At 73.8% G+C, this 95,619-nt stretch carries 95 protein-coding genes and 1 pseudogene; 42 read left to right on the forward strand and 54 right to left on the reverse strand.

The genetic code is table 11. The features are described 5' to 3' along the window. Window positions 1–366: 366 nt before the first annotated feature. Window positions 367–615, forward strand: a complete 249-nt coding sequence (locus tag IEZ00_RS27480) for an Rv3202a family protein (protein ID WP_189226245.1) — start codon at window positions 367–369, stop codon at window positions 613–615. Window positions 616–690: 75 nt separating this feature from the next. On the opposite strand, the gene IEZ00_RS27485 is transcribed toward IEZ00_RS27480, so the two are convergent. After that, window positions 691–1,236, reverse strand: coding sequence for a hemerythrin domain-containing protein (locus IEZ00_RS27485; RefSeq protein WP_189226246.1), 546 nt, complete (start codon window positions 1,234–1,236; stop codon window positions 691–693). A gap of 153 nt (window positions 1,237–1,389) precedes the next feature. Here IEZ00_RS27485 and IEZ00_RS27490 point away from each other — a divergent pair, with 153 nt between their 5' ends. Together IEZ00_RS27490 and IEZ00_RS27495 are read left to right on the forward strand one after the other, a co-directional pair. Then, a complete protein-coding gene (locus tag IEZ00_RS27490) occupies window positions 1,390–2,010 on the forward strand; it encodes a DUF47 domain-containing protein (protein WP_189226247.1) in 621 nt (206 codons plus the stop codon). Then, the gene (locus IEZ00_RS27495) at window positions 2,010–2,999 is read left to right on the forward strand and encodes an inorganic phosphate transporter (RefSeq protein ID WP_189226248.1); all 990 of its coding nucleotides are present in this window, start codon (window positions 2,010–2,012) and stop codon (window positions 2,997–2,999) included. The genes IEZ00_RS27490 and IEZ00_RS27495 overlap by 1 nt, the downstream gene beginning before the upstream one ends. Before the next feature lie 12 nt (window positions 3,000–3,011). On the opposite strand, the gene IEZ00_RS27500 is transcribed toward IEZ00_RS27495, so the two are convergent. The 4 genes from IEZ00_RS27500 to IEZ00_RS27515 all read right to left on the reverse strand — a co-directional run bounded on the left by IEZ00_RS27500 (window position 3,012) and on the right by IEZ00_RS27515 (window position 7,330). After that, on the reverse strand, window positions 3,012–4,013 hold the full coding sequence (locus IEZ00_RS27500) for a zinc-binding dehydrogenase (RefSeq protein ID WP_189226249.1): 1,002 nt from the start codon (window positions 4,011–4,013) through the stop codon (window positions 3,012–3,014). Window positions 4,014–4,096: 83 nt separating this feature from the next. Further along, window positions 4,097–5,284, reverse strand: a complete 1,188-nt coding sequence (locus IEZ00_RS27505; protein WP_189226250.1) for a serine hydrolase domain-containing protein — start codon at window positions 5,282–5,284, stop codon at window positions 4,097–4,099. Between the two features lie 142 nt (window positions 5,285–5,426). Next, entirely contained in the window at window positions 5,427–6,086 is a 660-nt protein-coding gene (locus IEZ00_RS27510) for a response regulator transcription factor (RefSeq protein WP_189226251.1), read from the reverse strand. Beyond that, complete coding sequence (locus IEZ00_RS27515; RefSeq protein WP_189226252.1) at window positions 6,074–7,330, reverse strand: sensor histidine kinase; 1,257 nt, start codon at window positions 7,328–7,330, stop codon at window positions 6,074–6,076. Before IEZ00_RS27515 ends, IEZ00_RS27510 begins: the two co-directional genes overlap by 13 nt. A 125-nt stretch (window positions 7,331–7,455) precedes the next feature. On the opposite strand from IEZ00_RS27515, the gene IEZ00_RS27520 reads away from it, so the two are divergent. Next, window positions 7,456–7,671, forward strand: coding sequence for a hypothetical protein (locus IEZ00_RS27520; RefSeq protein ID WP_189226253.1), 216 nt, complete (start codon window positions 7,456–7,458; stop codon window positions 7,669–7,671). A 70-nt stretch (window positions 7,672–7,741) separates the two neighbouring features. Here IEZ00_RS27520 and IEZ00_RS27525 read toward each other — a convergent pair whose 3' ends face one another. From IEZ00_RS27525 to IEZ00_RS27545, 5 genes are all read right to left on the reverse strand, one after another. Continuing rightward, window positions 7,742–8,215, reverse strand: a complete 474-nt coding sequence (locus IEZ00_RS27525) for a carboxymuconolactone decarboxylase family protein (protein ID WP_189226254.1) — start codon at window positions 8,213–8,215, stop codon at window positions 7,742–7,744. 171 nt (window positions 8,216–8,386) lie between these two features. After that, window positions 8,387–9,868: a sialidase family protein gene (locus IEZ00_RS27530; RefSeq protein WP_189226255.1), complete on the reverse strand. Its 1,482-nt coding sequence runs from the start codon at window positions 9,866–9,868 to the stop codon at window positions 8,387–8,389. 9 nt (window positions 9,869–9,877) lie between these two features. After that, entirely contained in the window at window positions 9,878–10,768 is an 891-nt protein-coding gene (locus IEZ00_RS27535; protein ID WP_189226256.1) for a M23 family metallopeptidase, read from the reverse strand. 25 nt (window positions 10,769–10,793) lie between these two features. Further along, the gene (locus tag IEZ00_RS27540; RefSeq protein WP_229796146.1) at window positions 10,794–12,002 is read right to left on the reverse strand and encodes a DUF8814 domain-containing protein; all 1,209 of its coding nucleotides are present in this window, start codon (window positions 12,000–12,002) and stop codon (window positions 10,794–10,796) included. Between the two features lie 85 nt (window positions 12,003–12,087). Further along, window positions 12,088–14,979 (reverse strand): AfsR/SARP family transcriptional regulator, encoded by a 2,892-nt coding sequence (locus IEZ00_RS27545; RefSeq protein WP_189226257.1) that lies wholly within the window; start codon window positions 14,977–14,979, stop codon window positions 12,088–12,090. A 135-nt stretch (window positions 14,980–15,114) separates the two neighbouring features. On the opposite strand from IEZ00_RS27545, the gene IEZ00_RS27550 reads away from it, so the two are divergent. Further along, window positions 15,115–15,777, forward strand: coding sequence for a hypothetical protein (locus IEZ00_RS27550; protein ID WP_189226258.1), 663 nt, complete (start codon window positions 15,115–15,117; stop codon window positions 15,775–15,777). 12 nt (window positions 15,778–15,789) lie between these two features. Next, window positions 15,790–17,325: an alkaline phosphatase D family protein gene (locus tag IEZ00_RS27555; RefSeq protein ID WP_189226259.1), complete on the forward strand. Its 1,536-nt coding sequence runs from the start codon at window positions 15,790–15,792 to the stop codon at window positions 17,323–17,325. 94 nt (window positions 17,326–17,419) lie between these two features. Here the strand turns inward: IEZ00_RS27555 and IEZ00_RS27560 are convergent, their stop codons facing one another. Both IEZ00_RS27560 and IEZ00_RS27565 read right to left on the reverse strand, forming a co-directional pair. Next, entirely contained in the window at window positions 17,420–19,600 is a 2,181-nt protein-coding gene (locus IEZ00_RS27560) for an MMPL family transporter (protein WP_189226260.1), read from the reverse strand. Window positions 19,601–19,606: 6 nt separating this feature from the next. After that, window positions 19,607–20,215: a TetR/AcrR family transcriptional regulator gene (locus IEZ00_RS27565; protein WP_189226261.1), complete on the reverse strand. Its 609-nt coding sequence runs from the start codon at window positions 20,213–20,215 to the stop codon at window positions 19,607–19,609. A gap of 168 nt (window positions 20,216–20,383) precedes the next feature. Between IEZ00_RS27565 and IEZ00_RS27570 the strand changes: the two genes are divergently transcribed. Then, window positions 20,384–20,764, forward strand: a complete 381-nt coding sequence (locus IEZ00_RS27570; protein ID WP_189226262.1) for a hypothetical protein — start codon at window positions 20,384–20,386, stop codon at window positions 20,762–20,764. Continuing rightward, the gene (locus tag IEZ00_RS27575; RefSeq protein WP_189226263.1) at window positions 20,757–21,182 is read left to right on the forward strand and encodes a hypothetical protein; all 426 of its coding nucleotides are present in this window, start codon (window positions 20,757–20,759) and stop codon (window positions 21,180–21,182) included. The genes IEZ00_RS27570 and IEZ00_RS27575 overlap by 8 nt, the downstream gene beginning before the upstream one ends. Window positions 21,183–21,243: 61 nt before the next feature. On the opposite strand, the gene IEZ00_RS27580 is transcribed toward IEZ00_RS27575, so the two are convergent. Continuing rightward, on the reverse strand, window positions 21,244–22,413 hold the full coding sequence (locus IEZ00_RS27580; protein ID WP_189226264.1) for an RtcB family protein: 1,170 nt from the start codon (window positions 22,411–22,413) through the stop codon (window positions 21,244–21,246). Between the two features lie 441 nt (window positions 22,414–22,854). Here IEZ00_RS27580 and IEZ00_RS27585 point away from each other — a divergent pair, with 441 nt between their 5' ends. The 3 genes from IEZ00_RS27585 to IEZ00_RS27595 all read left to right on the forward strand — a co-directional run bounded on the left by IEZ00_RS27585 (window position 22,855) and on the right by IEZ00_RS27595 (window position 25,216). Then, window positions 22,855–23,211, forward strand: coding sequence for a hypothetical protein (locus IEZ00_RS27585; RefSeq protein WP_189226265.1), 357 nt, complete (start codon window positions 22,855–22,857; stop codon window positions 23,209–23,211). Window positions 23,212–23,561: 350 nt separating this feature from the next. Next, entirely contained in the window at window positions 23,562–24,680 is a 1,119-nt protein-coding gene (locus IEZ00_RS27590) for an LLM class flavin-dependent oxidoreductase (protein ID WP_189226266.1), read from the forward strand. Next, window positions 24,677–25,216 (forward strand): GNAT family N-acetyltransferase, encoded by a 540-nt coding sequence (locus IEZ00_RS27595; RefSeq protein ID WP_189226267.1) that lies wholly within the window; start codon window positions 24,677–24,679, stop codon window positions 25,214–25,216. Before IEZ00_RS27590 ends, IEZ00_RS27595 begins: the two co-directional genes overlap by 4 nt. A gap of 89 nt (window positions 25,217–25,305) precedes the next feature. Here the strand turns inward: IEZ00_RS27595 and IEZ00_RS27600 are convergent, their stop codons facing one another. The 8 genes from IEZ00_RS27600 to IEZ00_RS27635 form a co-directional block, all read right to left on the reverse strand. Beyond that, window positions 25,306–26,358 carry an LLM class flavin-dependent oxidoreductase gene (locus IEZ00_RS27600; protein ID WP_189226268.1) on the reverse strand — a complete coding sequence of 351 codons (1,053 nt, stop codon included), beginning with the start codon at window positions 26,356–26,358 and terminating at the stop codon, window positions 25,306–25,308. Window positions 26,359–26,374: 16 nt separating this feature from the next. Further along, window positions 26,375–26,671, reverse strand: a complete 297-nt coding sequence (locus IEZ00_RS27605) for an LLM class flavin-dependent oxidoreductase (protein WP_189226269.1) — start codon at window positions 26,669–26,671, stop codon at window positions 26,375–26,377. A 10-nt stretch (window positions 26,672–26,681) separates the two neighbouring features. Continuing rightward, window positions 26,682–27,233 (reverse strand): NADPH-dependent FMN reductase, encoded by a 552-nt coding sequence (ssuE, locus tag IEZ00_RS27610; protein WP_189226270.1) that lies wholly within the window; start codon window positions 27,231–27,233, stop codon window positions 26,682–26,684. A gap of 17 nt (window positions 27,234–27,250) precedes the next feature. Beyond that, a complete protein-coding gene (locus IEZ00_RS37235) occupies window positions 27,251–27,547 on the reverse strand; it encodes a hypothetical protein (RefSeq protein ID WP_229796147.1) in 297 nt (98 codons plus the stop codon). A gap of 93 nt (window positions 27,548–27,640) precedes the next feature. Then, on the reverse strand, window positions 27,641–28,858 hold the full coding sequence (locus IEZ00_RS27620) for an acyl-CoA dehydrogenase family protein (protein WP_189226271.1): 1,218 nt from the start codon (window positions 28,856–28,858) through the stop codon (window positions 27,641–27,643). After that, window positions 28,855–29,991, reverse strand: coding sequence for a dimethylsulfone monooxygenase SfnG (gene sfnG / locus IEZ00_RS27625; protein ID WP_189226272.1), 1,137 nt, complete (start codon window positions 29,989–29,991; stop codon window positions 28,855–28,857). The genes IEZ00_RS27620 and sfnG overlap by 4 nt, the downstream gene beginning before the upstream one ends. Window positions 29,992–30,271: 280 nt before the next feature. Beyond that, on the reverse strand, window positions 30,272–32,476 hold the full coding sequence (gene helR, locus IEZ00_RS27630) for an RNA polymerase recycling motor ATPase HelR (RefSeq protein WP_189226273.1): 2,205 nt from the start codon (window positions 32,474–32,476) through the stop codon (window positions 30,272–30,274). A gap of 246 nt (window positions 32,477–32,722) precedes the next feature. Continuing rightward, the gene (locus IEZ00_RS27635) at window positions 32,723–33,637 is read right to left on the reverse strand and encodes an RNA polymerase sigma-70 factor (RefSeq protein WP_189226274.1); all 915 of its coding nucleotides are present in this window, start codon (window positions 33,635–33,637) and stop codon (window positions 32,723–32,725) included. A 166-nt stretch (window positions 33,638–33,803) separates the two neighbouring features. On the opposite strand from IEZ00_RS27635, the gene IEZ00_RS27640 reads away from it, so the two are divergent. The 3 genes from IEZ00_RS27640 to IEZ00_RS27650 all read left to right on the forward strand — a co-directional run bounded on the left by IEZ00_RS27640 (window position 33,804) and on the right by IEZ00_RS27650 (window position 36,590). Next, the gene (locus IEZ00_RS27640) at window positions 33,804–34,289 is read left to right on the forward strand and encodes a carboxymuconolactone decarboxylase family protein (protein WP_189226275.1); all 486 of its coding nucleotides are present in this window, start codon (window positions 33,804–33,806) and stop codon (window positions 34,287–34,289) included. A gap of 146 nt (window positions 34,290–34,435) precedes the next feature. Further along, entirely contained in the window at window positions 34,436–35,983 is a 1,548-nt protein-coding gene (locus IEZ00_RS27645) for an FAD-dependent oxidoreductase (RefSeq protein ID WP_189226276.1), read from the forward strand. Window positions 35,984–36,101: 118 nt separating this feature from the next. Then, the gene (locus IEZ00_RS27650) at window positions 36,102–36,590 is read left to right on the forward strand and encodes a hypothetical protein (protein ID WP_189226277.1); all 489 of its coding nucleotides are present in this window, start codon (window positions 36,102–36,104) and stop codon (window positions 36,588–36,590) included. Window positions 36,591–36,600: 10 nt separating this feature from the next. On the opposite strand, the gene IEZ00_RS27655 is transcribed toward IEZ00_RS27650, so the two are convergent. Together IEZ00_RS27655 and IEZ00_RS27660 are read right to left on the reverse strand one after the other, a co-directional pair. Continuing rightward, entirely contained in the window at window positions 36,601–37,740 is a 1,140-nt protein-coding gene (locus IEZ00_RS27655; RefSeq protein ID WP_189226278.1) for a hypothetical protein, read from the reverse strand. Between the two features lie 110 nt (window positions 37,741–37,850). Beyond that, window positions 37,851–38,249, reverse strand: a complete 399-nt coding sequence (locus IEZ00_RS27660; protein ID WP_189226279.1) for a MerR family transcriptional regulator — start codon at window positions 38,247–38,249, stop codon at window positions 37,851–37,853. A 148-nt stretch (window positions 38,250–38,397) separates the two neighbouring features. Here IEZ00_RS27660 and IEZ00_RS27665 point away from each other — a divergent pair, with 148 nt between their 5' ends. The 3 genes from IEZ00_RS27665 to IEZ00_RS27675 are packed head-to-tail and all read left to right on the forward strand — an operon-like array spanning window position 38,398 to window position 41,761. After that, window positions 38,398–39,720 (forward strand): hemolysin family protein, encoded by a 1,323-nt coding sequence (locus IEZ00_RS27665; RefSeq protein WP_229796148.1) that lies wholly within the window; start codon window positions 38,398–38,400, stop codon window positions 39,718–39,720. Continuing rightward, entirely contained in the window at window positions 39,717–40,784 is a 1,068-nt protein-coding gene (locus tag IEZ00_RS27670) for a hemolysin family protein (RefSeq protein ID WP_189226281.1), read from the forward strand. The genes IEZ00_RS27665 and IEZ00_RS27670 overlap by 4 nt, the downstream gene beginning before the upstream one ends. Further along, on the forward strand, window positions 40,784–41,761 hold the full coding sequence (locus IEZ00_RS27675) for a sporulation protein (protein ID WP_189226282.1): 978 nt from the start codon (window positions 40,784–40,786) through the stop codon (window positions 41,759–41,761). Before IEZ00_RS27670 ends, IEZ00_RS27675 begins: the two co-directional genes overlap by 1 nt. Before the next feature lie 46 nt (window positions 41,762–41,807). Here IEZ00_RS27675 and IEZ00_RS27680 read toward each other — a convergent pair whose 3' ends face one another. Both IEZ00_RS27680 and IEZ00_RS27685 read right to left on the reverse strand, forming a co-directional pair. Beyond that, window positions 41,808–43,271: a class I adenylate-forming enzyme family protein gene (locus IEZ00_RS27680; protein ID WP_229796149.1), complete on the reverse strand. Its 1,464-nt coding sequence runs from the start codon at window positions 43,269–43,271 to the stop codon at window positions 41,808–41,810. Then, entirely contained in the window at window positions 43,261–44,814 is a 1,554-nt protein-coding gene (locus IEZ00_RS27685) for an NAD(P)-binding domain-containing protein (protein ID WP_189226283.1), read from the reverse strand. The genes IEZ00_RS27680 and IEZ00_RS27685 overlap by 11 nt, the downstream gene beginning before the upstream one ends. Before the next feature lie 62 nt (window positions 44,815–44,876). Between IEZ00_RS27685 and IEZ00_RS27690 the strand changes: the two genes are divergently transcribed. Beyond that, window positions 44,877–46,424: an aromatic amino acid ammonia-lyase gene (locus IEZ00_RS27690; RefSeq protein WP_229796150.1), complete on the forward strand. Its 1,548-nt coding sequence runs from the start codon at window positions 44,877–44,879 to the stop codon at window positions 46,422–46,424. A 29-nt stretch (window positions 46,425–46,453) separates the two neighbouring features. Here IEZ00_RS27690 and IEZ00_RS27695 read toward each other — a convergent pair whose 3' ends face one another. Next, on the reverse strand, window positions 46,454–47,737 hold the full coding sequence (locus IEZ00_RS27695; RefSeq protein WP_189226284.1) for a sensor histidine kinase: 1,284 nt from the start codon (window positions 47,735–47,737) through the stop codon (window positions 46,454–46,456). Beyond that, a complete protein-coding gene (locus IEZ00_RS27700; RefSeq protein WP_189226396.1) occupies window positions 47,734–48,381 on the reverse strand; it encodes a response regulator transcription factor in 648 nt (215 codons plus the stop codon). Before IEZ00_RS27700 ends, IEZ00_RS27695 begins: the two co-directional genes overlap by 4 nt. 255 nt (window positions 48,382–48,636) lie before the next feature. Here IEZ00_RS27700 and IEZ00_RS27705 point away from each other — a divergent pair, with 255 nt between their 5' ends. Together IEZ00_RS27705 and IEZ00_RS27710 are read left to right on the forward strand one after the other, a co-directional pair. After that, window positions 48,637–48,984, forward strand: a complete 348-nt coding sequence (locus IEZ00_RS27705; protein ID WP_189226285.1) for a YciI family protein — start codon at window positions 48,637–48,639, stop codon at window positions 48,982–48,984. Window positions 48,985–48,989: 5 nt separating this feature from the next. After that, the gene (locus IEZ00_RS27710; RefSeq protein ID WP_189226286.1) at window positions 48,990–50,261 is read left to right on the forward strand and encodes an RNA polymerase sigma factor; all 1,272 of its coding nucleotides are present in this window, start codon (window positions 48,990–48,992) and stop codon (window positions 50,259–50,261) included. 13 nt (window positions 50,262–50,274) lie between these two features. On the opposite strand, the gene IEZ00_RS27715 is transcribed toward IEZ00_RS27710, so the two are convergent. After that, a complete protein-coding gene (locus IEZ00_RS27715; protein WP_229796151.1) occupies window positions 50,275–50,931 on the reverse strand; it encodes a TetR/AcrR family transcriptional regulator in 657 nt (218 codons plus the stop codon). Window positions 50,932–51,072: 141 nt separating this feature from the next. On the opposite strand from IEZ00_RS27715, the gene IEZ00_RS27720 reads away from it, so the two are divergent. Continuing rightward, the gene (locus tag IEZ00_RS27720) at window positions 51,073–52,275 is read left to right on the forward strand and encodes a cytochrome P450 (protein ID WP_189226288.1); all 1,203 of its coding nucleotides are present in this window, start codon (window positions 51,073–51,075) and stop codon (window positions 52,273–52,275) included. A 90-nt stretch (window positions 52,276–52,365) separates the two neighbouring features. Beyond that, window positions 52,366–53,235 carry an aldo/keto reductase family oxidoreductase gene (locus tag IEZ00_RS27725; protein ID WP_189226289.1) on the forward strand — a complete coding sequence of 290 codons (870 nt, stop codon included), beginning with the start codon at window positions 52,366–52,368 and terminating at the stop codon, window positions 53,233–53,235. A 44-nt stretch (window positions 53,236–53,279) separates the two neighbouring features. Here the strand turns inward: IEZ00_RS27725 and IEZ00_RS27730 are convergent, their stop codons facing one another. Beyond that, window positions 53,280–53,951, reverse strand: coding sequence for a GntR family transcriptional regulator (locus tag IEZ00_RS27730; RefSeq protein ID WP_189226290.1), 672 nt, complete (start codon window positions 53,949–53,951; stop codon window positions 53,280–53,282). A gap of 210 nt (window positions 53,952–54,161) precedes the next feature. On the opposite strand from IEZ00_RS27730, the gene IEZ00_RS27735 reads away from it, so the two are divergent. The 7 genes from IEZ00_RS27735 (at window position 54,162) to IEZ00_RS27765 (ending at window position 59,116) form a co-directional block, all read left to right on the forward strand. Beyond that, window positions 54,162–55,721, forward strand: a complete 1,560-nt coding sequence (locus tag IEZ00_RS27735) for a PucR family transcriptional regulator (protein ID WP_189226291.1) — start codon at window positions 54,162–54,164, stop codon at window positions 55,719–55,721. Between the two features lie 72 nt (window positions 55,722–55,793). Beyond that, entirely contained in the window at window positions 55,794–57,053 is a 1,260-nt protein-coding gene (locus tag IEZ00_RS27740) for an NAD(P)/FAD-dependent oxidoreductase (RefSeq protein ID WP_189226292.1), read from the forward strand. Between the two features lie 11 nt (window positions 57,054–57,064). Next, on the forward strand, window positions 57,065–57,247 hold the full coding sequence (locus IEZ00_RS27745) for a hypothetical protein (protein WP_189226293.1): 183 nt from the start codon (window positions 57,065–57,067) through the stop codon (window positions 57,245–57,247). A 103-nt stretch (window positions 57,248–57,350) separates the two neighbouring features. Then, on the forward strand, window positions 57,351–57,809 hold the full coding sequence (locus tag IEZ00_RS27750; protein WP_189226294.1) for a GreA/GreB family elongation factor: 459 nt from the start codon (window positions 57,351–57,353) through the stop codon (window positions 57,807–57,809). Window positions 57,810–57,828: 19 nt separating this feature from the next. Further along, a complete protein-coding gene (locus IEZ00_RS27755; RefSeq protein WP_189226295.1) occupies window positions 57,829–57,993 on the forward strand; it encodes a hypothetical protein in 165 nt (54 codons plus the stop codon). Then, window positions 57,990–58,409, forward strand: coding sequence for a hypothetical protein (locus IEZ00_RS27760; protein WP_372448478.1), 420 nt, complete (start codon window positions 57,990–57,992; stop codon window positions 58,407–58,409). The genes IEZ00_RS27755 and IEZ00_RS27760 overlap by 4 nt, the downstream gene beginning before the upstream one ends. A 140-nt stretch (window positions 58,410–58,549) precedes the next feature. Further along, complete coding sequence (locus IEZ00_RS27765) at window positions 58,550–59,116, forward strand: snapalysin family zinc-dependent metalloprotease (RefSeq protein WP_189226296.1); 567 nt, start codon at window positions 58,550–58,552, stop codon at window positions 59,114–59,116. A 68-nt stretch (window positions 59,117–59,184) separates the two neighbouring features. Here IEZ00_RS27765 and IEZ00_RS27770 read toward each other — a convergent pair whose 3' ends face one another. From IEZ00_RS27770 to IEZ00_RS27790, 5 genes are all read right to left on the reverse strand, one after another. Then, the gene (locus IEZ00_RS27770; protein WP_189226297.1) at window positions 59,185–60,045 is read right to left on the reverse strand and encodes a dioxygenase family protein; all 861 of its coding nucleotides are present in this window, start codon (window positions 60,043–60,045) and stop codon (window positions 59,185–59,187) included. Window positions 60,046–60,078: 33 nt separating this feature from the next. After that, window positions 60,079–60,885, reverse strand: coding sequence for a citryl-CoA lyase (locus IEZ00_RS27775; RefSeq protein WP_189226298.1), 807 nt, complete (start codon window positions 60,883–60,885; stop codon window positions 60,079–60,081). Continuing rightward, window positions 60,878–62,062: a CaiB/BaiF CoA transferase family protein gene (locus IEZ00_RS27780; RefSeq protein ID WP_189226299.1), complete on the reverse strand. Its 1,185-nt coding sequence runs from the start codon at window positions 62,060–62,062 to the stop codon at window positions 60,878–60,880. The genes IEZ00_RS27775 and IEZ00_RS27780 overlap by 8 nt, the downstream gene beginning before the upstream one ends. Window positions 62,063–62,145: 83 nt before the next feature. Then, a complete protein-coding gene (locus IEZ00_RS27785; protein WP_189226300.1) occupies window positions 62,146–63,591 on the reverse strand; it encodes an amidohydrolase family protein in 1,446 nt (481 codons plus the stop codon). A 104-nt stretch (window positions 63,592–63,695) separates the two neighbouring features. Continuing rightward, window positions 63,696–64,505: an IclR family transcriptional regulator domain-containing protein gene (locus IEZ00_RS27790; protein WP_189226301.1), complete on the reverse strand. Its 810-nt coding sequence runs from the start codon at window positions 64,503–64,505 to the stop codon at window positions 63,696–63,698. Between the two features lie 169 nt (window positions 64,506–64,674). Between IEZ00_RS27790 and argG the strand changes: the two genes are divergently transcribed. Together argG and IEZ00_RS27800 are read left to right on the forward strand one after the other, a co-directional pair. Continuing rightward, complete coding sequence (argG, locus tag IEZ00_RS27795) at window positions 64,675–66,123, forward strand: argininosuccinate synthase (protein WP_189226302.1); 1,449 nt, start codon at window positions 64,675–64,677, stop codon at window positions 66,121–66,123. A gap of 179 nt (window positions 66,124–66,302) precedes the next feature. After that, window positions 66,303–67,025: a VOC family protein gene (locus tag IEZ00_RS27800; RefSeq protein ID WP_189226303.1), complete on the forward strand. Its 723-nt coding sequence runs from the start codon at window positions 66,303–66,305 to the stop codon at window positions 67,023–67,025. A gap of 22 nt (window positions 67,026–67,047) precedes the next feature. Here IEZ00_RS27800 and IEZ00_RS27805 read toward each other — a convergent pair whose 3' ends face one another. Further along, the gene (locus tag IEZ00_RS27805) at window positions 67,048–67,857 is read right to left on the reverse strand and encodes an MBL fold metallo-hydrolase (protein WP_189226304.1); all 810 of its coding nucleotides are present in this window, start codon (window positions 67,855–67,857) and stop codon (window positions 67,048–67,050) included. Between the two features lie 165 nt (window positions 67,858–68,022). On the opposite strand from IEZ00_RS27805, the gene IEZ00_RS27810 reads away from it, so the two are divergent. The 4 genes from IEZ00_RS27810 (at window position 68,023) to IEZ00_RS27825 (ending at window position 73,956) form a co-directional block, all read left to right on the forward strand. Next, on the forward strand, window positions 68,023–68,451 hold the full coding sequence (locus IEZ00_RS27810; protein ID WP_189226305.1) for a hypothetical protein: 429 nt from the start codon (window positions 68,023–68,025) through the stop codon (window positions 68,449–68,451). Window positions 68,452–68,632: 181 nt separating this feature from the next. Further along, the gene (locus IEZ00_RS27815) at window positions 68,633–72,073 is read left to right on the forward strand and encodes a hypothetical protein (RefSeq protein WP_189226306.1); all 3,441 of its coding nucleotides are present in this window, start codon (window positions 68,633–68,635) and stop codon (window positions 72,071–72,073) included. A 136-nt stretch (window positions 72,074–72,209) separates the two neighbouring features. Beyond that, window positions 72,210–72,896, forward strand: a complete 687-nt coding sequence (locus IEZ00_RS27820; RefSeq protein ID WP_229796152.1) for an SGNH/GDSL hydrolase family protein — start codon at window positions 72,210–72,212, stop codon at window positions 72,894–72,896. A gap of 127 nt (window positions 72,897–73,023) precedes the next feature. Continuing rightward, complete coding sequence (locus IEZ00_RS27825; protein ID WP_189226308.1) at window positions 73,024–73,956, forward strand: NADP-dependent oxidoreductase; 933 nt, start codon at window positions 73,024–73,026, stop codon at window positions 73,954–73,956. 175 nt (window positions 73,957–74,131) lie between these two features. Here IEZ00_RS27825 and IEZ00_RS27830 read toward each other — a convergent pair whose 3' ends face one another. Next, on the reverse strand, window positions 74,132–74,884 hold the full coding sequence (locus tag IEZ00_RS27830) for a class I SAM-dependent methyltransferase (RefSeq protein WP_189226309.1): 753 nt from the start codon (window positions 74,882–74,884) through the stop codon (window positions 74,132–74,134). 85 nt (window positions 74,885–74,969) lie between these two features. Between IEZ00_RS27830 and lspA the strand changes: the two genes are divergently transcribed. Beyond that, window positions 74,970–75,458 (forward strand): signal peptidase II, encoded by a 489-nt coding sequence (gene lspA / locus IEZ00_RS27835; protein WP_189226310.1) that lies wholly within the window; start codon window positions 74,970–74,972, stop codon window positions 75,456–75,458. Here the strand turns inward: lspA and IEZ00_RS27840 are convergent. The 3 genes from IEZ00_RS27840 to IEZ00_RS27850 all read right to left on the reverse strand — a co-directional run bounded on the left by IEZ00_RS27840 (window position 75,427) and on the right by IEZ00_RS27850 (window position 77,839). Continuing rightward, window positions 75,427–76,155, reverse strand: coding sequence for a uracil-DNA glycosylase (locus IEZ00_RS27840; RefSeq protein ID WP_276530112.1), 729 nt, complete (start codon window positions 76,153–76,155; stop codon window positions 75,427–75,429). The genes lspA and IEZ00_RS27840 overlap by 32 nt on opposite strands. A 48-nt stretch (window positions 76,156–76,203) precedes the next feature. Beyond that, window positions 76,204–77,004, reverse strand: coding sequence for an inositol monophosphatase family protein (locus tag IEZ00_RS27845; RefSeq protein WP_229796153.1), 801 nt, complete (start codon window positions 77,002–77,004; stop codon window positions 76,204–76,206). 73 nt (window positions 77,005–77,077) lie between these two features. Continuing rightward, window positions 77,078–77,839, reverse strand: coding sequence for a class I SAM-dependent methyltransferase (locus IEZ00_RS27850; RefSeq protein ID WP_209617958.1), 762 nt, complete (start codon window positions 77,837–77,839; stop codon window positions 77,078–77,080). 119 nt (window positions 77,840–77,958) lie between these two features. Here IEZ00_RS27850 and IEZ00_RS27855 point away from each other — a divergent pair, with 119 nt between their 5' ends. Both IEZ00_RS27855 and IEZ00_RS27860 read left to right on the forward strand, forming a co-directional pair. Further along, window positions 77,959–78,555: a TetR/AcrR family transcriptional regulator gene (locus tag IEZ00_RS27855; protein WP_189226313.1), complete on the forward strand. Its 597-nt coding sequence runs from the start codon at window positions 77,959–77,961 to the stop codon at window positions 78,553–78,555. An 85-nt stretch (window positions 78,556–78,640) separates the two neighbouring features. Further along, complete coding sequence (locus tag IEZ00_RS27860) at window positions 78,641–79,627, forward strand: pirin family protein (protein ID WP_189226399.1); 987 nt, start codon at window positions 78,641–78,643, stop codon at window positions 79,625–79,627. An 18-nt stretch (window positions 79,628–79,645) separates the two neighbouring features. On the opposite strand, the gene IEZ00_RS27865 is transcribed toward IEZ00_RS27860, so the two are convergent. Then, window positions 79,646–80,041, reverse strand: coding sequence for a bacteriophage spanin2 family protein (locus tag IEZ00_RS27865; RefSeq protein ID WP_189226314.1), 396 nt, complete (start codon window positions 80,039–80,041; stop codon window positions 79,646–79,648). Window positions 80,042–80,266: 225 nt separating this feature from the next. Between IEZ00_RS27865 and IEZ00_RS27870 the strand changes: the two genes are divergently transcribed. After that, window positions 80,267–80,539: a hypothetical protein gene (locus IEZ00_RS27870; RefSeq protein WP_189226315.1), complete on the forward strand. Its 273-nt coding sequence runs from the start codon at window positions 80,267–80,269 to the stop codon at window positions 80,537–80,539. A gap of 20 nt (window positions 80,540–80,559) precedes the next feature. Here the strand turns inward: IEZ00_RS27870 and IEZ00_RS27875 are convergent, their stop codons facing one another. Both IEZ00_RS27875 and IEZ00_RS27880 read right to left on the reverse strand, forming a co-directional pair. Then, the gene (locus IEZ00_RS27875) at window positions 80,560–81,378 is read right to left on the reverse strand and encodes an SAM-dependent methyltransferase (RefSeq protein WP_189226316.1); all 819 of its coding nucleotides are present in this window, start codon (window positions 81,376–81,378) and stop codon (window positions 80,560–80,562) included. A gap of 72 nt (window positions 81,379–81,450) precedes the next feature. Beyond that, window positions 81,451–82,425 carry an aldo/keto reductase gene (locus tag IEZ00_RS27880; protein WP_229796154.1) on the reverse strand — a complete coding sequence of 325 codons (975 nt, stop codon included), beginning with the start codon at window positions 82,423–82,425 and terminating at the stop codon, window positions 81,451–81,453. A gap of 69 nt (window positions 82,426–82,494) precedes the next feature. On the opposite strand from IEZ00_RS27880, the gene pdxR reads away from it, so the two are divergent. Next, on the forward strand, window positions 82,495–83,928 hold the full coding sequence (pdxR, locus tag IEZ00_RS27885) for a MocR-like pyridoxine biosynthesis transcription factor PdxR (protein WP_189226317.1): 1,434 nt from the start codon (window positions 82,495–82,497) through the stop codon (window positions 83,926–83,928). 30 nt (window positions 83,929–83,958) lie between these two features. Here pdxR and IEZ00_RS38205 read toward each other — a convergent pair whose 3' ends face one another. From IEZ00_RS38205 to IEZ00_RS27900, 6 genes and pseudogenes are all read right to left on the reverse strand, one after another. Continuing rightward, window positions 83,959–84,387, reverse strand: coding sequence for a tetratricopeptide repeat protein (locus tag IEZ00_RS38205; protein ID WP_506347077.1), 429 nt, complete (start codon window positions 84,385–84,387; stop codon window positions 83,959–83,961). A gap of 72 nt (window positions 84,388–84,459) precedes the next feature. Beyond that, window positions 84,460–84,564 (reverse strand): annotated as a pseudogene (locus IEZ00_RS38400) (hypothetical protein); the annotation flags it as partial. A 600-nt stretch (window positions 84,565–85,164) separates the two neighbouring features. Then, window positions 85,165–85,695 carry an AfsR/SARP family transcriptional regulator gene (locus IEZ00_RS37250; RefSeq protein ID WP_229796155.1) on the reverse strand — a complete coding sequence of 177 codons (531 nt, stop codon included), beginning with the start codon at window positions 85,693–85,695 and terminating at the stop codon, window positions 85,165–85,167. Window positions 85,696–85,725: 30 nt separating this feature from the next. Further along, window positions 85,726–85,881, reverse strand: a complete 156-nt coding sequence (locus IEZ00_RS37255) for an AfsR/SARP family transcriptional regulator (RefSeq protein WP_229796156.1) — start codon at window positions 85,879–85,881, stop codon at window positions 85,726–85,728. Between the two features lie 169 nt (window positions 85,882–86,050). Further along, window positions 86,051–87,586 carry an FAD-dependent oxidoreductase gene (locus tag IEZ00_RS27895; RefSeq protein ID WP_189226318.1) on the reverse strand — a complete coding sequence of 512 codons (1,536 nt, stop codon included), beginning with the start codon at window positions 87,584–87,586 and terminating at the stop codon, window positions 86,051–86,053. A 6-nt stretch (window positions 87,587–87,592) separates the two neighbouring features. Next, window positions 87,593–88,504 (reverse strand): AurF N-oxygenase family protein, encoded by a 912-nt coding sequence (locus IEZ00_RS27900; RefSeq protein WP_189226319.1) that lies wholly within the window; start codon window positions 88,502–88,504, stop codon window positions 87,593–87,595. A gap of 230 nt (window positions 88,505–88,734) precedes the next feature. Between IEZ00_RS27900 and IEZ00_RS27905 the strand changes: the two genes are divergently transcribed. Beyond that, window positions 88,735–89,877, forward strand: a complete 1,143-nt coding sequence (locus IEZ00_RS27905) for a S1 family peptidase (RefSeq protein ID WP_189226320.1) — start codon at window positions 88,735–88,737, stop codon at window positions 89,875–89,877. Between the two features lie 71 nt (window positions 89,878–89,948). Here IEZ00_RS27905 and IEZ00_RS27910 read toward each other — a convergent pair whose 3' ends face one another. From IEZ00_RS27910 to IEZ00_RS27925, 4 genes are all read right to left on the reverse strand, one after another. After that, on the reverse strand, window positions 89,949–90,317 hold the full coding sequence (locus tag IEZ00_RS27910; RefSeq protein ID WP_189226321.1) for an STAS domain-containing protein: 369 nt from the start codon (window positions 90,315–90,317) through the stop codon (window positions 89,949–89,951). 181 nt (window positions 90,318–90,498) lie between these two features. Then, window positions 90,499–90,660, reverse strand: coding sequence for a hypothetical protein (locus IEZ00_RS27915; RefSeq protein WP_189226322.1), 162 nt, complete (start codon window positions 90,658–90,660; stop codon window positions 90,499–90,501). A gap of 52 nt (window positions 90,661–90,712) precedes the next feature. Further along, the gene (locus IEZ00_RS27920) at window positions 90,713–91,858 is read right to left on the reverse strand and encodes a carboxylate-amine ligase (protein ID WP_189226323.1); all 1,146 of its coding nucleotides are present in this window, start codon (window positions 91,856–91,858) and stop codon (window positions 90,713–90,715) included. 150 nt (window positions 91,859–92,008) lie between these two features. Continuing rightward, a complete protein-coding gene (locus IEZ00_RS27925) occupies window positions 92,009–92,248 on the reverse strand; it encodes a hypothetical protein (RefSeq protein WP_189226324.1) in 240 nt (79 codons plus the stop codon). 220 nt (window positions 92,249–92,468) lie between these two features. Between IEZ00_RS27925 and IEZ00_RS27930 the strand changes: the two genes are divergently transcribed. After that, window positions 92,469–93,827 (forward strand): STAS domain-containing protein, encoded by a 1,359-nt coding sequence (locus tag IEZ00_RS27930; protein WP_189226325.1) that lies wholly within the window; start codon window positions 92,469–92,471, stop codon window positions 93,825–93,827. 58 nt (window positions 93,828–93,885) lie between these two features. Here IEZ00_RS27930 and IEZ00_RS27935 read toward each other — a convergent pair whose 3' ends face one another. Together IEZ00_RS27935 and IEZ00_RS37260 are read right to left on the reverse strand one after the other, a co-directional pair. Further along, complete coding sequence (locus IEZ00_RS27935; RefSeq protein WP_229796157.1) at window positions 93,886–95,064, reverse strand: MDR family MFS transporter; 1,179 nt, start codon at window positions 95,062–95,064, stop codon at window positions 93,886–93,888. Further along, on the reverse strand, window positions 95,061–95,619 hold a 559-nt coding region (locus IEZ00_RS37260), incomplete at its 5' end, for an ABC transporter permease subunit (RefSeq protein ID WP_229796158.1). The genes IEZ00_RS27935 and IEZ00_RS37260, both read right to left, overlap by 4 nt.

The following is a 95,619-nucleotide window of genomic DNA, read 5'->3' on the forward strand; positions in this document are numbered from 1 at the left end:
TCGCATTCAGTTTTGCTTGTGTCCAGAAGCTATCCGAGCGGTATTTCGCGTGTCAAATCCGGTCTGTTTCCAGGTCCAGGGCGCACGAAGCCCGCTTGTTCAGTTCTGGGGGGTTGTTGGGTCACCCACTCTACCACAACCGTGGGAGCTTGGTTCGTGACCTGTGCCGCACTCCGTTCCGGTCTGTCCGGCCCGTTCCGCGCTGGCAGGGAGAAACATACACGACCGCGCGGCGAGAGTGAAATCGAGGGGGTACCTCCGTCCGCGCAGGCACCGCCGGACGTTTGAGGTCCCCGAGTGGCAGGGCACTCGGGGCTGCGGTTCGCTCTGAACCGACAGACCGCACGAGCCAGGAAGGGGATGACGATGACCGCATCGCGCCGCGGCGACGAGCACAGCCCACTGCCGGACGACGCTCCGGAGGCCGACGCCCTGGAACAGCGCGCTCCGGCCACCCCCGTGGACGACATCGCCGATGACGGCGACGAGCGGTCCCCGGCGGACCTCGAAGCCTTCGGCGACGAGGTCACCACGGTCGAGGCCAACCTCGCGGACGTGGCCGAGCAGCACCAGGTCGTGCCGATGGACCTGGACGAGCGCGACGACGCGCTCTGACACAGGCATCGTCCGCCCCGGTCCACCCCGTGGTGGGCGTCCCGGCCCGGTCCGGTCGGACGCCGGGTGATGTCCTCAACGGGTGCGCCCGCTGAGGACATCACCGATCCGGCCTGCGATGACCGTGCCCGAGTGGAGCAGCGGCCTCTCCGGGTGCGACCGGGGCCGCGACGTCCCCTTGGCCGCGACGACCTTGCGCCCCAGCTCGCGCAGGTGCTCCGCCGAGCAGTGCTCGGCGAGCCGGGGCAGCAGGTAGGTCTCCTCCTCCGCGACGTGGTGGCGGATGTCGCGGATCAGCTCGCTCAGCAGCTGGTCGAAGCCGGGGTCGGTGGGTGCCAGGCCCTCCAGCTCCCTCATCACCTGCTCGGCTTCGGCGTGCTCCCGCAGTTCGTGGTCGGCCACCTCGTCGCCGTCGGGCAGCGCCTGCCGCGCCGCCGGGTACATGAACTGCTCCTCGGCCGCCGCGTGGCGGGCCAGCTCGCTGATCGCCCGGTCGGCCAACGCGCGGCGGTGCTGCGGGGTGCCGCGCCCGCTCTCCAGCTCTTGGAACAGCCGCTCGACCGCGCGGTGGTCGGCGGTGATCACGCGGATCAGGTCGGTGTCGTAGTCGTTGGCGGCCACGGGTCCTCCAGACGCTCGGGTGGCCGCGGCGTACCCGTGCCGCGGGTGACCAACCGACGATCACCTGATCGTGTGCCACGCCATCGGTGCAAGGGGCCAGCCCGAATGGGGCCTTTCCGAGTCGGCGGCGCTGACCGGGGGTATCCGCAGCTCATGCGCTTCAGCCGCAAGCCGACGGGCAAGCAGTTCTTCGAGCTGTTCACCGCGATCGGGTCGAACATCGGGCACAGCGTCGAGGTGCTGCGCGAGTTCGTGCGGGCACCCGCCGAGCAGCGCGCGGAGCTGGCCGCCCGGATGCGGGAACTGGAGCACGCGGGCGATGACGCTACCCACGCGATCATCGAGCACCTCGACCGGTCGTTCGTCACGCCGTTCGACCGGGAGGACATCTACCGCCTGGCCGTTCGGCTCGACGACGTGGTGGACCACATGGACGCGGCGGTCGACCTGGCCACCCTCTACCGGGTGCAGGAGCTGCCCGATGGCGTGGAGGCGCTGGTCGGTCTGCTGTGCCAGGCGGCCCAGCTGACCGCCGAGGCGATGCCCCGGCTGGCGTCGCCGCAGAACCTGACCACCTACTGGGTCCGGGTGAACGAGCTGGAGAACGACGCCGACCAGGTGTACCGGAGACTGCTGTCGGCGCTGTTCAACGGCAGTCGGGACGCGCTGGAGGTGCTGAAGCTGAAGGACGTGGTGGACGAGCTGGAGTCGGCCGCCGACGCGTTCGAGCACGTGGCCAACGTGGTGCACTCGATCGCGGTCAAGGAATCCTGATGCTGACCACCGGGCTGGTGCTGGTCGTCGTGCTCGCCCTGGCGTTCGACTTCACCAACGGCTTCCACGACGCGGCCAACGCCATCGCCAGCGCGGTGTCGACCCGAGCGCTGGGCCTGCGGGGCGCGCTGGCGCTGGCCGCGGTGATGAACCTGATCGGGGCGCTGCTGGGCACGGGGGTCGCGGTCACCATCGCCTCCGGCGTCATCGACACCCCGGTCGGCGAGGACGCGCTGCACGTGGTCACCGCGGCGCTGGTGGGCGCGATCACCTGGAACCTGATCACCTGGTACTTCGGTCTGCCGTCGTCGTCATCGCACGCGCTGGTCGGCGGGCTGGTCGGGGCCGCGCTGGCCTCGGCGACCTCCGTGCACTGGGCGGGCGTGCTGGAGAAGGTCGTCGTGCCGATGGTGGCCTCGCCGGTGGTCGGTCTGCTGCTCGGCTACGCGGTGATGACGGCGATCCGGTGGGCGTTCCGCAACACCAACCCGCACCGGGCGGGCCACCTGATGCGGCGGGCCCAGGTGTTCTCCGCGGCGAGCCTGGCACTGGGGCACGGCCTGCAGGACGCCCAGAAGAGCATGGGGGTCATCGTCCTGGCACTGGTGGTGACCGGGCACCAGCAGGACTACCGGGTGCCGCTGTGGGTGGTGGTGGCGTGCGCGCTGGCGTTGGCGGCGGGCACCTACTCGGGTGGCCTGCGGATCATGCGCACGCTGGGCAGGCGCATCTTCCACCTGACCCCGCCGCACGGCTTCGCGGCGGAGCTGTCGGCCTCGTCGGTGCTGTACCTGACCGCCTTCGCGTTCGCCGCCCCGATCTCCACCACGCACGTGATCACCTCGGCGGTGATGGGCGTGGGGGCGACCACGCGCCGCTCCGCCGTGCGCTGGTCGGTGGCGGGTGACATCGCGAAGGGCTGGGTGCTCACCCTGCCGTGCTCGGCCGCCGCGGCCGCCGCCGCGCACGTCGTCGTGTCGCTGCTGTGAGGACCGGGCCGCTCATGGCCGCAGCACCAGGCGGACCGGGTCGCCCTCCTTGCGGATCAGCCGGTCCACGGCCTCCTGCGCCCGCGCCAGCGGCAGCACGTCGGTGACGGAGCGGCTGAAGTCGATCCGCCGGTGGGCGACCAGCGCCACCAGCTCGGTCAAGTGCTGGGGCTCGGAGCCGTAGTGGCCGCGCACCTGCTGCTGGAAGTAGCTGAACGCGGTGCCGTTGGTGATGGTCAGCGGCTGGTTGGTCAGCCCGACCAGCACCAGCCGCCCGCGCGCCGCCAGGCAGGACACCGCCTGCTCGCGCACCGCGGCCACACCCGCGAAGTCGAAGGCCGCGGCCAAGCCCTGCCCGCCGGTGACCTCGCGCACCCGCTGCGGCAGTTCCGCGTCGGCCGGGTCGAGGACCAGGTCGGCGCCGAAGGCCAGGGCGCGCTCCCGCGCGGCGGGCAGCGGGTCGACGGCGACGACGGGGGCCGCGCCCACCAGGCGCAACAGCTGCACGGCGTGCGCGCCCAGGCCGCCCGCGCCCCACACCCCCACCGGCTCGGCCGGGCGGACCTGCCCGGTGGCGGTGATGGCCGCCCACGGTGTGCTGACCGCGTCGGGGATGATCGCGGCCTGCTCGAACGGCAAGTCGTCCGGGATGGGCACGACCGTGTCCGCCGCGGCGAGCGCGTGCTCGGCCCAGCCGCCGTCGTAGTCGACCCCGCGCGTGTAGACCACGCCCTCGCGCTCCTCGCCCGCCTGCAGCAGCACCCGCTGCCCCGTGGCCACGGCGGTCACGTCCGGGCCGAGCGCGTCCACGGTGCCCGCCACCTCGTGACCGAGGGTGACGCTGTCGTCGGCCAGGAACAGCGGCGAGAGGCTGCCGTCGATCAGGTGCACGTCGGACAGGCACACGCCCGCGGCGGCCACCCTGATGCGGACCTGCCCCGGTCCCGGTTCCGGCGTGGGCACCTGGTCCACCACCAGCTCGCGGGTCCTGACGTTCAACCGGGCTGCCAACATGGACGACTCCTCACAGCAGGACTGTCGGCCTCGGACTGTTCCGTCCTACTGACCGGGCGGCGGACCCGCAACAGGAGGTCGGGCTACTCGCACAGCGCGGTGTCCAGCGCCGCCTCGACGCGCTGGTAGGCGGGCAGCGTCGAGGACAGCGCGGTGACCACCACCGTGGCCGCCTTCCCGTCCGGTCCGACGCCGTTGGCGGTGGTGTAACCGGGGGCCAGCCCGCCGTGGGTCCAGGCGAACCCGCCGCAGCTGAGCTTGAAGGTGGCGATGCCCAGCCCGTAGCGCGACTCGCCCACGGTGTCGAAGCCGGGGGCCTCGACCGTGGTCCGCATCTGCCGCAGCAGTTCCGGCGCGAGCAGGGTGCCGTCCAGCAGCGCGGTCATGAAGCGGTTGAGGTCCCTGGGGGTGCCGACCAGCTGGCCTGCGGCCCAGCCTCCCGAGGGGTCGGACTCGGTGACGTCGACCGGCGTGGTGCTGCCCTGCGGGGTGAGGTAGCCGTGCGGGTGCGCGCCCCGGATGCGCTGCTCGCCGACACCGGGCCAGTAGGTCTCGCGCAGTCCGAGGCGGTTGATGATCCGGTTGGTGATCTCCTCGCCGATCGGCCTGCCGGTGACCTTCTGCACGACCAGTCCCGCCAGCACGTAGTTGGTGTTGGCGTAGCTCCACCCCGGTTCGGGTCGCGGCTGCGCCAGCGCCACGTCGACCAGCTCCCTCGGTTCCACGTGGACGTGCAGCGTGGAGACGACGTCCTTGAGCACCGCCTCGTCGTAGTCGGGCAGGCCGCTGGTGTGCTGCAGCAGCTGGCGGACGGTGATCCGGTTGCCGTCGAAGCCGTTGCCGCGCACCACGCCGGGCAGATAGGTCTCCACCGGTGCGTCCAGGTCGATCCTGCCCTCGCCCACCAGTTGCAGCACGACGGTCGCGGTGAACATCTTGGTGTTGCTGGCGATGCGGACCTGGCCGTTGACGGGGACCTCCGCCTTGGTCTTCAGGTCGGCGACTCCCGCGGTGTAGTCGCGGACCCGGCCGTCGCGCTCCCGCACCGAGGCCAGCGCGGCGGGGAACTGGTGGTCGCGGACCAGGCCGTCCAGGCTCCGCTGCACCGCGTCGGGGTGCCGGGCGGATTCGGTGTCGGCGGCGCTCGCCCGGACGGCGGTCACCCCGCCCGCGACGGCGAGCGCGGTCAGCACCGCGATCCAGCCGCGCCCTGCCCGCGCACGGGTGGGGCGGGAGTCGACGGAGGTGGTCTCGACTGGACGAGCGGACATGGGATCTCCCCTGCTGCGCCGGTGTTCCTCGGACGTGGCCAGCATGTCCGAGAACCGGCGCCCCATCGATCCCGTGGCCTGGACAGCGGTGGTACGGCTGGCTGTACCACCACTGTCCGCAAAGGACCGCGGAGCAGGCGGATCAACGCCGCCGACGGGTGTCGTCCAGGTAGCGCAACACGGCGGTGACGCGGCGGTCCGAGCGGTCGGTCGGCGCCAGGTCGAGCTTGGCGAAGATGTTGCGGATGTGCTTGTGCACCGCGCCTTCGGTGACCACCAGCCGGTCGGCGATGGCGGTGTTGCCCAGCCCCTCGGCCATCAGCGCCAGCACGTCGCGCTCCCGCGGGCTGAGGCGCTCCAGCCTGCTGTCGGGGCGCGTGCGGGCCAGCAGCTGGGCGACCACCTCGGGGTCGATGGCGGTGCCGCCCCCGGCCACCCGGTGCAGCGCGTCCAGGAACTCCTGCACCCGCCCGACCCGCTCCTTGAGCAGGTAGCCGAGGCGGGCACCGCCGTGGGAGAGCAGCTCGGTGGCGAAGGCCTGCTCCACGTAGGCCGACAGCACCAGCACCGCCAGGTCGGGGTGCCTGCGGCGGGCCTCGACGGCCGCGGTGATCCCCTCGTCGCTGTGCGTCGGCGGCATCCGCACGTCCACGATGGCGGTGTCCGGCCGGTGCTCGTCGACCGCGGCCAGGAACTCGTCCGGGGTGCCGGTGGTGGCCACGACGTCGAGGGACTCGGCGCGCAGCAGCAGCGCGAGGCCCTCGCGCAGCAGTGGGTCGTCCTCGGCGATCACGATCCGCACGGCAGGCTCACCACCAGCGCCGTCGGTCCGCCGGGCGGGCTGGTGAGGACGAAGGTCCCGTCGTGCGCCTCGACGCGGCGGCGGATGCCCGCCAGGCCGGACCCGGTGCCCTCGTCCGCCCCGCCGCGGCCGTCATCGGTGATCTCGATGCGCAGTCGGTCGTCATGGCGGCGAAGCGTAACGGTGGCCTGTCGGGCGCCGCTGTGCCGGGCGACGTTGGTCAGCGCCTCGGCGACCGCGAAGTAGGCGGTGGCCTCGACCGACGCGGCGCACCGCTCGGGCAGGTCGGCGTCGACCCGGCAGGGCACCGGGCAGTCCGCCGCCAGCGCGGACAGGGCGTCGGAGAGGCTGCGGTCGGCCAGCACCGGCGGCAGGATGCCGCGCACGACCGCGCGCAGCTCGGCCAGCGCCTGCTCGGCGGCGCCCTGGGCGCGGTCGAGGGCGGCCTCGGCCGTGGCGGTGTCGCGGGTCAGCGCGCGGCGGGCCGCGCCGAGCAGCACGGTGACCGCCACCAGCCGGTTCTGCGTCCCGTCGTGCAGCGCCCGCTCGATCCGCCGCAGCTCGGCGGTGTGCGCGTCCAGCGCGGCGGCCCTGGTCGCGGTCAGCTCGGCCACCCGCAGCGCCAGGTCCGCGCCGCGGTCGGGGGGCAGCAGGCGACGCCCCGGCCACGCCTGCAGCCGCGCCATGCCCGGCGTGACCGCGAGGCTGACCACCAGCCACAGCAGACCCAGCAGGGAGGTGGCGAAAGCGCCTGTCCAGTCGTGCACCACCCACAGACCGAGGCCCGCGGTGGTGTCGACGTCGCCTTCGAGCTTCCACCACAGCGGGTAGGACAGGTCCCGCACCGCGTTGAGGGGGAGCGTCAGCGCCGCCAGGCCGAGGAACAGCCCCAGTGTCGAGTGGACCGCCACCCACCCCAGCTCCCGCCGGACCGACGCGTCCCGCAGTGCCTCGCGCAGCCTCGGGGGCACCGGGTCCGGACCGAGGATCTCCGGTCCCCACCGGGACAGCCGGGCGCGTTCCCGGTCCGCCACCACCCGCAGCACGCGCAGGGTGGTGGGCGCGAGCACCACCCCCACGCCCACCAGGCAGGCCACGGCGGTGACGAGCACGAGGAACAGCGCGACCACCGAGAGGATCGCCGTGCCCAACCCGCCGACGAGGTGTTCCAACCCGTCCAGCGCGGTGCGGGCGCGGGCGGCGACGTCCCACCGCCGGGCGGGTTCGGCTCCACTGGTCGACACCGGCCAAGGACACCACTTCGCCGGTCGCGGCGCCAGGGCGGGGTCCGAGGAGTACAGCCTGCTGTACCCGGTCCGGCCGGCTGGCGGGATCGCTGGAGCCGGTGCCCGCTGCGTAGTTTCCGGGTATGACGGACATCCGGTCGAACTCGCCCAACCCCTCCCCCGTCGGCTCCAGCTCGGTGCGCCCGGTGCTCTGGGTGGTCCTGCTGGTCAGCGGGGTGGCCAACATCGTCACCGTCCCCATGGACATCAACGTGGTCGTCGACACCGTGTTGGGTCTGATCACGCTGTCCTCGGGTGCCGCGCTGATCGTCGACCACTACAAGCGGCGACGTCGTTGAGCGGCCGTGGGCGGGGCCGGGCAGTGGTTACCGGCCCCGCCGGGGGCGTCGGGTAGTACTTGCCGGCGGGTCAGGCGAACTGGCCCACCTGGTAGTCGCCCGCGGGCTGGCGGACGATGACGTTGAGCCGGTTGTAGGCGTTGATGAGGGCGATGAGCGACACGAGCGCGCCGAGCTGCTCCTCGTCGTAGTGCTTGGCGGCGTTGGCCCACGCCTCGTCGGTGACGCCGCCCGCGGCGTCGGCGATGCGGGTGCCCTGCTCGGTCAGCTCCAGCGCGGCGCGCTCGGCCTCGGTGAACACCGTGGCCTCCCGCCAGGTGGCGATCAGGTTCAAGCGCAGCTGCGTCTCCCCCGCGTGCGCGGCTTCCTTGGTGTGCATGTCGGTGCAGAAGCCGCAGCCGTTGATCTGGCTGGCGCGGATCTTCACCAGCTCCTGGGTCGCCGGGGGCAGCGTCGAAGTGGTGATGGCCTTGCCCGCCGGGGTGAGGTGCTTGACGAACTTGGCGGCGACGGGGTTGCCGAAGAGGTTCAGACGCGCGTCCATGGTGATCTCCTTGCCGTGTCGGTGCTTCCACAGCGATGACGGGGCGGGAGGAGCGGATGTGACAGCTCGGCTTGTGACGTGCGTCGCACCGGTGACGCGCTCCCCGGCGAGCACGCGGAACGCCCGCCACCTCGGGGGGTGAGGTGACGGGCGTTCCCCTGCGGCAACGGATCAGCCGCAGTGCTCGAACTGGCTCTCGTACGACGACGCGCCCGCGCCGCCGCCCCACTTGACGCACTTGCCCGGCGCGGCGGCGGAGACCGGTCCCGCGAAGTACCCGAACTCGCCCGCGTCGACGCGCCGAGCCGAACCCTGGACCTCCAGGAAGGCCGAGGTTTGCGACGGCGTGCCCAAGGAGGCGGTCTTCGTGGTGGCCACGCAGTTGTTGCCGTTGGCCGCGTTGTAGGACAGGTACACCCGGCCGTCCCGGCCCAGCGGCGCGGAGTCGACCACCGAGTAGCCGCTGCCGCACACCGGCGCGCCGAGGTCGGCTTCGGTCACCACCGACCAGCGGATCGTGGCGTTGGCGTTCATCGCGGGCCCGGCCTCGTACAGCACGCCCGCCGAGGTGCCGGAGAGCTGCACCATGTCGGAGTAGGCCGCGTCCTGGTCCCAGACCACGACGCCGCCTGCCTTGCCGCCCCAGTTGCCCCCCTCGTCGAACGAGGAGCGGATGACCAGCTCCTTGCGGCGGTCGCAGACCGACGGCGCGGCGAACAGGACGCGGTTGTGGCCCGCGCCCCGGTCGGTCGCGCTCATCCGCAGCGTCGAGCCCTGGACCACCGGGGTGACCAGGTCCTCCTCGAAGGCGAACCCGCCGTCGAAGGTCGCGCCGCCGTCGGCGCTGATCGCGTACGCCCGGTTGTTCCGGCCGCCGTTGAGGCACTTGTCGTCGTTGTTGGCGTTGTTGCGGGCCGCTGCGTAGACGCGGCCGTCGGCCAGCTCGACCAGGCTGATCTCCTGCGGGTTCAGGCTCGCCGTGCCCGTGCCGGTGGCCCCGCGCTGCCAGGTGACGCCCTTGTCGTCGCTGTAGATGATCGAGCCGTGGTTCTTGCCGTTCCAGTGGTAGCTCATCCCGGCCACCAGCCTGCCCGCGTGCGCGCCCCTGGTCAGCACCAGCCCGTGGGAAGGGCCGGTGGCCAGCCAGCTCGGCGCGCCGCTGAAGCCCAGCTGCTCGGTCAGCACCCTGGGCGCGGACCAGGTCTGCCCGTTGTCGTCGCTGATCGAGACCCGCGGGATGCGGTTGCAGTCGGGGTTGCGGTCGCACTCCATCACCGACAGCAGCACGATCCGGTCGCTGCCGGGGACGACGATCGGGGTCGGGTTGCCCTTGGTGTCGCCGTGCCCCTCGATGACGACCTTCAGCGCGCCCCAGGTCCGGCCGCCGTCGGTGGAGCGCTTGACCACCAGGTCGATGTCGCCCAGGTCGTTGCAGAAGCTCGCGCCGCCGTTGCGGCCCTCGGCGAAGGCCAGCAGGTCGCCGTTGCCCGCCTTGACCACCGCCGGGATGCGGAAGCAGTCGTAGCCCTCGGTGTTCTCCTTGTAGACCACCGTGTTCGGCACGTCGTTGGCCGCTCGCGCCGGGGTGGGCGACAGCGCCGAGACGGCCGAGGCGGCGGCCAGGACGACCGCCGCTCCGGTCAGCAATCGCATGTCAGCCTCTCAGCCGCAGTGCTCGAACTCGCTGTCGTAGGCGGCGGTGCCGACGGAACCGCCCCACTTGACGCACTTGCCCGCGGCCACCGCGCTCACCGGGCCCGCGTAGTAGGTGAAGTTGCCCTGGTCGGTGATCCGCGCCTGGCCCTGGACTTCCAGGTAGGCCGTCGTCGCGCTGGCCGTGCCGATCGAGGTGCCCTTGATGGTGGCCACGCAGTTCTTGCCGGTGGTGGCGTCGTAGAGCAGGTGCACGGTGCCCGCCGAGCCGGGCAGCTGCGCCGTGTCGATCACGCTGTAGCCATCGCCGCAGACGTCCTCGGCGTCGTGCGGGTTGTCGCTGCCGCCGCCGTCGCAGGTGTTGCGGGAGGTCAGCGTCTGGTTGGGGTAGCCGAACCGGACGCCGTTGAAGTAGGCCGGGCGGAGGTTGCCGGGGTAGGACCCGTCCACGCGCACCTCGTAGTGCAGGTGGGCGCTGATGTTGTTGCCCGGCTTGCTGGTGTGCCCGACCTCGCCGATCTTCTGGCCCTGCGCCACGGTGGCGCCCACCGAGACGGTGCGGACGCGCAGGTGGGCGTAGTAGGTGTACCAGCCGCCGCCGTGGTCGATCTTGATCAGGTTGCCGTAGCGGTTGACCTCGCCCTGGTGGGCGGAGATCACCACGGTGCCCGCGGCGGCGGCCACGACGGTGTCACCCTCGTCCGCGCCCGCGCTGCTGCCCCGGTTGAAGTCGATCTCCCAGCTCTGGTGCGCGTTGCTGTTGTCGTTGTCCCCGTTCCACGACTGGCCGCAGGGAAACGGCAGCTGGAAGCGCGGCTCGGCGGCGGACGCCTGCGCGTTGGAGAGCACCAGCCCGGACAGCGCCGTCACCAGCGCCAGTGCCGCGGTTCTGATTCTCATGTCGGTTCTCCTCTGGGGGCGGAAGTCAGCACTTGGGCGCGACGGGCGCGTCCGAGCCGGTCAGCAGGTAGGTGTCGGAGACGTAGTGGTCCGGTCCGATGCGGTCCCAGATGGTGCTGGTGCCGTACGGGCCGGTGACCTCCTCGCCCTCGACGTAGCACTCGACGATCACCTTGGCCTTGTTGGCGGCCAGGCCCTTGATGGCGGCGGTGGTGCTGGGCGCGGCGCGCAGGTTCAGCGGGCTGCCGCTGGTGTTGACCACGCCGGTCGGACCGGTGCCGGTCCACAGGTAGGACACGTTGATCCAGCCGTTGTCGGACATCTTCAGGCCGTCCCAGAAGGTGCCGTCACCCAGGTCGATGCCCGCCGGGTTGGCGGGCCTGCGGCCGAACTCGTCCTTGCCCCCGTTGTAGCCGTCCTGGTAGGCGGCCTGCGCCTCGGGCTTGCCCTGCGGCAGGTCCTTCCACATCTGGCGGGTGGCCGAGGGGTTCCAGTAGTCGTCCATGGTGTTCCACGGGCCGACGTCCCACACCGGCGCGTACTCGCAGCGGCTGTTGTCGGTGCGGCACAACCGCACGGTGTAGTCACCGGTGTTCTTGGGCGCCAGGCCGCGACGCGAGGGCAGAGCGACGAAGTGGTCCCGGTTGCCGATGACGTGGCCGTTGGCGGTGGTGCGCCCTGCCAGCCCTTCCCTCGTGGCGAACACGCGGTAGGTCAGCGGCGCGGCAGCGGCACCGACCTCGGCGGCCCGCGTGCGCGGCGCGGCGTCGGCGGTGAGGTCGACGCGCTCGACGCTGGGCGCCGCACCGGTGGCGGACAGGGTCACGCGCACCTGCACGGTGGTCACCGAGGCGGGCAGCGCTTCACCGGCGGGCGTCCACTCCGTCCAGTCGCGGTCGGAGGTCTTGCCGCGCACGTCCACCTCGACCGCGGCACCGGCCGGGACGTCGGCCTCGGCGCGGGCGCTGATCCGGTCCACCGGTCGGTCCAGCGACCGCTCGCCGAGCAGCAGGTAGCCCTGACCGGCGCGCTCGGCGCTGCCCAGGGTCAGCTCGCCGTCGCGCACCGCGACACCGACGTCGTCCCCGTCCACCGCGGACAGGTCGGCTGACCAGCTCGGTCCGGACTGCTCGGCCTGCGCGGGCGCCACGGCCGCGGCCAGCGCGGCGGGCACCGACAGGGCGGCGACGCCGAGCGCCACCGCCCGACTGGAGATCTTCGTTCGCCTGGTCACCGCAGAAATCCCCTTCCCCAGTGGCACGGGGTGTCCGTGCCAGGGCAGGACTCAACGGGTCGCGGCTACAAGATCCGTACAAACCTCAGGCGAGCGCGGTGCGCAGCCGCTCCGCCAACGCCCGCTCCTCGCGCGAGGCGGACAGCTCCCGCCACAGCGCCAGCGCCGCCTCGAAGTGCTCGCGCGCCTGCTCCAGCCGCCGCGCCCGCTGGTGCAGCTCCCCCAGCAGCTCGCGGACCACCGCCTCGGAGCGGCGGTCGCGGTTGCGGCGGTGCGCGGCCAGGCAGCCGCCCAGCAGCACCTCGGCGTGCGCCGGGTCGCCACCGCGCAGGTGCACCTCGGCCAGGTCCTGGTGGGCGTAGACGACGCACTTGTGGTCGCCGAGGTCGTCGAAGATCGCCACCGCCTCGTCCAGCCGCTGCCTGGCCTGGTCGAGCTCGCCCCGGCGGCGGGCCAGCTCGGCCAGCCGCTGCCGGGCGTGCGCGGCGCGGTGCCGGTCGTCCACCGCCTCGGCCAGCGCCAGTGCGCCCGCGAACCACCGCTCGGCGTCGCGCAGGTCGCCGCGCTCCATCCGCACCGCGCCCAGCGCCAGCTCCAGCGCCGCCTGGCGCTGCCGGTCACCGCGCCTGGTGAACACCGCCAGCGCCCGGCCGCCGCGGTCCAGTGCGGCGTCGTGCTCGCCGCGGATGCGCAGCACGGTGATCGCGCCGGTCAGCGCGATGGCCGCGCCGTGCTCGTCGCCCGCCCGCTCGAACAGCTCGCGGGAGGCGTCGAACGCGGCCATCGCCTCGGCGTAGGCGTCCTGGTAGACGTGCACCAGGCCCAGGTTGCGCAACAGGATCGCCTCGCCCCGCTCGTCGCCCGCCCGGCGCGCGGCGGCCAGCGCCACCCGGTGCGTGCGCAGCCAGTCCTCGTGCCTGCTGCGCAGGTCGAAGTACGGCGCGAAGGCGGCGGCCAGCCGCCAGGCCAGGTCGTCGTGGCCCCACTCGGCGGCCAGCGCCACCACGGAGACGCCGGTGCCGGTCGTGGTGTCGTACCAGACGTCCGGTTGCGCCACCAGCGACTCCACGGCGGGCGGGCGCCACGCTCCGGCCGTCTCCCAGGACGGCACCAGGCCGAAGTAGTTCGTCGGCAGGCCGTCCGCGGCGGTGACGGCCAGCGCGAGGAAACCCTCCGCCACCCGGCGCACGGCCGCGCGGCGGTCCTGCTGCGGATCGTTCTCGGACTGCTCGCGGGCGTAAACGCGCAGCAGGTCGTGCAGCCGGTACAGGGGCTCGCCCCGGCTGTCCGCGCTGGCCAGCTCGACCAGGTGGGCGTCGACCAGCACGTCGAGCACGTCGTCGGCCTCGGAGCGGTCCAGCAGTGCGGCCACCACCCAGGAGGGGAACTGCCCCCGGCCGAGCAGGCCCAGACCGCGGAAGGCGCGGGCAGCGGTGCCGGACAGCTGGTCGTAGCTCAGCGCGACGCTGGCGCGCACCGCCAGGTCGCCGACGCGCAGCTCGTCGAGCAGCCGCCGCTCGTCGGCCAGCCGCTCGGCGAACCGGCGCAGCGTCCACTGCGGGCGGTGCGCCAGCCTGGCCCCCGCGACCCGGATCGCCAGCGGCAGGTAGCCGCACGACTCCAGGATCGCGGTCGCGCCATCGGGCTCGGCGGCCACCCGCGCGGCACCCGCCACGTCCGACAGCAGGCCCGCGGCCTCGTCCAGGGGAAGCACGTCCAGCTCGACGGTGTGCGTCCCGCCCAGGTCCGGCAGCCGGGTCCGACTGGTCAGCAGCACCGCCGACCCGCCCGCACCGGGCAGCAGCGGCCGCACCCGCGCGGCCTCGCCCGCGTCGTCGAGCACCACCAGAACCCTGGACGCGGCCAGCTTCGACCGCAGCAGCGACGCCCGGTCGGCCACCTCGCGGGGCAGCGCGGTCTCCGGCACGCCCAGCGCGCGCAGCAGCTCCACCAGCACGTCGCCGGGCCGCCGCGGGTGGTCGGTGGTGCCGCCGAGGTCCACGTGCAGCTGGCCGTCGGGGAAATCCGCCCGCACCTCGTGCGCCACCCGCACCACGACCGCCGACTTGCCCACGCCGGGCGGGCCGGAGACGATCGCGACGGTGGGCCGCCCGGCCCGGCCGCGCTCGCGCAGCAGACCGACCAGCCGGTCCACCACGGCCTGCCTGCCGGTGAAGTCGAGCAGGTCCAGCGGCAGCTGGCAGACCGGCTCGTGCTCACCCGCCTCGGCGGTGACCAGCGCCGAGCGCAGCCCGCGCAGCCGGGGGCCCGGCTCCACGTCCAGCTCCTCGCGCAGCACCCGCTCGGCCTCGGCGTAGGCGCCCAGCGCCTCGGCCCGGCGGCCCGCCCCGTCCAGCGCGGTCATCAGCTGCACCCAGCGCTCCTCGCGCAGCGGGTCGTCGTTGAGCAGACCGCGCAGCTCGACCACGGCCTCGCCGTAGCGGCCCAGCTCGATCTGCACGCGGGTGCGCAACTCCTGAGCGGACAGCCGCAGCTCGGCCAGCCGGGCCAGCGGCGCGCTCCAGGCGTGCCCGTGCGGCAGGTCGGCGAGCACGGGGCCGCGCCACAGCGCCTCCGCGCGCGTCAGCTCGACCAGGGCGGCCTCCTGCTCGCCAGCGTCGAGGGCGCGCTGGGCGGCGGCGACGCGGGCCTCGAAGACGACCCGGTCGACCTCATCGGGGGCGGCGTGCAGCAGGTAGCCCGCCGAGCGGGCCTCGATGCGCTCGGCCAGCTCGGCCTCGTGCTCGGCCAGGCCGCGGCGCAGGGCGTGCACGTAGGTGCGGATGTTCGCGGCGGCCGACCTGGGCGGCCCGCCGGGCCAGAGCACGTCGGCGAGGACGTCGGTGGACACGGTCACGCCCGCCTCGAGCACCAGCGCGGCCAGCAGGGCGCGCGGCTTCGCCCCGCCCAGCGCGACGCTGCGGCCCCCGACCACGACTTCGAGCGGTCCGAGCAGGCGAAACTCGACGGCAGACACGCAGCTGGCTCCCCCCAGAGACCTGGCCTTCGGAAACGGGCCGTTCTGGATCGTATGGGCAGGCCAGACCGACGACAATGGCCTCGCGCCGAACGCTTGTACGGCTCGTGTGCGCACCGCCGCGACGCTGCGCCCATGACGTCTTCACGGATCAGGCGGATGGGTGCGGCCGCCGCGGTGCTGATCACCGCGGCGGTGGGATTGGCGGCGGGCGCGACGCCCGCGGTGGCGGCGGCGGCGACCGGCACGGTGGTGACGGCGGGCGATCCCCTGACCGTGCGCCGCGCGCCCACCACCTCGGCGACCGCGATCGGCTCGGTGGCCAACGGGACCTCCGTCGGCATCGACTGCCAGCTCAACGGGGTGTCGGTGGCAGGCCCCCTGGGCACCACGACCATCTGGGACTACGTGCCCGCCCTGGGCGGGTACATCTCCGACGGCTACGTGCGCACCGGCTCCGACGGCCGGGTGGCCCCGGACTGCGGGGTGGGCACCGGCAGCGCGGCCTGCTCGACCGGCGCGTGCGCCGGGGAGGCGCAGTTCCGCTCGAACGGCCCCCGCTTCTCCGTGTACGACCGCGACGCCGACGGCAAGTCCGCGGTGGTGGCCTACTGGCTCAGCAACGGCACCGGCCCGTTGTACGCCTGGAACTCCGGCGGCGATGGCACGGTCGCGGAGAGGACGGTCTCCGCGACCAAGGGCGACTGGATCTCCTACAAGGTCTGCGTCGCGGACTACTCGGCCACCGACCCCACACTCCAGTCCTGCAGCGCCGGGCTGACCGACTACGTCGCCTGAAAGGGAACCGCGATGCCTCCGATGAAACGACGCGCCGTGCTGCTGGGCGGACTGGCCACGGCGGGCGCCGCGGCGCTGCCCTCGTGGGCGCACGCCCGCACCGCCGCCGCCGCGCCCGCGATCCGCGACCCGTTCCAGCTCGGCGTGGCCTCGGGCGACCCGCTGGCCGACAGCGTGGTGCTGTGGACGAGGTTGGCGCCCGCGCCGCTGAACGCCGACGGCTTCGGCGGGATGCCCGACGCCACCTACGACGTGGAGTGGGAGATCGCCACCGACCAGGCGTTCTCCTCGGTGGTCCAGCGCGGCACCACGACCACCACCCGCGCGCTGGGGCACAGCGTGCACGTCGAGCCGGTGGGCCTGGCCTCGGGCCGCGAGTACTTCTACCGCTTCCGCACCGGCGGGCACATCTCCCCCGTGGGCCGCACCCTCACCGCGCCCGCCGCCGGGGCGTCGGTGAGCCAGCTGAAGTACTGCTTCGCCTCCTGCCAGCACTGGGAGGAGGGGTGGTACCACGCGCACCGCGGCATCGCGGCCGACAACCCGGACCTGGTGCTGTTCCTCGGCGACTACATCTACGAGAAGCCCTCCGGCAGGGACGCGGCCGAGAAGGTGCGCGGGGTGTTCTACACCGACGAGACCACCACGCTGGCCGGGTACCGCGCCCGGTACGCCCAGCACCGCACCGACCCCAACCTCCAGGCTTCGCACGCCGCCGCGCCGTGGCTGGTGGTGTTCGACGACCACGAGGTGGAGAACAACTGGAACAGCTCGACCAGCCCGGCGACCGCGGCCCGCAAGGCCGCGGGCTTCCAGGCGTTCTACGAGAACATGCCGGTCCGCTCCACGGTGAAGCCCAGCGGGTCCGCCATCAAGCTGTACCGCAACTTCCTGTGGGGCGACCTGGCCCGGTTCCACATGCTCGACACCCGCCAGTACCGCAGCGTGCAGACCAGCGGCACCACCTGCACGCCCTACCGCGACACCTCGCGCACCATCACCGGCACCGCGCAGGAGCAGTGGCTGCTCAAGAGCTTCGAGTCCCACCCGGCCACCTGGGACTTCCTCGGCCAGCAGGTGTTCTTCGCGCAGCGGGACGGCGACGGCGACAAGGCCACCTGCGAGAGCCCCGACTCCTGGGACGGCTACCAGGCCTCCCGCGACCGCATCGCCAAGGGCTGGGTGGACCGCCGCGTGCCCAACCCGATCGTGCTCACCGGCGACGTGCACCGGCACTGGGCCGCCGACCTGCGCCTGGACTACTACGATCACAGCGACCCGATCATCGGCTCCGAACTGGTGACCACGTCGGTGACCAGCCAGAACGACTCCTCCGCGCCGAGCTCGGCCTGGCGGTCCAACAACCCGCACATCAAGTACGTGCAGAACAAGCGGGGCTACGTCCGGGTGACCGCCACACCGGATCGGCTGACCGCCGACTTCCGGGTGGTGTCCAACGCCCTGGAGATCGATCCCGCCAAGGCGCTGCTCAGCACCGACGCCAGCTACGTCGTCGAAGCGGGCGCCAAGGGCCTGAAGCGGGCCTGATCACCGTACTTCCCCGCCCAGGGGCCCTGGGCGGGGAAGCCACTCCTCGGCACCACGCGAGGCCGTCTGGGGGCGGCCTCGCGTGGTGCCGGGATCACGCCGAGCCGACCTCGGCGCGGGGGCGCTCCCGCGTCGCGGCACCCGGCTGGTCGTCCAGGTCGGTGCCCTCCACGTCGAGCGCGGGCAGCCAGCGCAGCCACTTGGGCAGCCACCACGCCTTCTCGCCCAGCAGCGCCAGCGCCGCGGGCACCAGGACCATGCGGACCACGAAGGCGTCCACGAGGATGCCGACCGCCAGCGCGAAGGCGATGGACTTGATCGGGCCCTCGCCCGCGGGCACGAAGCCCGCGAACACCGAGAACATGATCAGCGCGGCGGCCACGACCACCGGCGCGGCCTGCCGGAAGCCGGTGGTGATCGCGTCGCGGGGCGAGCCGCCCCGGTGGTGCGCCTCGTGCATCCGGGAGACCAGGAAGATCTGGTAGTCCATGGCCAGGCCGAACAGGATGCCGACCATCAGGATCGGGGTGAGGCTGAGCAGCGGGCCGGTGGTGTCGAGGTTGACCGCGTCGGCCAGCCAGCCCCACTGGAACACCGCCACCGTGGCGCCCAGCGACGCGCCGATGGTCAGCAGGAAGCCCAGCACGCCCACCAGCGGCACCAGCAGCGACCGGAACACCAGCACGAGCAGCACCAGCGCCAGGCCGACGACCAGGGCCAGGTAGACCGGCATGGCCTCGTCGAGGGCCACGGCCACGTCGACGCTGACCGCGGTGGTGCCGGTGACGTAGGCGGTCGCGCCGTCGACCTCCGCCAGCCGGTCGCGCAGGGCGGTGACCAGGTGCTCGGTGGCCTCGCTGGTCGGGCCGGACTTCGGGATGACGGTGAGCATGGCGGCGCTGCCGTCGGCGTTGGGCACCGGCGGGGTGACCAGGGCGACGTCCTCGACCCCCCGGACGGACTCGGCGGCCCGCGTCGCGGTCCCCACCGCCTGGCCGCCCTCGAACAGGACCACGAGCGGGCCGTTGAAGCCCTCGCCGAAGCCACGGGCGAGCAGCCGGTCGGCGCGGGCCTGGGTGCTGTCCTCGGCCGGGGTCTGCACCAGGGTGGTCTGCATCGAGGTCACCGGGAGCGCGACCGCGCCCAGCGCCACCACCGACAGCAGCAGGGCCACCACGCGGTTGCGGGTGATCCCGCCGATCCAGCCCTGGTAGAAGCCGCGCTCGTGGGCGTCGGCCCGCTCGGCGGGCGCGGTGCGCTGCTTGCGCGGCAGGGCGCGCTTGCCGAGGTAGCTGAGCACCGCGGGCACCAGGGTGATGGCGACCAGGACGGCGACGACGATGGTCAGCGCAGCGGCCACGCCCATCTGGGTCAGGAACGGGATGCCCACGACGGCCAGCCCGGCCAGCGCGATGACGACCGTCAGGCCCGCGGTGACCACGGCCGAGCCCGCGGTGCCCACGGCGGTGCCGATGGCCTCGCCCACGTCCAGGCCGCGGCGCAGCTCCTGCCGGTAGCGGTTGATGATGAACAGCGCGTAGTCGATGCCCACCGCCAGGCCCAGCATCGCGGCCAGGACGGGGGTGGTGGACTGCAGGTCCATGAAGCCGGTGGCGATGGTGATGCCCAGCGCGCCGATGCCCACGCCGACCGCGGCGGTCAGCAGGTTCATGCCCGCGACGACCAGCGAGCCGTAGGTCAGGGCCAGGATCAGCAGAGCCACCACCACGCCGATGACCTCGGCCGCGCCGCCGATGTGCGGCGGGGCCTGCGCGGCCTCGCCGGTGACCTCGACGGTCAGCCCGCCCGCGCGGGCGTCGGTCACGGCCTCGGTCAGCGCGGTGCGCTGCTCCTCGGTCACCTCACCGGCCTTGGCCTGGTAGGTGACCGTGCTGTAGGCCGTGTCCTGCTGGGGGTTCACGGTCGGGGCCTGCGGGTCGAGCGGGTTGCTCGCCGAGGTCACACCGGGCAGCGCGCCCAGTTCCCGCACCAGCCCGACGATCTTCTGCGCGTTCTCCGGCGCGGTGAGCTGCTGCCCGTCGGGGGCCTTGACCACCACGCGGGCGGTCGCGCCGCCGCCGGAACCGAACTGCTCCTTGATCTTGTCCAGGGCGGTGGTCGACTCCTGGCCGGGGATGGCGAAGGAGTTGGCGGTGGCCCCGGCCAGGGTGGTCGCGCCGATGGCGGTGCCCACCAGCACCACCAGCCACAGCAGGACCACCGCCAGTCTGCGCCGGTGCGCGCCGAATCCGAGTCGGTACAACAGACGTGCCATGCGAGATCAGGCCTCCACCTGGGCGGAACGGGATGCCGACGCGTCCGGACCTCGGTGGCCGAGCGCGTCGAGACAGGTAGTGATGATGTGCGGCCGCCAGCCGGTCCGATCGCCCGCGCGGTTGGCGGCCAGGCTGAGCACGGCCAGGGCGCTGAGGGTGCCGACGACCCGGACCAGGCGCTCGGTGTCGCCGGAGTCGGGGTCGACGTCGAACACCGCGAAGACCAACCGGTCGACGCCGTCCAAGCCGTCGTCGGCGGAGGCGTCGACATCGGTGCCCAGGGTGTTGATCGCCCTGGACGCCAGTGCCACCAGGCCGGGGCGGTCGAGCGCGAAGTCGGTCATCAGCTGCACCGCCCGCCGGTCGCGGGCCTGCCCAGCGGGCGTCCGCATCACCTGGTCGAGCACCTGCTGGCACTGCGCGCGGCCCATCGCCGTCGCCGCCTCGAACAGGGCTTCCTTGCTGGGGTAGTGGTGCAGCAGACCGGCCTTGGACAGGCCGACGGCGTCGGCGAGGTCCTTCAGCGAGGTGTGGGCGAAGCCGTGTCGCGCGAACAGGCCCGCCGCGCGGTCGAGGATCTCCTCGTCGGCTTGCTGCCGGAACGATCGTGCCACTCGACCGAATGTACTAGCCTGCCGACCGAACTGGTCGGTAAACCGACCGCATCGGTTTGTGACGCTGCTCGCAGCGGCCCGACCGGTGCGGACCACCGCCCGACTCCGCCGCACCGGCGTGGGGCTACCGTCTCGGCAGGTACCCGACCACTGCCCGAGGACTTCCCGATGATCGACTCGCTGGCCCTGGCGCTCACCGTCGCCGCGCTCGTGGCCGCGGCGTGGGCGCTGCTGCTCGTCGCGCTGAACAAACCCCTGGCCCTGGACACCAAGCTCACCCTGGGCATCGCCGGGCTGACCCTGCTGCTGGAGGCGGGGCTGCTGGTCCAAGCGGTGATCGGGATCGTGCGACTGGTCGGCACCGACCGCGAGCTGTCCGGCGCGACCTTCGTGGGCTACCTGCTCGCCCCGGTGGTGGTGCTGCCGCTGGCCGGGCTGTGGGCGGTGGCCGAGCGCAGCCGCTGGGGCGCCTCCGTGCTGGCGGTGGGCTTGCTGAGCGTGCCGGTGATGATCGTGCGCCTGCAGCAGATCTGGGCGGGCCATGCCTGAGGACACCTTGGCGCGGACGACCCGCTCCGGACCGGGCAGGCTGCTCATCGCCGTCTACGGCGTCTTCGCGCTGGCCGCGACCGCCCGCTCGGCGGTGCAGATCGCCACCCGCTTCGACCAGGCCCCGCTGGCCTACCTGCTCTCCGCGCTGGCCGCGGTGGTCTACGTGCTGGCCACGGTCACCCTCGCGCTGGGCAGCCGGGCCTGGCGGCGCGTCGCGCTCGCCTCGTGCGCGGTCGAACTGGCGGGTGTGCTCGCCGTGGGTGCGATCAGCTTCCTCGCGCCGGAATTGTTCCCCGACGCCACGGTGTGGTCGCACTTCGGCAGCGGGTACGGCTTCATCCCGCTGGTGCTGCCGGTGCTGGGCCTGCTGTGGCTGCGCCGCACCGCGAGCGCGCCGCGCGACCTGGCCACCTGACCGGGCGGGGCGACCGGGCTGCCGGTCCCGGTCACCCCGCGCCGATGACCGTCCACAGCGGTCAGTCGCCCTTCACGTTGACGATCTGCCGCAGGGTGTGGCGCACCTCGACCAGGTCCCGCGCGTCGCGCATCACGACGTCGATGTCCTTGTACGCGGCCGGGATCTCGTCGATGAAGGCGTCCGTGTCGCGGTACTCGATGCCCACCATCGCCTTGCGCAGGTCCTCCCGGCTGAACGTCCTGCGCGCGGCCGAGCGCGAGTACTCGCGGCCCGCGCCGTGCGGCGAGGAGTTCAGCGAGACGGGGTTGCCCTTGCCCACCACCACGTACGAGGCGGTGCCCATCGAACCGGGGATCAGCCCCGCCCTGCCCTTCTCGGCGTTGATGGCCCCCTTGCGGGACAACCACACCTGCTTGCCGTAGTGCGTCTCCCGCTCGGTGTAGTTGTGGTGGCAGTTGACCACTTCCGACCGCCGCACCTCGAGCCCCATCCAGTCGGACACGCACGCCACGACGCGGTCCATCATCTCCTCGCGGTTGAGCCAGGCGAACCGCTGCGCCCAGCGCATCTCGCGGATGTACCGCCAGAACTCGTCCTCGCCCTCGACCAGGTAGGCCAGGTCCGGGTCGGGCAGGTCGACCCAGCGGCGCTCGCACTGCTCGCGGGCGACGCGGATGTGCTTCTGGGCGATCTTGTTGCCCACCCCGCGCGACCCGGAGTGCAGGAACAGCCAGACCTGCCCGGTCTCGTCGACGGTGACCTCGATGAAGTGGTTGCCGCTGCCCAGGCTGCCCAGCTGGAGCTCCCAGTTGCCCGCGTAGGAGCCGGGGTCGAACTCGGCCTGCTCGGCGGCCCTGGTCAGCTCCTCCACCCGCTCGCGCGCGGTGTCGGTGAGGCGGGTGTTGTGCTTGCCCGCCGACAGCGGCACGGCCTTCTCGATGGCGACCCGCAGCCGCGCCAGCGGGCGGGCGCGGAACTCGTCCTCGGTGAACTGGGTGCGCACGGCGATCATGCCGCAGCCGATGTCGACGCCGACCGCGGCGGGGATGATCGCACCCAGGGTGGGGATCACGCTGCCGACCGTGGCGCCCTTGCCCAGGTGCGCGTCGGGCATCAGCGCCAGGTGCGGGTGGATGAACGGCATCCGCGCGGTCTTCTCCGCCTGCACGCGCGTGCCGGGGTCCAGGATGGACGCCCAGTTCACCAGTCGCTTGCTGATCTGCTCCACGGCGGTTCTCTCCTCTGCTCGAGGTAGAAGTTAAGCGCCTGCGGGCGGGTTCGCGAGCGAGATTCACGGCCCCTCGGCCGACACCCACGCGCGGCAGGCCCGCCCACCGGGTGGGTTTCCGATGTGCGGACTTCGACCACCCGCACCGGTCGACGGTCGGCGGAGCCCGCCGCTGTCGACCAGGCCGATGAGCGCGGTGAGGAGCAGGCGACGATCCGTGGACGCCCCTTCGGCAGGCCCTCACCGGTGAGAATTCGCGATGATGACACGCGCCTTCGGCGGCACGTTCACCCACAAGGCGGAATCTGCCCGAAAGTCTCTGATCCCTGCACTAACCGGAAGAGCCCCCCAGTTAAGGCTTAAGATCGACACGTGGCATGGACGAGGTAATTGCCCACCTCCTCGTCGGCCCCGTACAACCCCCAGGAAAGGGCGAGACCGATGTCGTTCCTCCCCAAGAAGTTCGCTGTCGCCGCGGCCGGAGCCGCGGTGCTGGCCGCGGTGGCCGCGGCCCAGCCCGCCGCGGCGGCCACCCCCCAGATGGTCTTCTACACCGGCGCCTTCCTGACCGGCAGCAAGACCGTCGCCGACCTCGACACCTCCGGGCAGTGCCAGAACCTGGACCCGGTCGCCTGGTCCGCGCACAACCCCTCCTCGGAGAAGGTCGAAGTCTTCTACAAGGCCGACTGCGCGCCGGGGTTGCCCGGCATCCCGAACGACGACAGGCGCGTCACCATGTTGGCCGGTTACTACGAGAGCTTCCGGCTTCCCGCGCTGAGCTACCGCGTGGTCGACTGAGCACCGCGAACACCTCCGCCGCCCCGTCGTCACCTGCCGGTGACGGCGGGGCGGTTCGCTTTCCACGGGTGCGCGGCCCCGCACGGCGTCGCGGCGGTTGCGAGTCCACCGAGGACGACCGTCCACGACTCCATCCCCGTGGCCCGTGGACCAGTTCACACCCCACTACCCGGTGGACCGAAGAAACCCAGCGCTGTCAAGGGTGTCCGACTGCTGGACCCGGCCGCCGCGCCGTTGACGGCCGGGTCACCGCGCTGGTGCACTGATCGCGCTGGAGTCCCCGCGAGGCGTGCCGGGCGCGAGTCGAAATCCCGGCTTCCCTTGCCCTCAACTCGTCGAAGGGTATGGACGTGCCCGTCGAATTCCTCGGCATGGGCGGCACCAACGACGGCTCGGAGACGAGCCCGCGCACCGGTCCCGCCTTCGACAAGGACTACACCCTGCGGCTGGCCAAGGCGCACGAGGAGCACGGCTGGGACCGCGTGCTGTTCGCCTACGCCTCGGGCGCGCCGGACCCCGCCCAGGTCGCCGCCTACGTGGCGGCGCGGACCGAGCGGCTGGAGATCCTGCTGGCGCACCGGCCCAACGTGTCCTACCCGACCTTCGCCGCCAAGACGTTCGCCACGCTGGACCAGATCAGCGACGGCAGGCTCACCGTGCACTTCATCACCGGCGGCACCGACCACGAGCAGCGCCGTGAGGGCGACTTCCTGGTCAAGGACCAGCGCTACGCGCGCACCCGCGAGTACATCGGGATCGTCAAGCGCGCGTGGACCTCCCGGCAGCCGTTCGACCACGAGGGCGAGCACTACCGGTTCGCCGACTTCGTCAGCGACGTGTTCCCCGCGCGGTCACCGCGCCCGGACGTGTCCTTCGGCGGCTCCTCCCCCGCCGCCTACCGGGCCGGTGGCGCGGAGGCCGACATCTACTGCCTGTGGGGCGAACCGCTGGCCGACACCGCCGAGCAGATCGAGTCGGTCCAGCGCGCGGCGCGGGAGGCCGGGCGCACCGACGTGCCGCGCATCCAGGTCGCGTTCCGGCCGATCATCGCGCCGACCGAGGAGAAGGCGTGGGAGAAGGCGCGTGACGTGGTCGAGCGGATCACCGCGCGCACGAGGGGCGGCACCGCGCCGCTGACCCGGCGGCGCTCGCTGACCAACCCGGAGAACCGGGGTTCGCAGCGGCTGCTGGAGGTGGCCGCGCGCGGTGAGCGGTTCGACCGGGCGCTGTGGACGGCGACGGCCGCGGCCACCGGGGGCGCGGGCAACTCCAACGCGCTGGTCGGCACGCCCGAGACGGTCGCGCAGGCGCTGCTGGACTACTACGACCTCGGCGTGGACATCATCTCCGCCCGTGGCTACGACACCCTCGCGGACGCGATCGACTTCGGTGAGCGGGTGATCCCGATCGTGCGCGAGGAAGTGGCCAAGCGCGATCGGGAGCGCGCGGCGCTCGCGGGCCGCGGATGATCAGACGGATCTCGGTGCACCGCACGCGGGCGGACGCGCCGGAGGCGGCGGTGATGATGCGGGAGCTGACGCACGAGTACGTCAGCCGCTACGGCGATGGCGGGTTCCGCGAGATGACGCGCTTCCCGCCCGAGGAGTTCGCCCCGCCGCACGGGAGCCTGCTGCTGTTGCTGGAGGGCGGCTCGCCGGTGGCGGGCGGGGCGCTGCGCCGCCGCGACGAGCGCACCGCCGAGGTCAAGCGGGTGTGGACGCACTCGGCGCACCGCAGGCGCGGGCTGGCCCGGCGGGTGATGGCGGAGCTGGAGCGGGAAGCGGTCGCCCTGGGCTACTGCCGCGTCTACCTGACCACCGGCCCACGCCAGCCCGAGGCCAGGCAGCTCTACCTGGCGACGGGCTACACACCGCTGTTCGACCCGGCGTGCCCGCCTTCGGCTGCCCCGCTGCCGTTCGAGAAGTCGCTGGAGCGAGGAGGTGGCCCGTGCGGTGGTGTCGACGGCGGGGGCGACGGGCGGCGGTCTTCACCACCTCGCTGCTGACCTACGTCCTCAAGCTCGTCGCGTCCGGCTGACGCGGCAGGAGAACCGGGGTGCCCGCCGGAACTTCGCCCGGCGGGCACCCCGGCCCGTCACTCCTCCAGCTCCGCCCACGCCAGGGCCAGCAGTTCGAACGAGCGCACGCGGTCGGCGTGCGCGTGGACCGTCGTGGTGACCAGCAGTTCGTCGGCACCGGTGCGCTCGCGCAGCGCGGCCAGCTGCTCCGCGGCCCGGCGCGGTGAGCCCACGATCTGGGTGTCCAGCCGGTCGCGCACCAGGCCGCGCTGCGCCTCGGTCCACGGGAACGCGGCGGCTTCGAGCGGACCTGCCACCGGCACCGCGCCCCGCCCGCTGCGGATGGACAGCACCCACGACCCGTACGGCTCGGCCAGTTCCCGAGCGGTGGCGTCGTCCTCGGCCACGACGACCTCCGCGGAGACCAGCACCCTGGGGCGGTCCAGCCGCTTGGACGGCACGAACGCCTCGCGGTAGGAGGCCACCGACTCGTCCACCGTGTTCGGGCTGACGTGGAAGTTGGCGGCGAACGGCAGCCCGAGCCCACCCGCGGCCAGGGAGCTGGGGCCGGCGCTCGACCCGAGCACCCACACCTCCAGATCGGCGCCGGTGGCCGGGAGCGCGAGCCTGCCGCCCTCGCCCGAGATCAGGTCCAGGATCGTCCCGACCTCGCCCGCGTAGTCCTGCCCGCCGTCGGGCCGCACGCCCAGCAGCCGCTGCTGCTCCTCCAGGCGTGCCACCAGCTCCTCGGTCACCACCGGGGATCGCCGCAGGTCCTGCGCGCGCAGCAGGCCGGAGCGGCCAAGGCCGAGGTCCACCCGGTCGGGGTGCAGCTGGGCGACGGTGCCGAACTGCTCGGCCACCACCACCGGCTGGTGGTGACCCAGCAGCACCGCTCCCGAGCCGACGCGGATGCGGGAGGTGGCCGCTGCGAGCAGCCCCACCAGCACGGCCGGGGCGGAGGAGGCGACACCGGACACGAAGTGGTGCTCGGCGACCCAGAACCGGTGGTAGCCGAACTCCTCGGCGCGATGCGCCAGTTCCACGGTGTTGCGCAGCGCGTCCGCGGCCGTGCCGCCGGCGGGCACCGGGGACAGGTCCAGCACGGACAGCGGGGTGTGTCGCGTCATCGGGCTCCTCGCCGGGTCAGCGCGTTGGCGCGAACGCCACCGCGCTCGCGGTGTCCTCGGGCAGGACGACCTCGGTGACACCCGCCGCGTGGTACTCCGCGATCCGCTCGGCGACCTCGGCGTGGCTGCCCACCAGCGCGGTGCCCGCGCCGGTGAACCCCGGCTGCTCGGCGCGGCGGGCGACCTGGCCAGGGCGGGCCGGGGTGACGGGCCGGTCGCCGCCCGCGACGGTGGTGGCGACCCCGTGACCGCCGCCGACGAGGTAGCGGCTGTCGCCGCGGGTCGGCAGGGACCAGTGGAGGGTCAGCGACATGGTGTCCTCGTCAGGGGGTGGTGATCAGCGTGCGGCGGTGGCTCACGGCGGCGGAGAAGCCGTCGAGCACCTCGTGCAGCGGGCGCTGCGACTCGGGGGCCAGCGCGAGGGTGTCGCCCTCGGTGGTGATGTGCTTGTCCAGCACGAACCACCCCTGCACCACGTGGTGGGCCCCCAGCGCGGACAGCACCGGCCGCAGCGCGTAGTCCACGGCCAGCACATGCGCGGGGCTGCCGCCGGTGAGGACAGGAAGCACCACCTTGCCCGCCAAGGCGAACTGCGGCAGCAGGTCCAGCAGCGCCTTCAGCACGCCGCTGTAGGCGGCCTTGTAGACCGGTGAGGCCACCAGCACGCCGTCGGCGTCGGCCAGCGCCGCGACCACCTCGGCGATCCGCGGGTCGCCCACGTCGGCGCTCAGCAGCGCTTCGGCGGGCAGGTCGCGCACGCGCACGGTGCGCACCGCGTGGCCGTCACCGCGCAACCGGTCCGCCAGGTGCTCGGCCAGCGCCGCGGTGCGGGAGGTCGGGGAAGGGCTGCCGGACAGCACCAGGATCGAGGACATGTCCACCTCCGGTCAGATCAGCGGGGTGCCGTTGAGGCGTAGCGGCCGACGTGCTGGACCTTCCAGCGCACCGGGTCGTGCAAGGTGTGGGTGCGGGTGTTGCGCCAGTCCCGGTGCGGGTTCACCCCGTCCAGGCAGGCGCGGGCGCCCGCGACCTCGAACAGCGCGCCGGTCGCGTAGTGCTTGGTGCCGTCGAGCACGAACCCGCCTTCGGAGTGCCGGAGCAGCCGGGTCCGGCAGTCCTGCGCGTGCCCGGCCCGCGCCTCGCAGCGGGCGTTGCCGAACCGCTTGCCCGCCAGCACCTCGCCGAACAAGAACGCCTGCTGCTCGGGCGGGCACCGTGATGCCCAGCAGCCCGCCCGCCGACAACTCGGCCGCCGTCCGCGGGGCCTCGGCGTCGTCGGCGATCAGGTGTACCACGTGGGCTCCGGCACCTGGCCCAGCAGCGCGTAGCGCCCGACCTCCGCCCGCTTGTAGGCGATCGGGTCGTGCAGGCTGTGGGTGCGGATGTTGCGCCAGAAGATGTCCAGTCCGACCGAGTTGGCCGACGCACGCGCGCCGGTCACCTCGAAGATCCGGGTGCCGATCTCCAGACCGGTGTCCACCGCCCGCTGCTTGGCCGCCGCGATGACGACCGCGGCCTCGCCGCGCTCCCGCGCGGTCACCTCGTCCGGGTGCGCGTTGATCCGCTCGATCAGCTGCGCGGCCCGCTCGGCCAGCGCCTCCGCCGCCCACAGCTTGGCCTGCAGGTCGCCGTAGGTCTCCAGCACGTGGAACTCCTCGGCCGCGGATTCCTTGTTGTCCCCGCCGTAAGGCCAGGGTCGGGTCCGGTCCCTGGTGTAGGCGGTGGCGGTGGTCAGCGCCCCCTTGGCGATGCCGAGGTAGAAGTTGGTGAACACCAACTGGATCAGCGGCACGTTGAGGGTGTTGTAGGTGCGGGGCCGGAATTCCTTGTCCACATACCCCGCGGCCTGCGTCCACGGCACCCGCACGCCGTTGACCTCGACGCTGCCGCTCTCGGTGAGCCGCTGGCCCAGGTTGTCCCAGTCGTCGTTGAAGACGATGGCGTCCTGCCTCGACGGCACGATGGCGAAGATGTGCTTGTCGCTGCCTTCCAGGACCCCTTCCAGCACCGTGACGTCGGAGACCTTGCCGCCGGTGGAGAACGACTTGCGGCCGGTGAACACGATCTCGTCGCCCTCGTCGGTGATCACCAGGTCGTCGTCGCGCGGGTTGACCGCGCCGCCGAAGAACCACCGCTCGCGGGTGGCCCGCTCCTCCACGGCGACCACCTGTTGCGGGGTCGCCACCAGTCGGGCGGCCCAGAACCACAGGTAGTGGTAGCCGATCAGCTGGCCGATGGACCCGTCGCCCGCGGCGACCTCCCGGATGACCCGGTAGGCGGTGGTCCAGTCCTGCCCGCCGCCGCCGTGCTCGACCGGGCCGAGCAGGGTGACCAGCCCGGAGTCCTTGAGCAATCGCACCTCCGCGTGCGGGGTGGCGCCCGCCCGGTCGCGCGCCAGCGCGTCGGTGGCCAGCAGCGCGGCGACCTCCCGTGCGCGGGCGACCCACTCGTCCGAAGTGGTGGGCGCGGTGGTCCACACGCGCTGCGCGGCACCGGTCACGGCTGGACTCCGATCGGTTCGGGGGTGGCGGAGGAGGTCTCCAGGGACGCTTCGAGCTCGCGGACCAGGGGCAGCACGCGCTCGCCGAAGTAGGCGATTTCTTCCTTGTAGTGCAGGAAACCCAGCAGCAGCAGGTCCACCCCGCGCCGCTTGTACTCCACGATCCGGTGCGCGATCTGCTCGGGCGTGCCGATGAGCTTGGACCGGAAGCCGTCGTTGTACTGCACGAGATCCTCGAACGAGGAGTCGGCCCACATGCCCTTCTTGTCGGCGGTGGAGCGACCCGCCTGCCGCACCGCGTCGCCGAAGCCGCGCACCGCGTCGACATCGGCCTTGGCGACGATCTCCCGCAGCACCTCGCGCGCTTCCGCCTCGGTGTCGCGGGCGATGAGGAACCCGTTGAGCCCGAAGCGCACCCTGCGACCGTGCGCCGCCGCCGCGGCACCGACCTCGTCGACCTGCTCGGTGACGCCGTCGTAGTCCTTGCCGTTGCTGAAGTACCAGTCCGACACCCGAGCGGCCATCGCGCGCGCCGCGGTGGAGTTGCCGCCCTGGAAGACCTCCGGGTGCGCCCGGCCGGGCAGTTCCAGCGGCTTGGGCTTGAGGGCGTAGCCGCGCAGCCGGTAGAAGTCGCCCGCGAACTCGGCGGACTCCTCGGTCCAGCTCGCCCGCAGCACGCGGATGAACTCCTCGGCGCGGCGGTAGCGCTCGTCGTGCTCCAGCCACGGTTCGCCCAGGGCGGTGAACTCGCCCTTGAACCACCCGCTGACCACGTTCACCGCGGCCCGTCCGCCGGAGACGTGGTCGACCGTGGCGATGAGCTTGGCCAGCACGGCGGGGTGCCACAGGCCGGGGTGCACGGCCGCGATCACCTTCAACCGCCGGGTGGCCAGCAGCAGGGCGAGGCTGAAGCTGGTCGACTCGTGCTGGTGGGCGGCGCCGTAGCTGGCCAGGTAGCGGACCTGGCTGAGGGCGTACTCGAACCCGTTGTCCTCGGCGAGCACGGCGAGTTCGCGGTTGTAGTCGTAGGACCAGTCGGTGCGCTGCTCGATCTCGCTGACGACGAGGCCACCGCTGACGTTGGGCACCCAGTAGGCGAACTTCAGCGGCTCCCGCTCCCGGTTCTCGGGCACGGCAGGACTCCAAGCTTGAGGTGGCGAGGGTGGGGTGGGACCGTCCGCGAGGGACGGCGCGCGGTGTCGTGGTCTAGTCGCGATGTGACCGGCGCGGGAGACAGCCCTGAGCCGCCACGCGGACGAAGTCCACGTGGCGGCGTCGGGTCAACACCACCGGTCGCTGCACGTCCCCCACTCCAGCAGCACAGCGCTACCCGGTCAACGCACGCCGTGCGGCTCCCACATGATGAACGCGCCGGACCCGCATCACCCGGACGGACCTGCCGCGCTCGGGCCGCTACGCCGACCGCGCGCTTCCCGTCCCCGCCGGTGCGCCGGTGTCCGCGAGCCCGACCAGCGCCCGCGGCAGCGGATCCCGGTGCAGGACGCCGAGGCGCTGGGTGGCGCGGGTGAGGGCGACGTAGAGCTCGGCCGCGCCGCGCGGGCCGTCGGCGAGGATGCGGCCGGGGTCCACGACCAGCACGGCGTCGAACTCCAGGCCCTTGGTCTGCGACGGCAGCAGCGCACCGGGCACCCCCGGCGGTCCGATCACGGCGCTGGTGCCCTCGCGGCCGGCTTCCTCGCGCACGAACTCCTCGATGGCGTCGGCCAGTTCTCCGTCGGTGACCGGCCTGGCCCACGGCCGGACGCCGCACGCGCGGACCGACTCCGGCGGCTGGACCCCCGGTGCGAACTCGGCGAGCACCGCGGCGGCGACGGCCATGATCTCGGCCGGGGTGCGGTAGTTCACCGACAGCGACCGGTAGGCCCAGCGGCCGGGCACGTACCGGTCGAGCATCCGGCCCCACGACGTCGCGCCCGCCACCGACCGGCGCTGCGCGAGGTCGCCGACCACGGTGAAGGACCGGTTGGGGCAGCGCCGCATCAGCACGCGCCAGTCCATTTCGGACAGTTCTTGCGCCTCGTCGACCACGACGTGCCGGTAGGTCCAGTCCCGGTCCTCGACGGCGCGCTCGACGAGTGCGCGGGTGTCGTGCTCGACGAAGCGCTCGGCCAGGTCCTCGGCGTAGAGCAGGTCCTGGGCCAGCAGGTGGTCTTCGTCGTCCATCAGGTCGTGGCGCTCCACCTGCAGGATCTCCAGCACGCCCGCGCTGTACTCGGCCTCGGCCTCGCGCTCCCGCTCCGCTGCCCGGTCCGCCTGCCCGGCGGGGCCGAGCAGGTCGACCAGCTCGTCGAGCAGCGGCACGTCCGACACCGTCCAGGCGTCGCCCTCGGCGCGCAGCAGCGCCGGGTCGGCGCCCGCCGCCCGCAGCCGTTCCGGGGAGGTGTACAGCTGCGCCAGCAGGGCCTGCGGGGTCAGCACCGGCCACAGCTGGTCGAGCGCGGCGGTGAAGTCCGCGTTCTGCGCGAGTTCCGCGACCAGGTCCTCCCGCAGCTGCTCCCAGGCTTCGCGGTCGGACCTGGTGAACCAGCCCCGGCTGATCCGCGCTATCGCCCGCTCGGTCAGCACGTAGGTGACGATCTCGGTGAACACTGCGCGGGCCTCGTTGTGCGGCAGCCCGCTCGCCCGCGCCTCCTCCCTGGCCCACCGCGCGGTCTCGGCGTCGATGCGCACCGTGACGTCCCGCAACTCGACCGGCAGCGGGTGCTCGGGCAGCCGCTGCCGGTCGGCCACCGCCGCGGCCAGCACGTCGAGGATTTCCAGCGAACCCTTGAACCGCGCGGCTTCCGGGGTGTCCTCGGCGGTGACGCGCAGACCCGGCACTAGGTCGCCGGTGGTCGCGAACACCACGTCGGACTCGCCCAGGGACGGCAGGACGCGCCCGATGTGGTTCAGGAACGCCGGGTTGGGCCCGACCACGAGCACGCCGTGGCGCTCCATCCGCTCCCGCTGGGTGTAGAGCAGGTAGGCGACGCGGTGCAGCGCCACCACGGTCTTCCCGGTGCCGGGACCGCCCTCGATCACCAGCACACCGGGGTGGTCGAGCCGGATGATGTCGTCCTGCTCCGCCTGGATCGTCGCCACGATGTCGCGCATCCCGTCACCGCGGGGCGCGTTGACCGCCGCGAGCAGGGCGGCGTCCCCGCGCTCGCCACCGCCGGGACGGCCGAGCACCTCGTCGGTGAAGTCGACCACCCGGCGCCCGCGCGTGTGGAACTGGCGGCGGCGGCGCATGTTCTCCGGGTTCGCCCCGGTCGCGACGTAGAACGGACGCGCCGCGGGCGCCCGCCAGTCCAGCAGCACCGGCTCGTAGTCGTTCCCCTCGTCGAACAGACCGATCCGGCCGATGTAGGAGCGCTCACCCGAGACGCTGTCCAGCCTGCCGAAGCACAGCCCGCTGTCCGCCACGTCCAGCCGCTTCACCTGCTTGGCCAGCGCCCGCACCGCGACGTCCCGCTCCACGAGGGTGCCGCCGTCCCCGCGCAACGCCGCCTGGTACTCGCCCTTCACCCGCGCGCGCTCGGCGTCGAGCCGCGAGTAGAGCCCGGCGACGTAGCTCCGCTCGGCGCGCAATTCCTCTTCGTAGTCCTGGTTTGACACATTTCCCCCGGTGCGGCTAAAATGGTTCCAGATACGGCCTGCCATCCCTTGCCCTGCGGATGGCAGGCCGATTTTCTATTGTCCGCCGCTTGTCAAACCTGGTGCCGAACACGCACTCGGCTGCTCCTGTTCCACGCAGGTCCCGGCTTCGAGCGGGAATTCTGCGGCCCCACCGGGGGCTTGCCGCAAGTCCCCCGGTGGGCTATACCTTGGAGTGGGACGAAAGACATCCCGCATCGCCCCGGCTCAACGGCACAGGACGATCTCGCGCGCCATGTGCGAAAGCTTCTCGGGATTGCGCACGGCGTAGAGCCCGCTGATCAGACCGTCGTCGACGCGCACCGCCACGACGGTGTCGATCTCGCCGTCGAGCAGGACGACCAGCGCCGGGCAGCCGTTGACCTGCGCGGGCCGCAGCGACAGCGCGTCGGCGACGCGCTCCAGCCCGGCGGTCATCAGACGCCCCACCTTGTCGGCCCCCACGACGGGCCGCAGGACGGCCTGCTTCACCCCGCCGCCGTCACCCAGCAGGACGACGTCGGGAGCCAGCAGGTCGAGCAGGCCGCGCAGGTCCCCCGTCTCCACCGCCCGCCGGAACGCCTCCAGCACGCCGCGGGTCTGGGCCGGGGACACGGCCCCGCGCGGCCTGCGCGCCGCGACGTGCGCCCGCGCCCGGTGGGCGATCTGGCGGACCGCGGCGGGAGTCTTGCCGACGGCTTCGGCGATCTCGTCGTAGGCCAGGCCGAACACCTCGCGCAGCACGAACACCGCGCGCTCGGTCGGCCCCAGCGTCTCCAGCACCAGCAGCATCGCCATCGAGACGCTGTCGGCCAGCTCCACGTCCTCGGCCACGTCGGGCGCGGTCAGCAGCGGCTCGGGCAGCCAGGGGCCGACGTAGGACTCCTTGCGGCGGCCCAGCGCGCGCAGCCTGCCCAGCGCCTGGCGGGTGGTGATCCGGACCAGGTACGCGCGCTGGTCGCGCACCTGGTCGAGGTCGACGCCCGCCCACCGCAGCCAGGTCTCCTGCAGGACGTCCTCGGCGTCGGCCGCCGAGCCGAGCATCTCGTAGGCGACGGTGAACAGCAGGTTGCGGTGGGCGAGGAATGCCTCGGTGGCGGGGTCGGGGCGACCGTGGGGTGCGACCTGCGACGTACCGGCCATGAGTGGTTCTCCCCTCGCGCGTGACTGCGTTGCCCATCAGATGCCGCGGCCCGTCGTGCTGTGACACCCATCCGCCGTGGCGTGCGTCACGCCGCCGTGCTGTCACGGGGGCAGGCGCGCGGGCATCTGGTGTTCGTCCGGTGCCGCACCACGAGAGGACGAAGTCATGGACGCCCGGTTCGACCTGTTCCACAACGAGATCGCCGCGAAGTTCGCCAAGCGGTTCGCCAACACCGGCATGGTGGTCCACCAGTCGCCGCTGCCGAAGTCCACTCAGGAACTGGTGTCGCTGCGCGCCAGCCAGATCAACGGCTGCGGCTGGTGCGTCGACATGCACGTCAAGGAGGCCGCGGCGGCGGGCGAGACCCCGGTCCGGCTCGCCCTGGTCGCGGTCTGGCGCGAGTCCACCGTGTTCACCGAGGCCGAGCGGGCCGCGCTGGCGTTCGCCGAGGAGGGCACCCGGCTCGCCGACGCGCACACCGGCGTGTCCGACCAGACCTGGGCCCTGGTGCGCGAGCACTACGACGACGACCAGGTGGCCGCGCTGATCTGCCTGGTGGCCCTGATCAACGCGGCCAACCGGCTCGCCGTGATCGCGCACCAGCGCGGGGGTTCCTACGAGCCCGGCGCGTTCGCCGCCGCGTTCGACTGATCCGGGGAGGAAAGAGCACAGTGGACGGTGACGGAGAAGGAGAAGGACTCTGTCCCGTCCACTGTCAACATATAGCGCAACCGGGGCCTTGCGGCAAGACCCCGGTCCTGCCCCAGAATCCTCCGCCGTAAGCGGGAACTGGGGAAATGAGGAACGCCGAAGTGCGTGCGCCGTGGGAAACCGATGTGATCGTGGTGGGCGCGGGCCCCACCGGCCTGATGCTGGCCGCCGAGCTGCGCCTGGCCGGGGTGCGGGTGCTGCTGCTGGAGCGGCACCCGCGGCAGCGGCAGACGCCGAGGGCGGGCGGGCTGGGCGGGCAGGTCGTGCACCTGCTGCGCTACCGGGGGCTGCTGGAGCGGGTCAGGGAGGTCGTCCCCGGTCCCCATCCCGCTCCGCGGTTCCCGTTCGGCGGTGTGCACCTGGACCTCACGGGGCTGGCCGATCCCCCGCTGCAGGCGCTGCCGCTGCCGCAGACGCGGCTGGAGCACCTGCTCGACGAACGGGCCCGCGAACTCGGCGCCGAGGTGCGCCGCGGACACGAGGTGACGGGGTTCGCCCAGGACGACGACGCGGTGACCGCAGAGGTGCGCGGCCCGGACGGACCGTACCGGGTCAGCGCCCGGTACCTGGTGGGCTGCGACGGCGGGCGCAGTCGGGTACGCACCATGGCGGGCATCCCGTTCCCCGGCACCACCTACCCGGAAGTCAACCGGCTGGGGCAGGTCACCTTGCACGACTCGGTGACCGCGCTGGACAACGGCGACCTCGACGTGCCCGGCCTGGGCCGGGTGCGGGCGGGGTTCACCCGCACCGAGGCGGGCATGTTCGCGGTCGGCTCGCTCACCCCCGGCGTGCTGCTCATCCAGACCACCGAGGACGAGGCCGCCGAAGTCGACGACGACGCGCCGATGACGCTGACCGAGCTGCGGGACAGCATCCGCCGCGTGCTCGGCGGGGAGCTGCCCCTGGGCGACCCGCTGCGGCTGTCCCGCTACCAGTTCCAGGCCCGGCAGGCCGAGCGTTACCGCGACGGGCGCGTCCTGCTGGCGGGCGACGCGGCGCACCTGCTCCCCGCCACGGGTGTGGCGATCAACGCGGGCGCGCTCGACGCGGTCAACCTCGCCTGGAAACTGGCCGCCGAGGTCCACGGCTGGGCGCCGCCCGGCCTGCTGGACACCTACCACGAGGAACGTCACTTCGCGGGCGCGCGGGCGCTGCTGCAGACCAGGGCGCAGGTGGCGCTGCGGCGCGGGCACGACCCGGCCGCCCAAGCCCTGCGCGAGGTGTTCCAGGAACTGCTCCGCGACGAGCAGCCCCGGCGCCGCCTGGCGGCCCTCGTCGCGGGGGCCGACACCCGCTACCCCGACGCCGCCGCCGACCACCCGCTGACCGGGGCCTTCGTGCCCGACCTCGACCTGCGCACCGACCAGGGCGCCACCAGCGTCGCGGAGCTCATGCGCGCCGCGCGGCCCGTCCTGCTCGACCTCGCCGACCGACCGGAGCTGCGCCGGGCCGCCGAGGACTGGGGGCACCGCGTCGACCTGCGCACCGCGAAGACCGGTGACCGACCGGCCGACGCACTGCTCATCCGCCCCGACGCCCACGTGGCCTGGACCGTTCCCCTGGACCAGCCCGCCGACACCGCCGTCCCCGCGCTGCGGGAGGCGCTGGCCCGCTGGTTCGGCACGCCGTGAGACCGGCGGTCCGCAAGAGGTGAGGATCACACGCTTTTCGTCCGGCAGATGACCGGTAGGCCCAGGTCGCGGACATAGGGTCGGCCCGTCATCCCGACACGGAGGAGGAGCGACGGCGTTGGCCAAGGTGCAGTCGGACCCGCAGCGCGTGGAGCAGGACGCCCGCACCAGGTTCGCCAACCTGGACGAACCGCCCCCGGCCGTCCGCGACGCCGACAACCGCCTGGTGCAGCTGACGCCGAACGCCCGGTTCCTGGAGATCAGGCGCCGGGCCCGGCTGATCGCCGTCAGCGACGGGCTCGCCGAGGCCGTGGCCCTCCTGCTCGGCGGCGACGGCGCGCGGGTGAGCGTGGACCACGTGCGGGTCGACCCCGCCGAGTCCCGCGACGAGCAGGTGATGGCCGTGCGGGGCACCATCCGGGGCGTTGACGCGGTGGTGCCCCTGCGGCCCGGCGCCCTGCACCTGCACGCCTACCCGGCCACCGACGACATCGAGCTCACCGGTGAGCCGCTGCTGAGCGTCGAGCTGTCGCCCGATGTCCGCCAGAGCGACGGCTGGGTGCCCGCGGCGGCCATCGTCGCCGCGCTGCGGGAGCACTTCGGCTGAAGCCGGGCCGTCAGGGCAGGGTCCACCGGAACGCGCGCGAGGTGTCGCGGTACAGGGTGTTGCCGACCACCACGCCCGCGTTGTTCAGCGCCGCCGGTTTCGCCGGGAGGTCGTCGGGGGTGGGCAGTCCGATGAGGACACCGGCGCGCCAGTGGAACGGGCGCGGCTGCCCGTCGACGGTGTGCCAGCCGACGACCTCGCCGCGGTCGTTCACCGCGACGGCCTCGCTCTCGCCGGACGTGCCGAGGTCGACCAGCGCGCCGTCGCGCCACAGCGCCGCCTCGCGCACCCCCTCGTCGAGGTGCCAGCCCACCACGTCGCCGTCCTCGTTGATCGCGCGGGCGTTGTCGGCGACGCCTGCGACGTCGCCGGGCAGGACCGCGGGCCGGTCGGCGGTCCACACCACCGCCCGGCTGGTCGAGCCCACCGACCAGGTCGCGGCGACCGAGTCGGACTCGTTGATCGCCGCGACGGAGTAGGAACCCCCGTCCCCCGCGACGGGCAGCCGGGCGCAGCCGGTGGCCGAGCAGCGGAACGCGAAGGCGGCGGCGCCGTCCTTGGGCGCCAGGGAGCCCGCTGTCGAACCCCGGTGGTTCGCGGCCTGGTGGTACGACCGCGCGCCCTGGGGGGACAGCGGCAGGTCGGCGAACGCACCCTGCCGCCACGCGCCCGCGCGGTCGTTGTCGTAGAATTCGGGGTCGTTCACGTTGTTGTACCCGACCGGGATGACGCCCGCGTCGCTGATGTCGCGGATCGTCATGCGGCCCGTCCCGCGCTGCGGTGGTGTCCGGTCGACCACCCGGCCGTTCTCCCAGGCGCGTGCGTAGTGGACTTGGGCGCCGCCCTCCTTGGTGACGAACGAGAACACCACGTCGCCGCGCTCGTTGATGCCGCTGCCGTGACCGGTTCCCAGGATGGCGGGTGTCGTGCCGTCCCAGCGGACGGCTTCGAGCCGACCGGGCAGCGGACCGGAGGTCGGTGGCGTCCAGCCCGACCCCGCCGCCTGTCCGGCCTCGTTGAGCGCCGACACCACCGCGGCGGCCACGTGCGGCGGCGGTGGCAGCTCCTCGAATGCGACCGCCGCGTGGGCGGGTGGCGCGGTGAGGGCGAGCGTGGCGAGCACGGTCAGCGCGGGCGGCGACCATCGCATGGCGGTACCCCTGCCTCGTCGGGTGCGTGGACGGCCAGGAGCACGGTAGTGGCGGCAGCGGCCGACCGGTCCCGCCGAGCGGGTCCACCCGCGGCTGGGCCGGTCGGGTGTCAGGACAGCGGCAGGTCCGGCGGGATCTGCAGCGCCACGGTGATCAGCGAGTGGATGCGGTTGGCGATGGCCGCCAGCAGGCCGTGCACCTCCGGCGACGCGGTCTCCGCGGCGGTGTGCAGGGTGCGCAGGTCCTCGTCGATGCGCCCGAGGATCGCGCCGACGTCGGCGGTGCGCGCGGACAGCGCCGCGGCGATCTCCTCCAGCGGCAGGCCCTGCACCTCCAGTCGGCGCACGAGGTGGATGCGGTCCACGTCGTCGGCGGTGTAGAGGCGGTAGTTGCTCGCCGTCCGCTTGGCGGGCGTGAGCAGGCCGAGCGTGGTGTAGTAGTCCACCGTGCGGATGCTGACGCCCGCACGGGTGGCCAGCTCGCCGATCCTCAGCAGCGCTTCCGCCACGACACGCCCCCTCCGCCCAAGTACGGAAAACCGTACAGTGTCACGTGCTACCGTGAAGTATGCCTGACGACGCTGACGCCGACGCGTGTAGTAGCAGGCCGGGTGCGTCCCGGCTGAGCGAGTTCGTCCCCGCCGCGGGTGCGGCGTGGTGATCCTGTCCGGTCTCGCGGCGATCGTGGTGCTGACCGCCGCCACCGGTTACTTCGTGGCCCAGGAGTTCGCCTACATGGCGGTCGACCGGGGCAGGCTCCAGCACTTGGCCGAGGGCGGCGACCGGGCCGCCGCGCGGGCGCTGCGGGTGACCCGGCGGCTGTCGTTCATGCTCTCCGGCGCCCAGCTGGGCATCACGGTGACCGCGCTGCTGGCCGGTTACGCGGCCGAGCCGCTGCTGGGGGCGGGGCTGGCCGCGCTGCTGGGGCCCACCGGCCTGCCCGAGGCCGCGGCGGTGCCGCTGTCGATGGCGGTGGCGCTGGTGTTCGCCACGGCGGTGCAGATGGTGCTCGGCGAGCTGCTGCCGAAGAACCTGGCCATCGCCGAGCCCGAAGCGCTGGCCAAGGCGCTCGCGGGCAGCACGCTGGCCTACCTGGCCGTGGCGGGCCCGGTGATCCGGCTGTTCGACACCGCGGCCACCGGGCTGTTGCGCGCCATGGGCGTCGAGCCGGTGGAGGAGCTGCCGCAGGGCGCGGACCCCGAGGACCTGCGCCGGATCATCGGCGACGCGGCCAGCCAGGGCCACCTCGACGCGGAGCTGACGCGGCTGCTGGAGCACGGGCTGGGGTTCCGCGAGCTGGTCGCCGAGCAGGCGATGACGCCGCGCGTGGCGGTGCGCACCGTCCGCGCCGACGAGCCCGCCGCGCGCGTGGTGGAGCTGCTGGACACCGGGCACTCCCGGTTCCCGGTGGTCGGCGACGACCTGGACGACCTGCGCGGTGTGGTCGGGTTGGCCGAGGTGCTGGGCGTGGAGCCGGAGCGGCGCGGGTCGACCCCGGTGGGCGGCATCGCCACCCCGGCGCTGGTGGTGCCCGCGACGCTGCCGCTGCCCGCGGTGCTGGAGCGGCTGCGCGCCGAGCACCGGCAGCTGGCGTGCGTGGTGGACGAGTTCGGCGGGTTCGCGGGCGTGGTCTCGCTGGAGGACCTGGCCGAGGAGCTGGTCGGTGAGATCCACGACGAGGACGACCTGGTCGAGGAGGTCGTCCGGCCGCTGGAGGACGGCGCCTGGCTGGTGCCCGGCCGGATGCGCGTGGACGAGATCGAGGACGCCACCGGGGTGGTGCTGCCCGCCCACGACGCCTACGACACCGTGTCCGGGCTGGTGCTGCACCGGCTCGGCCGCACGGCCCGGATCGGGGACGAGGTCGCGGTCGGGGACGTGCGCGTGCGGGTGGCCGCGGTGACGCGGAACGTGCCCGGCAGCGTGGTGCTCACCAGCCGCGCGCAGGACCGGGCGCAGGACCGGGAGGAGGCCCGGTGAGCACCTCGTGGTCGTTGCTCGTCTCGCTGTTCCTGCTGGCCGCCAACGCTTTCTTCGTCGCCGCCGAGTTCGCCCTCATCGCCGCCAAGCGGCACCGCCTGGAGCAGGCGGCGGGCACCAGCCGCGCCGCGCGCGCGGCGGTGGCGGGCACCCGCGAGCTGTCGCTGATGCTGGCGGGCGCCCAGCTCGGCATCACCCTGTGCACGCTGGGACTGGGCGCGCTGGCCAAACCCGCTGTGGCCGACCTGGTCGGCCCGCCGCTGCGCGCGCTCGGCCTGCCCTCGGGCGCGTCCTCCGCCGTCGCGTTCACCACCAGCCTGGTGCTGGTGGTGTTCCTGCACATGGTCGTCGGCGAGATGGCCCCGAAGTCCTGGGCGATCTCCCACCCCGAGCGGTCGGCGCTGCTGCTGGCGCTGCCGTTCCGCGCCTTCGCCACGGCGACCCGCTGGCTGCTCAGCGGGCTCAACCGCACGACCAACGGGTTGCTGCGCCTGGCCAAGGTCCAGCCGCAGGAGGAGCTGGCGCAGGCCCACCGGCCGGAGGAGCTGCGGATGCTGGTGCGGCAGTCCGGCGAGCACGGGCTGATCCCCGAGGGCCAGCAGCGGCTGCTGACCAGGATGCTGCAGCTGCAGGCCACCACCCTGGCGCAGGTGGTGGTGCCCCTGGACCGCACGCTGACCGTCGCGGAGGGCACCACCGCGCGGGAGATCGAGCGCCGCAGCCGGGAGTCCGGGCGCTCCCGCTTCCCCGTCACCGCCCCCGACGGGCGGTTCGCGGGCCTGGTGCACGTCCGCGAGGCGGTGCGCGCCACGGCCCGCGGCCGCGCGTCGACCGCCCGCGACCTGATGACCGCGCCGCTGACGCTGCCCGCGACCATGCCCGTGGCCAGCGCGGTGACCGCGATGCGCGCGGACCGCGCGCAGCTGGCGCTGGTGTCCGACGCGGACGGTCGCGTGGTGGGCATCACCGCCCTGGAAGACCTCCTCGAAGAGCTGATCGGCGACTTCGAGGACGAAACCGACACACCCCTGCGCGCGAGCGCACCGCCTGGAGGAAAACCCTGATGTTCAAACGGATGCTCAGCGCTTTCGGCGTCGGCGGCCCGTCCGTGGACACCGTGCTGGACTCCCCGCACGCCACGCCCGGCCAGGTGATCACCGGCCAGGTCCGCATCCAGGGCGGCAGCGTCGACGCCCACATCGACCAGATCGTGCTGTCGCTGGTCACCCGCGTCGAGGTCGAGCACGGCGACCACGAGTTCGGCGGCACGGCCGAGTTCCTGCGCCTGCCCGTCGCCCAGGGCGTCCGGGTGGCGGCGGGGCAGCCGCTGTCGGTGTCGTTCCAGCTGCCGCTGCCGTGGGAGACCCCGATCACCGCGGTGGGCGGGCAGCCGCTGCCGGGGATGACCGTGGGGGTGCGCACCGAGCTGGTCATCTCCGGCGCCCCCGACAAGGGCGACCTGGACCCGGTCCTGGTCGGGCCGCTGCCCTCCCAGGAGCGCGTGCTCGACGCCTTCGGGCAGCTGGGCTTCCAGTTCCGGGGCGCGGACGTGGAGGCGGGCCGGATCCACGGGGTGAACCAGCAGCTCGGCTTCTACCAGGAGATCGAGTTCTTCCCGCCCGCCCAGTTCGCCGGGCGGCTCAACCAGGTCGAGCTGACCTTCGTCACCAGCCCGCACGAGCTGGTCGTGGTGCTGGAGGCGGACAAGCGCGGCGGCCTGCTGCACTCCGGCGGCGACGCCTTCGGCCGCTTCCACGTCTCCCACCAGGACGCCGCGGGCACCGACTGGGTCTCCGCGATCAACCAGTGGATGACGCAGGTCGCCGAGCGCGGCGGGCACGCCGCCTACGGGCACCCCGGTTACCCGCAGCCGGGCTACGGCCACCACGGGCACCACGGCCACCACGGTTCCGGCATGGGCGGGGTGGTCGCGGGCGCCGCGGCGGGCATCGTCGGCGGCATGGTCCTCGGCGAGGTCGTCGAGGAGGTCTTCGAGGACGACGGCGGGGACTTCGGCGGGGACTTCGGCTTCGAGGAGTGACCCGCTCGGCCCCGGCGGCGCGGCGCGCCGCCGGGGCCGCCCCCGGTCAGCGGCGGCCTGCCGAGTGGGCGGCCACCAGTAGTCGCTTGTCCGGCTTCCCGCTGGGCGCCAGCGGCACCTCGTCGATCACCGCGATGCGCGCGGGCACGCACGCCTGGCCGAGGTGCTCGCCCACCAGTGCCCGCAACGAGGCCACGTCGGGGGTCCGCCCCGCCGACGGCACCACGAAGGCGTGCACCGCCTCTCCGGTGTCCTCGTCGGGCACGCCGACCACGTGCGCCTCCGCGACGTCGGGGTGGGTGGCCAGCAGCCGTTCGATCGGCCCGGTGTAGTAGAGGTTGGCGTTGACGATGACCACGTCCCGCGTGCGCCCGACCAGGTGCAGCCGCCCGTCGGCGTCGAAGCGGCCGAGGTCGCGCGTGCGCACCCAGCCGTCGACGAACACCCGCGCGGTCTCCTCCGGATCGGCCCAGTAGCCGGTGGCCTGCCCCTGGGTGCGCACGTACAGCTCACCGTCCACACCGGACGGCACCGGTTCGCCGTCCGGGCCGCGTGCCACCACGTCCACGGGCGGGAACCCGACCGAGCCGGGGGTGTCCCACGGCGTGGCCATGGAGATCGTGCCGGTCTCGCTCTGCCCGTACCCGTGGAAGACGACCGGCCCGAGCACGTCGAGCGCTTCGCGGTGCGCGGACGCCTCCAGCGGTGACCCGGACACCACCAGCGCCCGCAGGCCGCTCAGGTCGACGGGGGCGGTGCGCTGGGCGGCGACGAGCTTGCGCAGCCGCGGCACGGTGATCACGCTCGCGGACGCCCGGTGCTCGGTGAGCGCGCGGGGGAAGGCGGGCTGGTCGGCGACGACCATGGTCCCGCCCGCGGCGATCGAGAGCACCCCGTACTCCAGCATCACCTGGCTGCTCAACGAGCCGAAGACCAGGTAGCGCCGCAGTCGGGGCGCCAGCTCCCGGATCGCGGGGGGCCACGCCTCCGGTCGGGCCGTCCACGCCGCGCCCAGCGCGGCGTAGGTCTGCGCGCAGGCCTTCGGGTCGCCGGTGCTGCCGCTGGTGCAGATGAGCCTGGCCACGTCGTGCGGGCGGCCGGACAGGCGCAGCGGGCCCTCCTCCTCGGGCGCGGTCAGCAGTTCGGCGACGGTCAGGGTCCTCGGCGCGTGCGGGGGCTCGGTGGCGGCGTCGGTCACCACCGCGTCGACGTGCAGGCCCATGACCTGCCGCAGCTGGCGGTCGGTCAGTCCCGGCCGCACACCGACGACCCGCGCCCCGACCACGTGGCAGGCCAGGATCGCCGCGAACGCCTCGGCGTTGACCCCCACGACCGCGGCGACACCGCTGCCCGGCCCGATGCCCGCCGCCCGCAGCCCGGCCGCCAGCCGCCGGACCAGCCCGAGCAGCCCGGTCCCGCTGGTGCCGCGCGCGCCGTGCTCGAAGACGGTCCGGTCGCCCGCCGCGGCGAGCAGGTCCAGCACGCGCCGGGGGTAGGGCTCACCCGTCACTGGCCAGGCACCCCTTGACGAACACCGCCAGCGGTTGCTGGTGCACCGACGGCAGGTTCCACTCGTTCTCCAGGTTCTCGGCCAGGTGGTGGGTGCCCGCCAGCGCGCCGTGGCGGTAGTACCGCACCACCGGGTGCAGGTAGCTCGCGTCGTGGGCGTTGGCGGCGTCGTTCTCCGCCACGCGCGGGACGGAGATGTCGAACGGGTCGACGCTGTCGTGGTCGGGCCCGTACTCCAGCGTGGTGACGAACCGGTGCTCGGCGTCGCCGAGGCCGCCGTCGGCGATGTAGGCGGTCGGCACCTCTTCCTGGTACAGCGCGGTGGAATCGTCGACCGTGACCACGTCGCCCATCACGGCGAACTGCTGCCACAGGGCGGAGGAGCGGTTCACGCGGGCGATGATCGCGTCGCTGATGGCCTCGGGGGTGGGCTCGACCTTCTCCGCGGGCCAGTTCTCGCCGTGGTAGCGGCTGGCCAGGATGCGGTGCAGCGCCCGGACCCCGTACCGGAAGCCGTGGATGAACCCGCTGGTGGACTTCTTGAAGTCGCGCTGCTGGGTCACCGTGCCCGCGAAGTACAGGTCGGGCACGGTGGTCGACTCGTAGGCCGGGGTCTGCTCGGGGAAGCGGTCCTTGATGACCAGCGCCGGGCGGCAGCTTTCGTCGAACACCGAGGCGTCGAAGCGGAAGCCGGTGCAGGCGATCACCCGGTCGTAGAACAGCTCGCGCAGCTTCTCCACCGTGCGGGCGTAGCGGAACACCACCCGGTAGCGGCCGTCGTCGCGGCGCTCGATGCTCTCCACGGTGCCGTCCAGGACCGCGTTCTCGGACTTGAGCTGGTAGGTGTCGAGGAAGTTGTTGTTCACCGCGCGCAGGTGCCCGACGTAGTGCGTCTGCCAGGCCAGCTTGACCGAGTGCGGCCCGGCCAGGTGGATGACCGCGGCCTTCTCCACCAGCGCGTCGGCGGTCTCGAACCCGGAGTTGCCCTTGCCGATCACCAGGACCCGCTGGCCGGTGAAGGAGGCCGGGTCGGTGTCGAAGGTGTCGTAGCGCTCGGCGGTCTCGATGCCGGGGATCGGCGGGAGGTAGAGCTGGGACACCCCGGTGGCCATCACCAGCCGCCGCCCACGCCAGGTCCGTCCACTGTGGTCGGTGGCGGTGAAACCGCTGTCGTCCCTGCTGATCCGGGTGATGTCGGTGTCGTAGCGCACGCGCACACCGGTCTTCGAGGCGAAGTCGGACAGGTAGCGCACGAGATCGTCGGCGGCCGGGAAGTACCGCTCGCTGTAGCGGGTGAACAGCAGTTCCGGGTCGTCGCTGAGCAGCGAGTTCCAGTCCATCCGCATCCGCCGCTCCGGGTCCTGGGAGCCGGTGTGCACCTTGTTGATCGAGATCAGCTTGCGGTGGCGCGGGTACCGCGTGAAGAAGGTGCCGGGACCGCTGCCGCGCTCCAGGACGAGGTAGTCGTGACCGTCACGCTCCAGGTGGGCGGCGAGCTGCAACCCGGCGGGCCCGGCCCCGATGATCAGGTAGTCGTGCGTCATGCCGGGGAAGTTACTGGCGTGATCTCAGAGCCTTCTGAGATCACGTCCCTAGGGTCTGGGGCGTGCCCAGCAACGTGCCTGCCGACAACTCCGCCGAAGGCCCCATCGACCTCGGCGCCCCGCTGAGCCTGACCGACCTGCGCCGCGCCGCGGCACCGGTGCCCGTGGTGCTCGGCGCCCCCGTGCGCGACCGGGTGGAGCGCGGCCGGGAGTTCCTGCGCTCCGTGCTGCGCGAGCAGGACCGCCCGGTCTACGGCGCGACGACCGGTTTCGGCGCCCTCGTCGGGTTCGCGGGCCGCCAGGACGAGGCCGACCAGTGCGACAACACGCTGGCCCACCTGGGCGCGGGGCAGGGACCGGACCTGCCGCCCGAGGTGAGCCGGGCCGCGCTCCTGGTGCGCGCGTGGTCCCTCGCACAGGGCGTGTCCGGGGTGTCCGCGCACGTGGTCGACGGGCTCGCCGCGATGTTCGCGACCACGTTCGTCCCGGCGATCCCCCGCTACGGCTCGGTCGGCGCCAGCGGGGACCTGATCCCGCTGGCCTACGCCGCCCAGGCGCTGCGCGGCCGGGGCCACGCGCACTTCGACGGGCGGCGGATGCCCGCCGACGACGCGCTGCGCCTGGCCGGGCTGACCCCGTTGTCGCTCAACGGCCGCGACGCCCTCGCGCTGGTCAACGGCACCTCGCTGACCACCGCCGCGACGGCGCTGGCACTGGCCGAGATCCGGGCCTGCCACCGCGCGGTGTGCGCGCTGACCTGCCTGCTGGTCGACCTGCTCGGCTGCGATCCCGGCTTCCTCGACGCGCGCCTGCTCGGCGCGTACGGCCACGCGGGCGCGGGCGCCGTCGCCGAGGACATGCGCGGGGTCCTCGCCGGGCTCACCCCCAGCGGCACGCGCGCCTTGCAGGAGCCCTACAGCATCCGCTGCTCGCCGCAGCTGCTGGGCGCGGCCGAGGACGCCCTGCGCTACGTGGACGGCGTCATCCGGGCCGACCTGGGCAGCGTCAGCGACAACCCGCTGTTCTTCCCCGAGGACGGCTCGGTGGTGCACGGCGGCAACTTCTTCGGCCAGCCCGCCGCGTTCGCCGCCGACGTGCTGGCACTGGTGACCGCCCAGGTCGGCAACCTCGCCGAGCGGCAGCTCGACCTGCTGGTGGACCCGGCCCGCAACGGCGGCCTGCCACCGATGCTCGCGGCCGGTCCCGGCCAGCAGCACGGGTTGCAGGGCGTGCAGCTGGCCACCACGGCGTTCATCGCCGAACTCCGCCGCACCGCCACTCCCGCGAGCACGCAGAGCCTGCCGACCAACCTGCACAACCAGGACGTCGTGCCGTTCGGCACGCAGGCCGCGCTGCGCGCCTACGACGGCGCCGCCCTGCTGCGCCTGCTGTGCGGCTCGCTGGCGCTGGGCCTGCGGCAGGCGGCGCACGTCGGCGCTCGCCGCCCCACCGCGCCCGGCTGCGCGCGGCTGCTGGACGCGCTGGTCGAGGCGATCCCGCCGGTCGACCCGGACCGCCCGCTGGACGCCGAGGTCCGCAGGGCCGCCGAGCTGGTCACCGCGCTGGACGCCCGGCTCGCGCCCGCGAGCACCACTCGGCCCGCCCGGTGACCGCCTCCCCGGCGACCCGGACGCGCGACTCAGGGTGCGCGAACGCGCGACTCGCGGTGTCCGGGCGCGCGACTGGCGGGCTTGCCACCGCGAGGAGCGGGGACCTGCGCGACCCCTGGCAGGCGGATGGTGAACTCCGCGCCGCGACCGGGGTGGCCGACGGCCTCCACCGTGCCGCCGTGGCTGGTGACGACCTCGCGGAGCAGGGCGAGGCCCAGCCCGTACCGGCGCTCCCCGGCCCCTGGTCCGCGGTGGAAGCGGTCGAACAGCCGGTCGGCCCAGGCCGGGTCGAACCCGTCACCGGTGTCGGCCACGGTCAGCGCGACCACTCCCCCGGCCCGCCCCATGCTCAGCGCGACCCGGCCGCCCGGCGGGGTGTGCCCGACCGCGTTGGCCAGCAGCTCGCCGACCGCGCGGCGCAGGGCCGAGTCCACGCCCCTGACCAGCAGGGGCCCGTCCGGGCGGTCGACGGTGAGGGTGAGCTGCCGCTCCGCCGCGCGCTCGGCCTCGGCGGCCACCGCGGACTCGGCGACCTCGGCCAGGTCGACCGGTCCGCGGTCGGCGTCGGCGGGGTCCGCGGTGAGCCGCGCGGACAGCAGCAGGTCGTCGATGATCTCGCCGAACCGGCGGATCGAGCCCGCGAGCCGGTCCAGCCCGGCCAGGTGCTCCACCGGCAGGGCCGCCGCCACCGCGCGGCGGCTGAGCACCTGCACCCTGGTGTACGCCCTGGCCACCGGGGTGCGCAGCTCGTGGCTGGCGTCGGTGATGAACCGGCGCTGCTTGGCCAGCGCCTCGGCCAGCGGCGCGACCGCCCGTCTGCCCACGACCACGCCGGTGACCACCGCGGCGAGCAGGCCCACCAGCTCGCCGACGGCCAGCGCGGCCAGCAGGAAGCGCCGGTCGGCCAGCTGGTAGCGCAGGTCGGCGACGGCCTGGACCGCGCCGCCGCCGCGGGGCTGCGTGCGGACCGCGTACGAGGTGCCGTCGCGCTCGACGGTGCGCTCCACGGCCGACCGCGAGGCGCGCACCGCTTCCAGGTCTTCGCGCAGCGGGAACCCGGCGGGCCCCCGCGCCGGAGCGTCGTCGAGCGTGAACAGCCACGTGCACGGGGGCGGGGCCGCCGGGTCGCCGCGCTCGGCGTTGTAGCGCAGCTCCCGCCACACCCGGTCGTCCTGCCGGTGGACCAGCACGCCGTAGGCGATGCAGCCGACCAGCGCGACCACCGCGGTGATCACCAGTCCGGTCAGCGCGCCGACCTTGACCCCCGCCCGCCGGACCGCGGCCCGCTCGGCCTGGGCCCACGACCCGCTCACAGCGCGCCCAGCCGGTAGCCCCGGCCGTGCACCGTGCGCACCACCTGGCGGCCCAGCTTGCGCCGCAGGTAGTAGACGTAGGTGTCCACTATGGAGGGTGCGGGCGCTTCGTGGAAGACCTCGCGGCGCAACCGCGTCCGCGAGTGCACTGCCTCCGGTCGGCTCGCCAGCACCCGCAGCAGCTCGAACTCGCGCTGCGCGAGTCCCACCCGCTGCCCGTCGGGCAGCACGACCTCGCGCAGGCCGAGGTCCAGGTGCGCCGCGCCGACGCGCAGCACGCCGGTGGCCTCCAGCGCACGCCTGCTCAGCGCCCTGATCCGGGCGCTGAGCTCGTCCAGGTCGAACGGCTTGACCAGGTAGTCGTCGGCGCCCGCGTCCAGGCCGTCGACCCGGTCGCGCACCGTGCCCATCGCGGTCAGCAGCAGCGCCCTGGCCCGGACCTCCTTGGAGCGCAGCCGGACCAGCAGGTCCAGCCCGCCCAGCACGGGCAGCCCGCGGTCGATGACCACGACGTCGTAGCGGCGGGTCAGGCCCAGGTGCAGCCCCCGCTGACCGTCCGTGGCCACGTCCACGTCATAGCCCTCGTCGCTCAGCGCGCCGCTGAGCAGTTCCACGAGTTCGTCGTCGTCCTCGACCAGCAGCAGCCTGCAAGGGCCGGGTGGTCTTCGTCCGGTGGCCAGCACACCGTCAGAATCCCACCGGACTTGATCTCGTCAAGCGACGAATGGATCACTGTGCGTGATTGACAGCAAACTCCGAAGTTCGGCCTTCCCGCGCCGCCCGACGATCGCGGGGAAGATTCCTCCGGGCCGCTGTCCATTCGGCGGTGTCCCGTTCGTGGTGATGTCGTGCGGCGGCCCCGCCGCACGACAGCGGGACACGACCCAGGGAGTCAGACCGTGAAGTACATGCTGCTGATCATGGCCGATGCCGTCGACGAGAACGGCGGCGCGGCCGGGTGCTCGGTCGAGGACTGGGTGGCCTACGACAAGCAGGTGCGGGAGGCCGGGATCTTCGTCTCCGGGGAGTCGCTGGCCGACCTGGTCACCGCCACCACCGTGCGGGTCGGCCAGGACGGCGGGCGGATCGTCACCGACGGGCCGTTCGCCGAGAGCCGGGAGCTGCTGGGCGGCTTCTACGTGATCGACGTGCCGGACCTGGACGCCGCGCTGGACTGGGCCGCGCGCTGCCCCGGCGCGCGGGACGGGGCCGTCGTGGTCCGCCCGGTCGCCGGGTTCGGGGGCTGAGCGCGGTGGACGAGCGGACCGCCGGGTCGCCGGTGGCGTCGGTGGAGGCGGTGTTCCGGGAGGAGCGCGGCAGGCTCCTGGCGGCCCTCGTCCGCCGCTTCGGCGACCTGGACCTGGCCGAGGAGGTCACCTCCGAGGCGGTCGAGGCCGCGCTGGCGCGCTGGCCGGTCGAGGGCGTCCCGCCCAGCCCCGGCGGGTGGCTGGTGACCACCGCGCGCCGCAAGGCCGTGGACCGGCTGCGGCGCGACCAGGTCCTGGCCACCCGGCTGGCCCTGTTGCGGGTGGAGGCGGAGCGGGCGGGCCCGGTCCCGGCCGCGGAGGCGGGGGCGGGCGGCGAGCTGCCCGACGAGCGGCTGCTGCTGTTCTTCACCTGCGCCCACCCGGCGCTGGCGGCCGAGGACCGCGCGGCGCTGACCCTGCACTGCCTGGCCGGGCTGACCACGCCCGAGGTGGCGCGGACCTTCCTGGTGCGGCCCGCGACGATGGCCAAGCGGATCACGCGGGCCAAGAGGAAGATCCGCGAAGCCCGCATCCCCTTCCGCGTGCCGGGCGCGGACGAGTGGCCCGAGCGGCTGCCCGGCGTGCTCCAGGTGGTCTACTCGATCTTCACCGAGGGCTACGCGGCCAGCGCGGGCCCGCACCTGCAGCGGCTCGACCTCGCCGAGGAGGCCATCCGACTGGCCCGCATCCTGCGCCGGTTGCTGCCCCGCGAGCGGGAGGTCGCGGGGCTGCTCGGGCTGGTGCTGCTGGTCCACGCCCGGCGCGGCGCCCGCACCGGCCCCGAGGGCGAACCGGTGCTGCTGCACGAGCAGGACCGGGCCCGCTGGGACCGCCCGATGATCCAGGAGGGCCTGGGGCTGGTGCCCGTGGCGCTGACCGGCGGCCCACCCGGCCCGTACGGGGTGCAGGCCGCGATCGCCGCCCTGCACGACGAGGCCCCGTCGCTGGAGGCCACCGACTGGCCCCAGGTCGTCGCGCTCTACGACGTGCTGCTCGCGCTGGCGCCTTCCCCGGTCGTCGCGCTGAACCGGGCGGTGGCGGTGGCGATGCGCGACGGCCCGCGAGCGGGCCTCGCGCTGCTCGACGAACTGGCGGGCGAGCCGCTGCTGCGCGACCACCACCCCTACCCGGCCGCCAGGGCCGACCTGCTGCACCGGCTCGGCCGCCACGCCGAGGCCGCCGAGTCCTACCGCGAGGCGCTGGATTTGGCGGGCACCGAGCCCGAACGCGCGCTGCTGCGGCGCAGGCTGGAGGCGGCGCGGCGGCGCGAGCGGTGAGCAGGAGGCCCGCTCACCGCAGGCGGGGGGCGAGCAGGAGGCCGGTCACCGCGTCGGTGAGCGCTTCGCCGACGAACGCCCAGTCCGCGGGCACACCGGTGCCTGCGGCGACGCGCTCCTGCTGGGCGCAGGTGTGGATGATCGCCAGCCGCGCCGCCTGGGTGCGCAGCGCCACCTCGGCGGGCGACAGGTCGGGGGCGAGGGCCCACACCGCGGCCAGGCTCTCCTCGACGTAGGGCACCAGCAGTGGGTCCGCGCGCACGCCGCTGTCCAGCGCCGGGTCGGTGGCGACCTGGGCGGCGAACCGGGCGTACCAGCTGGGCACGCCCAGCTCGGCGAGGTGCTCGGTGTGCGGCAGGACCAGGCAGGCGATGTGCTCGCGGGGATCGGCGGACCCCCTGGTCGCCTCGACCCTGCGCCGCAGGCGTCGCCCGATCGGTTCGGCGTGGGCGAGGGCGATGGCGCGGATCACGTCGGCGCGGGTGCCGAAGTGGTAGGTCAACGCGGAGTTGTTGGCCTGCCCGGCGGCTTCGACGATCTGCCGGTTGGACACCTGCGCGAGCCCGCGTTCGGCGTACAGGCGCTCGGCGGTGCGCAGCAGCAGCGCGCGAGTGGCCTCCGCCTGCTCCTGACGCGAACCCGGCCGCGAAGACGACGTGTCGCTGTTCACGCCGGTCATCCTCTCCCCACCCGGCCCAGCGGTCGCGATGACCTATCTATACAAAGAGTCACGGAGGTATATCGGAAAGTAAGCAGACAATCATCTGACTTAATCAGTACGGTGGAACGCACCCCTCCCGAGGAGCCGACGATGACCACCGCGGAACCCAGGCCCTACCCGTTCACCCCACCGGACCGCCTGGAACCCGACCCGCAGCTGTCGACGCTGCGAGCCCGGCAACCCCTGGTCCGGGTACAACTGCCCTACGGCGAACCGGCGTGGCTGGCGACCCGGTACGAGGACGTCCGGACCGTCCTCGGCGACCCCCGGTTCAGCCGGGCCGGGGCCGCGGGCCGCGACCAACCACGACTGCGCCCCCACCCCACCCCGCCCGACAACATCCTGAGCCTGGACCCACCCGACCACACCCGGCTGCGCAGACTGGTCGCCAAGGCGTTCACCACCCGCCGGGTCGAGCGGCTGCGCCCACGGGTCCAGCGGATCGCCGACGAACTGGTCGACTCGATGCTCACCCAGGGCCCACCGGCCGACCTGGTCGAGGACTTCGCCCTGCCACTGCCCATCACCGTCATCTGCGAACTGCTCGGCGTGCCCCTCCACGACCGGGCGGACTTCCGCACCTGGTCCGACGCCGTGCTGTCCACCACCAAGTTCACCCCCGAACAGATCCGCGACAACGTCGGGAAACTGCGCGGCTACGTGCGGGACCTCATCGCCCAACGCCGCCGGACCGCCACCGACGACCTGCTCAGCGGCCTGGTCGCCGCCCGCGACGACGAGGACCGCCTCTCCGAGGACGAGATGCTGTCACTGGCCGAGACGCTGCTCGTCGCGGGACACGAGACCACCGCCTCGCAGATCCCCAACTTCGTGTACGTGCTGCTGACCCACCCCGACCAGCTGGAACGCCTGCGCGCCGACCCCGGACTGGTACCACTCGCGGTCGAAGAGCTGATGCGCTACGTCCCGCTCGGCGTCGGCGCGAGCATCCCCCGCTACGCCCTGGAGGACGTCGAGCTCAGCGGCGTGCTGGTGCGCGCGGGCGAACCCGTCCTGGCCTCGCTGAACTCCGCCAACCGCGACGAATCCGCCTACACCGACCCCGACCGGCTCGACCTGACCCGCCAACAGGCCTCCCACGTGGGCTTCGGCCACGGAGCACACCACTGCCTGGGCGCTCCGCTGGCCAGGGTGGAACTCCAGATCGCCCTGCGAGTCCTGCTGCGACGGCTGCCCGGCCTGCGCTTCGCCGAAGACCCCGACGCCTGCGTCGAGTGGAAGCAGGGCCTGTCCCTGTCCGGCCCCACCCGCATGTCGATCACCTGGGACTGACCACCAGGCACCACGCCCCCCGCCGGGCGCGGTGCCGGACACGGGATCACCAGGCACCCTGGAGACCTCGGACGGACGAAAGGCGCTCACATGACATCGACCGCGCTCCCCGGCGGGACCTTCACCATGGCCGACGACCTGACCGTCACCAGGGTCGGATACGGCGCGATGCAACTGGCGGGCCCCGGCGTGTTCGGCCCGCCCGCCGACCGCGACGCCGCCGTGGCCGTGCTGCGCGAAGTCGTGGAACTGGGCATCACCCACATCGACACCAGCGACTACTACGGCCCGCACGTCACCAACCAGATCATCAAGGAGGCGCTGCACCCCTACCCCGACGACCTGCGCATCGTGACCAAGGTCGGATCGGTGCGCGACGCCCAGGGCGGCTGGCCACGCGCGCTCGCCCCCGAGCAACTGCGCCAAGCCGTGCACGACAACCTGACCAACCTCGGCCTCGACGCCCTCGACGTGGTCAACCTGCGCGTGGGCGGCCTGGACCGCCCCGAACCCGGCTCGATCGCCGAACCCTTCTCCGCCCTCGCGCAACTGCAGCGCGAAGGACTGGTCAAGCACCTCGGCCTGAGCACCGTCAACGCCGAGCAGATCGCCGAAGCGCAGTCCATCGCACCCGTGGTCTGCGTGCAGAACTTCTACAACATCGCCCACCGGGAGGACGACGCCCTCGTCGACTCCCTCGCCGCGCAGGGCATCGCCTACGTGCCCTACTTCCCGCTCGGCGGCTTCTCCCCGCTGCAGTCCGAGGAGCTCGACGCGGTCGCCACCCGCCTCGACACCACCCCGCTGGCCGTCGCGCTGGCGTGGCTGCTGCGGCGCTCCCCGAACATCCTGCTCATCCCCGGCACCTCGTCGGTCGCCCACCTGCGCGAGAACGTCGCGGGCGCGGGACTGACCATCCCCGAGGAGGAACTGGCCGCGCTGGACCGCATCGCGGGCTGAGCCGACCCGAGCCCACCCGGCGTCGCGGCGACCCACCACACCGATCAGCGCGGCTCCGCCAGCCGCCGGACCACCCGTGCGCCCAGACTGCCCTCGACGTGCTCGCGCATGATCCGGGTCGCGCCCTCGGCGTCCCCCGCGACCACCGCCTCCAGCAGGGCGGCGTGCTCGCGATCGGCGCGGGCCCGCTGCTCCGGGTCGGGCTCGGTCTCCAGCGCCAGCCTGCGGTAGCGGTCCGCCTTGTCCCACAACCCGTCCAGCGTCTGCGTAAGCAGCGCGTTGCGCGAGGCGTGGTAGATCGCGGCGTGGAACCGGCGGTGGGCGGCCAGCGCCTCGTAGGCCGGGTTGCCGGGCAGCGCGCCGAGCCCTCCCGCCGCGTCCCGCATCCGCCGGATGTCGTCCTCGGTGCGCCGCCCGGCGGCCAGGCCCGCCGCGAACGGGTCCAGGGACAGGCGCATCTCCAGCAGATCGCGGGCTTCCTCCGCGCGCAGCGGCGCCACCCGCGCGTCGCGGTGCGCACCGAGCTCGACCAGCCCCTCGGCCTTGAGCCGCTTGAGCGCCTCGCGCAGCGGCGTGGTGCTGATGCCGATGGCCTGCGCCAGCGGCCCCTGGTTGATCACCGAGCCGGGAGCCAGCTCACCGGACAAGATCCTGCGCCGGACGTCGTGGTAGGCGAAGTCGCTCTTGGTCTCGATCAGTCCCACGGGTTCGATCACGGCCACCGCCCTCACTGGCCACGGCCAGAGCACCTCGGCATCGGAGGCAGAGATTATAGTCTATGTCGATCTTTTGGCGTTTTCTCACCGATCAGCCTCCCCATTGGTGTATTTATTCCACACTGAAGTAATAGAGTGATTTGAGGTAGTCCTCGTGCTCCGTCGCGCCCTGAGCCGTTCTACGGTTGGGCCAGCTGACGGGAGTGGCTCATGGTGCGGTTGGACCGCCTGGTGAACGTGCTGGGTGGCTACGGGGTGCGGCTGGCGTGCTGCCCGGTGTCGCGGTCGCTGGAACTGCGCAGCGTGGCCGTGCGCGAGCCGGGCGCGGTGGGCGGTGACGTGTTCCTCGCCGTCGGCGCCGAGTCGGTGCACCAGGCGGTGGCCTGGGCGGTGGCCGCGCGGGCGGGCGTGGTGCTGGTGCACGGCGGGGCGGAGGTGGACCGGGAGGCCGCGGCCGTCGGCACCGCCGAGGGGGTCGCGGTGATGGTGGTCGACCCCTCGGTGCCGTGGAGCCAGCTGGCCGGGGTGGTCTACGGGCTGGTGCTGGAGGGCCGGGAGACCGCCTCCGGGCGGGGGCCGACGGACCTGTTCGCGCTGGCCGACAGCCTGGCCGACGCGGTCGGCGGCGCGGTCACCATCGAGGACCGGTCGTGGCGGGTGCTGGCGTACTCGCGGTCGCAGCAGCGGGCCGACGCGGCCAGGTCGGCGACCATCCTGGGACGGCAGGCGCCGCAGCGGCTGCGGGAGCTGTTCGACGCCCGCGGGGTCACCGCCCACCTGGCGGCCTCGGACGAGCCGCTGTTCGTCGAGCGGGACGCCGAGCACGGCCTGACCGGCCGGACGGTGGTGGCGGTGCGCGCGGGCCGCGAAGTGCTGGGGTCGGTGTGGGTGACGTGCGGCGGACCGCTGGAGGGCGCGCGGCGGGCCGCGCTGGTCGACGGCGCCCGCACGGTGGCGCTGCACCTGCTGCGCTCGCGGGCGAGCGCGGACCTGGAGCGGCAGGTGGAGTCGGACCTGGTGATCCGACTGCTGGAGGGCACCGCGGATGCGGCGACGGTGGTCAGCAGACTGGGACTGCCACCGGGGCCGCTGCGGGTGATCGCGGTCCGCGCGCACGTCGGAGCGGAGCGGCACGCACCGCTGCTGCTGGCGTTCGAGCGGGCCACCACCGGCTTCGGCTGGTCGCGGCCGGGGCGCAGCGCACTGGCCGGCAACACGCTCTACACGGTCCTGCCCGGCGAGGACGTGGCGGCGGCACGCGGGTGGGTGGACGCGCTGCGCGCCGCGCTGCCCGCCGAAGTGGCGCTGTGGGCGGGGATCGGCGGGATGGCGGGCGCGGCCGACCTGCCCGCGGGCAGGCAGGAAGCCGACGAGTGCCTGGCGCTGCACGAGGCTCGCGCCCAGGACGCGCCGCCGCCCTCCTACGACGAGTCGTGGGACGACATCCTGCTGCAGCGGCTGCGGGCCGCCGCCAGGGCGGGCCGGACCCCCGCTCGCGGTCCGGTGGCCGAGCTGCGCAGGCACGACCGCGAGCACGGCACGCACTACGCGGCGACGCTGCGGGCGTGGCTGGACGCCCAGGGCGACCCCGCCGAGGCGGGCGAGCGGCTGGGGGTGCACCAGAACACCGTGCGCTACCGGCTGCGCAAGATGGCCGAGGTGACCTCACTCGACCTGGGCGACGCGCGCAAGCGGCTGGCCATGATCATCGACCTCGCGGCCACCGAGGACGTTGTGGAGGACGAACAGAAACCTCCGCCCCGACTGTAGGGAACGGACAACAACCGCCGCCGGTGCGCGGTCCACCCTGGTGCCTACGGGGTTCCGGGTCTGGAGGTGGTCATGGTCGGCGTCGGGCGCAGCGACAGCGGACCGCGCACGGCCGTCGTGGTCGGCGCGGGGGTCGTGGGCCTGTCCACCGCGTGGTTCCTGCAGGAGCGCGGGGTCGAGGTGACCGTGGTCGACCGGACCGGGGTGGCGGCCGGGGCTTCGTGGGGCAACGCCGGGTGGATCGCCCCCGGACTGGCGATCCCGCTCAACGAGCCGAGCGTGCTGCGCTACGGCCTGCGCTCGCTGCTGGACCCCACCGCCGCGCTGCACGTCCCGCTGACCGCCGATCCCTCGCTGTGGGCGTTCCTGGCGCGGTTCGCCGCCCACTGCCGCTGGTCGTCGTGGACCCGCGCGGCGCGGGCCAACCTGCCGCTCAACGATGAGTGCGCGGAAGCCTTCGACGTGCTCACCGCCAACGGCGTGCACGCGCCCACGGTCGACGCCCCGATCACCGCGGCGTTCCGGACCCCGCAGCAGGCCCAGGGCTTGCTGCGGGAGTTGCGCAGGCTCGCCGACGCGGGCCAGGGCGTCGCCCACACCGAGCTGTCCGCCGAGGAGCTGCGCGAGCACGTGCCGCTGGCGTCACCGGCGCTCACCGCCGGGGTGCGCGTGGAGGGGCAGCGCTACGTCGACCCCGGCGGGTTCGTCCAGGCGCTCGCCCGCGCCGTCGTCGCCCGCGGCGCGACCATCCGGCTGTTCGAGGCCGTCGACATCCGCACCTACAGCAGGGGCGTCACGGTCCACCCGCGCGAGGGCAGGGCCGTCGCGGCCGACGTCGCGGTAGTGGCCACCGGCGCGTGGCTGTCCCGGCTGGCCCACCGGTGGGGCGTGCGGGTGCCGGTGCGGGCGGGTCGCGGGTACTCGTTCAGCGTGCCCGTGGACCGCCCGGTCCCCGGTCCGGTCTACCTGCCCGGCGTCCGGGTGGCGTGCACCCCGTACCAGGGCAGGCTGCGGGTGGCGGGCACGATGGAGTTCCGCGATCCCGACGCCCCCGGCGTGCCCGCCCGGCTGGACGCGATCATCGCGTCGGCCCGCCCGCTGCTGGACGGCGTGCGCTGGGAGGAGCGCGACGACGTCTGGGTCGGTCCGCGCCCGGTCACCCCCGACGGCAGGGCGCTGATCGGAGCGGTGCGCGTGCCGAACGTCTACGTCGCGGGCGGGCACGGCATGTGGGGGTTGGCCCACGGCCCGGTCACCGGGCGACTGCTGGCCGAGCAGGTCACCACCGGCAAGCAGCCCGCCGCGCTGCGCGAGTTCGACCCGCTGCGGTGAGGGGCGCCGCGATGAGCGACACGCACGGCGACCTGACCGACGACGAGCGCGCCGAGCTGGACTGGCTGCGGGCGGAGAACGCCTTCCTGCGGGTCCAGCGCGACGTGCTGATGCGCGTGGCCAGCGGCTACGCCCTGGACATGGAGGCGCTGCTGCGGCGCGGCGCCCCCTCCAGCCACCTCCCCAGTCTGTGAGGCCCGGAGCAGATCAGCGCCCGGACCCCACGGACCCCCCGCCGTCAGGGCGGCCCCTCCTCCGGCCGCCCTGACGGCACCCCTACCCACAACGGAGACGACCATGACCCGCACCTGGCTCACGCCCCAGGCCCACGAGCGGCTGCGCGCCGAGCTCGTCGCCCTGATGACCCCGCACGCCGCCGACGGCCACGACGAGCACGCCACCCTGAACCGGCACCAGCGGGAACTGCGCATCCGGCAGATCCAGGACCTGCTGACCAAGGCGGTGGTCGGCCAGGACCCGCCCGACGACGGGGTCGCCGAGCCCGGCATGGTGCTCACCGTCCGCTACGACGACACCGGTGAGACCGAGACGTTCCTGCTCGGCGCGCGCGACGCCGAGCACGGCGAGATCGAGGTGTACTCCCCGGACTCGCCGCTGGGCACCGCGCTGACCGGGGCCCGCCGCGGCGAGCAGCGCCACTACCCCGTCCCCAGCGGCCGGACCGTGCGGGTCACCCTGCTCGACGCGGTGCCGTACACGCACTTCCTAGAATCGGTGGAACCTGCCAGGCCGTAGCGAGCGAGGGGGCGAGGCGGTGCCGAACGACGAGGGTGGCTCCCCACCCGTCCGCGAGCAGGGCGGCGACCCGGTGTGCTGGCTGGAGCGCGTGTGCCCGGAGTGCGGGCTGTTCGTCGAGGACGAGCCGCCCGCGGTGTGCGGGCGGTGCGGCGCGCCGATCCCCGAGGAGGACGCGCGGTGACCGCCGTGGCGGCAGGCGCCCTGTTCACGTGGCTGGGCATGGTGCTGGCGATCTCGTTCCTGGAGGCGCCGCTGAAGTTCCGCGCGCCGGGCGTGACGGTGCCGATCGGCCTGGGCATCGGCCGGATCGTCTTCCGGGGGCTCAACGCGGCGGAGGCGGTGCTCGCGGCCGTGGTCGTCGTCGCGGTCGCGGCGGGCGACGTGCCCGGTCGGGTCGTGGTGGCGATCGGGGTCGCGGTGGGCGTGCTGGTGCTGCAGCTGGCCGCGATCCGCCCGGTGCTCAACCGCCGCTCCGACCGCGTGCTCGCGGGCGAGACGCCGCCCCGGTCCCGCGCCCACCACGCCTACGTCGCCGCCGAGGTGGTGAAGGTCGCCGCACTGGTCACCTCCGGGGTGCTGGCGCTGTCCGCCGTGTGAGGCGTCCGTTCACAGCAGCACGCCCGGTCAACACGACCCCGCTTACGGGTCTGGTGGCACCCGGCCGCTCCTGGTTGCTTGGAACGCGGGGAGTTCTCTGCCCACGACGCTCCCCGCACCCTGCACACGAGGAGACGACCATGATCGTGCGAAAGGCCGCGCGCGTCGCCGTGGCCGCGCTGGGACTGCTGCTGCCGCTGGTCGGCGTGGCCGCGCCCACCGCGGCGGCACAGCCGCAGGCGCAGGCGCTCACCCTGTACTACGACACCAGCCAGGCCCAGGAGTTCGCCGCGGACTGGGACAAGGCCGCCACGAACTGGAACAGCTCGGTGAGCAACGTCCGGCTGGTCAAGCGCGGCTCCGGCACGCCCACCAACATCCGCGTCCTCGCCGACGACGGCTGGCCGCGCGCCTACGTCAGCTCGCTGGGCAACGGCACCGTCTACATGGGACGCCAAGCCGTTGAGCAGGGCTACCACCGGCCCCGGATCACCACCCACGAGATCGGGCACATCCTCGGCCTGCCCGACCGGCGGACCGGCCTGTGCGCGGACCTGATGTCCGGGTCCAGCGCCCCGACCTCGTGCAAGAACGAGCTGCCCAACGCCGCCGAGCGGGCCCAGGTGGAGCGGAACTTCGCGGGCCGACTGGCCGGAGTCGAGGTCCGCGCGGCGGGCTACTCGGGCGCGGAGTGCTTCGTGTACTGACGACCCGCGCGCCGGGACAGCGGCCGACACCGCGCCGGTGTCGGCCGCGCCGCCGGGCGGCGCGCGGTTCAGGCGGGTTGCAGGACGAAGTCGTACCGGGCCTGGACCCACGGCACGGCGGACTCGCCGCCGTCCGGGGTGGGGCCCGGTTCACGCGGCTCGAAGGCCACCACGAGCTCCTGCTTGGTGCCGAACACGACGTCGCTGTCCAGGTACTGCGCGCCTTCCTGGAACAGGTGGGTGATCAGCGGCCGGTACCCGTCCACGGCGAGCAGGAAGTGCACGTGGGCGGGCCGGAAGTGGCTGATCCCGGTCTGCCGGATCAGGTCGCCGACCGGGCCGTCCATCGGGATCGAGTAGCCCTTGGGCGTGATGGTGCGCACGCAGTACGCGCCGTCTGCGCGGGTGCGGTACTTCGCGCGCAACCGGGCTTCGTCGACCTCCCCCAGCTGGGCTTCGTAGTTGCCGTCGGCGTCGGCCTGCCAGACGTCCAGCACCGCGTCGCCGACCGGCGTGCCGTCCAGGGATCGCACGGTGCCGGTGATGTAGAGCGGCGTCCCGGCCACGCCGTCGGACATGTCCCCGCCGAACCCCAGCTCGGGCGAGCCGTCGACGTGGAACGGCCCCAGCACGGTGGCGGGGGTCGCGGCCGGGTCGAGGCGGTGGTTGAGCTGCACCACCAGCATGCTCAGCCCGAGCACGTCGGAGGCGAGGATGAACTCCTCCCGCTTGTCGTCGCTGATCTGCCCGGTCGCGGTCAGCCACCGGATGGCGGCGGCCCACTCGGCCTCGGTGAGCCGGACCTCGCGGGCGAACGCGTGCAGGTGCCGGACCAGGGCGGTGAGCAGCTCGCGCGTGCGCGGGTCGCGCGCGGTGGCCCAGCGCCGGACGGCCAGTTCGGTGATGTTGTCCTCGGTGACCAGCTGCATTGCTGTCTCCTGCGGTTCGGTCCGGGCGGGTCGTCAGGAAGGGCGGTAGGGGTCCGGGTCGACGGAGGCGTTGTTCAGGTCCACGGACAGGAAGATGTCGTTGCCCACGGGGTGGCGCAGCTCTTCGGCGAGCTGCCCGATCAGTCCGGCGGTGCGGGCCAGCAGCGCGAACCCGCGCAGCAGCTCCAGCGGCAGGCCGAGATCGGCCAGCGCGGCGCCGCACACGCCCGCGCCGTTGAGCGGCAACCGCTTGCCGAGCACCCGCGGGTGCACGCGGCCGATCGCCGCGAACAGCGCCAGGTGCGGTCCGAACAGCCCCTCCTCGGCGGCGATGGCCATCAGCCGGGGGGTGCGGGGGTCGCCGTCCTTGTGCACGTGGTGGCCCAGCCCCGGCACGAACCGCCCCGCCTCGCGCCGCGCGCGCACCGTGGCCAGCGCGAGCGCGTCCCAGCCCGCGTCGTCGGTCGGCGGCCCGCCCTCGGCGCGGGTCAGCACGTCGTGCAGGAACCGGCCGCAGTCCTCGGTCACCCCCAGGAAGCGGGAACCGCCGCCGAGCAGGCCCGCCGCGAGCGCGCCCTGCACCGAGTCGGGGGCGGACAGGTAGGTCAGCCGGGTGACGATGGCGGTCGGGGTGAAGCCGTGGTCGGCCAGCGCGGCCAGCACCGCCTCGAACACCCGCGTCTGGCCCCTGCTCGGGCGGCGCTGGGTGGCCAGCCAGAACGCCAGCTCGCCGAAGCCGACCTCGCCCATCACCTCCCGCGCGAGGTCGTGGCCGAGCAGGGTGATCCGGTCCGGGGACGACGCCCCGAGCGCGGTCCGGTAGACCGGTCGGTCAGCCACGGCGCTCCTCCCTCGGAGTGCTCAGCCACGCGCGCAGCTCGGCGCCGTGCTCGTCGAGGTCGGGCGGGGGCAGCCGGTAGACGGCGGGGGTCTCGGAGAAGCGGATCGGGTGCCGTGTGGTCGGCACCGCGCGCTCGCCCTCGCCGACCACGACCACCGGGTCCAGCTCGAACCGCTCCGCCATGGCGAACCCCCCGTCGATGGTGTTGATCGGCCCGCAGGGCACCCCGGCGGCCACGAGCAGGTCGAACCACTCGACCGCGCCGCGCGTGGCCAGCCGCTGGACCAGCACCGGGCGCAGCTGATCGCGGTTGCGGGTGCGGTCGGCGTTGCGGGCGAAGCGCGGGTCGTCGGGCACCTCGGGCAGCCCCAGCACCTGGCACAGCTTGCGGAACTGGCCGTCGTTGGCCGCGGCGACGATCAGGTCGTGGTCGGCGGTGGGCAGCGGCTCGTACGGGAAGACGCTGGGGTGGGCGTTGCCCATCCGGTACGGCACGGTGCCGCCCGCCACGAACGCGGAGCTGTGGTTGACCAGGCCGGTCAGCGCCGAGGACAGCAGGTTGACCTCGACGTGCTGGCCCCGCCCGGTGGCCTCGCGGTGGCGCAGCGCGGCCAGCACGCCGATGGCGGCGTGGTTGCCCGCCATCACGTCGAACACCGAGATGCCCGCGCGGTAGGGCGGCCCGTCGGGGTCGCCGGTGAGGCTCATCAGCCCGGAGATCGCCTGCACCATCAGGTCGTAGCCGGGCACGTGCCCGCCCGCACCCGAGCCGAACCCGGTGATCGAGGCGTAGACCGCGGCCGGGTTGTCCGCGCGCACGCTGTCGTAGTCCAGGCCGTACTTGGCCATGCCGCCGGGCTTGAAGTTCTCGATCACCACGTCCGCTCGCCGCACCAGCTCGCGGGCCAGGCGCGCGTCGGCCTCCTCGCGCAGGTCCAGCACGATGGAGCGCTTGCCGCGGTTGACGCCGAGGTAGTAGGTGGAGACTTCGTCGCGCACCGGGGGCACCCAGGTGCGCGTCTCGTCGCCGCGCGGCCCCTCCACCTTGACCACCTCGGCGCCCAGGTCGGCCAGCAGCATGGTCGCGTAGGGGCCCGCGAGCACCCTGGAGAAGTCGGCGACCAGGATTCCCGCGAGCGGTCCCGCGGTGGTTGGGGCAGCACTGTTGTCCGTCATCCCGATCCGCACTGTTGTCCGTACAGCGGACGATCGTCCGTTGAATTGAGCATCGGTCACCCCGTGGGCGGCGTCAAGACCGGTCAGCCCTGGCCGTGAGTGGTCGCGCTGCGGTAGTCGGTGTAGGTGTAGGGGTTGTCGAGCACCTCGGCGGTGGGGACGTCCGGGTTCATCCCCTTCCGCCACGCCTCCTCGCCGAGTTCCGCGCGCAGGTGCTCGACGGTCCGCTCCACGCGCGAGCGGACCGCCGCCAGGTCGACGCCCACCAGCCGGTGGTCGCGCTTGACCACCCGCCCGTCGACCAGCACCGTGTCCACGTCGCCGCGCTGGGCCTGGAACACGACGTGGCCGTACGGGTTGAGCAGCGGGAACATCACCGGCGACCGCTCGTTGCGGATCAGCACCAGGTCGGCCTTCTTGCCCACCTCGACGCTGCCCAGGTCGGCCTCGCGGCCCAGCGCCCGCGCCCCGCCCAGGGTGGCCCACTCGACGACCTGCTCGGCCCGCAGCGCCGAGTGCGTGACGGTCTCCCCCTCGGCGTGGGCCGCCAGGTGCTCGCGGGCGCGGTCGGCGCTGAGCGTGGCGCGCATGGCGGAGAACAGGTCCCCGCTCCACCACACCGAGGTGTCCATCGACAGCGACACCGGGATGCCGTGGGCGCGGATGGCCCAGGTGGGCGGGTAGCCCTGGCCCGCGCTCTGCTCGCTCTCGGTCGACACCGACACCGAGCCGCCGGTCGCGGCGATGCGGTGGTAGGAGTCGGCGGACAGCGAGGCCGCGTGCACGTAGACCGTCCCCGGCGTCATGAAGCCGTGCTCGTGCATCAGCCGGATGCCGTCGTCCCCGGTGGCGCCCCAGACGCCCGCGTGGGTGGTCACCGCCAGCCCGAGGTCGCGGGCCACCTCGAAGGCGGGCTTCTCGGGGAAGGCCGGGTCGCCGGTGACGTCGAAGGCCAGCTGGAAGCCGAGCATGTCGTCACCGGTGGTCCGGCGGGAGAAGAAGTCCCGGAACTCGGGGGTGGCCGTCCACGACGCGGGCGCGTCGTGGATGTTGCCGTAGGCCAGCACGAACCGGCCGGGCACCGCGCGCAGGGCGTCCACCGCGGCGTCCGCGTGCTCGGTGGTCCGCAGCCCGTGCGACCAGTCGACCGTCGTGGTCACGCCCGCGTCCAGCGCCTCGACCGCGCCCAGCAGGTTGCCCGCGTAGACGTCCTCCGGGCGGAAGACCCGCCCCCACTCCAGGTAGTACCAGACGAAGTACTGGGTCAGCGTCCAGTCGGCGCCGTAGCCGCGCATCGCGGTCTGCCACAGGTGCCGGTGGGTGTCGATCATGCCCGGCATGACGATGCCGCCGGTCGCGTCGATCTCCACCGCGCCGTCGGGGGCAGGCAGCCGCGGTCCGACCGCGGCGATCCGGTCGCCCACGACCAGCACGTCGTGGTCGGGCAGCACCCGGCGCCCGGCGTCGAGGGTGAGGACGGTGCCCCCACGCAGGACCAGGGGGCGGCGGTCGTCGGCGGGCTCGCTCATCCGACTACTCCTCGGCATCGTCGCACGGTCGAGTGACCACGATGCGGACAATCGTCCGCAGGCGCAGTGTTCAACCTCGGCCGGTGCGCGTCAACCCCCGGCGCTCAGGCGACGGTGACCACTGCGTGCGGCGCGGTGTCCAGCCGCGCGAAGTCGGCGCTGATCTCGCCCGCGGTGTGCAGCAGCAGGGGCAGGTGGTGCTCCACCATGCGCTCCACCGAGGTCTCGGCCGCGTGGCAGGTGACGTTCACCCCGGCGACGACCCGGCCCGCGCCGTCGCGCAGCGGCGCGGCGATGGAGCGGATGCCGGGGGCCAACTGCTCGTCGGTCAGCGCCCAACCGCGCGCGCGGACCTCCCGCAGCACCGCGTCGCGCTCGGCGCGGTCGGGTCGCCAGCGCGGCACCAGGCCGGAGCGGGTGGGCTGGGCGAGCACCGCGTCCAGCTCCGCCTCGGGCAGCGCGGCCAGCTGCACCTTGCCCAGCGAGGTCTGCAGCGCCGGGAAGCGGGTGCCGATCTGCACCGCCAGCGAGACGATCTTGGGCACCGCCACCCGCGCGACGTAGACGATGTCGGACCCGTCGAGCTGGGCGATCGAGCACGACTCGTTCGTCCTGGCGACCAGGCGCTCCATGTGCGGCCGCGCGACGTCCCACAGCCCCATCGACCGCACGTAGGCCACGCCCAGCTCGAGCACCCTCGGGGTCAGCGCGAAGCCGCCCTCCCCCTGGCGGACGTAGCCCAGTTCGGCGAGGGTCAGCAGGATGCGCCGCGCGGTGGGCCGCGCCAACCCCGTCGCGCCCGCCACGTCGCTGAGCGACATCACCGGGCGGTGCGGCTGGAAGGCTCGGATCACGTCCAGGCCCCGCGCCAGCGCCTCGATGAAGTCCGGACCGGTGTCGGGACGGGGTGCCATGGCAGACCTCTCGCGTGTGCAGGCCGCGCCACCGCGAGGACGACGCGGCCACAAGACCGTGCGCCCAGGGTAAACGGGCGACCACCGCGCCAGCCGCGCTCCGGGTGCCGCGGAACCCGGCCACCCCGACTTTGCATGGTCATACAGACGTGTGCATATACTTTCAACCGTGTCCAAGGTACTCACCTCCCTGCCTGTCGGCGAACGCGTCGGGATCGCCTTCTCCGGCGGCCTCGACACCTCGGTAGCGGTCGCGTGGATGCGCGAGAAGGGCGCGGTGCCCTGCACGTACACCGCCGACATCGGCCAGTACGACGAGCCCGACATCGGCTCCGTGCCCGGTCGCGCCACGGCGTACGGCGCGGAGGTCGCCCGGCTGGTCGACTGCCGGGCCGCGCTGGTGGAGGAGGGGCTGGCCGCCCTGGCCTGCGGCGCGTTCCACATCCGCTCCGGCGGCCGGGCCTACTTCAACACCACCCCGCTGGGCCGGGCGGTCACGGGCACCCTGCTGGTGCGCGCGATGCTCGAGGACGACGTGCAGATCTGGGGCGACGGCTCCACCTTCAAGGGCAACGACATCGAGCGGTTCTACCGCTACGGCCTGCTGGCCAACCCCTCCCTGCGGATCTACAAGCCGTGGCTGGACGCCGACTTCGTCAGCGAGCTGGGCGGCCGCAAGGAGATGTCGGAGTGGCTGCTCGCGCACGGCCTGCCCTACCGGGACAGCACGGAGAAGGCCTACTCCACCGACGCCAACATCTGGGGCGCCACGCACGAGGCGAAGGCGCTGGAGCACCTCAACGCGGGCATCGAGATCGTCGAGCCGATCATGGGCGTGCGGTTCTGGGACCCCGAGGTCGAGATCGTCCCCGAGGACGTCACCATCGGCTTCGAGCACGGCAGGCCGGTGACCATCAACGGCAGGGAGTTCGCCTCCGCGGTCGACCTGGTGCTGGAGGCCAACGCCATCGGCGGCAGGCACGGCCTCGGCATGTCCGACCAGATCGAGAACCGGGTCATCGAGGCCAAGAGCCGCGGCATCTACGAGGCGCCGGGCATGGCGCTGCTGCACGCGGCCTACGAGCGGCTGGTCAACGCGATCCACAACGAGGACACCCTGGCCAGCTACCACAACGAGGGGCGGCGGCTGGGCAGGCTGCTCTACGAGGGCCGCTGGCTGGACCCGCAGGCGCTGATGCTGCGCGAGTCGCTGCAGCGCTGGGTCGGCACGGCGGTCACCGGCGAGGTGACCCTGCGGCTGCGGCGCGGCGAGGACTACTCCATCCTCGACACCTCCGGGCCCGCGTTCAGCTACCACCCGGACAAGCTGTCCATGGAGCGCACCGAGGACTCCGCCTTCGGGCCGGTGGACCGCATCGGCCAGCTGACCATGCGCAACCTCGACATCGCCGACTCCCGCGCCAAGCTGGAGCAGTACGCGGGCATCGGCATGGTGGGCAGCAAGCACCCGATGCTGATCGGCGCCGCGCAGGCGGCCTCCACCGGGCTGATCGGCGCGATGCCCGCGGGCGGCGCCGAGGCGATCGCCTCCCGCGGCGAGGCCCCGGCGGACGAGCAGCTGCTCGACCTCGCCGCGATCGAGTCCGGCAACGACTGAGCGAACCGGGCGGGCGGCGTGGTGCCGCCCGCCCGTCACCGCTCGCGTCGGTCCACAAACGCCCGCAGGGCGGCCATCTCGCGGGCAGGCGCCGAGCGCGAACGGGGCCGCGGGGAAATCCGCTCACGTGTTCGTCCGAGCAGGGGTATAACGGTCCGCCGGAGACAAGGAGCAGCGCGATGGACCCCCGCCTCGGCTCTACCGGCGAGTTCTGCTGGATGGACCTCAAGACCCACGACGTCCCCGGCACGGCCGACTTCTTCTCGGGGGTACTGGGTTGGCGGTTCGCCACCGAGGAGGTGGATGGGCGTCCCACGACCACGATCTTCATCGACGATCACCGGATCGGCGGGATGAGCGACCTGGCGAACCCGGTCTACCCGCCCGGTACCCCCGCGCACATCGCCTACTACCTCGCGGTCGACGACGTCGACGGCGCCACCGCGACAGCGGTGCGGCACGGCGCGAGGCTCGTGGTCGGTCCCTTCGACGCGGGCGGGCTGGGTCGTGTGTCCACTCTGGTCGATCCCGTCGGCGCGGCCTTCTCCTTGTGGCAGGCGCGGGAGTTCAGCGGGTGGGCGTTCCCGCCGAACGCGACCGGCGTGCCGGAGCGCATGGTCCTCGCTTGCGCCGATCCGGTCCGGGCGCAGGAGTTCTACCAGCGGGTGCTCGGCACACCCCCGCGCGCCGCGGAGTTCGCCGCCGAGTCCACCTCGGAGTTCACCGCTCCTCGGTGGGAACTCGCCCTCACCGTCGCCGACCTCGACCGCGTCGCCGCTCGCGCACGCGGCCGCGGCGTCCTCTCCCAGTCGCGACACCCGGACCGCCCCACGCTGCGACTGAGCAGCCCGGAGGGCTTGACCTTCCGGCTGCGCTCCCCCGATCCCCGCCCAACGCCCTGACCGACCGCCACGCCCGCGGATGTCACAGCGCCAGCGCCGCCCTGGTCACGTCCTCGGGATACGGGGAGCGCGCGAGGGCTTCGCCGTCGGTGAGCTCCCCCGCCGCGACGGCGGTCCTGAGCGCGACGAGCCGGGCGAGCCCGTCGCGGTGCCGGGCGACGAAGGCCGCGTCGACGGGGTCGCCGTGCCCGGCGACGACGACGCGGGGCGAGAGCGCCAGGAGCGCGTCGAGCGCCGCGGGCCAGTCCGCGAGGTGCGCGTCGACGCCGAAGGACTCGGCGGTCCAGCCGTGCGGGCCGTGCTCGACGACGTCGCCCGCGAAGACGACGCCCACGTCGGGCACGTGCACCAGCACGTCGTGATCGGTGTGGGCGGGGCCGAGGTGGACCAACCGCACCACCCGGCCGCCGAGGTCCAGTTCGGCGTCGGTGCGCAGGAGGCGGTTCGGCGGGGTGATCGTCGTGTTCCGCAGCGCGTCGGCGATCCCGGTCTTGCCCTGGGCGCGGTAGTCGGCGGCCCACTTCAGGCGCGAGGTCTCGCCGTGGGCCGCGAGTTCACCCGCGCAGCCCTGGTGGGCCCAGACCTCGCACGGCAGGAACGGGGTCGTGCCGAAGCAGTGGTCGAAGTGCGCGTGGGTGTAGACCAGGGTCCACGGCAGTGCGGTGATCCCGCGCACCGCCGCGGCGAGTTCCGCGCCTTGCGCCACGTCGCCCCTGCTGTCGACCACCAGGCAGGCGTCGTCGCCGACCACCAGCCCGACGGTGAGGTCGAGTTCGCCGTAGCGGCGCGCGTGCACGTGGTCGGCGACCTCGATCCAGCGTCCGTCGGTCATCGGTGCTGTCTCCTCTTCTGCCGGGATGCGGTGGTGGGCTGATCCGAAGATAGGCGTGGGACCGGTCCCGCCGCGCGAGGCCACTGTGGGCACGAAGTCCGCGGTGCTCGCGGGGACCGGACGGCCCCTGGCAGCCGCGACACCACCGGATCAGGAGGACCTGTCGTGACAAGACTGCTGCGCGCGCTGGCGAGCCTGTCGTTCGCCGCGGGGGTGGCCGCCGTCGCCCTGCCCGGCACGGCGGCGGCGGCGGCGGAGACCGCTCACCTGACCAAGACCCAGCACCTGGCGGCCATCCCCAACAGCGGTATGCCGAGGTCGTGCACGGAGCGCCACCTCTACCTGCGCGAGGGCCGCTACGACTGGGGTCTGCGCATGAACAGCACCACCAGGAGCACTCGCCCCAACCTCGAACTGGGCTCCGGCTGGTACACCTGGGACACCTGCCTGAAGCCCGAGTACGGCTACTACATCCAGACTTCCGTCCTGGACCCGGACACCCCCGGTTGGGCGGACGCGATCACCAGCACGACCTGGACGATCCACTCGTCCACCACCTACACGTGGGGCACGTTCCTCGACCCGCACTTCTAATACCAGGGCGCCGGGTCCGCGCGACGACCGCGCGGACCCGGTGAAACGACCGCCCCCGCCACGGCGATTCCTTCCGGGGCGGTCACCGCTCGCGCGGGAGGTCCGGCCACCCCGTCGGAGTCGTGACACGGCCCCGGCAGGGGGCGATCATGTTCACTCGCGCTCGTTGGTGGGGGTACCGATGGCTGAGAACCCGTTCAACCCGCCCGGCAGGCACCGAGCCGTCGCGCTGGTCCGCGAGTTCGCCACCCGGCCGGAGCCGAAGGGCTACCCGACCACCCGCCGCACCCCGGTGCTGATCTTCACCGGCCCGAAGGGCTGCGGGAAGACCGCGCTGCTGGACGCGGTGGAGAGCCACCTCCGGGGCAAGGTGCCCTACGCGCGCGTGAACTGCGGCGCGCTCAAGAGCAGCACCGCGTGGGAGGTGCTGCCGCTGCTGGCCTTCGACCTCAACCGCAACTGCGCGGGCTACCGGGCGATCCCGTTCCCCCGCTTCGTCACCGCCCAGGTCGCCATCTCCGCGCAGGTCGACTCCCCCGGCCAGGCCGCGCGCATGCGGGTCCGCGAGGCGCTGGAGAACGCCCGGCGGGTCGACCAGCTGCGCACCTTCCTGGACGAGCTCGCGCAGGACGTCAGCGGCGCGGTGCCCGCGGTGACCGGGGTGCCGGGGGCGGTCGCCGCCGCCCGGTACGCGTCGAAGCTGCTGCTGGAGGGCCTGGTGTCGTGGCGGCGGGGCCGTCGCGTCGTGCTCGGCGAGGGGTTGGAGTGGTACGGCTCCGGCAACCAGGCCTACGACGAGCTGGTCCGGCTCAACCTGCTCACCCGCGAGGACGCGACCGAGGCGGACCGCAAGGAGGCCACCGAGCTGCTGTGGGCGGCCTTCCTGGCCGACCTGCGGGCCGCGTTCGCCAAGGGGCGCGCCCGCACCTGGTCGATGAACTGCGTGCTGCTGCTGGACGACCTCGACAGCAGGCCGGGCAGGCTGCTCTACCGCGCGCTCGCCGACGCCCGCCGCGGCGAGCCCGACCCGCTGACCGCGGTGGCCACCAGCGCGGGCGGCGTGGCCTGGCACCTGGCGCCGGACGAGGAGATCCCGTTCGCCGAGGAGGGGAGCTACCAGGACTACCTGGAGCGCAGGCAGGGCGAGTACGAGAGCGACTCCTACCCGGTGGCGCTGCGCGACCTGACCTCGGACGAGGTCAGGGACATGGTCGCCGACGTCGCGGGGCCCCGGCTCAACACGCGCCGCGCGGTCGCCGCCGAGGTCTACCGCTTCACCAGGGGCCACCCCGCCGCGACCGCCGTGGTCGTCAAGGCCGTCGGCGACAGCACCGGCGACACCCCGCCGCTGAAGCGGCTGCTGGCGGCGCGCTGGCGGGGACCGGTGGACGAGGAGCCGGTCACCGTCGGGGAGCGGCTGCTGCGGGAGCTGCTCGGCTCGCCGACGCCGGAACTGCTGGCCCGCTTGGAGACCTGCGCCGCCGCCAGGGACGTCGAGCAGGCCGACGAACTGGCGCGCAGCGGCCTGGTGCCGCGCCAGCACGGCGGTGTCGAACTCGTGCCCGCCGAGTTGCGGGTCCGCGATCCCGGCACCGGCCGCCAGGTCATGCTGCCCGCCCTGCGGCACCTGCTGCTGCGCCGCCTGGCCGCCGAGCCGCAGCGGTGGACGGCCGCGCACACCTGGTTGCGAGACAACGGCAGGGAGTCCGACCGCTCCTACCACGCGCTCGCGCTGCGGGACGTCGACGCGGTCGTGGAGGGGTTGCAGCGGCGATTACCCGACTCACGGGCGTGGTTCGCCGAGCTGGAGGCGGTCACCACCGCCCCCAACGACCTCGACACCGACGAGAGCGACCCCGCGCGGGTGCTGGCCGCGGCGGGCCGCACCGGTCCGGCGCAGGAGCCCGGTCGCACCACGGCCCGCGTCGTGGCGGCGCTGTGGATCGCGAACGACCCGCTGTCCACAGCGGACCGCGCGGAGCTCTACAACAGCGCGGCGTGGGACCTGCGGACGCTGGCCCAGCAGCCGGGCGTGGCGCGCAACGACTTCCTGAAAGCCGCCGCGCTGGTGGAGACCAAGGCCGAGGCGGGGGACACCGCCGTGCCGGGCCGCCCCCGGCGCCAGGTCACCGCTCGGGAGCAGGCGCCGCCCGACTTCACCCCTCCGGTCCCCAAGCGCGCGTTGCGCCGCAAGCGCGTCCGGCTGGTGGCGGTCGCCGCGGTGCTGGCGCTGGTGGTGGGCGCCGCGGTCGTCGTCGGGGTCAACCTGTTCACCCGCTGCGGCGCGGGCGTGCAGAACCGGGGCGGTGAGTGCGTCGGCGTCACCGACGGCTCGTACGTCTTCGACGACCGGCTCGCCGCGGTGCAGCGGCGGATCCTGGAGGAGAACCGGCGCGTGGAGGCGCTCCCGCACGTCACGGTCGCCCTGCTCACCCCGCTGCTGCCCACCGACGTGGGCAGCGTGACGTGGCAGCGGGTGCGCGCCCAGCTGGAGGGCGCCCACGTCGCCCAGCTGGCGGCGAACGAGGACAAGCGCGAGCCGAAGGTCCGGTTGCTGCTGGCCAACCCCGGCAGCGCGCAGCAGGAGTGGCGCGCGGTGGTGGACCAGCTGGTGGACTCGGCCGAGGCGCAGCGGCTGGTCGGGGTGATCGGGGTCGGCCAGAGCACCACCAACGCCCAGCAGACCGCCCGCGCGCTGTCCGCGGCGGACATCCCCATGGTGGCCTCCGTGGTGACCGCCACCGGGTTCCACGTCGAGCCGCCCGCGCAGCCGGGCGAACCCGCCCGCTACCTCAAGGGCTTCGCCCGCGTCAGCTCCACCACCGGCAACCAGATCGCGGTGCTGTCGGACTACCTGGCCGAGCAGGGCGTCAGCAGGACCATGCTCGTCTACGACATCAACGAGGACGACCTGTACACCGGCACCCTCTACGACGAGTTCAAGGCGGCCGCGGCGGCGGGCAGGCTGTCCATCGCGGTGGAGAGCCGGTTCGACACCGAGGCGGCGCTGGACACCCAGTTCCGCGAGATCATGAAGGACCTGTGCGGCGACGGCGCCCCGGACACGGTGCTCTACGCGGGGCGGGCGGTGCTGCTCGACGACCTGATCGACAACCTGCGGCAGCGCGGGTGCGCGCGGGAGCGGCGCATCACCCTCGTCACCGGCTCCGACGCGTCGATGCTGCGCACCAGGCCGGACCTGCGCCCCAGGGAGGACCAGCCCGACTTGGCGGTGGTCTACACCCCGCACGTCGATCCGGACGCGGCGCGGAGGATGGGGATCACCGAGTTCGACCGGCTCACCGCCGAGTTCGAGCGGCTCGGCTTCGACACCGCCGACCTCGCCGACGGCTGGGGCGTCATGATGCACGACGCGATGCTGGCGACGACGGAGGCGATCAGCCGCTCCGCCATCGGGGCGAAACCGGGCGAGCTGCCCACCCGCCAGGGGGTGCGCGCCGCGCTGGAGCGCTCCGACCGCGAGCGCAACCAGGTGCTCGGCGCGGGCGGTGCCTTCACGCTGGACGCCACCACCGGCAACGCGGTCGGCCGCAGGCTGCCCGTCATCGAAGTCTCACCCGACGGGGCGTTCCACGTGAAGGCGATCATGCCGGTGCGCTGAGCCGCGCGGCAGCCGTCTCAGCTGGGCTCCGCTCTGGCCCGCACTGAAACTTTCTGCCACGATGTCGAAAGCTTTCGATCCGCCGCCTGGTCAACGAGGATCACGGAGGAAGCCAGTGAAGCACCTGCTCACACGCTTGATCGCACTCGTGGCGCTGACCGCCGGAGCGGCACTGCCCACCACCATCACCGCCACCGCCGCCCACGCCGAGACCGCCGCCGCGGTGCGCGTGATGCCGTTGGGCGACTCGATCACCGACGGCTTCAACGTGCCCGGCGGCTACCGCGTGGACCTGTGGCAGAAACTGGTCGGCGGCGGCTACAGCATCGACTTCGTCGGCTCGATGGCCAACGGCCCCGGCAGCCTCGGCGACCGCGACCACGAGGGGCACTCGGGCTGGACCATCGCCCAGATCGACAGCAACATCACCAACTGGCTGCGCACCCACAACCCGCAGACCATCCTGCTGCACATCGGCACCAACGACATGTACGGCGGCAACCCCGGCGGCGCGCCGTCGCGGCTGTCCACCCTGATCGACCGCATCACCACCCAGGCGCCCGAGGCGCACCTGTTCGTGGCCACGATCGTCCCGCTGTCCTTCGCCGACTCGACCGTCCGGACGTTCAACGCCGCGATTCGCCCGATCGTGCAAGCCAAGGCCGACGCGGGCAAGCGGGTGCACCTGGTGGACATGTACAGCGCGCTGACCACGGCCGACCTCGCCGACGGCGTTCACCCCAACGCGCGCGGCTACAGCAAGATGGCCACCACCTGGTACGACGCGCTGCGGTCGGTGCCCGGCAGCATCAGCGCGCCCTGAGCGCGTCGCGACAAGTCCGGCCACAGCGAGTTCGGCCACAGCGCGGTTGACCGCGCCTCACCGGTCGATCCCAGGGGTGCGGAGCGATCCGCGCCTACCGGATGAGTTCGACCGAGAGGACATCCCCATGGCACGGGCAGTGGGCATCACCGAGCGCGGCGGCCCCGAGGTGCTGGCCGTCGTCGACCGCGACGTGCGCGAACCGGGCGAGGGCGAGGTGCGCGTCGCCGTGCGCGCCGCGGCGGTCAACCCGACCGACGTCGGACTGCGCGAGCTGGGCACCCCGGACCTGCCGCCTCCGTGGGTGCCCGGCATGGACGCGGCGGGAACGGTGGAGAGCGTCGGCCCCGGCGTGCGGCGGCTGCGCGTCGGCGACGAGGTGATGGCGGTGGTCTCGCCGCGCCGCCCCGAGGGCGGGGCGCAGTCGGAACTGCTGGTCGTGCCGGAGGCGTCGGTCGTGCCGATCCCGGAGGGGGCCTCGCTGCCGCAAGCCGCGACGCTGCCGATGAACGGACTCACCGCCCTGCTCGGCCTGGAACTGCTGGGCCTGCGGCCCGGCGACGTGCTCGCGGTGACCGGCGGGGCGGGGCTGCTCGCCTCGTACGTGATCCCGCTGGCCAAGCGGGCGGAGCTGGTGGTGGTCGCCGACGCCAAGCCCGAGGACGAGGAGCTGGTGCGCGGCTTCGGCGCCGACCACGTCGTCCCGCGCGGCGACGGGTTCGTCCAAGCGGTGCGCGAGCACGCCCCGGACGGCGCGGACGGCCTCTACGACACCGCGCTGCTGCACGAACGGGTGTTCGGCGCGATCCGGGACGGCGGCGGCATGGTGGTCGTCCGCGGCTGGCGGCCCGAGCGGACCGAGCGCGGGATCACCGTCCACCAGGTCATGGTGGGCGAGGCGCTGACCCACACCGACTGGTTGGAGCGGCTGCGCGAGCTGGCTTCCTCCGGTCGGCTGCGGCTGCGCGTGGCGGGTGAGTACCCGCCCGAGCGAGCCGCCGAGGCGCACCGGCTGATGGAAGCGGGCGGCCTGCGCGGCCGAGCCGTCATCACCTTCTGACCCCACCACGTCGGCAAGTACTACCCGACGCCTCCGCGCGGGCCGCTATCCACTACCCGGCGTTCCGAACGCTCGGTTCGCGGTGCCTGGACGCTCGGCTCGTGGTGTCCGAACGCGCGGTTCGCCTGGTCTCGGACACGAGGTGGCCGCCGGGCCGGGATGGGCGAAGAGCGCGTCAGGCGCGGTCGGCGGCCGGGGGCAGCCGGTAGACCGACACGTGCGAGTCGGATTCCCCGGTGAACTCCGCGCCCGCCCAGTCCGCGTGCCTGCTCTCCAGCTCGAACCCGGCCAGCTGGGCCATCAGGTCCATCTCGGCGGGCCAGATGTAGCGGTGCGGGCTGCGGAACAGGCGTGCCTGCCTGCCCTCGCCGAAGCGGAAGTGGTGGGAGACCAGGTGCTGGTTGAGCACGTCGTAGGTGTCCAGTCCGATGTACCCGTCCTCGGTGTGCCAGACCGTGGCCCGCTGCCCCGGCGGGAGCGTGCGCAGGTCCGGCACCCCCAGCTCGACGACGAACCGGCCGCCGGGCACGAGGTGACGTGCCGCGTTGCGGAAGCACTCGACCTGCTCGGCCTGGGTCAGCAGGTTGGAGATGGTGTTGTAGACGAGGTAGACCAGGGTGTGCTCGCCCGGCGCGGTGGCGGTGGCCATGTCGCCGACGACCACCGGCACGGTTGCCTCGTCCACCTTCTCGCGCAGCTGGGCGATCATCGGGCGGGACAGCTCGATGCCCGCCACGGGCACGCCGCGCTCCGCCAGCGGGACGGCGACCCGACCGGTCCCGATGGCGAACTCCAGCGCTCGGCCGCCACCGGCGAGTTCGGCGAGGCGGTCGACCATCGGTGTCAGGACCTCGGGGGCGAACACGCCCGTGCCGGGGGTGTCGTAGTTCTCGGCCGCTTCGACGTCCCAGATCTCGTCCTGGCGCATGGCGCCGATCCTGGTGCCGGGCGCGCGTCCGCGTCCAACGGTTATCGACGCGGGCCCGATCAGCCCTCTGTTAACCTCGCCCGCGATGGCTGCCACTCCCCCGTCCTCCCGACGCCTGCCGTTCGTGGTGGCCTTGGCCGCGCTTGTCTTCGTCGTCGACCAGGCGACGAAGTTCTGGGCCGAGTCCGCGCTCTCCGACGGTCGGCGCATTCCGCTGATCGGCGACTTCCTGCGGTTCCGGCTGCTCTACAACCCCGGTGCGGCGTTCTCCATCGGCACCGGCGCGACGTGGGTGTTCACCGTGCTGGCCGCGGTGGCGGTGGTCGTGCTGGTCCGCATGGCGACCCGGCCGCAGCCTCGGGGCTGGCCGCTGGCGCTGGGCCTGCTGCTGGGCGGTGCGACCACCCACCTGTGCGACCGGCTGTTCCGCGCCCCCGGATTCGCGCGGGGGCACGTCGTCGACTTCATCGACTACAACGGCTGGTTCGTCGGCAACGTCGCCGACATCGCGCTGACGGTCGGCGCGGGCGTGCTCGTCCTGCTCAGCCTGGTCCCGCGAGCCGAACACCGGTGACCCCCGCCCGCCGCGGCCAGGCGATGTCCACGGCCCGCGCGAGCACCGCGTCCAGCATCGCCTCGGTGAGCACACCGGTGTTGGTGTTCTGCCTGCTGGGGTGGTAGCCGCCCAGCAGCACCAGCCCCGAGTCCAGGCGGTGTTCGACGCCGTGGCCGAACCGGGGCTTGGGCCGCGCCCCGGCCCACCGCGCCACGGCGTCCCACGCGAACCCGCCCAACGCCACCAGCACCCGCAATTCGGCCAGCGCCGCCACCTCCTCCGACAGGTGCGCCAGGCAGGTGTCCCGCTCGACGGGCGTCGGCCGGTTGCCCGGTGGGGCGCAGCGCACCACCGACCCCGCCCACGCCCCCTCCAGGCGCAGCCCGTCGCCGCGGTGCCGGGAGGTCGGCTGGTTGGCCAGCCCGGCCCGGTGCAGGGCGCGCACCACCCAGTCCCCGGTGGGGTTGCCGGTGAAGGCGCGACCGGTGCGGTTGCCGCCGTGCGCGGCGGTGGCCAACCCCAGCACGCAGATCCGCGCGCGCGGGTCACCGAAGCCGGGCACCGGTCGGGCCCAGTACCTCTCCCCCGCGTGCCGGGCCGGTGGCGCGTCGGCGACCTCCCGGCGCCACCGGACCAGCCTCGGGCACAGCGCGCACGACGCGATGCGCTCGCCGACGCGGGTCAGCGCGATCGCCCCGTCCTCCGATCCGGTCACGGATGACAGTGCACCACGACCGGCGGGCGGCTGCCCGCGAGGTCGCGGCTACGCCCCGTTCGAGGTCCGCCGGTCGCGGGCGTGCGGGACACCTCTGACCAGCGTGAGCAGGTCGTCGTGCAGCAGGCCGTTGGTGGCCAGGACCGTCCCGTCGCCGCTGAGCACCGGGTCGCCGTTGAGGTCCGTGATCCGACCGCCCGCCTCCCGCACGATGACGGGCAGCGGGGCCAGGTCCTCGTAGCCCACCGGCGCTCCGGCGACCACGAACGCGTCGAGCTCACCCGCCACCAGGCAGGCGGTGTCGCCGAGCGGGAGGAGGAAGACCTCGCGGTGCAGGGCGAGCAGCAACTGCTCCGACCACGTGCCGGGGTTGGCCGCCGCCGTCCGGGCACCGCCGAGCACGGCCCGGTCGCTGACCCGCACGGGCACCACCCGCGCACCGACCGACCGCAGGCAACCGCGCCCGCGGCCCGCGAACGTGGTCCGCCCGGTGACCGGCTCGTGGATGACGCCGACGGCGGGGCCGTGCTCGTCCTCGACCGCGAGCGTCGTGCTGAACAGCGGGATTCCGCGCGCGAAGCAGTAGGTGCCGTCGATCGGGTCGATCACCCAGCGGCGGCCCGAGGTGCCCTCGCTCGCACCGCCCTCCTCGCCGTGGACCCCGTCGTCGGGGACGTGCCTGGCGAGTTCCGCCCGGATCAGCTCCTCCACGGCCGCGTCGGCCTCGGTGACCTCGCTGCCGTCCGGCTTGAGCGGGACCCGCGCTCCACCGCCGAAGAACCGCTCGGCGGCCAGCGCGCCCGCCCGCTCGGCCAGGTCGACGGCGAAATCCAGGACTTCCCGGTCCACAGGTGGAGCACCGCTGGGGCTCATACCGAGGGGACGCGCGGGCGGTCGCCGGGTTGCCACCACGGGCAAGGGGTCAGGCGTCACCCGTGCGCACGGCGGTGATCACCTTCGTGGCGTAGCGCGCCGTGAAACCGCCGCCCACCTCGTCGACAGCGGCCCCGACGGCTTCCAGCACCCGCGCCAGCCCGTCCGCCGGGAGCCGGGTGAAGACACCGGAGGTGGGCAGCTGGTCCAGCCACTCGTCACGGGTGTAGGTCCGCTCCCAGTCGAACCGCCACCGCTCGGGCGCGCCGAACCCGCCCGCTGCCCGCATCCCGTCGGCGGCCCGGTCGAGCAGCGCCTCGTACGCCTCCTCCCGCCGCGTCGCCCGCGGGTCGAGCGGCAGGTCGGGCAGCGCTTGCCGGTAGGCCGCGGCCAAGGCGTCGGTCACCTCGGCGGGCAGCTCGAAGGCGTGCCAGAACGCGGCCAGCCTGCCGCCGGGGCGCAGCACCCCCACCGCCTTGGCCGCGCCCGCGACCGGGTCCACCCAGTGCCACGCCTGCCCGGCGACGACCGCGTCGAACCGCCGGGCTCCGGCGTCCCAGTCCTCGAACGTCGCCACCTCGACCGCGATCCCGCCGCGCCGCGCGAACTCCGCCATCCGCGCGTCGGGCTCGACGCCCAGCACGTGGCAGCCCGCGTCGCGGAACTGCCGGGCCGCTATGCCGGTGCCGCAGCCGACGTCGAGCACGGCTTTCCCCGGACTGGCGGTGACCACGCGCCGCACCAGCGCCTCGGGATAGGGCGGGCGGGTCCGGTCGTAGCGCTCGGCGTCCACCCCGAAGGACTCCGCCATCCCCCGCTGCCGGTGCGGTTCGGGGGGAGGGGACTGCTCAGGAGGTAAAGTGGGCATGTGCCCACCTTAGTGGGCACATGCCCACTCGACAGCGGGCTGGCTCACGAGGAGGGAACACGGTGCCGACCGGGGTGGCCATCCGCGATGTCCGCGAGCAGCTGTTCGGCGCCGCCGAGCGCGTCCTGCTCTGGGCCGGGCCCAGCGCGCTGACCAGCCGGGCGGTCACCGAGGAGGCGGGCTGCGCCAAGGGCGTGCTGCACCGGCACTTCACCGACTTCGACGCCTTCCTCGCCGAGTTCGTGCTCGACCGCGCGCGCCTGCTCGACGCCGGGGCCGCCGACCTGCGCGAGCGCGCGGGCACCGGGACCGTCGTGGACAACCTCGCCGAGTTCCTGCCCGCCCTGTTCGGCTCGGTCGCGGTGGCCGTCGTCCCCCTGATCACCTTCCGGGACGAGCTGCGCGCCCGACTGCGCCGGACCTGGCCCGCAGGCGTCCCCGTGCTGACCGAGGCCGTGGGGATGATCGCCGCCTACCTCACCGCGGAGCGCGATCTGGGCCGCATCGCCGCCGACGCCGACGTCGACGGCCTCGCCCCCGCCCTGATCGGGGCCGCGCACCTGCTGTTCGCCGACCGGACCGGCACCGCGCCGACCGCGCAAGCCGTCCGCCGGACGGTCGTCACCGTCATCGGCGGCGCGGTACGCGATCCGCGCTGACTCCTGACCACCACTCGAGGCGGCGTCGCAGGCGTGCCCGTCCAACACTCCCCCGGCTCCGCCCGTGGAGTGTTGGATGGGGAGCATGAGCAACGTCGAGGTCGATCCCGTCGAACTGGTGTGCGCGCACCGGCCCGGCACCGCGACCGTGCTGGAGCCGCGCGAGGTCCCGCTGGGCGGGCCGCGCGCCATGCGGGTCCGCCGGACCCTGCCGCAGCGGGAGCGGTCGCTGATCGGCGCGTGGTGCTTCGCCGACCACTACGGGCCGAACGAGGTGTCCGCCACCGGCGGCATGGACGTCGCACCGCACCCGCACACCGGTCTGCAGACCGCCAGCTGGCTGTTCAGCGGCGAGATCGAGCACCGCGACAGCCTGGGCACCCACTGCCTGATCCGCCCCGGCGAGCTGAACCTGATGACCGGCGGCCACGGCATCGCGCACTCCGAGGTCTCCACGCGGGCCACCACCACGCTGCACGGCGTGCAGCTGTGGATCGCGCTGCCCGACGCGCACCGGAACACCGCCCGCGACTTCCACCACCACGTCCCGGAGGTGGTCGGACCGCCGGGAGCCCGCCTCCGCGTCTTCCTGGGCAGCCTCGCGGGCAGCACCTCCCCCGTGCCGACCTTCACCCCGCTGCTGGGCGCCGAGATCACCCTGGACGAGGGCGCACGCCTGGCGCTCGACGTCGACCCGTCCTTCGAGCACGGCGTCCTGCAGGACACCGGGTCCACCACCGTCGGCGGCGCCGAACTGCGGGGCGGCCAACTGGCCTACCTCGCGCCGGGCCCCGCGCGGTGGGAGCTGGTCAACACCGGCCGTGGCCCGGCGCGGGTGCTCCTGCTCGGCGGCACGCCGTTCACCGAGGAACTGGTCATGTGGTGGAACTTCGTGGCGCGCAGCCACGAGGAGATCGCCGCCTACCGCGAGGAGTGGCAGGCCGGGTCCGCGCGGTTCGGCCGGGTGGAGGGCTACCGCGGCCGGACGGCCCGCCTGCCCGCGCCCGCGCTGCCGCACGCCCGCATCCGGCCCCGCCGCAACCCGCCCGCGTCCGACGCCCCTCGTCCCTGAGCGCCGCGCCGGTCCCGGTCAGGGGGCGCAGGCCGCGGTCAGCGCCGCGACCTGGTCGGCCTTGACCCGCACCCACTCGGCGGGCCTGCCGACCAGGTCCTGCACCGTCACCTCGCGCAAGGTGGTGGCGAGGGCGGCGATGGCCTCGTTCACCGTCGTGTCGGCGGCCCGCGAGGCCAGGTCGGTCAGCGTGACCGCGGCGTCGTGCGCCTGGTCCACGGCCCGTTCCGGTGCGGCGGTGTCGAGGGCGGCCGTGGCCCCGGCCAGGGCGTCCGCGCACACCTGGACGGTCGTCGCGGTGTCGGCCACGGCGTTCGCCGTGTCGGCGGCTTCCTGGACCGCGCCGCAGGCGCTCATGGCGACGACCGCCGTGCAGGCGGCGGCGATGGCGGTGAGACGGATCGGGGTGCGCATGGTGGGTCCTCCCGGTTCTCCAGCGAACCGGAGGTCTCCCCTACCACCGGTGGCCGGTGGCGCCGTGACCGAACCGCTGCCGAGCGGTCGTAATGACGATCACGGGCTGGGTGGGTACTCCCCTCCGCACCTCCAGGTTGGCAAGACACCGCCCTGCTGTCAAGCGAGCCGCGTCCTCGCGGGATGTCGTCGGTTCCCGAGGTCGCGCGGGTTACAGTGCCGCGCATGAGCGAGACGCGGAGATCCGCTTCGGGCGACGTCAAGGTCGTCGCGCAAGCCGCCCTGCTGCCCTTCGGCACCGGGTTGACCGTCCTGGACGGCTACGTGCTGCTGGGCGTCGGCGGCGTGTTCCTCTCCCTCTTCGCCGTCGTGATCTTCCTGACCGCCTGGCGGTCGCAGAAGAAAGCGTTCTGCTCCCCCGAGGTCTCCACGAGGGCCGTGATCACCCTCGCCGTGTGCGTCGCGGTGCTGGCGCTGATCCTCGTCGGGATGACCTGAGGCCACCCCGACGAGGTCTCTCACGGGATGCGCGCCACGCCGCCGTAGCCGAGCGGGGCCGCCACGCTCTTCTGCTCGACGAGGTTGTCCGGACGCCAGTCCGGCAAGCGGACCAGACCCGGCTCGACCAGGTCCGCGCCCTCGAACCAGCGGAGGATCTCGGCGTGCGTGCGCACGTGCACGTACTCGTCCGCCGCGGCGTAGGCGTCCACCAGCCTGCCCACCTCGGCCTGGAGCTCGGGGGCGGCCTGCTCGCTGGCGATGTGCGAGATCGCCAGGAAGCTGCCGGGCGCCAGCCGCTCCCGGTAGGCCGCGATCAGCTCGGCGGGCCGGTCCTCGTCGGAGATGAACAGCAGCACGCCGACCATCAGCAGCGCGACCGGCTGGGAGAAGTCGATCAGCCGCCGGGTGTCGGGGTGCTCCAGGACCTTCTCCGGCGCGCGGATGTCGGCCTGGATGATGGTGGCGAACGGGTGGCCCGCCAGCAGCTGCTTGGCGTGGGCGTAGGCGACCGGCTCGTAGTCGACGTACACCACGCGGCACGCCGGGTCGGTCTGCGCGGCGATCTCGTGCACGTTGCCCACGGTGGGGATGCCCGAGCCCAGGTCGAGGAACTGACGGATGCCCTGGTCGAGGCAGAACTCGACCACTCGGCGCAGGAACGACCGGTTGAGCCGGGTGACCGCGGGCACCGAGGGCGCGATCCGCAGCACCTGGTCGGCGAACTCGCGGTCCACCGCGAAGTTGTGGGCGCCGCCGAGGAAGTAGTCGTAGGCGCGGGCGGCGGAGGGCACGCTGAGGTCGACGTCGCTGCGTGGCTCGGAGGGTGAGGAGGGCACGGGCGCTGAACCTTCCGGGGACGGGGTGGTGCGGGTCACCCACCTTAGGACGCGCGGTGCGCCCCGAGGCGCTCAGGGCTGCCCGGCGTGGTCCAGGCGGCGCACCAGTTCGTCGTCCAGCTCCAGCTCCAGCGCGCCCAGGCACTCGTCGAGCTGGGCCACCGAGCTGACGCCCAGCACCGGCAGCACCGGCGGGTCGCCGCGCAGCAGCCAGGCCAGGACCACCTGGTTGCGGGTCGCGCCCAGCTCGTCGGCCACCTCGGCGAGCACCGCCAGCCTGCGGGTGCTGTCGGCGTGGTCGTACTGGTCGGGCAGCGGCCGGTCGACGCGGGTGTAGGCGCCCGACAGCAGCACCGAGTAGCCGAGCACCGCCAGGTCGGGCTCTTCGCGCGCGTAGTCCAGCAGCTCGTCGCTGATGTGCGGGTTCACGCCGAACTCCGCGCCCGGTCGCGGTCGCAGGTAGGTGTGGCGCTGCTGGACGCAGGTGAAGCGGGGCAGCCCGGCGGCACTGGCGATCTCGCGCGCTGCCGCGACCCGCCAGGCCGCGTGGTTGCTGCACCCCACCACCCGCACCAGCCCTTCGGTCACCAGCGAACCGAAAGCGGCCGCGGTGGCTTCCAGGGGCGTGCGGCGGTCCTCGATGTGCGCGTAGTAGACGTCCAGGTGGTCGGTGCCCAGGCGGCGCGCGCTCGCGGCGAACCCGGCCCGGACCACCGCGTGGGACAGCCCTTCCGCGTGTCGCGGCCAGGCCGCCCCCGGCGGGTCGGGCAGGGCGCCGACCTTGGTGGCCAGCACGACCCGGTCCCTGGCCCGGCGGGAGGCCAGCCACCGGCCCAGCAGCTCCTCGCTCTCCGCGCCCGTGCCGCCTGCCACCCAGAACGCGTAGGTGTTGGCGGTGTCGATGAACGTGCCCCCCGCTTCGGTGAACCGGTCGAGGATCGCGAACGCGCTCCGCCGGTCGACCTTCGTGCCGAAGTGCATGGTGCCCAGGCACAGCGCGCTCACCGCGAGTCCGCCACCCGCACCGGCCAAGGTCCGCAGCTCCACATCAGCCTCCGCTCTGTCCGTGTGCGGACGACGGTAGGCGCGGGCGGTCCGGTCCTATGATCCATTCGCGTGACGGAATCCCGGACCAATCTGGCGTGGGAGGTACTGCTCGACCTCACCGGCTCGGGTGCCAAGCACGAGCGGCTGACCCGCGCGCTGCGGGCGGCGATCCGCTCGGGGCGGCTGCCCACGGGCAGCGCGCTGCCGCCCAGCCGCGCCCTGGCCGCCGACCTGAGCTGCTCGCGCTGGGTCGTCACGCAGGCGTACGGGCAGCTGACCGCCGAGGGGTACCTGCGGACGCGGGTGGGGTCGGCCACCAGGGTCCGCTGGACCCCGGACACCGACACCGCGCTCCCCGACGCCGACGGCCCGCCGGTCCCGCCGCCGCGCTTCGACCTCACCCCCGGCCTGCCCGACCTGAGGGCCTTCCCACGCGCCCGGTGGGGTGCGGCGGTCCGCGACCGCGCCCGCCGGACCCCGTTCTCGGACCTGGGCTTCCCGCCGCCGGGAGGGCACGCCGAGCTGCGCCGGGTGCTGGCCGAGCACCTGCGCCGCGGCCGGGGCGCCGTGGCCGACGCGGACGCGGTCGTGGTCGCCACCGGCGTCACCGACGGCGCCGCCCGGCTGTTCCGGGCGCTGCGCGCCGAGGGGATCGCCCACCTGGCGGTCGAGGACCCCGGCTGGCCCCGGCTGCACCACGTGGCGCGGGAGGCCGGGCTGACCGTCGTGCCGGTGCCGGTGGACGAGCACGGCATCCGGGTGGCCGAGCTGGACCGCGTCCCGGAGGTGCGGGCGGTGCTCACCACGCCCGCCCACCAGTTCCCGACCGGGGTCGCGCTCACCGCGCGGCGGCGCACCGCGCTCGTGGAGTGGGCGCGCCGCGTGGACGGCGTGGTGGTGGAGGACGACTACGACGCCGAGTTCCGCTACGACCACCGCCCGCTCGGCGCGGTGCAGGGGATGTGCCCGGAGCGGGTGGTGCTGCTCGGCTCGGTCAGCAAGACGCTCTCCCCCGCCCTGGGCATCGGCTGGGTGCTGGCCGCGCCGCGGTGGCGACGCGCGCTGCGGACCAGCGGCACCGCCCGCTCCGGCCCGCCCGTGCTGGACCAGCTGGCGTTCGCCGACCTGGTGCGCACCGGCGGCTACGACCGGCACCTGCGGTCGGCGCGGCAGCGCTACCGGGCCCGCAGGGCCGCCCTGCTCGCCGCGTTGCGCGCCCGGTTGCCGGGGTGCCGGGTCACCGGGTCGGCCGCGGGGCTGCACCTGGTGGTGCACCTGGGGGACGGCGTCGACGCTTCGGGCGTCGTGGCGGCGGCGGGCGCGCGGGGCCTGGCCGTGGTCGACCCGCGCGTCTACCGCGTGTCCTGCCGGGAACCCGCGGACGGCCTCGTCCTCGGCTACGGCAACCTCGCCGACGGGGCGGTCGAGGAGGCGGTGGCCGTGCTCGCCGCGGCGGTGGCCGACAGCCGCCCCGACCGCGCGGGGCGGCCGGGAGGCCGTTGAGCAGGCGGTGACGGCCCATCCGGTGGCCGCCTACCCGGTGACGGCCCGCTCCGCGCCGTCCAGCTCCTCCAGCCGCCGCAGCAGCCGCTCGGCGTCCTCGTCGCACTCCAGGTCCCGGTACAGCGCCAGCGCCTCCCGCCACACCGCACGGGCCTCGTCGCGCAGGCCGAGGGCGGCGAGGGGCAGCCCCACGTGGTCGAGGGCGCCCGCGACCATCGCGGTGTGGCCCAGGGCTCGGTACCGGGCCAGCGCCTGCCGGTAGTGCCCGACGGCCCGCCGGTGGTCGCCGTCGTGGTGCTCGATGTAGCCCGGGCTGTCCAGGGTGTTCGCCTCGCCGTCGGGATCGTCGTGGCGGCGGCACAGCACGAGGGCTTCGGCGCAGTGCGCGCGGGCGGTGGCGTGGTCGCCGAGCCGGGCCTCGTACCAGCCCACCTGGTCGAGGGAACGCGCTTGCCGCACCGGCTGTCCCAGCTCGCGATAGAGGTCCAGGGCGTGGCGGGCGTGCTCCAGCGCCCGCCGGTCATCGCCCCGCCACTCCCGGACCAGCGCCAGCAACCGGTGGGTGTGCCCGCGCTGGAGGGGGTCGTTCTGCCGCTCGGCCAGCGCGAGGGCCTGGTCCAGGTGCCCGATGGCCTCCTCGTGGCGCCCGAGGTCGGCGTAGGAGTGGCCGAGGGACGACGGGCTCGGCCTCGGCCCTGGCGGCGAGGATGCCCAGCGCCAGCGGGAAGCCGTCGCACAACGCGATCAGCTCGTCCACCGCCTCCCGCTCGGCGGTCACCCGCCCGGCGCCGAGCCTGCCGGTCAGCAGGGCGCGGGCCTCCTCGTCGGTCAGCACGTCAAGGTGCAGCTGGTGGGCGCCGTGCCCGGTGACCAGGCCCGGCAGCCGGTGGCGGCTGGTGACCAGCACGGCGCAGCGGCTCCCGCCGGGCAGCAGCGGGACGACCCGGGCGGTGTCGGCGGCGTTGTCCAGCACGACCAGCACCCGCTTGTCCGCCACCAGGCTGCGGAACAGCGCGGCCCTGGCGTGCGGGTCGGCGGGCACGCGGCCGGGCGCGACCCCCAGGGCGTCGAGGAACCCGCGCAGCGCCACCTCGGGTGGCATCGGCGCGCTGTCCGGGCTGAACCCGCGCAGGTCCACGAACAGCTGACCGTCGGGGAACCGCCCGGCGTGCCGGTGCGCCCAGGTCACCGCCAGCCAGGTCCTGCCGATGCCGCCCGCGCCGCCGATCGCCGAGATCACGATCGTCCCGCCTGCCGCCGCGCCGTCGCGCGGCGCGGCGGGGTGCACGGCGTCCAGCCGGGCCAGCTCGGCCGTGCGCCCGGTGAACAGTGGGCCAGCGCCTCGGCCTGGCGGCCCGCCCGGTACAGGGCGAGCACGAGCTGCGCGGCCACCCGCTCGTCCAGCGGGTGCGCGGCGGCGCGGGCGGTCAGCTCGGGCAGCAGCGCGTCGTGCCGCCCGAGCCGCAGGGCGAGGTCCACCCGGTCGGTGTCGGCGGCGAACCGCTCCCGCTCCAGCCCTTCGCGCAGCTCGGCCAGCCACGGCGTGTCCAGGCAGGCGAAGGCCGCACCGCGCCACAGCCCGACCGCCCGCTCCAGCGCCTTCGCCCGGTCGGACTCGGCACGGGCGCGGACCACCAGGTCGCGGAACACGTGCAGGTCGACCTGCTCGGGGTCCACCAGCAGGGCGTAACCGCCGCCGCGCCGCCAGATCTCCACGCCGCTGCCCACCAGCGACCGCCGCAGCCGCGACACGTAGCTGCTGACCACGCCCCGTGCCCGGTGCGGCGGGCGGTCCGCCTACACGCGGTCGAGCACCTGCTCGACGCCGACCACCCGGTTGGCCTCGGCCAGCAGCACCGCCAGGACGCACCGCTGCCGGTCGTGCCCGAGGTCGACCGGCGTGCCGTCGACCCACGCCTCGACCTGGCCCAGCACCCGTAATCGCGTGGACATGACCTGACCGTAGCGCCCGCGCGGTCCTGCCGCGTTCCAGCGGCAGGACCGGAGCGGCGGTCGTCCCCCTCCCGCCTGCGCGAGCACCGCCGCAGCTAAGTCCATTGAGGACGTAGTGTTTGTTCGTCCTCTTAGGACAGATCGGACATCGTCACCTCACTGAAGGAGGTCACCTCCGGGAGCGGGCCGGTGTCCGGAGCAAGCGGGAGGCCAGCGCGGTGAAGCCGGCGGAACGCCGGTTCCGGGCAGGCAGGCCGCCCGCGACGGCGTCGGCGATGAGCGAGCCCACCGTCTCCCTGGCGCAGGCCCGGTTGGCCCCGATGCCGCCGCTGGCCCCGCGCTTGATCCAGCCGACGACGTAGGTGCCCGGCAGTCCCCGCACGCGCCCGGCGGAGTGCGGGACGGTGCCGGTGCGCTCGTCGAAGGGCAGGCCGGGCAACGGCTTCCCGCGTTGGCCGACCGCCCGGACGAGCAGCCCAGCCGCGATCTCGACCTCGCCTGCCGGGCCGGTGGCGCGCAGCCCGCGCACCCGGTCGTCGCCGACGACCTCCACGGGCTCGGAGTGGAAGCGCAGCACGACGCGCCGCTTTCCGGGCGCGGGCGGGGCGGACCAGTCGACGGCGCGCCGCGTGAGGCCGCGCAGCAGCCCCGCCTTGTCCGCGGGCGCGGCGGCGTCGATGGCCCTCAGCGCGCGGTGGTCCTCGGCGTCGACCACCACTTCGACGTCGTCCCGCTCGATGAGGGCGAGCAGTTCCGACCTGGTGCAGGCGGCGGCCTCCGGGTCGCGCCGCCCCAGCAGCACGATCTCGCGGACCTCGCTCGCCCGCAACCGGGCCAGTGCGTGCGGCGCGATGGCGGTGCCCGCCAGCGCGGCCGGATCGGCGGTGAGGACGCGGGCCACGTCCAGGGCGACGTTGCCGTTGCCCACCACGACCACGCGCCCGGCCGACAGGTCCACCGCGTCGGCGGGCACCTCGGGATGGCCGTTGTACCAGGCCACCACGGTCGTGGCGGCGAGGCTGCCCGGCAGGTCCTCGCCGGGCACGCCGAGCGCGCGGGGCGAGGGCGCACCGACGGCGTAGACCACCGCGTCGTGCCGCGCCGCCAACTCCTCGGGGGTGACGTCCCGGCCCACCTCCACGCCCAGTCGCAGGCGCAGCCGGGGGTGGTCGTGGAAGCGGGCGAAGCTCTCGCCGATCTTCCGCGTCGCCGGGTGGTCGGGCGCCACGCCGTAGCGGACCAGGCCGCCCGCGGCCGGCAGGCGGTCGATGAGGGTGACCCTGGCGTTGGTGTGCAGCAGCAGGTCCTGCACGGTGTACATGCCCGCGGGCCCGGAGCCCACCACCGCCACGTCCAGCGGCGCGAAGTCGGCGGGGATCGCGCGGGCGAACACCGGTGGCCCCCAGGCGTGGAAGTTCGGCGCGGGGTCGGCCGCTTCCGCGATCGGGTCGCGGTCGGCGTAGTAGTCGGCGTTGAGCCGCGCGTAGGTCTTGAGCGGCCCGGTCAGCGCGTCCACGGGGAGGATCGCGTCGACGGGGCAGGCGTCCGCGCACGCGCCGCAGTCGATGCAGGCCCGCGGGTCGACGTGGAGCATCTCGGTGGTGCCGAAGTCCGGCTCGCCCGGCGCGGGGTGGATGCAGTTGACCGGGCAGACCGCCACGCAGGAGGCGTCGCCGCAGCAGTTCTGGGTGATCGCGAAGGCCATGGCCGCTCAGATCAGGTTGGCGCGCTTGTAGAACCAGGTCGCCGCCCTGGTGAGCAGACCGGCGGAGGCGAGGAAGTCCATCAGTCCCGCGCAGCTGGACCGCAGCATCGACTTGTGGTGCTCGTTGGCCCTGGCCTCGCGCAGCGCCCGTGCGGTGTCGAGCCCGGCGTTGGCGTAGACCTTGGCGCTCACCATGTTGGTGACGATGCAATAGGCGGCCATGGCCACCACCAGTGCGTTGAACCGCCTGCGCAGCGGACCCGCTCCACGCAGCCGCTCCCTGGTCTCCGCGCGGGCGAACTTCATGTGCCGCGACTCCTCGACCACGTGGATGTTGTTGATGGTGCGCACGAAGGGCGCCACCCGCTCGTCGCGCATCCAGTCCCGCTGCATGACGTCGAGGACCTCCTCGGCGACCAGGATCGCCGCGTAGGCGGCCTCCCCTCGGGCGAGGGTCTTGAACGCGCGGCCCAGTTCGACCGCGAGCCTGCGCGGCCGGTAGGCGGGAGCGCCCAGCTTCGCGGCGCCGCGCGCGAACATGATGGAGTGCCTGCACTCGTCGGCGACCTCGGTCAGCGCCCACTGGAAGGCCGGGTCGGTCGGGTCCTTGGCGTAGAAGTCCCGCAGCACCATCTGCTGCAGGATCATCTCGAACCAGATGCCGGTGCAGGCGACCGAGGCCGCCTCCTGGCGGGTCAGCTCGCGCTGCTGCTCGGGGGTCATCTCGGCCCAGTAGGACGTCCCGTACAGCGTGCTCCACTCCGGACTCGTGCCGTGGTGGCGCGGGTCGAGCGGGGTGTGCCAGTCGACTTCGCGGACCGGGTCGTAGGACAGCGCCCGCGACGAGTCCAGCAACCTGCGCGCCATCGCCCGGCGCTCGGACGCGCCCGCTCGGTCGTGGGTGTCGGCACTGGTCATGACGGCTCCCTGAATTAATGTTACCTGCCGTAACAGTTACCTAAGGTAACATCAATCATCCGTTCGCGCACCACCCGTCGCACAGCGGGCGGGCGCTCCGCCGGGGGTTGACGCGCACCGGGCGCGTTGGCATGGTCTGAACCAGTTGGTGAGAGCGCTCTCAGCACCTGTTCGGGCGCGCGCGGCCATCAGCCCCGCGCGCCCCCCTGCGAACGGAGGTACGCGAGCTCATGGCAACGTTGACACGAGTCGTCGCGGTCGCCGCGCTGCTGATCGGCACGGCCACCGCGCAAGCCCCCGCGGCCGGGGCCGCCCCCGAGCCGTCCCCCCAGCTGTCCCCCGGCCTGGTCTCCGCCATGCGGACGGCGTTCGGGCTGACCGAGCAGCAGGCCCTCACCCGGATCGCGAGAGAGGCCAGGGCCACCCAGCTCGCCCCCGCCGCCCAAGCGGCGGCGGGCAGCGCCTTCGCCGGGAGCTGGTTCGACCAGGACAGCGGCGAGCTCGTGGTCGCGGTGACCGACCACGCCGCCGCCGAGCGCGTGCGGGCCCGCGGCGCACGGGCGCACCTGGCGCCCAGGACCGCCGCCGAGCTGGACGCGGTGCAGGACAAGGTCGACGCGCTGTCGGCCGCGGGCGGCGTCCCCACCGCGGTGTCCAGCTGGCACCCCGACCCGCGCACCGGCGAACTGGTGGTCAACGTCCAGGAGGGCGAGCAGCCCTCCGAGGTGGCCCGGTTCCTGGACCGCGCCAAGGAGTTCGGCCCGATCCGGGTCAACACCGAGGGGGTCGCGGCGCCGGTGCCGTTCGCCGCGGGCACCGTCGGCGGCGACCCGTACTACACCGGCAACGTCCGGTGCTCGATCGGCTTCTCCGTGCACGGCGGCTACGTCACCGCGGGCCACTGCGGACGGCCCGGCTCCCAGGTCTACGGCTGGGACCGCTCCTGGCAGGGCGAGTTCGTCGGGTCGTCCTTCCCCGGCAACGACTACGCGTGGGTGCGCACCGGCGGCGGCTGGTGGAACGTGCCGGTGGTGCTCGGCTGGGGCAAGGTGAGCGACGCGCTGGTGCGCGGCTCCTGGGAGGCGCCGGTGGGCACCTCGGTCTGCCGCTCCGGGTCGACGACGCAGTGGCACTGCGGTGTGATCCAGAGCCGCAACGAGACCATCCACTACGCCGAGGGCGACGTGCACCAGATGGCGGGCACCAGCGTGTGCGCCGAGGGCGGTGACTCGGGCGGCTCGTTCATCACCGGCGACCAGGCCCAGGGCGTGACCTCCGGCGGGTACGGCAACTGCTCGTCGGGCGGGCGGACCTGGTTCCAGCCGATCAACGAGATCCTGTCCACCTACGGCCTGACCCTGCTCACGGCCTGATCACGTGTCCGGGGTGGTCCTCGTCGTCGGGGACCACCCCGGACCGTACGACCGGGGCCGTCGGGAGGCCGTCAGGTGGACACCAGCCGCACCGCGGCGATGGCCTCGTCCACCGTCGGGTGCAGCGCGAGCGTCCCGTCGACCTGGCTGACCCGCAGCGGGCGCAGCACGCTGCGGGTGTTCGCCACGACGGCGAAGGCGATCCCCAGCCTGTTCGCCCGGTGGTGGGCGTTGATGAGCACGGCGATGCCCGACGAGCCCATGAAGTCCACGGCGGTCAGGTCCAGCACGACCGCGACCGGCTTGCGGGCGAAGGCGGATTCGACCTCGGCCGAGGCCGCCCGGTGGGTTTCCGCGTCGAGCACGCCGGACACGCGGATCGCCAGGATGGGGCCTGGCAGCTCGTCGGTGGTGGCGCGAAGGGGGATGCGCTCGTTCAAGTCGGGCTCTCCTCGTCGGTGGAGACCACGGCGTACATCATTCGAGCACAATGCCTGACCCGAATACATCTCCGCAGCTGTCGGCATTACGCCGGGTGCGCAACCGACCTTACACGGGGTGGTCGCCCTTACCCCGTAATCGGTTTTTCAAACCCACCGTCGGCTGAGGGACGCCTGCCGCTCAGTCCGGCGGTTCAACCGCACCGGCCTCCTCGGTGACGTCCTGCGAGGTCGGCGTGTCCCGCGGCACCGCGGGCACGTCAACGTCCAACTGCTCCAGGTGCGGGGTGCCCGGTGGACGCGGCGCCTCGGGGCTCAGCGGCGCGTCGTCGGATTCGGTCATGAGGACGGTCCACCTCCTGCTTCGCGATGACGGTTTCCCGGCCCCCGCGGTGTCACGCCGCGGTTTCCGGTGCGCAGTCCTGCAAGGTGTGTCGGCCCAGGACGGTCACGACGTCCTCCAGGCTCCCCCGCCGACGCAGCGCCCGCCGCTGCCGGACGGCGCCGTTGCCGTCGTGCAGCACCCTGGTGAGCAGGGTGTTCACCTCGCGCAGTTCCCCGGCTTCCCGCAGCACCGGCCGGACGTGGCGCAGCAGCGCGCGCAGCAGTTGGACGGTCGGGACGCGGCGGCTGGCGAACAGGTCGATCCCCTTGCCCCCGATGCCGTCGCGGGCCGCGCGCCAGTAAGCCGCGCGCAGCGCCGCGTCGCTGATCGGCAGCGCCGTCTCGCCCCGGCCGACGGCCCGGACGGCGGTGGTCACCAGCGCGCGCACCAGCGCGGCCAGCAGCACCGACTCGTCCACCGTGGCGGGCACGTCGGCCACCCGGACCTCGACGGTGGGCAGGTGCGCCGAGGGCCTGGCGTCCCAGTAGAGCATCCCCGCGTCCAGCAGCGTCCCGCTGTCCACGAGCATGTCGAGCACGGCGTCGTAGTGGTCGGCGCTGGTGAAGTAGGGCGGCGCGCCGGAGCAGGGCCACCGGCCGGTGAGCACCGAGCGCCAGCTGGCGTAGCCGGTGTCCACGCCCTGGTGGATCGGCGAGTTGGCGGTCAGCGCCAGCAGCACCGGCAGCCAGGGCCGCAGGTGGTTGCAGACCTGCACGGCGGTCTCCCGGTCCGGCACGGCGACGTGCACGTGGCAGCCGCACACGCCGTGCTCGGCGGCCAGCAGCCCGTACTCCTGGCCGATGCGGCGGTAGCGCGGGGTGGCGGTGAGCGGCTGGCGGGCGGGCCCGGTCGGGGGAGCCCCGACCGCCAGCAGCCGCCCACCCGCCCGCAGCGCCGCCGCCGCGGCCGCCGAGCGGGCCGCCAGCAGGTGCTCGCGCACGTCGCGCGTCCCCCGGCACACCGGGGTGTTGCTCTCCACCTGGACTCGGGTCAGCTCGGGCTGGAGGTCCACGCCGAACCCGCGCGCCAGCCCGACGACCTCACCGCCCAGCGGCAGGGGCAGACCGGTGTCGGGGGCGACGACGAGGAACTCCTCCTCCACCCCGATGGTCGGCAGGTCGGCGGCGCGGGTGGTCGGGGAACCGGAGTCGGTCATGCTGTCCTCATGGGTTGACGTGGGGTGCCCGCCCGTCCTCGGGCGGCTCACCGGGACGAGGTCGCACCTGGTCGGAAGAAGGCGGCGGGACCGCCCTGGAAAGGGGTCCGCGCGGGCGGACCCGCCCGAGCGGGACACGGCCCGCGTCGGTCAAGCCGTCGGGCCGGGGTCCGCCCAGGAGTCGTCCACCAGGACTTCGACGATGTTCGCGGCGTCCAGCACGACCACGCTGCGGTCGGGCCTGCGCACCGGCACCCAGTGCCGCGCGGTCTCCGGGTCGACCACGGGCGTCCCGCTGATCACACCGCGCAGGAAGGGGGCCGGGTCCAGCACGTCCGGGTTGAGGTAGGTGACGATCGCGCCGCGGGCGGGGCGAGGGGTGGGAGCCATGGGCGAGGTCCTTCGTGCACCGGGGAACCGCGCCGACTGCTTGACGCCCCGGTCGAGTACCCGCACCGCGCCGCCGCAACCGCCCGTCCCCGGATGAAAGGGACGGATGTTCCCCCTCGGGATGCGAAGTGCTGTCACGTGTTGTTATGTTGCGATTCCGGTGGGTCGGGTCCAACAGCGTGGCGCGCCTCGTCATCGCTACGACCTGTGGGGAAACTTCATGGCCTTTGCTTCCAGGGTGCTGCGGGTCGCTCCGGAACCGGCGGTCCGCTCGTCCGTCGCCGTTCTGGTGGTGATCGGCGAGATCGACGCCGTGACCGTCGACTCGTTCCGGCACGAGCTGATCTCCTTCGTCGACGCCCACGATGACGACGTGATCGTGGACATGAGCGATGTGCGGCTCATCGTCGCGGCCGGGGTCCGGGCGCTGCTGCGCACCGCCGACCACCTGTCCGGCAGCGGTCGGCGGCTGCGGCTGGTCTGCGGCCCGGAGGTGCAGCGCACCCTGCACGCGGCACGGGTCGCCGACGTGCTGGAGGTCTTCGAGCGCCGCAGCGCGGCCGTGGGCGCCCAGCACGCCGCCCTGCACCGCGCCGCCGCCTCCCCGGTCCTCGACGGGCAGCAGCCCGAGGAAGTGGACCGGCTGCGCCGCGAGGTCGCCGACCTGCGGGCCAAGCTGCGCACCCGCCCGCTGATGGCGCACGCGCTGGGCATCCTCCGGGAGCGCTACCGGCTGGCCGACGAGGAGACCGCCCGGCGGCTGCTGGGCGAGTCCTCGCAGCGGTTCAACGTCAAGATGCGCGTGCTGGCCGACGCGCTGGTCAACGCACCGCGTCCGACCTCGGTCGACGCCGCGCTGTGGTTCCCCGGCCGCACCAGGCTGCCCGCTCCGCGCTCGGTGCTCACCCCGGTGGACCGGGGGCGCGGTCTGACGCCCCGGACGCTGCTGGCGTCGCTGCTGGACGCGGCGCTGTCGTGCACCGGGGCCACGGCGGGCTGCGTGCACCACGTCGAGCACGGGACCGAGGAGCTGCGACTGGAGCGGCACCAGGGGTTGACCGCCGAACTGGTCGAGGTTCTCGCCCACGTCCTGGGCGGGGAGGTGCCGTGCGCGGTGGCGCTGCGCGACCGGTCATCCGTGGTCGTCCCCGACGTCGCCGCCCACCCCGCTCTGGCGGGCCACCCCGTGCAGGGGCTGATGGTGCGGGCCGGTGTCCGGGCGGTGCGCAGCACACCGGTGCTCACTCCCTCCGGGCAGTGCCTGGCCGTGGTGTCCACCTGCCATCCCCGAGCGGGTCACGTCCCGACCGCGGACGAACTGGCCCGCCTGGAGGCCCTGGCCGCCGAGGCGGGCCGGTGGTTGCAGTGGCACCAGCGCACCACCGTCCTGGACGCGCTGGAACACCTGCACCAGCGCGCGCGGCAGCAGGCGGAACCGGCCGCTCCCCCGCCGCGGCGGGTCGGCTCCACCGTGCACCCGCCGCGACAGCGCCGCCCCGACCACAGCTCGGCCCACCACCGCCTCCCCACCCCCGAAGCACCGGCAAGTACTACCCGACCCGCCTCCGGCGGCCGGTAACTACAACCCGGCGTCCCGAACGCTCGGTTCGCGGTGCCGGAACGCTCGGTTCGCGGGGTCAGCCGGGCGGCTCGCGCCGAGTCGGGGGCACGCACAGCGCGCCGAGGAGCGGGATCGCGGCGAGGACCAGCCACGGCGTCGCGCCACCCAGGTCCACCAGGGCGCCCAGCGGCGCCGAGGCCACCAGGACGAGCACCCCGGACAGCGACGACAGCGCGCCGGTGTGCAGGCCGAGCCCGCGGTCGCCTGCGAAGTCGGGCACCAGGGCCCGCGCCGCCGGGACGGCGAGCATCTGCCCGGCGGTGAGCAGGACGACGAACACCGCCGCGGGCAGCGGGCCGTCCCCCGGCAGCAGCGCGGTCGCCACGCAGCCCGCCGCGACCAGCACCAGCCCCGCGCGCAGCGCCGCCCCGGCGGACAGCACCCGCGCCGACCAGCGCGACACCGGCACCTGGCCGAGCACGACCAGCCCGGACGACAACGCGAACAGCCAGCCGAGCGCGGCGGGATCGCCGACCTCGGCGGGCAGCGCCAGGTACATCTGGTTGTAGAGCACGAGGTAGCTGCCGTAGGCGAGGCAGAGCAGCAGGAACGCGCGGTGGCGCGCGATACCGCCGAGCGCGGTGACCAGTCGCGGGTGCCCGGTGGTGGCGGCCGTGCGCGGCATCAGGCGCCAGTGGCCGAGCAGGACGAGCGCGAAGACGCCCGCCCCCGCCAGGCACGCGGCCGGGAACCCGGACCCCAGCGCCAGCACGCCGAGCACCGGGCCGAGCAGCGCACCCGCCTGGCCCGCGGCGTGGAACAGGCCGAGCAGGCGGGTGCGGGGCTCACCGGTGCGGCGCTCCCGGTCGACCGCCTGGCGGGCGATCTCGGTCTCCACCGCCGGTGAGAACAGGGCGGCGGCGAAGCCGATCAGGACCACCGCGGCGAGGACGGGCCAGGCGTCGCGGGCGAACGCGAGCCAGGTGAACCCGGCGATCCGCAGCGCGCAGCCCACCAGCACGGCGGGTCTGGGGCCGAACCGGTCGGTCAGCGCGCCGCCGATCACGAACAGGCCCTGCTGGCTGAACGTGCGCAGCCCCAGCACGAGCCCCACCAACCAGCCCGCCAAGCCCAGCTGGTCGCTCAGGTGGGTGGCCAGGTGCGGCAGCACGGCGTAGAAGCCGACGTTGAAGGCGAACTGCGTGACGACCAGGAGCCGGACCAGGCCGGTCGCGCCCACGGCGGTCGTGGTCACCGCGCCCGCCGCCCGACGAGCGCGGCCGACGAGACGGCGAACACCGCCAGCACCACCAGCGCCGCGGCGGGGGCCAGCGCCGCCCACGGCGCCCGCTCGACGTAGGGCAGCGACTCGCCCAGCAGCAGCCCCCACTCGGGGGTGGGCGGCGCCGCGCCGAGGCCGAGGAAACCCAGCGAGGCCAGGGCGAGCGCCACCCCCGGCAGGCGCAGCACGGCGTGCCGGGCGACCGGCCCGGCCACGGCGGGCAGCACGTGGCGGGTCAGCGTCCACACCGCCGGGGCGCCGAGCGCCCGCTGGGCGGCGACGTGGGCGGCGGCCCGGTTCTCCTCGACCAGCGCGGCGGCGTGGGCGGCGAGCGCGGGCCAGGACACCAGCCCGACGGCGAGCCACGCGCCCTCGGCTCCGGGGCCCGCGGCGGCCGCGACGAGCAGCCCCGCGATGACCGGTGGCACGGCGTTGACGGTCTCTGCCGCGGCGCGGGCCACGCCGGGCAGGAAACCCAGCACCAGCGCCACCGCGTACGAGCACAGGCACACCAGGACGGCCGCGCCG

This window comes from Saccharothrix coeruleofusca (assembly GCF_014648515.1).
Lineage (GTDB): Bacteria > Actinomycetota > Actinomycetes > Mycobacteriales > Pseudonocardiaceae > Actinosynnema > Actinosynnema coeruleofuscum.

Coding starts and splice junctions, on each gene's coding strand:
- IEZ00_RS27480 (WP_189226245.1), top strand. CDS start 367: ATGACCGCATCGCGCCGCGGCGACGAGCACAGCCCACTGCCGGACGAC.
- IEZ00_RS27490 (WP_189226247.1), top strand. CDS start 1,390: ATGCGCTTCAGCCGCAAGCCGACGGGCAAGCAGTTCTTCGAGCTGTTC.
- IEZ00_RS27495 (WP_189226248.1), top strand. CDS start 2,010: ATGCTGACCACCGGGCTGGTGCTGGTCGTCGTGCTCGCCCTGGCGTTC.
- IEZ00_RS27500 (WP_189226249.1), bottom strand. CDS start 4,013: ATGTTGGCAGCCCGGTTGAACGTCAGGACCCGCGAGCTGGTGGTGGAC.
- IEZ00_RS27505 (WP_189226250.1), bottom strand. CDS start 5,284: ATGTCCGCTCGTCCAGTCGAGACCACCTCCGTCGACTCCCGCCCCACC.
- IEZ00_RS27520 (WP_189226253.1), top strand. CDS start 7,456: ATGACGGACATCCGGTCGAACTCGCCCAACCCCTCCCCCGTCGGCTCC.
- IEZ00_RS27525 (WP_189226254.1), bottom strand. CDS start 8,215: ATGGACGCGCGTCTGAACCTCTTCGGCAACCCCGTCGCCGCCAAGTTC.
- IEZ00_RS27530 (WP_189226255.1), bottom strand. CDS start 9,868: ATGCGATTGCTGACCGGAGCGGCGGTCGTCCTGGCCGCCGCCTCGGCC.
- IEZ00_RS27535 (WP_189226256.1), bottom strand. CDS start 10,768: ATGAGAATCAGAACCGCGGCACTGGCGCTGGTGACGGCGCTGTCCGGG.
- IEZ00_RS27550 (WP_189226258.1), top strand. CDS start 15,115: ATGACGTCTTCACGGATCAGGCGGATGGGTGCGGCCGCCGCGGTGCTG.
- IEZ00_RS27555 (WP_189226259.1), top strand. CDS start 15,790: ATGCCTCCGATGAAACGACGCGCCGTGCTGCTGGGCGGACTGGCCACG.
- IEZ00_RS27560 (WP_189226260.1), bottom strand. CDS start 19,600: ATGGCACGTCTGTTGTACCGACTCGGATTCGGCGCGCACCGGCGCAGA.
- IEZ00_RS27570 (WP_189226262.1), top strand. CDS start 20,384: ATGATCGACTCGCTGGCCCTGGCGCTCACCGTCGCCGCGCTCGTGGCC.
- IEZ00_RS27575 (WP_189226263.1), top strand. CDS start 20,757: ATGCCTGAGGACACCTTGGCGCGGACGACCCGCTCCGGACCGGGCAGG.
- IEZ00_RS27585 (WP_189226265.1), top strand. CDS start 22,855: ATGTCGTTCCTCCCCAAGAAGTTCGCTGTCGCCGCGGCCGGAGCCGCG.
- IEZ00_RS27595 (WP_189226267.1), top strand. CDS start 24,677: ATGATCAGACGGATCTCGGTGCACCGCACGCGGGCGGACGCGCCGGAG.
- IEZ00_RS27600 (WP_189226268.1), bottom strand. CDS start 26,358: ATGACGCGACACACCCCGCTGTCCGTGCTGGACCTGTCCCCGGTGCCC.
- IEZ00_RS27605 (WP_189226269.1), bottom strand. CDS start 26,671: ATGTCGCTGACCCTCCACTGGTCCCTGCCGACCCGCGGCGACAGCCGC.
- ssuE (WP_189226270.1), bottom strand. CDS start 27,233: ATGTCCTCGATCCTGGTGCTGTCCGGCAGCCCTTCCCCGACCTCCCGC.
- IEZ00_RS27635 (WP_189226274.1), bottom strand. CDS start 33,637: ATGGCCGGTACGTCGCAGGTCGCACCCCACGGTCGCCCCGACCCCGCC.
- IEZ00_RS27640 (WP_189226275.1), top strand. CDS start 33,804: ATGGACGCCCGGTTCGACCTGTTCCACAACGAGATCGCCGCGAAGTTC.
- IEZ00_RS27645 (WP_189226276.1), top strand. CDS start 34,436: ATGAGGAACGCCGAAGTGCGTGCGCCGTGGGAAACCGATGTGATCGTG.
- IEZ00_RS27655 (WP_189226278.1), bottom strand. CDS start 37,740: ATGCGATGGTCGCCGCCCGCGCTGACCGTGCTCGCCACGCTCGCCCTC.
- IEZ00_RS27675 (WP_189226282.1), top strand. CDS start 40,784: ATGTTCAAACGGATGCTCAGCGCTTTCGGCGTCGGCGGCCCGTCCGTG.
- IEZ00_RS27685 (WP_189226283.1), bottom strand. CDS start 44,814: ATGACGCACGACTACCTGATCATCGGGGCCGGGCCCGCCGGGTTGCAG.
- IEZ00_RS27720 (WP_189226288.1), top strand. CDS start 51,073: ATGACCACCGCGGAACCCAGGCCCTACCCGTTCACCCCACCGGACCGC.
- IEZ00_RS27725 (WP_189226289.1), top strand. CDS start 52,366: ATGACATCGACCGCGCTCCCCGGCGGGACCTTCACCATGGCCGACGAC.
- IEZ00_RS27735 (WP_189226291.1), top strand. CDS start 54,162: ATGGTGCGGTTGGACCGCCTGGTGAACGTGCTGGGTGGCTACGGGGTG.
- IEZ00_RS27740 (WP_189226292.1), top strand. CDS start 55,794: ATGGTCGGCGTCGGGCGCAGCGACAGCGGACCGCGCACGGCCGTCGTG.
- IEZ00_RS27745 (WP_189226293.1), top strand. CDS start 57,065: ATGAGCGACACGCACGGCGACCTGACCGACGACGAGCGCGCCGAGCTG.
- IEZ00_RS27750 (WP_189226294.1), top strand. CDS start 57,351: ATGACCCGCACCTGGCTCACGCCCCAGGCCCACGAGCGGCTGCGCGCC.
- IEZ00_RS27765 (WP_189226296.1), top strand. CDS start 58,550: ATGATCGTGCGAAAGGCCGCGCGCGTCGCCGTGGCCGCGCTGGGACTG.
- IEZ00_RS27770 (WP_189226297.1), bottom strand. CDS start 60,045: ATGCAGCTGGTCACCGAGGACAACATCACCGAACTGGCCGTCCGGCGC.
- IEZ00_RS27780 (WP_189226299.1), bottom strand. CDS start 62,062: ATGACGGACAACAGTGCTGCCCCAACCACCGCGGGACCGCTCGCGGGA.
- IEZ00_RS27785 (WP_189226300.1), bottom strand. CDS start 63,591: ATGAGCGAGCCCGCCGACGACCGCCGCCCCCTGGTCCTGCGTGGGGGC.
- IEZ00_RS27790 (WP_189226301.1), bottom strand. CDS start 64,505: ATGGCACCCCGTCCCGACACCGGTCCGGACTTCATCGAGGCGCTGGCG.
- IEZ00_RS27800 (WP_189226303.1), top strand. CDS start 66,303: ATGGACCCCCGCCTCGGCTCTACCGGCGAGTTCTGCTGGATGGACCTC.
- IEZ00_RS27805 (WP_189226304.1), bottom strand. CDS start 67,857: ATGACCGACGGACGCTGGATCGAGGTCGCCGACCACGTGCACGCGCGC.
- IEZ00_RS27815 (WP_189226306.1), top strand. CDS start 68,633: ATGGCTGAGAACCCGTTCAACCCGCCCGGCAGGCACCGAGCCGTCGCG.
- IEZ00_RS27825 (WP_189226308.1), top strand. CDS start 73,024: ATGGCACGGGCAGTGGGCATCACCGAGCGCGGCGGCCCCGAGGTGCTG.
- IEZ00_RS27830 (WP_189226309.1), bottom strand. CDS start 74,884: ATGCGCCAGGACGAGATCTGGGACGTCGAAGCGGCCGAGAACTACGAC.
- lspA (WP_189226310.1), top strand. CDS start 74,970: ATGGCTGCCACTCCCCCGTCCTCCCGACGCCTGCCGTTCGTGGTGGCC.
- IEZ00_RS27850 (WP_209617958.1), bottom strand. CDS start 77,839: ATGGCGGAGTCCTTCGGGGTGGACGCCGAGCGCTACGACCGGACCCGC.
- IEZ00_RS27860 (WP_189226399.1), top strand. CDS start 78,641: ATGAGCAACGTCGAGGTCGATCCCGTCGAACTGGTGTGCGCGCACCGG.
- IEZ00_RS27865 (WP_189226314.1), bottom strand. CDS start 80,041: ATGCGCACCCCGATCCGTCTCACCGCCATCGCCGCCGCCTGCACGGCG.
- IEZ00_RS27870 (WP_189226315.1), top strand. CDS start 80,267: ATGAGCGAGACGCGGAGATCCGCTTCGGGCGACGTCAAGGTCGTCGCG.
- IEZ00_RS37255 (WP_229796156.1), bottom strand. CDS start 85,881: ATGTCCACGCGATTACGGGTGCTGGGCCAGGTCGAGGCGTGGGTCGAC.
- IEZ00_RS27895 (WP_189226318.1), bottom strand. CDS start 87,586: ATGGCCTTCGCGATCACCCAGAACTGCTGCGGCGACGCCTCCTGCGTG.
- IEZ00_RS27900 (WP_189226319.1), bottom strand. CDS start 88,504: ATGACCAGTGCCGACACCCACGACCGAGCGGGCGCGTCCGAGCGCCGG.
- IEZ00_RS27905 (WP_189226320.1), top strand. CDS start 88,735: ATGGCAACGTTGACACGAGTCGTCGCGGTCGCCGCGCTGCTGATCGGC.
- IEZ00_RS27915 (WP_189226322.1), bottom strand. CDS start 90,660: ATGACCGAATCCGACGACGCGCCGCTGAGCCCCGAGGCGCCGCGTCCA.
- IEZ00_RS27920 (WP_189226323.1), bottom strand. CDS start 91,858: ATGACCGACTCCGGTTCCCCGACCACCCGCGCCGCCGACCTGCCGACC.
- IEZ00_RS27925 (WP_189226324.1), bottom strand. CDS start 92,248: ATGGCTCCCACCCCTCGCCCCGCCCGCGGCGCGATCGTCACCTACCTC.
- IEZ00_RS27930 (WP_189226325.1), top strand. CDS start 92,469: ATGGCCTTTGCTTCCAGGGTGCTGCGGGTCGCTCCGGAACCGGCGGTC.